At 56.8% G+C, this 115,343-nt stretch carries 101 protein-coding genes (1 of these 101 only partly in view); 53 read left to right on the top strand and 48 right to left on the bottom strand.

Annotation, left to right across the window (positions count from 1 at the left end; translation table 11 throughout):
* From FFI95_RS13425 to lnt, 11 genes are all read left to right on the top strand, one after another.
* Nucleotides 1-220, top strand: partial view of an acetyl-CoA carboxylase biotin carboxylase subunit gene (locus FFI95_RS13425; protein WP_144823700.1) — the 3' portion only. It extends 1,196 nt beyond the left edge of the window; only the last 220 of its 1,416 coding nucleotides appear in the window; its start codon lies beyond the left edge, outside the window; it ends in the stop codon at nucleotides 218-220.
* A gap of 17 nt (nucleotides 221-237) precedes the next feature.
* On the top strand, nucleotides 238-2,061 hold the full coding sequence (gene oadA / locus FFI95_RS13430) for a sodium-extruding oxaloacetate decarboxylase subunit alpha (protein WP_144823357.1): 1,824 nt from the start codon (nucleotides 238-240) through the stop codon (nucleotides 2,059-2,061).
* Nucleotides 2,062-2,066: 5 nt separating this feature from the next.
* Nucleotides 2,067-2,732 (top strand): carbonic anhydrase, encoded by a 666-nt coding sequence (locus tag FFI95_RS13435; RefSeq protein ID WP_144823359.1) that lies wholly within the window; start codon nucleotides 2,067-2,069, stop codon nucleotides 2,730-2,732.
* 186 nt (nucleotides 2,733-2,918) lie between these two features.
* Complete coding sequence (gene cysD, locus FFI95_RS13440) at nucleotides 2,919-3,827, top strand: sulfate adenylyltransferase subunit CysD (RefSeq protein WP_144823361.1); 909 nt, start codon at nucleotides 2,919-2,921, stop codon at nucleotides 3,825-3,827.
* Nucleotide 3,828: 1 nt separating this feature from the next.
* On the top strand, nucleotides 3,829-5,487 hold the full coding sequence (cysN, locus tag FFI95_RS13445; protein WP_144823363.1) for a sulfate adenylyltransferase subunit CysN: 1,659 nt from the start codon (nucleotides 3,829-3,831) through the stop codon (nucleotides 5,485-5,487).
* A gap of 242 nt (nucleotides 5,488-5,729) precedes the next feature.
* A complete protein-coding gene (locus FFI95_RS13450; RefSeq protein ID WP_144823364.1) occupies nucleotides 5,730-6,746 on the top strand; it encodes a nucleoid-associated protein in 1,017 nt (338 codons plus the stop codon).
* Between the two features lie 147 nt (nucleotides 6,747-6,893).
* On the top strand, nucleotides 6,894-8,240 hold the full coding sequence (gene miaB, locus FFI95_RS13455) for a tRNA (N6-isopentenyl adenosine(37)-C2)-methylthiotransferase MiaB (protein ID WP_144823366.1): 1,347 nt from the start codon (nucleotides 6,894-6,896) through the stop codon (nucleotides 8,238-8,240).
* Between the two features lie 460 nt (nucleotides 8,241-8,700).
* Nucleotides 8,701-9,684 carry a PhoH family protein gene (locus tag FFI95_RS13460; RefSeq protein WP_144823368.1) on the top strand — a complete coding sequence of 328 codons (984 nt, stop codon included), beginning with the start codon at nucleotides 8,701-8,703 and terminating at the stop codon, nucleotides 9,682-9,684.
* Nucleotides 9,681-10,154, top strand: a complete 474-nt coding sequence (gene ybeY / locus FFI95_RS13465) for an rRNA maturation RNase YbeY (RefSeq protein ID WP_144823370.1) — start codon at nucleotides 9,681-9,683, stop codon at nucleotides 10,152-10,154. Before FFI95_RS13460 ends, ybeY begins: the two co-directional genes overlap by 4 nt.
* Complete coding sequence (locus FFI95_RS13470; RefSeq protein WP_144823372.1) at nucleotides 10,151-10,999, top strand: CorC family transporter; 849 nt, start codon at nucleotides 10,151-10,153, stop codon at nucleotides 10,997-10,999. The genes ybeY and FFI95_RS13470 overlap by 4 nt, the downstream gene beginning before the upstream one ends.
* Complete coding sequence (gene lnt, locus FFI95_RS13475) at nucleotides 10,989-12,539, top strand: apolipoprotein N-acyltransferase (protein WP_425463065.1); 1,551 nt, start codon at nucleotides 10,989-10,991, stop codon at nucleotides 12,537-12,539. The genes FFI95_RS13470 and lnt overlap by 11 nt, the downstream gene beginning before the upstream one ends.
* 190 nt (nucleotides 12,540-12,729) lie before the next feature.
* Here lnt and FFI95_RS13480 read toward each other — a convergent pair whose 3' ends face one another.
* Nucleotides 12,730-13,278 (bottom strand): zinc ribbon-containing protein, encoded by a 549-nt coding sequence (locus FFI95_RS13480; RefSeq protein WP_144823374.1) that lies wholly within the window; start codon nucleotides 13,276-13,278, stop codon nucleotides 12,730-12,732.
* Nucleotides 13,279-13,570: 292 nt separating this feature from the next.
* Between FFI95_RS13480 and leuS the strand changes: the two genes are divergently transcribed.
* From leuS to holA, 3 genes are read left to right on the top strand one after another with little or no spacing between them, the layout of a single operon-like run.
* Nucleotides 13,571-16,156 (top strand): leucine--tRNA ligase, encoded by a 2,586-nt coding sequence (gene leuS, locus FFI95_RS13485; RefSeq protein ID WP_144823704.1) that lies wholly within the window; start codon nucleotides 13,571-13,573, stop codon nucleotides 16,154-16,156.
* Nucleotides 16,140-16,718, top strand: coding sequence for an LPS-assembly lipoprotein LptE (locus FFI95_RS13490; protein ID WP_246069517.1), 579 nt, complete (start codon nucleotides 16,140-16,142; stop codon nucleotides 16,716-16,718). The genes leuS and FFI95_RS13490 overlap by 17 nt, the downstream gene beginning before the upstream one ends.
* Nucleotides 16,715-17,719 carry a DNA polymerase III subunit delta gene (gene holA / locus FFI95_RS13495; protein ID WP_144823375.1) on the top strand — a complete coding sequence of 335 codons (1,005 nt, stop codon included), beginning with the start codon at nucleotides 16,715-16,717 and terminating at the stop codon, nucleotides 17,717-17,719. Before FFI95_RS13490 ends, holA begins: the two co-directional genes overlap by 4 nt.
* A gap of 81 nt (nucleotides 17,720-17,800) precedes the next feature.
* On the opposite strand, the gene FFI95_RS13500 is transcribed toward holA, so the two are convergent.
* The 6 genes from FFI95_RS13500 to bioB all read right to left on the bottom strand — a co-directional run bounded on the left by FFI95_RS13500 (nucleotide 17,801) and on the right by bioB (nucleotide 25,689).
* Nucleotides 17,801-19,597: an acyl-CoA dehydrogenase C-terminal domain-containing protein gene (locus FFI95_RS13500; RefSeq protein WP_144823377.1), complete on the bottom strand. Its 1,797-nt coding sequence runs from the start codon at nucleotides 19,595-19,597 to the stop codon at nucleotides 17,801-17,803.
* Nucleotides 19,598-19,731: 134 nt separating this feature from the next.
* Entirely contained in the window at nucleotides 19,732-21,531 is a 1,800-nt protein-coding gene (locus FFI95_RS13505) for an acyl-CoA dehydrogenase C-terminal domain-containing protein (protein WP_144823378.1), read from the bottom strand.
* A 611-nt stretch (nucleotides 21,532-22,142) separates the two neighbouring features.
* Nucleotides 22,143-22,388, bottom strand: a complete 246-nt coding sequence (locus FFI95_RS13510; protein ID WP_144823380.1) for a flagellar biosynthesis protein FlgE — start codon at nucleotides 22,386-22,388, stop codon at nucleotides 22,143-22,145.
* 51 nt (nucleotides 22,389-22,439) lie between these two features.
* Nucleotides 22,440-23,132 (bottom strand): dethiobiotin synthase, encoded by a 693-nt coding sequence (gene bioD, locus FFI95_RS13515; protein WP_144823382.1) that lies wholly within the window; start codon nucleotides 23,130-23,132, stop codon nucleotides 22,440-22,442.
* Nucleotides 23,125-24,348 (bottom strand): 8-amino-7-oxononanoate synthase, encoded by a 1,224-nt coding sequence (gene bioF, locus FFI95_RS13520; protein ID WP_144823383.1) that lies wholly within the window; start codon nucleotides 24,346-24,348, stop codon nucleotides 23,125-23,127. Before bioF ends, bioD begins: the two co-directional genes overlap by 8 nt.
* Nucleotides 24,349-24,630: 282 nt before the next feature.
* Nucleotides 24,631-25,689, bottom strand: a complete 1,059-nt coding sequence (gene bioB, locus FFI95_RS13525) for a biotin synthase BioB (RefSeq protein ID WP_144823385.1) — start codon at nucleotides 25,687-25,689, stop codon at nucleotides 24,631-24,633.
* Between the two features lie 50 nt (nucleotides 25,690-25,739).
* Here bioB and FFI95_RS13530 point away from each other — a divergent pair, with 50 nt between their 5' ends.
* Nucleotides 25,740-26,474, top strand: coding sequence for a ComFC family protein (locus FFI95_RS13530; protein WP_144823387.1), 735 nt, complete (start codon nucleotides 25,740-25,742; stop codon nucleotides 26,472-26,474).
* A gap of 13 nt (nucleotides 26,475-26,487) precedes the next feature.
* Here FFI95_RS13530 and FFI95_RS13535 read toward each other — a convergent pair whose 3' ends face one another.
* Complete coding sequence (locus FFI95_RS13535) at nucleotides 26,488-27,597, bottom strand: NAD(P)/FAD-dependent oxidoreductase (RefSeq protein WP_246069518.1); 1,110 nt, start codon at nucleotides 27,595-27,597, stop codon at nucleotides 26,488-26,490.
* A gap of 153 nt (nucleotides 27,598-27,750) precedes the next feature.
* Between FFI95_RS13535 and FFI95_RS13540 the strand changes: the two genes are divergently transcribed.
* Genes FFI95_RS13540 through cmoB form a run of 4 tightly spaced genes read left to right on the top strand, consistent with a single transcriptional unit; the run spans nucleotide 27,751 to nucleotide 30,927 of the window.
* Nucleotides 27,751-28,752, top strand: coding sequence for a serine/threonine protein kinase (locus FFI95_RS13540; protein WP_144823390.1), 1,002 nt, complete (start codon nucleotides 27,751-27,753; stop codon nucleotides 28,750-28,752).
* A gap of 31 nt (nucleotides 28,753-28,783) precedes the next feature.
* Nucleotides 28,784-29,161 carry a PA3694 family proteiin gene (locus FFI95_RS13545; RefSeq protein WP_144823392.1) on the top strand — a complete coding sequence of 126 codons (378 nt, stop codon included), beginning with the start codon at nucleotides 28,784-28,786 and terminating at the stop codon, nucleotides 29,159-29,161.
* Nucleotides 29,154-29,909, top strand: coding sequence for a carboxy-S-adenosyl-L-methionine synthase CmoA (cmoA, locus tag FFI95_RS13550; RefSeq protein WP_144823393.1), 756 nt, complete (start codon nucleotides 29,154-29,156; stop codon nucleotides 29,907-29,909). Before FFI95_RS13545 ends, cmoA begins: the two co-directional genes overlap by 8 nt.
* Nucleotides 29,910-29,934: 25 nt before the next feature.
* Nucleotides 29,935-30,927, top strand: a complete 993-nt coding sequence (gene cmoB / locus FFI95_RS13555; protein WP_144823395.1) for a tRNA 5-methoxyuridine(34)/uridine 5-oxyacetic acid(34) synthase CmoB — start codon at nucleotides 29,935-29,937, stop codon at nucleotides 30,925-30,927.
* A 56-nt stretch (nucleotides 30,928-30,983) separates the two neighbouring features.
* Here the strand turns inward: cmoB and FFI95_RS13560 are convergent, their stop codons facing one another.
* The 11 genes from FFI95_RS13560 to FFI95_RS13610 all read right to left on the bottom strand — a co-directional run bounded on the left by FFI95_RS13560 (nucleotide 30,984) and on the right by FFI95_RS13610 (nucleotide 43,997).
* Nucleotides 30,984-32,279, bottom strand: coding sequence for an adenylosuccinate synthase (locus tag FFI95_RS13560; protein WP_144823397.1), 1,296 nt, complete (start codon nucleotides 32,277-32,279; stop codon nucleotides 30,984-30,986).
* A gap of 86 nt (nucleotides 32,280-32,365) precedes the next feature.
* Nucleotides 32,366-33,547: an ATP phosphoribosyltransferase regulatory subunit gene (locus tag FFI95_RS13565; protein WP_144823398.1), complete on the bottom strand. Its 1,182-nt coding sequence runs from the start codon at nucleotides 33,545-33,547 to the stop codon at nucleotides 32,366-32,368.
* A gap of 144 nt (nucleotides 33,548-33,691) precedes the next feature.
* A complete protein-coding gene (gene hflC, locus FFI95_RS13570) occupies nucleotides 33,692-34,567 on the bottom strand; it encodes a protease modulator HflC (RefSeq protein ID WP_144823400.1) in 876 nt (291 codons plus the stop codon).
* 2 nt (nucleotides 34,568-34,569) lie between these two features.
* On the bottom strand, nucleotides 34,570-35,751 hold the full coding sequence (hflK, locus tag FFI95_RS13575) for an FtsH protease activity modulator HflK (protein WP_144823402.1): 1,182 nt from the start codon (nucleotides 35,749-35,751) through the stop codon (nucleotides 34,570-34,572).
* Between the two features lie 81 nt (nucleotides 35,752-35,832).
* Nucleotides 35,833-37,131, bottom strand: a complete 1,299-nt coding sequence (gene hflX / locus FFI95_RS13580; RefSeq protein ID WP_144823404.1) for a ribosome rescue GTPase HflX — start codon at nucleotides 37,129-37,131, stop codon at nucleotides 35,833-35,835.
* A 121-nt stretch (nucleotides 37,132-37,252) separates the two neighbouring features.
* Nucleotides 37,253-37,504 carry an RNA chaperone Hfq gene (gene hfq / locus FFI95_RS13585; protein ID WP_144823406.1) on the bottom strand — a complete coding sequence of 84 codons (252 nt, stop codon included), beginning with the start codon at nucleotides 37,502-37,504 and terminating at the stop codon, nucleotides 37,253-37,255.
* A 34-nt stretch (nucleotides 37,505-37,538) separates the two neighbouring features.
* On the bottom strand, nucleotides 37,539-38,546 hold the full coding sequence (gene miaA, locus FFI95_RS13590) for a tRNA (adenosine(37)-N6)-dimethylallyltransferase MiaA (RefSeq protein ID WP_144823708.1): 1,008 nt from the start codon (nucleotides 38,544-38,546) through the stop codon (nucleotides 37,539-37,541).
* Between the two features lie 49 nt (nucleotides 38,547-38,595).
* A complete protein-coding gene (gene mutL / locus FFI95_RS13595) occupies nucleotides 38,596-40,527 on the bottom strand; it encodes a DNA mismatch repair endonuclease MutL (protein ID WP_144823407.1) in 1,932 nt (643 codons plus the stop codon).
* A 20-nt stretch (nucleotides 40,528-40,547) separates the two neighbouring features.
* Nucleotides 40,548-41,840: an N-acetylmuramoyl-L-alanine amidase gene (locus FFI95_RS13600; protein ID WP_425463066.1), complete on the bottom strand. Its 1,293-nt coding sequence runs from the start codon at nucleotides 41,838-41,840 to the stop codon at nucleotides 40,548-40,550.
* A 100-nt stretch (nucleotides 41,841-41,940) separates the two neighbouring features.
* Entirely contained in the window at nucleotides 41,941-42,438 is a 498-nt protein-coding gene (gene tsaE / locus FFI95_RS13605; protein ID WP_144823411.1) for a tRNA (adenosine(37)-N6)-threonylcarbamoyltransferase complex ATPase subunit type 1 TsaE, read from the bottom strand.
* Nucleotides 42,435-43,997 carry an NAD(P)H-hydrate dehydratase gene (locus FFI95_RS13610; protein ID WP_144823413.1) on the bottom strand — a complete coding sequence of 521 codons (1,563 nt, stop codon included), beginning with the start codon at nucleotides 43,995-43,997 and terminating at the stop codon, nucleotides 42,435-42,437. Before FFI95_RS13610 ends, tsaE begins: the two co-directional genes overlap by 4 nt.
* 113 nt (nucleotides 43,998-44,110) lie before the next feature.
* On the opposite strand from FFI95_RS13610, the gene queG reads away from it, so the two are divergent.
* Nucleotides 44,111-45,190, top strand: a complete 1,080-nt coding sequence (queG, locus tag FFI95_RS13615; protein ID WP_144823414.1) for a tRNA epoxyqueuosine(34) reductase QueG — start codon at nucleotides 44,111-44,113, stop codon at nucleotides 45,188-45,190.
* Here the strand turns inward: queG and orn are convergent.
* Nucleotides 45,185-45,727, bottom strand: a complete 543-nt coding sequence (gene orn, locus FFI95_RS13620) for an oligoribonuclease (RefSeq protein ID WP_144823416.1) — start codon at nucleotides 45,725-45,727, stop codon at nucleotides 45,185-45,187. The genes queG and orn overlap by 6 nt on opposite strands.
* Nucleotides 45,728-45,982: 255 nt before the next feature.
* Here orn and rsgA point away from each other — a divergent pair, with 255 nt between their 5' ends.
* Nucleotides 45,983-47,038 (top strand): small ribosomal subunit biogenesis GTPase RsgA, encoded by a 1,056-nt coding sequence (rsgA, locus tag FFI95_RS13625; RefSeq protein ID WP_144823418.1) that lies wholly within the window; start codon nucleotides 45,983-45,985, stop codon nucleotides 47,036-47,038.
* Nucleotides 47,039-47,054: 16 nt separating this feature from the next.
* Here the strand turns inward: rsgA and motB are convergent, their stop codons facing one another.
* Together motB and motA are read right to left on the bottom strand one after the other, a co-directional pair.
* Entirely contained in the window at nucleotides 47,055-48,011 is a 957-nt protein-coding gene (gene motB, locus FFI95_RS13630; protein WP_144823419.1) for a flagellar motor protein MotB, read from the bottom strand.
* A 24-nt stretch (nucleotides 48,012-48,035) separates the two neighbouring features.
* Nucleotides 48,036-48,887, bottom strand: a complete 852-nt coding sequence (motA, locus tag FFI95_RS13635) for a flagellar motor stator protein MotA (RefSeq protein WP_144823421.1) — start codon at nucleotides 48,885-48,887, stop codon at nucleotides 48,036-48,038.
* 187 nt (nucleotides 48,888-49,074) lie between these two features.
* Here motA and asd point away from each other — a divergent pair, with 187 nt between their 5' ends.
* Nucleotides 49,075-49,953 (top strand): archaetidylserine decarboxylase, encoded by an 879-nt coding sequence (asd, locus tag FFI95_RS13640; protein ID WP_144823423.1) that lies wholly within the window; start codon nucleotides 49,075-49,077, stop codon nucleotides 49,951-49,953.
* Here the strand turns inward: asd and epmA are convergent.
* A complete protein-coding gene (epmA, locus tag FFI95_RS13645) occupies nucleotides 49,939-50,907 on the bottom strand; it encodes an EF-P lysine aminoacylase EpmA (RefSeq protein WP_144823425.1) in 969 nt (322 codons plus the stop codon). The two genes, asd and epmA, sit on opposite strands and share 15 nt — an antisense overlap.
* Before the next feature lie 7 nt (nucleotides 50,908-50,914).
* Entirely contained in the window at nucleotides 50,915-51,490 is a 576-nt protein-coding gene (gene efp / locus FFI95_RS13650; RefSeq protein WP_144823426.1) for an elongation factor P, read from the bottom strand.
* Nucleotides 51,491-51,535: 45 nt separating this feature from the next.
* On the opposite strand from efp, the gene epmB reads away from it, so the two are divergent.
* The 3 genes from epmB to FFI95_RS13665 all read left to right on the top strand — a co-directional run bounded on the left by epmB (nucleotide 51,536) and on the right by FFI95_RS13665 (nucleotide 56,852).
* A complete protein-coding gene (gene epmB, locus FFI95_RS13655) occupies nucleotides 51,536-52,585 on the top strand; it encodes an EF-P beta-lysylation protein EpmB (protein ID WP_144823428.1) in 1,050 nt (349 codons plus the stop codon).
* 178 nt (nucleotides 52,586-52,763) lie between these two features.
* Nucleotides 52,764-54,575, top strand: coding sequence for a GTPase (locus tag FFI95_RS13660; protein WP_144823430.1), 1,812 nt, complete (start codon nucleotides 52,764-52,766; stop codon nucleotides 54,573-54,575).
* Between the two features lie 192 nt (nucleotides 54,576-54,767).
* Nucleotides 54,768-56,852 (top strand): EAL domain-containing response regulator, encoded by a 2,085-nt coding sequence (locus FFI95_RS13665; protein ID WP_144823432.1) that lies wholly within the window; start codon nucleotides 54,768-54,770, stop codon nucleotides 56,850-56,852.
* Here FFI95_RS13665 and serB read toward each other — a convergent pair.
* Together serB and parC are read right to left on the bottom strand one after the other, a co-directional pair.
* Entirely contained in the window at nucleotides 56,831-58,054 is a 1,224-nt protein-coding gene (gene serB / locus FFI95_RS13670) for a phosphoserine phosphatase SerB (protein WP_144823434.1), read from the bottom strand. The genes FFI95_RS13665 and serB overlap by 22 nt on opposite strands.
* Nucleotides 58,051-60,357: a DNA topoisomerase IV subunit A gene (gene parC / locus FFI95_RS13675; RefSeq protein WP_144823435.1), complete on the bottom strand. Its 2,307-nt coding sequence runs from the start codon at nucleotides 60,355-60,357 to the stop codon at nucleotides 58,051-58,053. Before parC ends, serB begins: the two co-directional genes overlap by 4 nt.
* Before the next feature lie 280 nt (nucleotides 60,358-60,637).
* On the opposite strand from parC, the gene FFI95_RS13680 reads away from it, so the two are divergent.
* Nucleotides 60,638-60,895, top strand: a complete 258-nt coding sequence (locus tag FFI95_RS13680) for a hypothetical protein (RefSeq protein ID WP_144823437.1) — start codon at nucleotides 60,638-60,640, stop codon at nucleotides 60,893-60,895.
* Nucleotides 60,896-60,982: 87 nt separating this feature from the next.
* On the opposite strand, the gene FFI95_RS13685 is transcribed toward FFI95_RS13680, so the two are convergent.
* The 5 genes from FFI95_RS13685 to FFI95_RS13705 form a co-directional block, all read right to left on the bottom strand.
* Entirely contained in the window at nucleotides 60,983-61,564 is a 582-nt protein-coding gene (locus FFI95_RS13685) for a YceI family protein (RefSeq protein WP_144823439.1), read from the bottom strand.
* A 56-nt stretch (nucleotides 61,565-61,620) separates the two neighbouring features.
* Nucleotides 61,621-62,181 carry a cytochrome b gene (locus FFI95_RS13690; RefSeq protein WP_144823441.1) on the bottom strand — a complete coding sequence of 187 codons (561 nt, stop codon included), beginning with the start codon at nucleotides 62,179-62,181 and terminating at the stop codon, nucleotides 61,621-61,623.
* A 119-nt stretch (nucleotides 62,182-62,300) separates the two neighbouring features.
* Nucleotides 62,301-64,196 (bottom strand): DNA topoisomerase IV subunit B, encoded by a 1,896-nt coding sequence (gene parE, locus FFI95_RS13695; RefSeq protein WP_144823442.1) that lies wholly within the window; start codon nucleotides 64,194-64,196, stop codon nucleotides 62,301-62,303.
* Between the two features lie 90 nt (nucleotides 64,197-64,286).
* On the bottom strand, nucleotides 64,287-64,805 hold the full coding sequence (locus tag FFI95_RS13700) for a protease complex subunit PrcB family protein (RefSeq protein WP_186312023.1): 519 nt from the start codon (nucleotides 64,803-64,805) through the stop codon (nucleotides 64,287-64,289).
* Between the two features lie 14 nt (nucleotides 64,806-64,819).
* On the bottom strand, nucleotides 64,820-65,449 hold the full coding sequence (locus FFI95_RS13705; protein WP_144823445.1) for a TetR/AcrR family transcriptional regulator: 630 nt from the start codon (nucleotides 65,447-65,449) through the stop codon (nucleotides 64,820-64,822).
* 132 nt (nucleotides 65,450-65,581) lie between these two features.
* Here FFI95_RS13705 and FFI95_RS13710 point away from each other — a divergent pair, with 132 nt between their 5' ends.
* The 8 genes from FFI95_RS13710 (at nucleotide 65,582) to FFI95_RS13745 (ending at nucleotide 77,639) form a co-directional block, all read left to right on the top strand.
* Nucleotides 65,582-67,378 (top strand): acyclic terpene utilization AtuA family protein, encoded by a 1,797-nt coding sequence (locus FFI95_RS13710; protein ID WP_144823447.1) that lies wholly within the window; start codon nucleotides 65,582-65,584, stop codon nucleotides 67,376-67,378.
* Between the two features lie 150 nt (nucleotides 67,379-67,528).
* The gene (locus FFI95_RS13715; protein ID WP_144823449.1) at nucleotides 67,529-68,395 is read left to right on the top strand and encodes an SDR family oxidoreductase; all 867 of its coding nucleotides are present in this window, start codon (nucleotides 67,529-67,531) and stop codon (nucleotides 68,393-68,395) included.
* 9 nt (nucleotides 68,396-68,404) lie between these two features.
* Nucleotides 68,405-70,021 (top strand): acyl-CoA carboxylase subunit beta, encoded by a 1,617-nt coding sequence (locus tag FFI95_RS13720; protein ID WP_144823450.1) that lies wholly within the window; start codon nucleotides 68,405-68,407, stop codon nucleotides 70,019-70,021.
* 473 nt (nucleotides 70,022-70,494) lie between these two features.
* Nucleotides 70,495-71,655, top strand: coding sequence for an acyl-CoA dehydrogenase family protein (locus FFI95_RS13725; protein WP_144823452.1), 1,161 nt, complete (start codon nucleotides 70,495-70,497; stop codon nucleotides 71,653-71,655).
* A gap of 154 nt (nucleotides 71,656-71,809) precedes the next feature.
* Entirely contained in the window at nucleotides 71,810-72,628 is an 819-nt protein-coding gene (locus FFI95_RS13730) for an enoyl-CoA hydratase/isomerase family protein (RefSeq protein ID WP_144823454.1), read from the top strand.
* 335 nt (nucleotides 72,629-72,963) lie between these two features.
* Nucleotides 72,964-74,934 carry an acetyl/propionyl/methylcrotonyl-CoA carboxylase subunit alpha gene (locus FFI95_RS13735; protein WP_144823456.1) on the top strand — a complete coding sequence of 657 codons (1,971 nt, stop codon included), beginning with the start codon at nucleotides 72,964-72,966 and terminating at the stop codon, nucleotides 74,932-74,934.
* The gene (locus FFI95_RS13740) at nucleotides 74,931-75,758 is read left to right on the top strand and encodes an SDR family oxidoreductase (protein WP_144823458.1); all 828 of its coding nucleotides are present in this window, start codon (nucleotides 74,931-74,933) and stop codon (nucleotides 75,756-75,758) included. The genes FFI95_RS13735 and FFI95_RS13740 overlap by 4 nt, the downstream gene beginning before the upstream one ends.
* Nucleotides 75,759-75,815: 57 nt before the next feature.
* Entirely contained in the window at nucleotides 75,816-77,639 is a 1,824-nt protein-coding gene (locus tag FFI95_RS13745; RefSeq protein ID WP_144823460.1) for a long-chain-acyl-CoA synthetase, read from the top strand.
* Nucleotides 77,640-78,035: 396 nt separating this feature from the next.
* Here FFI95_RS13745 and FFI95_RS13750 read toward each other — a convergent pair whose 3' ends face one another.
* Nucleotides 78,036-79,016 carry an NADPH:quinone oxidoreductase family protein gene (locus FFI95_RS13750; RefSeq protein WP_144823461.1) on the bottom strand — a complete coding sequence of 327 codons (981 nt, stop codon included), beginning with the start codon at nucleotides 79,014-79,016 and terminating at the stop codon, nucleotides 78,036-78,038.
* Between the two features lie 248 nt (nucleotides 79,017-79,264).
* On the opposite strand from FFI95_RS13750, the gene FFI95_RS13755 reads away from it, so the two are divergent.
* From FFI95_RS13755 to FFI95_RS13770, 4 genes are read left to right on the top strand one after another with little or no spacing between them, the layout of a single operon-like run.
* Nucleotides 79,265-80,563, top strand: coding sequence for an NCS2 family permease (locus tag FFI95_RS13755; protein ID WP_144823463.1), 1,299 nt, complete (start codon nucleotides 79,265-79,267; stop codon nucleotides 80,561-80,563).
* 28 nt (nucleotides 80,564-80,591) lie between these two features.
* On the top strand, nucleotides 80,592-81,134 hold the full coding sequence (locus FFI95_RS13760; RefSeq protein WP_144823465.1) for an adenine phosphoribosyltransferase: 543 nt from the start codon (nucleotides 80,592-80,594) through the stop codon (nucleotides 81,132-81,134).
* 14 nt (nucleotides 81,135-81,148) lie between these two features.
* Nucleotides 81,149-81,811, top strand: a complete 663-nt coding sequence (locus FFI95_RS13765) for a fumarylacetoacetate hydrolase family protein (RefSeq protein ID WP_144823466.1) — start codon at nucleotides 81,149-81,151, stop codon at nucleotides 81,809-81,811.
* Nucleotides 81,812-81,869: 58 nt separating this feature from the next.
* Complete coding sequence (locus tag FFI95_RS13770; RefSeq protein ID WP_144823468.1) at nucleotides 81,870-83,192, top strand: ABC1 kinase family protein; 1,323 nt, start codon at nucleotides 81,870-81,872, stop codon at nucleotides 83,190-83,192.
* On the opposite strand, the gene FFI95_RS13775 is transcribed toward FFI95_RS13770, so the two are convergent.
* Both FFI95_RS13775 and FFI95_RS13780 read right to left on the bottom strand, forming a co-directional pair.
* On the bottom strand, nucleotides 83,178-83,864 hold the full coding sequence (locus tag FFI95_RS13775; RefSeq protein WP_144823470.1) for an SIR2 family NAD-dependent protein deacylase: 687 nt from the start codon (nucleotides 83,862-83,864) through the stop codon (nucleotides 83,178-83,180). The genes FFI95_RS13770 and FFI95_RS13775 overlap by 15 nt on opposite strands.
* Nucleotides 83,861-85,267 (bottom strand): FAD-binding oxidoreductase, encoded by a 1,407-nt coding sequence (locus FFI95_RS13780; RefSeq protein WP_144823471.1) that lies wholly within the window; start codon nucleotides 85,265-85,267, stop codon nucleotides 83,861-83,863. Before FFI95_RS13780 ends, FFI95_RS13775 begins: the two co-directional genes overlap by 4 nt.
* Before the next feature lie 190 nt (nucleotides 85,268-85,457).
* On the opposite strand from FFI95_RS13780, the gene serA reads away from it, so the two are divergent.
* Complete coding sequence (gene serA / locus FFI95_RS13785; RefSeq protein WP_144823473.1) at nucleotides 85,458-86,687, top strand: phosphoglycerate dehydrogenase; 1,230 nt, start codon at nucleotides 85,458-85,460, stop codon at nucleotides 86,685-86,687.
* A gap of 89 nt (nucleotides 86,688-86,776) precedes the next feature.
* On the opposite strand, the gene FFI95_RS13790 is transcribed toward serA, so the two are convergent.
* The gene (locus FFI95_RS13790) at nucleotides 86,777-87,433 is read right to left on the bottom strand and encodes a YiaD family glycine zipper/OmpA-like lipoprotein (RefSeq protein ID WP_144823475.1); all 657 of its coding nucleotides are present in this window, start codon (nucleotides 87,431-87,433) and stop codon (nucleotides 86,777-86,779) included.
* Nucleotides 87,430-88,470: an alpha/beta hydrolase gene (locus tag FFI95_RS13795; RefSeq protein WP_144823477.1), complete on the bottom strand. Its 1,041-nt coding sequence runs from the start codon at nucleotides 88,468-88,470 to the stop codon at nucleotides 87,430-87,432. Before FFI95_RS13795 ends, FFI95_RS13790 begins: the two co-directional genes overlap by 4 nt.
* 76 nt (nucleotides 88,471-88,546) lie before the next feature.
* Between FFI95_RS13795 and FFI95_RS13800 the strand changes: the two genes are divergently transcribed.
* The gene (locus FFI95_RS13800; protein ID WP_144823478.1) at nucleotides 88,547-89,440 is read left to right on the top strand and encodes an alpha/beta hydrolase; all 894 of its coding nucleotides are present in this window, start codon (nucleotides 88,547-88,549) and stop codon (nucleotides 89,438-89,440) included.
* On the opposite strand, the gene FFI95_RS13805 is transcribed toward FFI95_RS13800, so the two are convergent.
* Genes FFI95_RS13805 through FFI95_RS13820 form a run of 4 tightly spaced genes read right to left on the bottom strand, consistent with a single transcriptional unit; the run spans nucleotide 89,418 to nucleotide 93,472 of the window.
* Complete coding sequence (locus FFI95_RS13805) at nucleotides 89,418-89,696, bottom strand: GIY-YIG nuclease family protein (RefSeq protein ID WP_144823480.1); 279 nt, start codon at nucleotides 89,694-89,696, stop codon at nucleotides 89,418-89,420. The two genes, FFI95_RS13800 and FFI95_RS13805, sit on opposite strands and share 23 nt — an antisense overlap.
* Nucleotides 89,686-90,594 carry a DMT family transporter gene (locus FFI95_RS13810; protein ID WP_144823482.1) on the bottom strand — a complete coding sequence of 303 codons (909 nt, stop codon included), beginning with the start codon at nucleotides 90,592-90,594 and terminating at the stop codon, nucleotides 89,686-89,688. The genes FFI95_RS13805 and FFI95_RS13810 overlap by 11 nt, the downstream gene beginning before the upstream one ends.
* Nucleotides 90,594-92,003, bottom strand: coding sequence for a sigma-54-dependent transcriptional regulator (locus FFI95_RS13815; protein ID WP_144823483.1), 1,410 nt, complete (start codon nucleotides 92,001-92,003; stop codon nucleotides 90,594-90,596). Before FFI95_RS13815 ends, FFI95_RS13810 begins: the two co-directional genes overlap by 1 nt.
* Nucleotides 92,000-93,472 (bottom strand): ATP-binding protein, encoded by a 1,473-nt coding sequence (locus FFI95_RS13820; protein WP_144823485.1) that lies wholly within the window; start codon nucleotides 93,470-93,472, stop codon nucleotides 92,000-92,002. The genes FFI95_RS13815 and FFI95_RS13820 overlap by 4 nt, the downstream gene beginning before the upstream one ends.
* A gap of 190 nt (nucleotides 93,473-93,662) precedes the next feature.
* Here FFI95_RS13820 and FFI95_RS13825 point away from each other — a divergent pair, with 190 nt between their 5' ends.
* Nucleotides 93,663-94,052, top strand: a complete 390-nt coding sequence (locus FFI95_RS13825; RefSeq protein ID WP_144823487.1) for a DUF4168 domain-containing protein — start codon at nucleotides 93,663-93,665, stop codon at nucleotides 94,050-94,052.
* Nucleotides 94,053-94,132: 80 nt separating this feature from the next.
* Here the strand turns inward: FFI95_RS13825 and FFI95_RS13830 are convergent, their stop codons facing one another.
* Nucleotides 94,133-94,936, bottom strand: a complete 804-nt coding sequence (locus FFI95_RS13830) for a mechanosensitive ion channel family protein (protein WP_246069519.1) — start codon at nucleotides 94,934-94,936, stop codon at nucleotides 94,133-94,135.
* Between the two features lie 9 nt (nucleotides 94,937-94,945).
* Nucleotides 94,946-96,232 carry a hypothetical protein gene (locus FFI95_RS13835; protein WP_246069520.1) on the bottom strand — a complete coding sequence of 429 codons (1,287 nt, stop codon included), beginning with the start codon at nucleotides 96,230-96,232 and terminating at the stop codon, nucleotides 94,946-94,948.
* 184 nt (nucleotides 96,233-96,416) lie between these two features.
* Here FFI95_RS13835 and FFI95_RS13840 point away from each other — a divergent pair, with 184 nt between their 5' ends.
* From FFI95_RS13840 to FFI95_RS13860, 5 genes are all read left to right on the top strand, one after another.
* Nucleotides 96,417-97,715 (top strand): imelysin family protein, encoded by a 1,299-nt coding sequence (locus tag FFI95_RS13840; protein ID WP_144823488.1) that lies wholly within the window; start codon nucleotides 96,417-96,419, stop codon nucleotides 97,713-97,715.
* A gap of 16 nt (nucleotides 97,716-97,731) precedes the next feature.
* Complete coding sequence (locus FFI95_RS13845; RefSeq protein ID WP_186312024.1) at nucleotides 97,732-99,141, top strand: di-heme oxidoreductase family protein; 1,410 nt, start codon at nucleotides 97,732-97,734, stop codon at nucleotides 99,139-99,141.
* 11 nt (nucleotides 99,142-99,152) lie between these two features.
* The gene (locus FFI95_RS13850; protein WP_144823490.1) at nucleotides 99,153-100,205 is read left to right on the top strand and encodes an imelysin family protein; all 1,053 of its coding nucleotides are present in this window, start codon (nucleotides 99,153-99,155) and stop codon (nucleotides 100,203-100,205) included.
* A 4-nt stretch (nucleotides 100,206-100,209) separates the two neighbouring features.
* The gene (locus FFI95_RS13855) at nucleotides 100,210-101,310 is read left to right on the top strand and encodes a DUF1513 domain-containing protein (RefSeq protein ID WP_144823492.1); all 1,101 of its coding nucleotides are present in this window, start codon (nucleotides 100,210-100,212) and stop codon (nucleotides 101,308-101,310) included.
* 156 nt (nucleotides 101,311-101,466) lie between these two features.
* A complete protein-coding gene (locus FFI95_RS13860) occupies nucleotides 101,467-102,768 on the top strand; it encodes an MFS transporter (RefSeq protein ID WP_144823716.1) in 1,302 nt (433 codons plus the stop codon).
* A 23-nt stretch (nucleotides 102,769-102,791) separates the two neighbouring features.
* Here FFI95_RS13860 and FFI95_RS13865 read toward each other — a convergent pair whose 3' ends face one another.
* The 4 genes from FFI95_RS13865 to FFI95_RS13880 all read right to left on the bottom strand — a co-directional run bounded on the left by FFI95_RS13865 (nucleotide 102,792) and on the right by FFI95_RS13880 (nucleotide 106,119).
* Complete coding sequence (locus FFI95_RS13865) at nucleotides 102,792-103,163, bottom strand: DUF4870 family protein (RefSeq protein ID WP_144823493.1); 372 nt, start codon at nucleotides 103,161-103,163, stop codon at nucleotides 102,792-102,794.
* A 47-nt stretch (nucleotides 103,164-103,210) separates the two neighbouring features.
* Complete coding sequence (locus FFI95_RS15500; protein WP_246069521.1) at nucleotides 103,211-103,546, bottom strand: hypothetical protein; 336 nt, start codon at nucleotides 103,544-103,546, stop codon at nucleotides 103,211-103,213.
* Nucleotides 103,547-103,896: 350 nt separating this feature from the next.
* Complete coding sequence (locus FFI95_RS13875; RefSeq protein ID WP_144823495.1) at nucleotides 103,897-104,190, bottom strand: hypothetical protein; 294 nt, start codon at nucleotides 104,188-104,190, stop codon at nucleotides 103,897-103,899.
* A gap of 126 nt (nucleotides 104,191-104,316) precedes the next feature.
* Nucleotides 104,317-106,119: an acyl-CoA dehydrogenase gene (locus FFI95_RS13880; RefSeq protein WP_144823497.1), complete on the bottom strand. Its 1,803-nt coding sequence runs from the start codon at nucleotides 106,117-106,119 to the stop codon at nucleotides 104,317-104,319.
* 581 nt (nucleotides 106,120-106,700) lie between these two features.
* Here FFI95_RS13880 and FFI95_RS13885 point away from each other — a divergent pair.
* The 7 genes from FFI95_RS13885 (at nucleotide 106,701) to FFI95_RS13915 (ending at nucleotide 114,322) form a co-directional block, all read left to right on the top strand.
* Nucleotides 106,701-109,502, top strand: coding sequence for a monovalent cation/H+ antiporter subunit A (locus FFI95_RS13885; RefSeq protein ID WP_144823499.1), 2,802 nt, complete (start codon nucleotides 106,701-106,703; stop codon nucleotides 109,500-109,502).
* Nucleotides 109,502-109,876, top strand: coding sequence for a Na+/H+ antiporter subunit C (locus FFI95_RS13890; protein WP_144823500.1), 375 nt, complete (start codon nucleotides 109,502-109,504; stop codon nucleotides 109,874-109,876). Before FFI95_RS13885 ends, FFI95_RS13890 begins: the two co-directional genes overlap by 1 nt.
* A complete protein-coding gene (locus FFI95_RS13895) occupies nucleotides 109,873-111,411 on the top strand; it encodes a monovalent cation/H+ antiporter subunit D (protein ID WP_144823502.1) in 1,539 nt (512 codons plus the stop codon). Before FFI95_RS13890 ends, FFI95_RS13895 begins: the two co-directional genes overlap by 4 nt.
* Entirely contained in the window at nucleotides 111,411-111,899 is a 489-nt protein-coding gene (locus FFI95_RS13900; protein WP_144823504.1) for a Na+/H+ antiporter subunit E, read from the top strand. Before FFI95_RS13895 ends, FFI95_RS13900 begins: the two co-directional genes overlap by 1 nt.
* Complete coding sequence (locus tag FFI95_RS13905) at nucleotides 111,896-112,165, top strand: K+/H+ antiporter subunit F (protein ID WP_144823506.1); 270 nt, start codon at nucleotides 111,896-111,898, stop codon at nucleotides 112,163-112,165. The genes FFI95_RS13900 and FFI95_RS13905 overlap by 4 nt, the downstream gene beginning before the upstream one ends.
* 54 nt (nucleotides 112,166-112,219) lie before the next feature.
* Entirely contained in the window at nucleotides 112,220-112,552 is a 333-nt protein-coding gene (locus tag FFI95_RS13910; protein WP_144823508.1) for a Na+/H+ antiporter subunit G, read from the top strand.
* 126 nt (nucleotides 112,553-112,678) lie between these two features.
* A complete protein-coding gene (locus FFI95_RS13915; RefSeq protein WP_144823509.1) occupies nucleotides 112,679-114,322 on the top strand; it encodes a fatty acid--CoA ligase in 1,644 nt (547 codons plus the stop codon).
* A 60-nt stretch (nucleotides 114,323-114,382) separates the two neighbouring features.
* Here FFI95_RS13915 and FFI95_RS13920 read toward each other — a convergent pair whose 3' ends face one another.
* Entirely contained in the window at nucleotides 114,383-114,739 is a 357-nt protein-coding gene (locus tag FFI95_RS13920; protein WP_144823511.1) for a translation initiation factor Sui1, read from the bottom strand.
* Nucleotides 114,736-115,272 carry a DUF4136 domain-containing protein gene (locus FFI95_RS13925; RefSeq protein ID WP_144823513.1) on the bottom strand — a complete coding sequence of 179 codons (537 nt, stop codon included), beginning with the start codon at nucleotides 115,270-115,272 and terminating at the stop codon, nucleotides 114,736-114,738. The genes FFI95_RS13920 and FFI95_RS13925 overlap by 4 nt, the downstream gene beginning before the upstream one ends.
* Nucleotides 115,273-115,343: the final 71 nt, after the last annotated feature.

Raw genomic sequence — 115,343 nt, forward strand, 5'->3', positions numbered from 1 at the left:
CCGGGGTAAACGCGCTCTTGATGACATGCGCCTGCATGGTATTACCACCACCGCCAGTTATTACCAACAGATCCTGGAGCATCCGGATTTTCGCGCCGGCCGGTTTAATACCAGCTTTGTTCCTGATCACCCGGAATTACTGAACTACTCCACCAAACGCCACCCCAGTGCCGTTGCACTGGCGATTGCCGCCACGATCGCAGCCCACACTGGCTGGTAATCCAAAGGAGACCGAACATGAGCAATGCAAAAAAGATAGAAATAACCGACGTTATCCTGCGGGACGCCCACCAGTCTCTCATAGCCACGCGGATGCGCACGGAAGACATGCTGCCCATCTGTGACAAGCTGGACCAGGTCGGTTACTGGTCTCTGGAAGTCTGGGGCGGCGCCACCTTTGATGCCTGCGTGCGGTTCCTCAAAGAGGATCCCTGGGAACGCCTGCGCCAGCTGCGTGCAGCCTTACCGAATACCCGCCTGCAAATGCTGCTGCGTGGCCAGAATCTTCTGGGTTACCGGCATTATGCCGACGATGTGGTTGAGGCGTTCGTTCAGCAAGCCGCGGACTCTGGCATTGACGTTTTCCGGATTTTCGATGCTCTGAATGACCTGCGCAATCTTGAAACCGCCATGAAAGCCGTGAAGAAAGCCGGCAAGCATGCTCAGGGAACCATTTGTTATACCACCAGTCCGGTGCATACGCCCGCCCTGTTTGTTGAACAGGCGCAGCAGCTTAAAGCCATGGGCGCGGACTCTATTGCCATTAAAGACATGGCGGGCCTGCTGACGCCCTATGCAACCTTTGAGTTGGTCAAGGCGATTAAGTCCGCCGTGGACTTGCCGCTGGTTATTCACAGCCACGCCACTGCCGGGCTGGCCGGGCTGTGTCAGCTCAAAGCCATCGAGGCCGGTGCGGACCGGATTGATACCGCCATCTCGGCGTTTGCCAATGGCACCAGCCACCCGGCGACGGAATCCCAGGTGGCCGCACTGAGGGACACTGAGTACGACACAGGGCTGGACCTGAAGCTGCTCAGCGAGGTTGCGGATTACTTCCGGGAGGTGCGCAAGAAGTACCACCAGTTTGAAAGCGAGTTCACCCGGGAAGATGTGTCGGTGCAGATCAACCAGGTACCCGGTGGCATGATGTCGAACCTGGCCAACCAGCTCAAAGAGCAGAATGCACTTGAACAGATCAATGAGGTATTTGACGAGATTCCCCGGGTCAGGGCGGACCTGGGCTACCCACCGCTGGTCACACCTACATCGCAGATTGTGGGTACCCAGGCGGTGTACAACGTACTCGCGGGCCAGCGCTATAAAACCATTACCAACGAGGTGAAACGCTACCTTCAGGGCGGCTATGGTCACCCCCCTGCGGAGGTGAATGCCGAGATCCGCAGGCAGGCCATCGGCAATGAAACCGTCAACGACGGCCGCCCGGCCGACCTGCTTGCACCGGAACTGGATCAGTTACGGGAAGACATTGGTCCTCTGGCCACCAGTGAGGAAGATGTGCTCACCTACGCCATGTTCCCGGACCTGGGTCGTGAGTTCCTGCAACAGCGCAAAGACGGCACCCTGGAGCCGGAAGTGCTGCTGCCTCCGGAGCAGGCCAGTCAGAACCAGCCCGGAGCCGGTGTGGCCACCGAGTTTCGTATTGATGTGCATGGCGAAACCTACGAGGTGGCCGTGACCGGTGTTGGCCACCCGGAACCTGGCAAGCACAAGCTGTACCTGTCGCTGGATGGCATGCCGGAAGAAGTAGTATTTGAATCCCTGAACGAGTACGTAGCCGAGGCAGGGGGCAGCGGTCGTAAACGCGCAACCGACCCGGGCCACGTGAGCACGGCGGTTCCCGGCAATGTGGTGGATGTGCTGGTTAAGGAAGGCGACCAGGTGAGCGAAGGCCAGGCGGTTCTTATTACCGAGGCCATGAAAATGGAAACTGAAATCCACTCCAGTGTTGACGGCACAGTGCAGGCGGTTCACGTCACCAAGGGCGACCGGGTGACTCCCGGAGAAGCACTCATAGAGATTAACGGATCAGCAGAAGGATAAACCTCATGGACCACATTGTTCGCGGCGTACTGAACTTTCGCAAAAATGTTTACCCGGAGCACAAAGACCTGTTTGGCGCTCTGGCAGATAAACAGAACCCGGACGTATTGTTCATAACCTGCTCAGACTCGCGCATAGACCCGAATATGGTCACCGGCTCGCACCCGGGCGATCTGTTTATTTGCCGAAACGCAGGAAATGTGATTCCTCCGCACAGCAATGAGACCGGGGGCATGACCGCCTCGACGGAATACGCGGTCGCTGTGCTGGGGGTTCGCCATATTATTGTCTGTGGCCACACAGACTGCGGCGCAATAACCGGGGCGCTGGACACGCCCTCGCTGAAAGGCCTGCCCCACGTGAAGGAGTGGCTCGGGCACTGCCGCTCCGCTATAGAGATTGTGCGGGAACGGCACGGCATTCCCATTGATGAGTGCCTGGATACAAAATATCTGAACGAGGCAATTGAGGAGAATGTGTTGCAGCAGGTGCAGCATTTGCGTACCCACCCGGTGGTGGCTGCAAAACTTGCCACCGGCAAGATTGAGATTCATGGCTGGGTGTACGACATCAAATCCGGAAATATCCGTTGCTGCGGCCGCGATAGCCTGCAATTTAAAGAGTTTGAGCAATATTATGCCGATGAAATTGCCCATCTCGATGAAGCCTGAGCCTATTTAAAAACTCCCGCATCATAAGGCCCCGTAACCCCGGGGCCTTACCTGTCACCTCCCTTGACCGCTATAGACTAATAACACAAAAGTCTAAGCGAGCATCTTCTTATAGCCACAAACTCTCTGATACAGTTGCCTGACTCATTTGCACACCTGCAATGCCTGATATGGCAACGGAAGACCATGACTTCATACAACCTGACACACCTGAAACAGCTGGAAGCGGAAAGTATTCATATTATCCGTGAAGTGGCCGCCGAATTTGATAACCCGGTAATGCTCTACTCTATCGGCAAGGATTCAGCAGTGATGCTGCACCTTGCCCGCAAAGCCTTTTATCCGGGCACCCTTCCCTTTCCCCTGATGCACGTGGACACCACCTGGAAGTTCCGGGAAATGATCGAGTTTCGCGATCGCAAGGTAAAGGAATACGGGCTGGATCTGATTGTGCATACCAATCAGGACGGTGTTGACCAGGGTATCGGCCCCTTCACCCACGGCAGTGCCAAACATACGGACATCATGAAAACCCAGGCGCTCAAGCAGGCGTTGGACAAACACGGATTTGATGCCGCGTTCGGGGGTGCCCGCCGTGACGAGGAAAAGTCCCGGGCGAAGGAGCGGGTGTATTCATTCCGCGATGAATACCACCGCTGGGACCCGAAAAACCAGCGCCCGGAACTGTGGAACACCTACAACGGCAAGGTGAACAAGGGCGAAAGCATTCGCGTATTCCCGCTGTCCAACTGGACCGAGCTGGATATCTGGCAATACATCTACCTGGAAAATATTGAAATTGTCCCCCTGTATTACTCCGCCGTGCGCCCGGTGGTGGAGCGGGATGGCGCTCTGATTATGGTGGACGACGAGCGTATGCCGCTGAAGGAAGGGGAAACCCCTATGCAAAAATCCATCCGCTTCCGCACCCTTGGGTGCTACCCGCTGACCGGCGCTATTGAATCCGAGGCGGATACTCTGCCAGAAATTATTCAGGAAATGCTGCTGGCCACCAGCTCAGAACGCCAGGGCCGCGTGATCGACCACGACTCGGCCGGCTCCATGGAACAGAAAAAGCGCGAAGGGTACTTTTGATATGTCACACCAATCTGATCTCATTGCCGACGACATTCAGGCCTACCTGAAGCAGCACGAGAACAAGGAACTGCTGCGCCTGCTCACCTGCGGCAGTGTCGACGATGGCAAAAGCACCCTCATTGGCCGCCTGCTGCACGACACCAAAATGATTTACGAAGATCACATGGCGAGCCTGAAAACCGACAGTGCCAGAATGGGCACCACCGGCGACCGGCCCGACCTGGCCCTGCTGGTGGATGGCCTGCAGGCGGAGCGTGAGCAGGGCATCACCATTGATGTGGCCTATCGCTACTTCTCCACCGACAAACGCAAATTCATCATTGCCGACACCCCGGGGCACGCCCAGTACACCCGCAATATGGCAACCGGTGCCTCCACCGCCCAGGTGGCCATTCTGATGATTGATGCCCGCCATGGCGTACTGACCCAGACCCGCCGGCACTCCTTTATTGCCTCGTTGCTGGGCATTCGCCACATCGTGGTGGCGGTGAACAAAATGGATCTGGTGGACTACAGCGAAGACCGCTTCAACGAAATCCGCGAAGACTACCTGGCATTCGCCGCCCGCCTGGGCCTGAAAGACATTCACTTTGTGCCCATCTCAGCCCTGGAAGGCGACAACGTTGTGAACCGGAGTAACAATACCCCCTGGTTCAGCGGCCTGGCTTTGATGGACATTCTCGAAACCGTTGAAACCGGTCGCGACAAGAACCTGGAAAACTTTCGCTTCCCGGTGCAGTACGTCACCCGCCCCAACCTGGACTTCCGCGGGTTCTGCGGCACCATTGCCTCCGGTATTATCCGCCCCGGCGATGCGGTAATGGCCCTGCCCTCCCGCTCAGTCAGCACCGTTAAGGACATTGTTACGTTCGATGGCAACCTGGAGGAAGCTTACATTGACCAGGCGGTCACCCTGACCCTGAAAGACGAGATTGATATCAGCCGGGGTGACATGCTGGTAAAACCGGACGACGTGCCCGACGTGGGCAACCGCTTCAAAGCCACCATTGTATGGATGACAGAGGCGCCGATGCACACAGGGCGCCTGTACGATCTCAAACTTGGCCCCACGTCCACCTCCGGCACGGTGCGTAAAATCCATTATCAGACCGACGTGAACACCCTGGAGAAACACCCGGAACCGGACCTGCTGCAGGTAAACGAAATCGGCCTGTGTGACCTGACCCTGAGCCAGCCCATTGCGTTCGACGCCTATCCGCATAACCCTGCCACCGGCAGCTTTATTGTTATTGACCGACTCACTAACGTAACCGTTGGCGCCGGCATGATTGAAGGCCTGGCAGAGACAACCGGCACCCTGGAACCGGTCAGCCCGCAAGAGCGTGAACGCAGACTGGCGCAAAAACCCATCATCATCGGCTGCGCTGGCAACCAGGCATCCGCGCTTGCTCTGGCCGTAGAGCGCGCTCTGTTCGACCAGGGCAAAACCCCGGTGATCCTGAGCGAAGATAACGCCGGCAACGCCAGCGAGCGCCAGCAGACGGCTCAACTACTGACCGCCCACGGGCTGATTGCGATTGTTATAAACCCTGACGCGGGTATGGCCGAGGTAACGATAACCGCCGACAGCACGGAAGAAGTGTCTGGCACTGCGCTATCGTTAGTTCAGGATCTGGTGCGCAATAGAGAGATCTGATTCTTTATAAGACTGAAAGCAAAGAGGAGACCGCGGGGCGGGGTGTCTTTTCTTCTGGAAAAAGCAACTCGCTGCGCTCAGACATCTTTTTCCGGCAGAAAAGACACCCCACCCCACGGTTGCCGGACTGGCAGTCATTCGCTTTTTAGTCGTGAATGTATTATTTGTCCGTGGCAAAATCAGCAGCCCTGAAAATTCTATTCAGGGCTTTTTTGTTTTTATCTATCCGGGGTTTTCTGTTTATGGCTATTAAATATTTGCGCACGGCTTTTTCCAGTCAGTACCAGCCGGGACAGCCTGCCCGCCTTAAGTCCGGCGAGGCACTGCAGGAACCGGGTGGCGATTACGAGGCGCTTCATAAACAGATGAAGCGCCTGTTCAACAGCAAGCCGGGTAAGAAGTATGGCCGCTTTTCCGAGGATATCGGCGAGAGCCCGGTGCAAAGCTGGCTGAAGGATTACCTCGAGGAGAAACAGACCTTTGCCTCATTCACTGATCGCCTGTTTGGCCAGTGGCAGGAGCTGCTGACCGGTTGCCAGGAGGAATTTCAGGGGCAGCTGATGGTGGTTCACGAGGCGCTGGCGGATTCGGATGTGGTGTATGTGCTGGTCATGGAAACCGATGGAGCCCTGCGTTTTGACGGTGATCAGGCTCTGGATACCACGGACGTTCTGAGCACCTCGCGATTGAATCTGGCGATGCGTATCGAGCTGGATGACTGGCTGAGTGATACCCCGGCCGAGAACTACCTGACCCTGGTTCACGCCCGCGGCACCGGCGAGCCCGGCGAGTTGTTTATCCGGCTGTGCGGCTTTACCAACCAGGTGGATGTGGAAAAGGAAACCCTGACGTTTCTCGATGCCGTAGAGGCGTTTGCCAAGTCCTCCGAGCCGGAGAAAGCCGGGGAGGTGCGTACCCGGGCCTATGAATTCTGCAAGGAGCAGCATGCTCTGGGTGAGCCGGTTGCCATTGAAGCTTTGTCTGGTTACCTGGATGAAGATCAGCCGGAACGTTTCAAAGAGTTCGCCAACAAAACCACAGAGATGCCGGAAAGCGGTGTGCTGCACCCGGATCACCGCAAGGTGAAGAAACTGGTACGCATTGCGGGTTCTGGCGGTGGCATGAGTGTGTCGTTTTCTTCAGACCTGGTGAATCAGGCGGTCTACTACGACCGGGATCAGGATGCGCTGACCATTACCCGCTTGCCCAAGGCTTTACGGGAGCAGCTGGAGCGGTATCTGGAGAATCGCGAGGACTGATGTTTAGGCTTGGCCTGGCACTTTTCCAAGACAACACTGGTTGCGGAATGATCACCCCGTTATAATACGCAGTTCTCCTTTTCAGCGCGCCCAATCCGGACAGATCAAAATGCCGGGCGCCAAATACATCCAATTGTGTTGAGACTCATGGCCAAGAAGCTGTACATCAAGACCCATGGTTGCCAGATGAATGAATATGATTCATCACGCATGGCCGATCTGCTTAAAAGCGGCGAAGCGGTTGAAATGACCGACTCCCCGGACGATGCCGATATTCTGTTGCTGAATACCTGCTCGATCCGCGAAAAGGCGCAGGAGAAGGTTTTCCATCAGCTGGGCCGCTGGAAAAAGCTGAAAGCCAAAAACCCCGAGCTGGTGATTGGCGTGGGTGGCTGTGTTGCCAGCCAGGAAGGCCAGGCGATTCTTGACCGGGCGCCTTATGTGGATATGGTTTTCGGCCCCCAGACCCTGCACCGCCTGCCGGATATGATTTCCGAAGTGCGTATGAAGGGCGACGGCGTTGGCGTGGTGGATGTGAGCTTCCCGGAAATTGAGAAGTTCGACAACCTCCCCGATCCGGGTGCGGATGGCCCTTCGGCGTTTGTGTCCATCATGGAAGGCTGCAGCAAGTACTGCACCTTCTGTGTGGTGCCCTATACCCGGGGCGAGGAAGTCAGCCGGCCGGTGGATGATGTAATTGTTGAGGTGGTGCACCTGGCCAGCCAGGGCGTGCGTGAGGTGAACCTTCTGGGGCAGAACGTGAATGCCTATCAGGGTGAGACCCACGACGGCGACACCATGGATCTGGCGGAACTGATTACGGTGATCGCCAGCATCGATGGCATTGACCGTATTCGTTACACCACATCCCACCCGGTGGAATTCACCGATGCCATGATTGACGTTTACGAGCAGGTGCCGGAGCTGGTCAGCCACCTGCACCTGCCGGTTCAGAGCGGTTCAGACCGTGTTCTGGCAGCAATGAAGCGCGGTCATACCGCTCTGGAGTACAAATCCAAGCTGCGCCGTCTGCGCAAGATTCGTCCGGACATCAGCTTTTCTTCGGATTTTATTATTGGCTTCCCCGGTGAAACGGAGAAAGACTTTGAAGACACCATGAAGCTGATCAACGACATCGGCTTCGATATGTCGTTCAGCTTTGTCTACAGCGCCCGCCCGGGAACACCTGCGGCCGATCTGCCGGACGATACGCCCATGGAGGTGAAGAAGCAGCGCCTGAAGATTCTGCAGGACCGGATTAATCAGACGGTGATGGATATCAGCCGTAAAATGGTTGGTTCAACACAGCGGATTCTGGTTACCGGGCTGTCGAAGAAGGACCCGGGGGAGTACTCTGGTCGTACAGAGAACAACCGGATTGTAAATTTCCGGCATGAGAATCCGGAGGTTGTCGGGCACTTTATTGATGTGGAGATTGTTGACGCCTACACGAATTCCTTGCGGGGCGTGCCTGTTGATTCGGCGCTGTATTAAAGCCTGGGCTCGCATGTGTTTCACAGTCTGGAGTGTGAGAGCGGTGGATGTGGCCGCCCAAAAACCGCTGCGAGCACATCCATGTGCGCTTGGCTGCGGCCATCCCTGGCCGCAGACATTTTTGGGCGGCCACATCCACCGCTCTCGGCAAACCTGAGTGCAGCATGCCGACAAGCCGAACCTGCTAACTCTTTTTCATCTCGCTGATACATCAATGCTCCTTTTGCAAACAAACAAAGCCGCACTACTTGTTTTTTGCCTAGCGGCCTGCACATAGTTTAAACAGGGGTGGAGCAGGGTGCGCTTCCCAAAAACGTGGAGCGCCAGGGATGGCGCGACCGAGCCCTACACGGACGTATTCACGGGCGCTTTTTGGGAAGCGCACCCTGCTCCACCCCGCAAACACTGCAGTCAGATCTGCACCCAGCCCAGGCGGGATTCCACCAAAACCGGAGAAAATTTGAACACCAACGATTCCAGACAATTTGATTTGCACCCGGCCGACCAGCGCAGGCTCACGACCCTTTGCGGGCAGTTTGATGAGAACCTCAAGCACATTGAGCAGCGCCTGAACGTTTCTGTGACCCGTCGCGGGCACCACTTTCGGGTCGACGGTGAAACCGACCATGCCGCCGCCGCAGTGGAAGTCATCCGGCATCTGTACCGGGAAACAGCCGCCACTGACGATATTTCACCGGATACCGTGCACCTGTATATCCGGGAAACCGGGCTTGAGCGGTTGCCGGAGGATGTGCCGTTTGATGGGGCTGTCACCACCATCAAAACCCCCAAGCTCAAGGCCAAGCCCCGGGGAGCGAATCAGCAGCGGTATGTGCATAACATCCGCTCCCATGATGTGAACTTTGGCATTGGCCCTGCGGGTACGGGTAAGACCTGGCTGGCTGTGGCCTGTGCCGTAGAGGCGCTGAAAGACGAGCAGGTGAAGCGGATTCTGCTGGTGCGGCCGGCGGTGGAGGCCGGGGAGAAGCTGGGCTTTCTGCCCGGGGACCTGGCCCAGAAGGTGGATCCGTATCTGCGGCCTTTGTATGACGCTCTGTATGAAATGCTTGGCTTTGAACAGGTAACCCGGCTGATTGAGAAAAGCGTGATCGAGATTGCACCTCTGGCGTTTATGCGTGGCCGGACGCTGAATAACTCCTTTATTATTCTGGATGAGAGCCAGAACACCACCCGCGAGCAGATGAAGATGTTTCTGACCCGGATCGGTTTCGGGTCTACGGCGGTGATCACCGGCGATACCACCCAGGTGGATTTGCCGCGGGGGCAGAACTCCGGGCTGATTCACGCCGCGGGCGTGCTCAGTAACGTCACGGGCATTGGTTTTACCCGCTTTGAGGCCAAAGATGTCGTTCGGCACCCTCTTGTTCAGCGAATCGTGGAAGCTTACGATTCGTTTGATGACGGGAGCGGTCAGAAACAGTGAGTGTGCTGACAGTTGATGTGCAGAATGTCTTTGACGGCCCCGGGGTGCCCTCGGACGAGGAGCTTCAGGTATGGGCTCAGGCGGCCTGGCTGGGGCAGGATGCATCCGAAATTACTGTCCGTATTGTCGGTACTGACGAGAGCCAGGCTCTGAACCATCAGTACCGGGGCAGGGATAAGCCTACCAATGTGTTGTCCTTCCCATTTGAGGCCCCGCCGGGTATAACGGTGGCATTAGCCGGAGATCTCGTTATCTGCGCTCCGGTGGTGGAAGACGAAGCCCGCGAGCAGCATAAGCCGCTTTCAAGTCACTGGACACACATGGTGATTCACGGGATGCTGCACCTGCAGGGTTATGATCATATAAACGATAAAGACGCAGAGGCCATGGAGTCCCTGGAAATCCGGTTACTGTCCCGTTTCGGAATCGGTAACCCTTATATACAAGAGGAAACGGTAAAAGACTCATGAGCGACGATCAGTCGAGTCGCAGTCAGGGCTCCAACAAGTCCTGGCTGGAGCGTATTTCAAGTGCTTTCTCCGATGATCCGGAGTCCGTTGACGATGTGCTGGAGGTGCTGCGCAGCGCCGAATCCCAGGGCATAATCGATGCAGACGCCATGAGCATCATTGAAGGTGCCATGCAGGTGGTGGACATGCGGGTGGATGAGATCATGATTCCGCGCTCGCAAATGGTGACGGTTCGCGCTACCCAGGACCCCATCGAGTATCTTGACGAAGTGATCCGCTCGGCCCACAGCCGCTTTCCGGTGATTGGTGACAGCCAGGATGATGTGATCGGTATTCTGCTTGCCAAGGACCTTCTGCCGCTGGCGCTTGATAACGACATGGACTGGTCCCACGTGCGTGAGGTTCTGCGCCCGCCTACGTTTGTTCCCGAGAGCAAGCGCCTGAACCAGTTGCTCAAGCAGTTCAAGGAAAACCGCAACCACATGGCCATTGTGGTGGATGAGTACGGCGGCACTGCCGGCCTGGTGACTATTGAAGATGTGCTGGAGCAGATTGTCGGGGAAATCGAGGATGAGCACGACTTCAGCCAGGAAGCGCACATCAAGGACCGGGGTGACGGTTCTTTTGCCGTGAAGGCAGTCACACCGGTTGATGACTTTAATGAGGTTTTTCACACCGGGTTTGATGAAGATGATTTTGACACCATTGGTGGCGTAGTGCTGAAGGAGTTCGGACACCTGCCCAGGCGCGGCGAGACGGTTGAGTTTGGCGGTTTACGGTTTACCATTGCCAATGCCGACAACCGTGTCATCCGTCTGTTAAAGGTATCCCGTAGTGAGCAGTGACCGTTCCGCCTCTTCTATTGCCCCGGCCCACCCGTTTTTCTCCAACCGCTGGTCATCTGCAGCCACCCTGGTGGTTGCCGGGGCTCTGCAGACACTGACCTTCTCACCCTTCCACTTCTGGTGGCTTGGGCCGGTTTCCATCCTACTTATTCTGCTGGTGTCTCTGCCGCTGCCGGCGAAGAAGCTGTTTACCGCTGGCTGGTTGACGGGCGTGGGGCTGTTTGCCTCGGGCGCCACCTGGGTTTATATCAGCATCAGTGAATTCGGCAATACGCCAGTGGCCGTTTCGGTTCTGCTTACGGTTATTTTTGTAGCCGGTCTGGCGCTTTTCCCGGCGCTTGCGTTCTGGTTCTGGGGCAAGCTGGCCAAAGTCAGTGCCTGGCGCCGGCTGGTACTTTTCCCCGCCATCTGGATTCTCGGGGACTGGCTGCGAGGCTGGCTGCTGACCGGCTTTCCCTGGCTGTATCTGGGAACCGCCCATACAGACGGCCCTCTGGCAGGCCTGGCGCCTGTGGTCGGCGTGCACGGGCTAACCCTCTGGATAGCAGACAGTGGGGCTGCCCTGTTCGCCGCCGGGTGGCTGATCATCCGCCAGCGCCATGCCGGCGCTGCAGTTGTTGCGGTAATAGCCCTGATCCCCTGGCTTGTTGCACCGGCCCTGAACCGTGTGCAGTGGACAGAGATCAGCACCGAGCCCACCTCGGTGGCCGCCATGCAAGGCAACATTCCCCAACAGATCAAATGGGATCCGGACTTTCTCAAAGAACAGATCGTAACCTATCTGGGCATGACCAACCCGTATTGGGATACGGATCTGATTCTGTGGCCGGAAACCGCTATTCCGATCCCTCAGGATGAAGCGGGGAAAATCATTGAGCATATCGAAGAAAATCTCGGGGATGAAAGTACGCTGATCACGGGGATCCCCTGGCATGGATACAGCGAACAGACCGGTGGTTTCACCTGGCATAACAGCATAACAGCCTTCGGTAATGGCGAAGGGATTTACCATAAACAGAAGCTGGTGCCGTTTGGCGAGTATGTTCCCCTTGAGAATGTGCTGCGGGGACTGATCGGCTTTTTCGACCTGCCCATGTCGAGCTTTACGCCTGGCCCGGAAAACCAGGGCTCACTGGAGGTTAACGGTGCCAGTGTGATGCCGTTTATCTGTTATGAAGTAGCCTACCCGGATTTTCTGGCGCGCAATTCTGTCAGTGCAGATCTGTTGCTGACCATCAGTAACGATGGCTGGTTCGGGGATTCTGTGGGGCCGCTGCAGCACTTGCAGATTGCCCGTATGCGGGCACTGGAAACCGGGCGCTATATGATTCGCGGCACCAACAACGGGGTAACGGCGATCATCAACCACAAAGGCCAGATGACGGCGCGCATTCCCCAGTTTGAGCGGGGCGTGCTTACCGGTGAGGTGTTCAGGGCCAGTGGCAGTACGCCTTATATGTCGACCGCTTCCTGGCCGGTTCTGACCCTGGCTCTGATTTTGATTGTTTTTGTGCGCGAGCGGGTTATTCCCAAAAACTGATTCCGTGATAGTTTTGACTGAGGAGTACTCAGCCAAGGCCGGGCAGCTTTTCAAAACACGCCATGAATACATCCATGTAGGCTCGGCTCCGCCATCCCTGGCTCCGCACGGTTTTGAAAAGCTGCCCGGCCTCGGCTGTCCTGAGTCCGGAAAAAACATACAATTTAGGTGTTCTCGTAAGTACTGGTTATCAGTTTTCTTTCTGCGGCCACCGACTGGTTACGCGCTTGTAGTAATGTGAACCGCAGGCATCACATGGTTTCAGGTGGCTGGTGGAGGTGAGGCACAGCATGTGCTCGCAGTTCAGGCACTGGAACATGCCGGCTGTTGCCACCTCTCCGGCGATGTACTGCCCGGCTTCGTGGCTCTCTAGTTTCTGACGCAGAGCCAGTGTATCTACCAGGGTCTGGTCGGCAACGGACAGCAGGCGGTCTGTCAGCCGCTGCTCCAGCAGTGACAGGTCCAGTTGCAGCCACTCACTGAGCCCTTCACCGGTTTCATCCACAAAGTTTATGAGATGCTCCAGGTCTCTCTGCAAGTAGGCACCAAGAAGGCTGGCTTCGTCCCGGGTCATTTCCCGGAGTTCCTGCTCTGTTTCTATGGCGTTATTTATTTCCTCTTCAAGCGTTTCCAGCGTGGTGTCCTGCACTGTGCGCAGGCGGCTCTGGACCTGTTCAAGCATACGGTCATACGCCTCAAGAGCTTTTCCTGAGAGCTGTTTTCTTTCCGGGTCTGTCATTAGGGATGCCTCGTAATTTGCTTCCGTGGCTGTAGCTTTTGCGTCAGCGTCGGCAGCCGGGGGATTCTGTCCGGGACTGTCTGCAGCAGGGATGCTGCAGCCAAGCGTACAGGGACGTATTTACCGCGTGTCTCGGACAGACATCCCCCCGGTTGCCGGCGCTCACCACCATTACCTACATCATGGCACACTACCAGAGTTTTGGCAGACTACCTGTTACGCCCTGTGTGCGTTAGAATGTCCGGCCGCTCCGCTCATCTTTTTATACAGGGTAACTTTGGTAATGGCAGGTATGGACGAACAATATAATCCCCATGATGTAGAACACAAAGCACGCACTTTCTGGGAGGAGAACAAGACCTTCGAAGTCCGGGAAGAGCCGGGTAAGCCTAAATACTACTGCCTTTCCATGTTTCCTTACCCCAGCGGCAAGCTGCATATGGGGCATGTGCGCAACTACACCATTGGCGATGTGATTTCCCGTTACCAGCGTATGCAGGGCAAGAATGTGATGCAGCCCATGGGCTGGGATGCGTTTGGTCTGCCGGCTGAGAACGCCGCTATTGCCAACAAAACCGCCCCTGCCAAGTGGACATACGCCAATATCGACTACATGAAAAACCAGCTCCGGCAGCTGGGTTTCGGCTACGACTGGAGTCGTGAGCTGGCAACCTGTGATCCGGAATATTACCGCTGGGAGCAGTGGTTCTTCGCCCGCCTCTATGAAAAAGGCCTGGTGTACAAAAAGATGTCCACCGTGAACTGGGACCCGGTGGATCAGACTGTACTTGCCAACGAGCAGGTTGTTGAGGGCCGCGGCTGGCGCTCCGGTGCTCTGGTGGAGCAGAAAAAAATCCCGCAGTGGTTCATTCGCATCACCGATTACGCAGAAGAACTGCTGAACGATCTGGATGATCTGGATGGCTGGCCGGAGCAGGTCAAGACCATGCAGCGCAACTGGATCGGCAAGTCTGTCGGTACCGAGCTGACCTTCCCGCTGAAAGACCGGGAAGACGGTCTGACCGTTTATACCACCCGCCCGGACACTCTGATGGGCGTGAGCTATATGGCTGTGGCGGCGGAGCATCCCCTGGCGGTAGCCGCTGCCGAGCGCCATCCCGACGTGGCTGCCTTTGCCGAAGAGGTCCGTAACAGCAAGGTTGCCGAGGCCGACATTGCCACTATGGAGAAGAAAGGGGTGGACACAGGCTTCAAGGCCATTCACCCGCTCACCCAGGAAGAAATTCCGGTATGGGTGGCCAACTTTGTGCTGACGGATTACGGCACGGGCGCGCTGATGGCTGTACCTGCCCACGATGAACGTGACCACGAATTCGCATTGAAGTACCACCTGCCCATCAAGCAGGTGATTTCCGCCACCGACGGTCGTGACATAGACGCGCAGGAAGCCGCCTTTACCGAAAAAGGCACTCTGGTGTCCTCCGGCAAGTACAGCGGCATGACCAGTGACGAAGCGTTTGATGCCATTGCCGATCACCTGGAAGCCAACGGCATTGGCAAGCGCACGGTTAACTACCGTCTGCGCGATTGGGGGGTCTCACGCCAGCGTTACTGGGGGGCTCCGATCCCGATGATGACCATGGAAGACGGCACTCAGCGCCCGGTCCCTGATGATCAGCTGCCGGTGATTTTGCCGGAAGATGTGGAAATGGATGGCGTACACTCGCCACTCAAAGCCAACCCTGAGTGGGCACAGACGTCCTTTGACGGGCAGCCGGCAACCCGGGAAACCGATACCTTTGACACTTTTATGGAGTCGTCCTGGTACCACGCCCGCTTCTGCAGTCCGAATTACGACAAAGGCATGCTGGACCCGGCCGCAGCCAACTACTGGCTGCCGGTGGATCAGTATATTGGCGGCATTGAACATGCCATCCTGCACCTGCTGTACGCGCGTTTTTTCCATAAACTGCTGCGCGATGTCGGCCTGGTTAACAGTTCCGAGCCGTTCAAACAGCTTTTAACCCAGGGCATGGTCCTGGCAGACACTTATTACCGGGAAGATGACAAAGGTGGCAAGGTCTGGATCTCGCCAGCGGATGTAACGGTTGAACGGGACGACAAAGGCCATGTAACCGGTGCTGTGCACAAGGAAGACGGCCAGCCGGTAACGCCCGGCGGTGTCACCAAAATGTCCAAATCGAAGAATAATGGCATTGATCCGCAATCGATCATCGATGCCTATGGCGCTGACACTGTGCGCCTGTTCATGATGTTTGCAGCGCCCCCCGAGCAGTCCCTGGAGTGGTCGGACAGCGCGGTGGAAGGTGCTCATCGCTTCCTCAAGCGCCTGTGGCGCCTGGTGCATGAACACGCGGCCCAGGGCCAGGCCCCGGCTCTGGATGTCAGTGCCCTGGATGACGCCGCCAAAGATCTGCGGCGCAAAACCCATGAAACCATTGCCAAGGTCAGTGATGACATCAGCCGCCGCCTGACATTCAACACAGCCATCGCTGCAGTTATGGAGTTGCTGAACGAGGTCAGCCGTGTGAAGAGTGATGATGCTCAGACCCGGGCTGCGCGTCAGGAGGCTCTGGAAACCGCTGTGGTCATGCTTGCACCCATTGTGCCGCATATCTGTCACCACCTCTGGCAGGATCTGGGCCACACTCAACCGGTCGTGGATGCTCCCTGGCCAGTGGCGGATGAGTCGGCCATGGTTCGCAGCGAAATCCAGGTGGTTCTGCAGGTCAATGGCAAGGTCAGAGCCAAGGCCGATGTTCCGGCCGATAGCAGCAAGGCTGATCTGGAGGCACTGGCGCTGGAAAATGAAAATGTGAAGCGGTTTATTGAAGGCGCAACGGTTCGCAAAGTGATCGTTGTCCCCGGCAAACTGGTGAATGTGGTGGCTAACTGATATGCGACTGTGCGCCCTGCCTGAAGAACGCATTCGGCTAATGACCATCAGTGTGATGGTCACTCTTCTGGCTGCCTGTGGTTTTCAGCTGCGGGGCGCGCCGCCGGTATCTGCTGCACTGGAGCCCCTGCATCTGGACTGCCAGTCGCCTGTTCCCACAGAGCTTTGCCAGTCCGTGCAGGAACAACTGGAACTGGGCGGTGTTGAACTGGCGCCTGCGCCGGAGGCTGCTTACCTGCTCAGGATCCGGGGTTTTGAAAGGGACCGCCGTGCCTCGGCGATCACCAGTCAGGCGGCAGCGGCTGAATATACCCTCAGGCATTCGGTTGGCCTGGAGCTGATCAGCTCTGACGGCATTCCGATTATTGCCACCACCCGTCTGACAACGACTGAAAGCTACAGATACGATGAGACCAACGTGCTGGCTAAACAGCGGGAAGAAGACAGCCTCAGACAACAACTTACGGAAAGGCTGGCACAACAGATTCTCTTCCGTCTGGCGCCGATAACAGAGGAACGGTTGCGGGAAATCCGGAACACCACGCAACCTGATGCACCATGAAGACAAATCCTGGCCAGCTGCCACAACTGCTGCAAAAGGGGCTTGCTCCGGTGTATCTGGTCTCCGGGGATGAACCACTGCTGGTGCAGGAGTGTTGCGACCAGATTCGCAAGGCTGCCCGGGATGCTGGTTTCCACGACCGCCTGACCTTCCATGCCGATCAGCAGCTTGACTGGAATACAGTGGCCGATGAATTCAGTGCCATGTCTCTGTTTTCTGAGCGGCGCCGCATAGAAATCCGGCTGCCTGCCGGCAAGCTGGGGAATGGCCGCCAGGTTATGGAGCGGGTGCTGGCTCAGCCCTCCGATGACATCATTGTGCTCTTGATCAGCGCTCGTCTGGATGCTGCCGAAACCCGGCGTAAATGGTACAAGGAACTGCAGGGCAAAGGGGTTCACATCCCTGTCTGGCCGATAGACGCAGACAAGTTCCCCGGCTGGCTGCAGCAACGGGCCCGCAACCAGGGACTGAGCCTGACCCGCGGTGCTCTGACCATGCTGGCAGAACGGCTTGAGGGGAATCTGCTGGCGGCCAGCCAGGAGCTGGACCGGCTGGCACTGCTGTCCAATGGCAAAACCATTGATGAAGAGGTGATTGAGCAGGCTGTCCAGGACAGCTCTCGCTTCAATGGCTTCGAGCTGGTAACAGAGTTGCTCAGCGGCCGCGCACCCCACGCTGGCAAAATTATCGGCGTGCTTCAGCAGGAAGGTGAAAATCCACTCGGGCTGCTGACCGTATTAAGCCGGGACCTGAACCTGTTGCTCGAACTGAAAACCGGCGCCAGCCGCAATGAGAACCCGGCCGCCTTCCTCAAAAAGCGGGGGGTGTTTCAGCCCCAGCGGGCGCGGGCACTGGAGCAGGCAGCCCGGCGCCTGAACCCAGGACAGCTGCACGAAGCTGTTACACTTTGCAGCCAGGTTGACCGGGCTGCCAAAGGCTTTGATGAGCTCTCGCCCTGGCACTATCTCCGGGATATGTCTGTGCTGCTGGCCGCCCGGTAAATCAGCTCGGATCCTGGAGATCCTGGCCCTGAATCAAAAAAAGCAGACCCGAAGGTCTGCTTTTTTATGCTTCACCGAAGATCAGAACTCGTCGGCGGTCAGTGCCATCATGGACTCACTGCCACTGCGGATACCTTCCGCCAGAGATACTGTTTTGGGCAGCAGGCGGTCGTAGTAGAAGCGTGCGGTTTTCAGCTTGCCGCTGTAGAAGCCAGACGTATCGCCTTCGGCCTTGGGTGCCGCAGCTTTCACCATCCGTGCCCACATATAGCCCAGTGCGGTGAGCCCGAACAGGTCCAGGTAGTCAACCGATGCCGCCCCAACCGCATTGGGGTTATCAGCGGCCTGAGCCAGTACATGCTCGGTCACATCTGACAGGCGCTCAAGAGCTGCCGCCAGGGGCTCAAGATAAGGACGCAGGCTTTCTTCCTCACGATTGTCTTCAATGAACGCAGCCACATCTTCAGCAAACAATTCGTACAGTTTGCCCTTGCTGCCGACAACCTTGCGCCCCATAAGGTCCAGTGCCTGGATGCCGTTGGTGCCTTCATAAATCTGGGTGATACGGCAATCCCGGACCAGCTGCTCCTGCCCCCACTCACGAATAAAGCCGTGACCACCGAAAACCTGCTGCCCGATGATACAGGCATCCAGGCCTCTGTCGGTGAGGAACGCCTTGGCCACCGGAGTCAGCAGAGCCACCATACCTTCGGCGTTTTCACGCCGCGCTTCTTCGGCCGGGTCGGCATACTTGGAAATATCGAGCCACTGGGCGACGTAGGTTGAGAAGGCGCGCCCACCTTCTACATAGCCTTTCATGGTGAGCAGCATACGACGCACATCCGGGTGTACCAGGATGGGGTCAGCGGCTTTTTCCGGCTGTTGTGCGCCCGTTGGTGCACGGCTCTGGATACGCTCCATGGCGTATTCCCGGGCGCTCTGCAGTGACGCTTCGGCAGCGCCCACACCCTGAATGCCCACGCCCAGACGCTCGTAGTTCATCATGGTAAACATGGCGTTCAGGCCTTTGTTTTCCTCGCCTACGAGCCAGCCCCTGGCCCCGTCAAAGTTCATGACGCAGGTAGCTGAGCCTTTGATCCCCATCTTTTTCTCCAGGGAGCCGCAGGCCAGGCTGTTGCGCTCGCCCAGTGAGCCGTCTTCGTTCACCAGAAACTTGGGGACCAGCAACAGGGAAATGCCTTTGGGACCTTTGGGCGCGCCGGGCAGCTTGGCCAGCACCAGGTGGATAATGTTTTCCGCCATGTCGTGCTCGCCCCAGGTAATAAAGATTTTGGTACCTGTTACGTTGAACGAGCCGTCGTCGTTAGGCTCAGCCTTGGTGCGGATGATACCCAGATCTGTCCCCGCATGAGGCTCTGTCAGATCCATGGCGCCGGACCAGACGCCGGAGTACATGTTAGGCAGGTATTTTTCTTTCAGTTCCTGGCTGCCGTGGGCATCCAGTGCCAGGCAGGCGCCGGCTGTAAGCATGGGTGCCAGGCCAAAGGCCATGTTGGCGCCCTGCATCATTTCTTCAAACTGTGCCACCAGAGTTTTGGGCATACCCATTCCGTCAAACTCGGGGTTACCGCCCAGGCCGTTCCAGCCACCTTCAATGATGGTCTGGTAGGCTTCCCTGAAGCCATCCGGTGTAGTGACTTCGCCGTTGTTCCACTGGCAGCCCTGCTCGTCTGCCTCGCGGTTCAGCGGTGCCAGCACACCACTGGTAATTTTTCCGGCTTCTTCCAGAATGGCGTCCGCGGTATCGGGATCAACGTTCTCCGCTACCTTGGGTAATGATGCCCAGAGTGCCGGGGCATCAAATACTTCATTCAGTACAAAACGCATATCACGCAGGGGTGCCTGATAATCAGCCATCTAACTCTCCAGTTTTGTTCACAGTTCTAATTCAATCTATTCTACCGCAAAAACACGATTGACTCATGAAAAAAGCCCGGCTCCTGGGAGCTCGGGCTTTCATGGTTCCGGTCAGACTTCAGCGCTTCCGGTTATCAAAGCGCGAAGTTGTCTTCCGGCATGTCCAGCAGTGTGTCAGCACCTGCCAGCATGGTTGCTGCATGGGTTTTGGTACGCGGCAGCATGCGGGTGAAGTAGAAGCGCGCAGTCTGCAGCTTGGCGCTGTAGAACTGCTCTTCACTGTCACCTTCGGCCAGCTTCTCCTGGGCAATCTTCGCCATGCGGGCCCACAGGTAGGCAAACACGGCATAACCGGAATACATCAGGTAATCCACAGAGGCCGCGCCGACTTCTTCGCGGTTCTTCATGGCGTTCATGCCGATTTTGGTGGTCAGTTCGCCCCACTCTTTATTGATTTCTGCCAGCGGCTCAACGAACTCTTTAAGCTGTTCGTTATCCGCGTTTTCCTTGCAGAACAGGTGTACCTGTTTGGTGAAGCTCTTCAGGGACTCACCCTGGGTCATCAGCACCTTACGACCCAGAAGGTCGAGCGCCTGAATACCGGTGGTGCCCTCGTAGATCATACCGATACGGGCATCCCGTACGTTCTGCTCCATGCCCCACTCGGAGATATAACCATGACCTCCGAATACCTGCAGGCCCAGGTTAGCGGCTTCGTACCCGATTTCGGTCAGGAAGGCCTTGGCGATCGGCGTCAGGAAGCCAAGAAGCTCATCGGCGGCCTTGCGGTCTTCTTCTGCCTTGGCACGCTCAACCAGGTCTGCTTTCTGTGCAGTCAGGTAGATCAGTGCACGGGCGCCTTCTGCAACGGCTTTCTGGGTCAGCAGCATGCGCCGGACGTCCGGATGCACAATGATCGGATCGGCAATGCCGTCCGGATTTTTGGGGCCACTCAGTGAACGCATCGCCAGACGCTCTTTGGCGTAGGCCAGTGAGCCCTGAAAGCCCAGTTCGGCTGCGCCCAGGCCCTGAATGGCCGTACCAATTCGGGCCACGTTCATGAAGGTGAACATGCAGTTCAGGCCGCGGTTTTCAGGTCCGATCAACCAGCCTTTGGCGCCATCGAAGTTGATCACACAGGTGGCGTTGCCGTGAATGCCCATTTTATGTTCAATAGAGCCACAGGATACGGCATTACGGTCACCGGCAGAACCGTCTTCAGCGGGCAGACGCTTGGGTACAATAAACAGCGAGATGCCCTTGGTACCGGAAGGTGCACCCGGCAGGCGGGCCAGCACAATGTGAACAATGTTGTCGGTCATGTCGTGCTCACCGGCGGAGATGAAAATCTTGGTGCCGGTAAGGCTGTACGAGCCGTCGTCGTTGGGCTCGGCCTTGGTGCGCAGAGTGCCCAGGTCGGAACCACAGTGGGCTTCTGTCAGGCACATGGTGCCGGTCCATTCACCACTGATCATCTTGGTGAGGTAGGTCTGCTTCTGCTCTTCTGTGCCATGGGCTTCAATGGTATTAATCGCGCCATGGCTGAGGCCCGGATACATGCCCCAGGCCCAGTTAGCGGTGCCGTTCATTTCACTCATCACGATACCCAGCGAGCTGGGCAGGCCCTGACCACCATAGTTAGGGTCAGCCGCCAGTGACGGCCAGCCACCTTCGACAAACTGGTTATAGGCTTCCTTGAAGCCTGTAGGCGTTGTGACACCGTCTTCACTCCAGGTGCAGCCTTCGTTGTCACCTACCGGATTCAGCGGCGACAACACCTGCTCCGCAAACTTTGCACCTTCCTGGATAATCGCATCCACCATATCCGGCGTTGCGTCTTCGGCATTTTCCAGATTAGCGTAGTGGGTCTCGCTGTCGAGCAGCTCGTTCATTACGAATTTGATGTCACGCAGGGGCGCTTTGTACTCAGGCATGTAAACCACCTCGGTTTTCGGTCGTGGCTGAAAACGGATAACAGCCTGCGGCCTTGGGTTTGCTCAGACACTGCAATAGGGTGCACTGCAGTATGAATTAAACAACTGTTTGAAACATACGTTTAGAGGCACAGAATTGTCAATAGCTGGACAGATAATTTGTGTACCTGTTGATCACTGGCACACGTTTCGAAAAGGTATCAGAAAACCATAACACTGCAGTGGCAAGCAGTGCTCCCAAGACTTTTTACTGCATTCGCTGTCTGGAGGGAATACCGGGATCCGCAGTGATGATTAACAGGTTAACAGCCAGCTCAATCAAACGGATATAGATAGAAACCCATCTGCCTCAAAGGCAGACTCTGGTCCAAAACCTGCAATACCCTGGTACGTATCTCTCGCTTGCTGGCCATTATTGCGTGATTCACTGGTAGTAGGCGTATCAGGCTTGGGCTGAGTACGAGAAGACGGACTGAATGGAGTTTTTTTGGATTCAGAGTTGTTCGATGCAGGGTTATTCTGTGCATGGCCGACGGCTGGGCTGCTTGAGCCGGCACCTGGCGAATAACGAGAGACAGCAGGAAATGAGGAAAGTGAGATCACAGACAGGCTCAGGCCATTATATCCAGAAGCGTACCAAGCGTTTCATCCGCCACTTTCACAACCTGTGAAGACGCCTCTACACTACGCTCATAAAGTTTTAGATCAATGATCGGCTCAGCCAGGCTGTTTCCGGTTGCGGCACTGCCTTGGGGGCCATCAACGCCAGTACGAGCAATTTTACGGGCGGCATTTTCCATGCCGTACATACCGTCCTGAATACCTTGAATGCCTGTTGCGAGCGCATTATTGATCATGACTGCTATTTCCCATAGCCCTTATTTACTCATATTAAGCCACAAAACTGTTCAGTTTTCAAACAACGCATCAACACCGAGATAGTGGCTCACAATTCCTGGCCTGGCGTCCTCCACCCAGGGTATGACCCCCAAACAAGTGGCCGGGATGTGCTCCATAAGATAGCTCAATGTTTCCTGCACACAGCTCATATCTTCAGGCTCTGAGTGGTTAGCGACCCATCCCGCCAGCATCAACCCATCGTTGCGAATTGCCTCAACTGTCAACAGCGCCTGGTTAATGCAACCCAGCCTCAGAGCAACCACAAGAATCACCGGCACGCCGAGCTGTCGGGGTACCGTGGAGTAGGTTTCCCTATCGTTCAGTGGAACTCTCCAGCCTCCGGCACCTTCAATTAATAAAAGATCCGCCGGGCGGATCTGCATACCACGGCAGAATCCCACTAGCCGATCGGCTGAAATAAGGCATCCGGCTTGTTTGGCTGCAACATGGGGCGCAATAGCAGGGGCCAGTGCTACGGGGTTGACAACATCATAAGCAAGGGCTTCAGTGGCCGCCGCCTGAAGAATCAGGGCATCCTCATTGCGCAGCCCCTCCGGTGTGCTTTCACAGCCTGAAGCAATAGGCTTCATGCCGAGTGTCCGCTTACCGGTAACTTTGGCGGCCTCTAAAATTGCCGCAGACACCATGGTTTTACCAACCCCGGTATCAGTACCTGTCACAAAAAACGTTTTTTTAGCCATACAAGCAGGTTTCCACCATTCCTCTGTTCAAGCGTGCTTTATCGTCCGCAACATCCCGGTGACCCAACAAATGGCAGCAATCGGAAAGTCCCTGCAACAGACTATCCAGATCCTGATGGGAGTGGGACGCACTGAACGTAACCCGCAACCGCGCTTCGCCCTCAGGCACAGTCGGCGGGCGGATTGCTGTAACCAGCAACCCCTGAGCCTCGAGAGCCCGGCTCAGTGCCAGCGTTTCCTGGTTATCGCCAACCATAATCGGCTGAATGGGTGTGCCCGAGGGCATTAATGAATACCCGAGAGCGGCAGCCTCCTGCCGGAAACGGTCAGTCAGGCTCTGCAGATGTTTACGACGCTCCCCGCCCTGCCCGATTAAATCAAGATTGTTACACGTTGCCAAAGCAAGGGCGGGAGGCATAGCCGTGGTGTAAATATAAGTGCGGGCCTTCTGCAACAGATAATCCATCAACACTTCCGGACCAGCTACAAATGCACCGCTGGTACCCGCCGCCTTGCCCAGAGTACCTACAAGAACCGGCACCTCTTCTTCTGACAAGCCAAGTTCCGCCACGCTTCCCCGCCCCTGCGGCCCAAGCACCCCGAAACCATGGGCATCATCCACCACCAGCAAGGCGTCGTGTTCACGACACACTTTCGCTAACGCCCGTAACGGGGCAACATCACCATCCATGCTGAACACCCCGTCGGTAACCACCAGCTTATGGCCATCAGTTTCCGCGAGCATGGCCTCGAGTGAGGCTACATCCCCGTGGGGGTACCGGCGAACCGTCGCCCGGCTAAGAATACAACCGTCGATAATAGAGGCATGGTTCAGCTGATCGGAAAAAATTGTATCTCCACGCCCCGCCAGCGCAGAAATCACCCCCAGATTGGCCATATAGCCGGTGGAAAACAACAAGGCCGAACTGCGTCCGGTAAACGCCGCAAGACGCTCCTCCAGTTGCTGGTGGGCCTCATGGTGCCCACAAATCAGATGCGAAGCTGCGCCGCCGAGCCCGGTATCCGACAATGCCACCCGAAGCGCTTCGATACTGGCAGAGTGATTAGCCAGGCCCAAATAATCGTTGCTGCAAAACGACAGCAACTCCTTGCCGTCGGCAGTTAACGCCGGCTGCTGAGGCCCGGAAACCTGCCGCCGGACACGATAAAGCCCGGCCTTTTTTCGTTGTTCCAGCTCTGAAATGAAGTTACGCACACATAAAGTTCCTGGTAAGAGACCAGCATTTGTACGTGCTGGTACTAAAATGGATAGGGAGGTATCTCTAAAGTATCAGCAACGGGGGGAAGTCTGGCTCCGGGATTGTAGAGGGCCATGGATGGCCCGAAACAAGCGCACATGGGTAAGGCAAGCGTTTATGAAGCGAAGCTTCATGCGCAGCCGAACGACAGCAATCTGCGATTGCTGGCCGGACCCCGCAAGGGGTGCTAGTAGCGTATCCCGGAGCCAGACTTCCCCCCGTTGCATATGCCAATATGTCTATGCAGTCTCCCGAGTAGCGTCATAAAACAGATGACGCGTCGCCTCATGCTCCAGAGCCTCGACAATCACTTCCTCATCCTGCGCTTCAGACACACACTGCTCCCGCTGCTCCGGCCGGATCCCCAGACGCCGGAACAGCAGCGTGTCGGCATCAGCTTCCGGATTTGCGGTCGTCAGCAGTTTCTCGCCATAGAAAATCGAGTTCGCCCCGGCCAGAAAGCACAACGCCTGCAACTGTTCATTCATCGTCTCCCGACCCGCAGACAAGCGCACGTGAGAGGCCGGCATCATGATCCGGGCGGCGGCAATCACCCGCACAAACTCAAACGGATCCAGATCTTCTGCATTTTCCAGAGGCGTCCCCTTCACTTTCACCAGCATGTTCACCGGCACACTTTCCGGATGCTGTGGCAGGTTGGCCAGCTGAACCAGCAAACCGGCACGATCGTCTTCATCCTCGCCAAGACCCATGATGCCGCCGCAGCAGACCTTCATGCCGGCGTCACGCACATTCGCGAGGGTGTCCAGGCGATCCTGATAGGTGCGAGTGGTAATAATATGGTTATAGTACTTCTCGGAGGTATCCAGATTGTGGTTATAGTAATCCAGCCCTGCCCCGGCCAGCTCTTCTGCCTGTTCCGGCTGCAGCATCCCCAGCGTCATACAGGTTTCCAGCCCCAGCGATTTTACCTGCCGGATCATGTCCAGCACATACGGCATATCCTTCTCCGCAGGGCTGCGCCAGGCGGCGCCCATACAGAAGCGTGAGGCGCCTTTTTCCCGGGCGGCGCGGGCCTCGGCCACAACTTTTTCAAGCTCCAGCAGCTTCTCTTTTTCCAGCCCGGTGTTGTAATGACCGCTTTGCGGACAGTATTTACAGTCCTCCGGGCAGGCACCGGTTTTTATTGAAAGCAGGGTACTGACCTGCACTTCATTGGGATCAAAATATTGCCGGTGCACCGACTGCGCCTGGAACAGCAAGTCGTTGAATGGCATATCGAGAAGTGACCTGGCCTCCTCAAGAGTCCAGTTGTGACGTAGTGTTGTAGCAGCCATGGGAGGTTCCTGTTAACCTTTTATGGTTTCTTGGTTTACGGATGAATCAGATGATAAAGGGACTGAACCTGCTGTCAACCATTTTTAACAATTCGGTTAACAGCACTAAAACCAAAGGACTCTGTGTCGGATGCCTGAGTTCCTGTGCCAGCAATGGTCTGTGCGACCCCTGCCAGGCAGACCTGCCGGTTAACCATTACCACTGCCGCTGCTGCGCCCTGCCCATGGCTATCCCCGGAGCCGGCTCAGTGTGCGGGGACTGCCTTGCGTCGCCCCCGGCTTTTAACCGCGCGCTTATTCCCTGGCGTTACCAGTACCCTGTCAGCACCATGATTGGCCGCTACAAATACAGCCAGCAACGCAAGTTTGCGCGACCGCTGATTGCAGGCTTTGCGGACTATCTGGCTGGTGTGTATGAAGGCTCGGATAAAGATAAGCCACAGCTACTGATTCCCTCCCCTATGCTTGCGACCCGGCGGCGAAAGCGCGGATTTAATCAGGCCGCGGACATCGCCGAACACCTGGGCAAGGCTCTGGATATTCCTGTGAGTACAGGTGTAGTACGGCGGGTGCGATCGGCTCAGGCACAGCGGGGGCTTAACCGGAAGGCAAGGCTGGCTAACCTGCGCGATGTATTCAAAGTGTGCGGAAACGTGCCCGAACGCGTCGCCATCGTGGACGATGTGGTTACAACCGGGGCCACGGTGCGAATGCTTGCTCAGGCACTACAGAGCGCAGGTGCCCGGGATATTCAGGTCTGGGCTCTGGCGCGTACACCGGGCTGACCGGCCAGGTTTCTCAGGAGAGTTTTTCGTGGACCAGCCCGGCGATGGCCAGACAGGCCGTCAGCCCGGGGGATTCTATGCCGAACAGATTCACCAGCCCCGGCACACCATGGTCTTCCGGCCCATCAATCCGGAAGTCGAAAAAACCGCCTTCTGCATTTTTCAGTTTCGGCCGGATACCGGCATAAGCCGGCTGCAGCCGCAGAGGGTCCAGGTCTGGCCACCACTGACGGACGGCCGCGGCAAATGCCCGCGCGCGCCCGGCATCTATCTGATAATCCTCGCGGCTGATCCATTCAACATCCGGCCCAAAACGCGCCTGCCCGGCCAGATCCAGGGTGAGATGTATCCCCAGCCCTCCGGGCTCGGGGACCGGATAAACCAGGTTGCGAAACGGGTGCCGACCGCTGTAACTGAAGTAAACCCCACGGGCGAACCACTGTGTTGGTTTCTGATCCCGGGGCAACCCTTCCCAGTGCTCTGTCAGCGGGACGGCACCCAGCCCCGCGGCGTTCACCAGGGTCCGTGCTTCAAGGGTACAGGGCGCTGCGCCTGCAACCTGTAACAGGTGCAATTCTCCGCTCGATTGCACCTGCACCACTGGCGACCGCCGCACCAGCACACCACCGGCGTCTTCCAGCTCCCCCAGTAAGGCGAGCATCAGCCCGTGGGTGTCCAGTATGCCTGTGTCCGGGGACCAGAGACCTGCCCGGGCCTGTACACCGGGCAAATGTCGGGCAAGGGTCTTGCTGTCTGCCTGCGTCAGGACGACACCATTGGCGGCTGCACGCCGGTACGTGCTTTCAAGTTTCTCGATTTGTGACTCGTCAGTGGCGACGACCCATTTACCACACCGGCGATGCTCTACTTTGCGGCTGTTGCAGTATTCATACAACTGCCTGCGCCCGGCCACGCACAGGCGCGCTTTCAGAGAGTTTTCCGGATAATATATACCGGCATGGATAACTTCACTGTTACGCGAGGAAATGCCTTCGCCAAAATGCTCCCCGGCCTCCAGCACAATCACGTCGCGGCCGGCCCGGGCAAGGGTCCGTGCCACCGCAAGCCCGATGACGCCGGCTCCGATTACAACGGCATCCACTGTCAGTCGATCATTTGTCACGAATTCAACCTGCTTTCTGTTATCTGCCGGTAAAAACGTACAATACCCCAATCCCGGAGTGGCAAGAAGCCTTAGAAACACCGGCTCCGCATTACGGGAGCCCGGGCAAGCAGGTATACTTGGGCCTGACATTTAACAGCCTGGCTGCGCTTTATGACCAACGTTTCAGCTCACCCTTACGATGCACTGACACCGGATGTGATACTCGATGCCATGGAAGCGGCTGGCTTTGCGGTAAGTGGTCGCCTGTTTGCTCTCAACAGTTATGAAAATCGAGTGTACCAGGTGGGGCTCGACGAAGGCCCCCCGGTGATTACCAAGTTCTATCGCCCGGGGCGCTGGAGTGAGGCACAGGTCCGTGAGGAGCATGAGTTTACCCTGGAGCTGCTGGCGGCAGACATTCCTGTTGTTGCACCTCTGGTTATGCCCTCGGGAGACACCCTCGGCACCCATGGCGGTTTTATGTTTGCCGTTTTCAATCAGCGAGGGGGACAGGCACCGGATACCAGTGTTACCGATACGCTGTACCGGCTGGGCCAGTGGCTGGGACAAATCCATAACCTTGGCGCGCGCAAGCCGTTTCAGCACCGGGTTGCACTGTCGCCTCTGGAAGGCATTGAGGCAAGCAATAACCTGTTGCTGGAAGGCGACTGGATTCCTCAGGATCTGCGACCCGCCTGGGACAGCCTGATTCCGGATCTGATCAGTCATTGCCAGGCGCGCATGGAAGACGCCGGCGAATTTACAACCCTGCGCCTGCACGGTGACTGTCACGCAGGGAATATACTGTGCCGGGAAGAGCAGATGCTGTTTGTGGACCTGGACGACTGTCGTACCGGGCCTGCGATTCAGGATATGTGGCTGCTGCTGAACGGAGATGACCATGAACGGGGTGCCCAGCTGGGTGAGTTGCTGGAAGGCTATGAAATGTTCCGGGACTTCAATCGTCGGGAACGGCACCTGATTGAGCCCCTGCGCTGCTACCGTCAGCTCAGCCACTGTGCCTGGCTGGCCAGGCGCTGGGATGATCCGGCGTTCCCGCGTTTTTTCCCGTGGTTTGCCCAGCCGCGATTCTGGTCAGACCAGATACTATCCCTGAGAGAACAACTGGGCGCCCTGCAGGCCCCTTCGATTACACTGCCCGGTCAGTACTGATTTTTCACTCACGCTCAAAACGAGGTAGGCAATGAGCCAGAACGAGGCCCGCTACACTGTTCGCAGTCTGTTGATCACCGCCCTGGTTGCCATTATCGGCACGGTTGTGGTGCTGGAACTGAATGGCAATATTCGTCACTCAGACAACAAGGATCATGTGCCTGTGGGCGACTTCAAGGCGATTCATGTCACCCCGGGGGAGACCTTCCGGATGTCGCAGAAAGCCTCCGAGCTGCACGCCGCCTGTGAAAACGGTTACCTGGCCATTGCAGCGGATACAGACCCGTCATTCCGTGGCGTTCTGGTGGATTACAAGAACCGGGGCGTGCGTTGCTACCGGCCCTCTCCGACGGCCCCGTCGGCTGTGCCCCAGCCCGAAGCCCCACAACAGGAATCCGGCTATGAGTGAGTCTGATCGTTCCAAAGAACCTGTCACCGACCGGCTGTTCGCCACTGAGCGGCAACCGGAAGACTTTCGCTTTGATGCGGCCGTGGCGCGCGTGTTCCCGGATATGATCCGGCGTTCGGTGCCGGGTTACACCACCATTATTCCGATGATTGAAGTGATCACTGAGCAGTATGCCCAGCCGGGCTCCAACTGCTACGACCTGGGCTGCTCCCTGGGCGCCTCTACTCTCGCGATGCGCCACGGCATTCCCTACGATGACTGTTCTCTGGCCGGCATTGATAACTCGGCGGCCATGATCGAGCGCTGTCAGCACTACATTGCTCTGGACGATCACCCCTTACCCGTCAGCCTGCGCTGTGAAGACATTCAGCAAACCCCGCTCGCAAATGCATCGGTTACCACCCTGAATTTCACACTGCAGTTCGTGCCACCGGAAGCCCGCAGCCACCTGTTAACACGTATCGCCGGGGCCACCCGGCCCGGGGGCGTTCTGATTCTGTCGGAAAAAATCCGTTTTGAGTCGGAGGATGAACAGGCCACCCAGACTCGACTCCACCACGAGTTCAAGCGTGCCAACGGCTACTCTGACCTGGAAATCAGTCAGAAGCGCAGCGCCATCGAACAGGTGCTGATTCCGGAAACACTGGAGGCCCACAAGCAACGCCTGAAAGCGGCCGGCTTTGAGCGCGTACTGGTGTGGTACCAGTGCTTCAATTTCGTATCCATGCTGGCTATCAAGGCCGGGTGAGCAAACCGGGGAGATTACCGTAATAATGGCGTATTTTGACTGGCGAACCTGCTTCGGACGGCTACTCACGGAGCTGGAAGACTCTGGCCAGAGCAGCTGGGCACACACCCTGAGAGCCCAGCTGGCCCACCGTTTTGAGGATAACCCCCACGGCGACCTCAGCCGCTGGCAGGAGGCGCTGAACAGCCTGCCGGACGTGCCCGGAGCCGTGGCGGACCTGAACCGCTCAGCTGTCACTGTTACCTCCCCCAATGACCTGGGCACCCACCAGCTGCAGGCGCTTGAACACGGGCTTCGGGGTCTGATGCCCTGGCGCAAGGGCCCCTTTGATTTTTTCGGTACCCATATTGATACCGAATGGCGTTCTGACTGGAAATGGGACCGGGTTGTGCCCCACCTTGCTGATCTTACCGGCCGGCGCATTCTGGATGTCGGTTGTGGTTCCGGGTATCACTGCTGGCGCATGCTGGGAGCGGGTGCCCGGCGGGTGACAGGCATTGATCCCGGGCTGTTGTTCCTGTTCCAGTTTCTGAGCGTAAAGCGGTATCTGGACGAGGCGCCGATCGACCTTTTGCCCATTCGTGTTGAAGACTTGCCGGACGGACTGGAATGCTTCGACACCACCTTCTCCATGGGTGTTCTGTATCACCGCCGGTCCCCTCTGGACCACTTGCTGGAACTGAAGTCCACACTGCGCCGGGGTGGTGAGCTGGTACTGGAAACCCTGGTGGTTGATGGCCCGGAGGGCTACAGCCTGATGCCGGAAAACCGTTACGGGCAGATGCGTAACGTATGGTTTTTACCCAGCTGCGATACGCTGCTGCGGTGGCTGGACCGCACCGGGTTCCGCAACGCCCGGGTGGTGGATGTGTCCGCCACCACAACAAGCGAGCAGCGCCGGACCGACTGGATGCGGTTCAACTCCCTGGAAGATTTTCTGGACCCGGAAGACCCCTCCCGAACCATTGAAGGCTACCCGGGCCCCGTACGTGCCACACTGATTGCGGAAAAACCCTGAGCACAAAAAAACCGCCGTGCCGATGACGGCAGGGCGGTTTCTGAAACGCTTACCGGTCAGCCACCAAAGGGGTGACGCAGGGTAATGGTTTCAACCCGGTCCGGGCCGGTGGAGATAATGTCGATTGGCGCCTCAATCTGCTCTTCCAGAAACTGGATATAGGCTCTGGCGTTTTCCGGCAGCTGCTCCAGGGTGGTCAGCCCGAAGGTGCTTTCGCTCCAGCCCGGCAGTTCTGCGTAAACCGGCACAATGTCTTTATAGCTTTCACAGCCGATTGGCGGGCGGTTGATTTCACCCTCGGGGGTTTTGTAACCCACACAGACTTTGACGGTTTCCATGCCGTCAAGCACATCCAGCTTTGTCAGGCAGATCCCGGACACACTGTTGATCTGGATGGCATGGCGCAGAGCAACTGCGTCAAACCAGCCACAGCGACGGGAACGGCCGGTGGTGGTACCCACCTCATTGCCTTTTATCGCCAGTCGCTCACCCACTTCGTCGTGAAGTTCTGTAGGGAACGGCCCGGCACCGACGCGGGTGGTATAGGCCTTGGTGATGCCCAGCACATAGTCCAGGTACAGAGGTCCAAAGCCGGAACCTGTGGCGGTACCACCGGCTGTGGTATTGGAGGACGTGACATACGGGTAGGTTCCCAGGTCTATATCCAGCAAAGACCCCTGGGCACCCTCGAACATGATGTCGTCACCACGCTTGCGGAAATCGTGGAGCAGGTCTGTGACATCGGCCGCCATGGGCAGAATTTCCTCGCCCATCTGCTTCAGTTCTTCCAGGGCTGCATCTATATCTTCTGCCTCTTCCCCGAAATACTGGGTCAGCACGAAGTTGTGGTACGTCATGATCTCCCGGAGCTTTTCCTCAAACTCCCGCGGGTTATGCAGATCCCCGAGGCGGATCCCGCGACGCGATACCTTGTCTTCGTACGCCGGACCTATACCCCGCCCGGTGGTGCCAATCTTGTCCAGGCCTCTGGCGTGCTCACGGGCCTGGTCGATGCGCACGTGCGTACGCAGAATGATCGGGCAGGCGAGACTGATGTGCAGCCGGTCACGCACCGCCACCCCGGAGGCCTCCAGGCCACGGACTTCTTTGAGCAGGGCTTCCGGTGACAATACAACGCCGTTGCCGATCAGGCACTGGACGTCCTCACGGAGAATGCCGGACGGTATCAGGTGCAGGGCGGTTGTCTTGCCGTCGATAACCAGGGTATGACCGGCGTTATGCCCTCCCTGAAAACGAACCACTGCAGCGACGTTTTCTGTCAGCAGATCGACGATCTTGCCCTTGCCCTCATCACCCCACTGGGTGCCCAGCACAACAACGTTTTTACCCATGATTCTCTCTCAATGCGCACCACTGAACTGTGCGTCTCGCTAATTTAGCCAATGTACTTTTATGTGCCCGTTGCAGCCTGCCGATATCAGCTCAGCGGCTGAACGACCCAACGATCACCCTGTTTTACCAGCTTACGGTCGCATCCCCGTGCAGACGGGTCTGCGTTACTGTCTTCCGGCAATGCCCGGACAACTGTGTCTGTCTGCCGAAGGCTGGTGATTGCTTCCTCCAGTGCCGGATCCTCGTCTGCCGGTGCCCAGACTGCGCTTGCAGAACCTGCCGGGCGCTCACCCAGCGCTACCAGAGCTCTGATATCCAGGCTGAAGCCAGTGGCGGGACGGGAGCGGCCAAAATCGCTGCCGATGGCATCGTAACGGCCACCCTTGGCAACCGAGTCGCCATGGCCGGGCACATAAGCCGCAAACACCACACCTGTGTGGTAGCTATAGCCACGGAGTTCACAGAAATCGAACCCGTAACTTATGTTCGGGTAGCCCTGCTCAAGCATATCTGCAATCCGGCCCAGCTGATCCAGAGCCGCGCTCAGGTTGTCAGAGCCGCCCTGCAGTATGGTCCGGGCCTCATCCAGTGCCTCCGGACCACCGCTCACCCGGGCAAGTTCACGCAGGCGCGCACCTGCTGAGCCGGCAGCGCAGTGTCCGAGCAGTTTGTCCAGTTCCGGCCCGGACTTGCGTCCCATGGCATCAAAGATAGCGGCGCTGGTATCGCGATCAAACCCGGCTTCATCAATCAGGGTTTCATAGATGGCGACGTGGGCAAGATCCAGATGCACCTCTGGCAGACCGGCTACACGGAGCGTCTCCAGCATCAGGTTGATGATTTCCAGATCAGCCGCTTCCGAAGCGCTGCCGAACAGCTCACACCCTGCCTGCACGGGCGTGCGCCCGGTCAGCATATGTTTTGGGCGGGTGTGCAGGATATGCCCGGCGTAACACAGGCGGGTAACACCCTCCTGGCCCAGTGTGTGGGCGTCAATGCGCGCAGCCTGGGGGGTCATATCCGCCCGGACCCCCATCATGCGCCCGGTCAGCTGGTCGGTCAGCTTGAACGTCTGCAACTGCAGATTGTGGCCGGTGCCGGTAAACAGGGATTCCAGATATTCAATAAGCGGTGGGATTACCAGCTGGTAGCCCCAGCGCTGGCAGGTATCCATTACATCCCGGCGCAGGGACTCTATCTGCCCGGCCAGAGGTGGCAGGGTATCCTCCACTCCGTCCGGCAGTAACCAGCGATCAGATACTGTCATGAGATTCCGTATGCAGTGTTTTTTTGGGTGACGTCCGGGGGGAAGAAAACCCGAACCAAAACCTGTGGGATTTTACACTGTTGGCGCTCACAAAAAAACCGGAATACCTGAGTACTCCGGTTTTTCCGGTACGCCTGGTGCGTTTTAGCTTCCGCCTTTCGGGTCCGTAAGGAATTTCATGAATTCGCTTTCGGAGTCAATCACCATTATGTCGTCTTTGGTTGCGAAGGTATTCCGGTACGCCTGCAGACTGCGGTAGAAGCTGTAAAACTCTGAGTCAGTTCCATAGGCTTCGGCGTAAATCCGCGCCGCTTCACCATCACCCTCACCCCGGGTTGTTTCCGACGCAGCGAAAGCTTCCGCCAGGGTAACCGTTTTCTGACGATCGGCATCAGCACGAATCCCCTCTGCAAGTTCTCGACCGCGGGAGCGGAACTCCTGAGCCAGCTTTTCACGTTCGGTCGCCATCCGGCGATAGACGTTCTCACTGACCTGGCCGGGAAGCTCGATCGCTTTCACCCGGATGTCCAGGACCCGGATGCCGAACTCATCAACCGAGGTTTCGTTAACCCGATCACGCAGGGTGTGCATCAGCTCATCACGCTGGCCGGAAACCACCTCGTGCATGGTGCGGACACCAAATTCGTCACGCAGGCCGTTGTCCACGCGGGACAGCATCAGCGACTGAGCACGGAATTCGTCGCCACCTGTGGCCCGGTAGAACTGGTCCACATCCTGAATCTGCCAGGCAATGTAGGAATCCACATCCAGCGGCTTCTTTTCAACGGTCAGGTACTGCCTCGAAGGCAGGTCCATCGTCAGCACCCGGATATCAAATTCCCGCACCTGGTCGATCACAGGCACCTTGAAATGTATGCCCGCTTCGATGTCGGTCTCAACTAACTCACCAAACCTCAGCATAACGCCACGATGCGTTTCCGGGATAATAAATACACTTGATAACACCAGCAGGACAACGATGAGGGCGCCTGCAAGGCCCACGACACCTTTAGGTCCCATGATTATCTGCTCCTCCGTACATTAATGTCCTGTCTGGTTCGCAGTTCCTGAAGTACCTGGTCGGTCACCGACTGAATGTCCATCTGTCCGCTGCTGCCAGAGGACTGGCTGCCACTGCGGGGCAGTGCATTCTGGGTGAGACGATCCAGTGGCAGATACATCATATTGCCACTGCTTTCGGTATCCACAAGAATCTTGCTGCTGTTGGACAGCACGGTTTCAAGTGTCTGCAGATACATGCGCTCACGCGTAACTCCCGGCGCCTGCTGATACACAGCCAGCAATTCGCGGAACCGGGCCGTTTCACCACGGGCACGTTCAATCACTTCCTGTTTGTAGGCATTGGCTTCTTCGATCATGCGCTGTGCCTGACCGCGAGCCTCGGGAACCACCTTGTTGCGGTAGGTTTCGGCCTCTTCTTTCACACGCTGCTCATCTTCACGGGCGCGCTGAACTTCACGGAATGCATCCTGAACAGCCGGGGGCGGCTGGGTGCTTTCCACGTTCACACGTACAATCTGCAGCCCGGTGCCATATTCCTCGAGGAAACTCTGCAGACGCTGCTCAACACGAACGGCCAGCTCGGCACGACCTTCTGTGAGCACATCGTCCAGCGAAGAGCTACCTACCTCATGGCGCAGTGCACTGTCGGTTGCAAAGGCCAGCGCCTGATTCGAGTCGCGGACGTTCAATACGTATGCCTGCGCATCGCCCACGCGGTACTGCACCTGCAGATCAACGGTCACCAGGTTTTCATCCTGGGTCAGCATCTGCCCACTGGACTTGGCGGTTCGTACGTTGGTTACACCAACCTTGGAGACGTCATCAATCAGAGGCACTTTGAACCTCAGGCCGGGGTTTTCGGTCCTGGAGTATTCGCCAAAGCGCAGAACAACCGCGCGTTGCTGTTCGTCGACTGTGTAGAACGACTGGAAAGCGACATACCCGACAACCAGAATGGCGGCCAGCGCAAGAATGGCACCAAAACCGCCGGCGCTGCCAGAACCACCGCCGCCGCTGCCCGGCTTCTTACCTTTGCCTCCCAGCATCTTGTTCAGTTTTTCGAGGCCTTTTTTCAGTGCCTCATCAAGATCAGGTGGCCCCTGATCATTGCCGCGACGACCACCACCGGTTCCCCAGGGATCGTTATCGTTGCGGTTTCCACCCGGTTCATTCCAGGCCATAGTCCTCTCCGTTCCTAATATATCGAATGGCTGCAAATACTAGGGATTTATCAACGCCCCGGCAATAGCTATAGCCTTTTTTCAGGTTTGTCGTGTGTCCAGTCGCACCGACTCTTCGCTCACACCTGCACGACTCAGAAGCTGCTGCCAGTCCCGCTGCTGCAATCGGGTTTCTATTACCGTTTCCCCGGTATCTCGGTGCTCTTCACTAAGCACTGAGCCTGCCTCATGCAGGAGTGCGCGGAGCTTGCCATCAGCCGGACCGAGCAGAACAAAGTGGTGAACCACATCCTCCGCCAGCCGCTCGACAATGGCGTCGTACAACCCATCCAGCCCCTCTCCGGTCACCGCTGATACCCAGGCACGCACAGGCACCCCGTCTTCATTGCGGTCGACCCTGGGGGCAAAATCATCGAGCAGATCAATTTTATTGAACACCTGCAGCACAGGTATCTCATCGGCGCCAATTTCCGCCAGCACCTCTTCAACCTGTTCAATGTTTTCGTCACGGCGACTGTCTTCACTGTCGACTATGTGCAGCAGCAGGGTTGCATCCGTGGTTTCTTCCAGCGTTGCCCGGAAGGCCTCCACAAGCTTATGGGGGAGATGACGGATAAAGCCCACCGTATCGGCCATTACGACCGGGCCGACGTCCGGAAGTTCCAGACGCCGGATGGTCGGGTCCAGCGTGGCGAACAGTTTGTCTGCGGCGTATACCGAAGAGGTGGTAATACGGTTAAACAGAGTGGATTTGCCGGCGTTGGTGTACCCCACCAGCGATACTGTGGGTATGTCTGCGCGCTTACGGGCACGGCGCCCCTGGCTGCGCTGCCGGCGTACCTTTTCAAGGCGTTTATTGATCGACTTGATCCGGGCACGCAGCAGCCGGCGGTCGGTTTCCAGCTGGGTTTCACCCGGGCCACGCAGCCCTATGCCCCCGGCCTGTCGTTCCAGGTGGGTCCAGCCCCGGACCAGGCGTGTGGCCATATGCTCCAGCTGAGCCAGCTCTACCTGCAGCTTACCTTCATGGGTCCGGGCCCGCTGGGCAAAAATGTCCAGAATAACACCGGTCCGATCCAGCACCCGGCACTTGAGCTCCTGCTCAATGTTGCGCTCCTGGCTGGGGCTGAGAGCGTGATTGAAAAGAACCACGTCAGCCTCATAAAGCGTTATCGCCTCGCGGACCTCTTCAAGCTTGCCTTCCCCCACAAACAATCGCGGGCTGGGTTGCTTGCGGGTTCCGGTTACGCTTCCGACAGCTTCAACTCCGGCAGACGTTACGAGTTCGCGAAACTCACCCGGGTCTTCCGAGCCATCATGAGACGTAAAGTCAATATGGACAAGGATCGCTCGTTCACCAACATCTGGGCGCTCAAACAATGGGTATCAACTCCACAGCAATCTGTTTACTAAAGTCATAAAAACAAACACCCGCGGCCATCAGAACCGTATGGTCCCTCAGGTGCGCGGGTGACAGACACGACCGGGATCCCGGCCGGAATCATTCTTCAGTCTCACCCTCGTCTGCGGGATTCTGCTGTGGAATGCGGACATTTCTGGCCGGCACAACGGTGGAGATTGCGTGCTTGTAAACCATCTGGCTGACCGTATTCTTCAGTAAAATCACAAACTGGTCAAAAGACTCTACCTGTCCTTGCAACTTGATACCATTAACCAGAAAGATAGATACCGGAATGCGCTCTTTGCGCAGGGCGTTAAGGTAAGGGTCTTGTAGTGAATGCCCTTTTGACATGGGTGTTCTCCTGTTTTTTAATAAATGCAGATCGTCAGTATTCAGAGCTAAATGTGGTGTGGTGTCCGGCTTTTTTCAAGGCAGCATCAACGATAAAATCGTCGCTGCTGTCCAGCCAGTGAACATCAGACCACTTCCTGAGCCATGTAAGCTGCCGTTTGGCAAGCTGACGGGTCGCTGCCACTCCCTTACTTACAAATGTGTCATAATCGTCTTTACCGGCCAGATAACTCCAGGCCTGACGGTAACCGACACAGCGCATGGAAGGGAGCCCCGGGTGTAGATCGCCCCGGGCCATCAGTGCCCGGACCTCATCAAGAAACCCCGCCTCCAGCATACTCAGAAAACGCTGATGTATTCTCGAGTGAAGTTCTTTCCGCTCCGGGGGCGCCATAGCTAACTGCGCGACAGTATACGGAAGCGATAAAGTTTCGTCTGCCTGCCACCGGGTAAAATAGGTGTAATCCTCGACACCCTCCACATCTCCACGTGTTCGCGCCTGCTGCATCCTGAGGCTGCCCTCTGCCTCCCAGAAGGCGGATATAGGCCTGCCGGTCAGGCGCAGAACCTCCAGAGCCCGTAACAAACGCTGGTGGTTGTTGGGGTGTATCAGTTTGGCAGCCACAGGGTCAGCCGCCTGGAGCTCGTCATACAGGGCAAGCCACCCATGCTGCTCTGCCTCTGTCTCGAGGGCTCTGCGTACCTGCGGGTCTGCCGAAGGCAGGCCCGACATTCCATGCAACAGAGCTTTGAAGTACATCATGGTTCCGCCCACCAGCAGGGGAATGCGACCGGCGGCCGTAATCTGTGCCATTTCTGTCAGCGCATCCCGGCGGAAATCCGCGGCGGAATACGTTTCAGCCGGGTCGCAGATATCGATCAGCCGGTGAGGCGCCCGGGCCAGCTCCTCTGCAGTTGGCTTGGCGGTGCCTATATCCATGCCCCGGTAAATCATCGCCGAGTCGACGCTGATGATGTCACAGGGCAGGCGTTCACAAAGGGCGATGGCCAGATCGGTTTTGCCGGAGGCTGTGGGCCCCATGAGAAAGATGGCTGGTGGTTTTACCGCCTGACCCGTCTCCGCTGTCACCTCAACGCCCCCGCAGAAACAGCTTGTCCAGCTCTGCCAGGGTAACCAGGGTCCAGGTCGGACGCCCGTGGTTGCACTGGCCGCTGCGCTCGGTGGCTTCCATGTCCCGCAGAAGGGAGTTCATTTCCGGTATGGTGAGCTGGTGGTTGGCACGCACGGAACCGTGGCAGGCCATGGTCCCCAGTAGCTCGTGGGTAACCGCCTCTACCCGGTCACTCTGACCATGCTCTATAAGATCAGAAAGTACATCTCTGACCAGTTGTTCTGTGTCTGCCCCTCGCAGTAACGCGGGCATCTGCCGTACCGCCAGTGTTTCCGGCCCGATGCGCTCCACCTGGAGCCCAAGCTGCTGCAACTCATCACCATGGGTCTCAGCCAGCGCAGCCTCTTTCTGGCTGACCGCCAGTGACACAGGCACCAGCAAGGGCTGGCTTTTCAGATCCTGCTCTGCCAGCGCCAGCTTCATGCGCTCGTAGGTAATGCGTTCATGGGCCGCGTGCATATCCACCACAATCATGCCGGCACTGGTCTGGGCAAGAATATAAATGCCGTGCAGCTGAGCAATTGCGTAGCCCAGAGGCGGCTCCTCACTGCCGCCCGCAACCGGGGCGGGCCCGGGCTGTGCTTCCGGCATGGCTCCCGCTGCCGTGCCAGGAAACGCTGCCGGCTCCTGCTGAGTAGCGACACCCCCGCCTCCCAGGGACTGATAAAAAGCCATCTGATCACTGGCCCGCCACTCCTGTTGCGGTACTGGCTGCCCACTGAAACCATCGGCTGCCCTGTCATCCCCTGATGGCGGCATTGCAGGCTGGCCATTCCAGGGCTGGAGCTGATGCACCGGCTGACCTGTCCCGGCCGCCGGCACCTCGCCGGGCGCAGAAGCTTCCCGGTCAAAGGACTGAGCGACGGCGCCCCGGAAATGGTCATCCGGGCGCACATCGGCAAGGGCTTTATGCAGGGTACGGAAGATAAAATCATGCACCAGCCGGCCATCGCGAAAGCGTACTTCATGCTTGGTCGGATGCACGTTTACATCAACGTTGGCCGGGTCTACTTCAAGATAAAGAACAAATGCCGGGTGCCGGTTGTTATACAGTACATCCCGGTACGCCTGGCGCACCGCATGGGCAACCAGCCGGTCGCGAATGACCCGGCCGTTCACAAAGAAATACTGCAGATCTGCCTGGCTGCGGGAGAAGGTGGGCAGGGCTACCCAGCCCCACAGGCGCAAACCTGTGGCTTCCGCATCAATGACCACCGCATTGTCGATAAACTTCTGCCCGCACAGGGATCCGATGCGACGTTCCTTGTCCAGTGCAGAGGTGGCTGGCCGAAGGTTTTGCACCACTTTCTGGTTGTGGCGCAGAGTAAAACCTGTATCGAAACGGCTGAGGGCCTGTCGCCGTATGTTTTCTTCCAGGTGGTTGAATTCGGTTTTTTCGGTTCGCAGAAACTTGCGCCGTGCCGGCGTATTAAAAAACAGATCCCGCACTTCCACTGTCGTGCCTACAGGGTGCGCCGCAGGCGTGATCCGGGCATCCATATCACGGCCTTCTGCCTCTACCCGGGACGCAGCTTCCTGGTCTTCTGTGCGCGAGGTCAGTGTCAGTCGCGAAACCGAGCTGATACTGGCGAGCGCCTCCCCCCTGAAGCCAAGGGAGGCGACCGCCTCCAGATCATCAAGGCTGGCAATTTTGCTGGTGGCATGACGGCTCAGGGCCAGTGGCAGATCGCCTTCTGCAATGCCACTACCGTCATCACGCACCCGAATCAGCTTTACGCCACCCTGCTCTACTTCCACATCGACACGGCGGGCGCCCGCATCAAGGGCGTTCTCAACCAGTTCTTTCACAATGGATGCAGGGCGCTCAACTACCTCGCCCGCGGCTATCTGGTTTGCCAGCCGCGGCGAGAGCAATCGGATGGTGGGCATGTGTCGGGGTTACCTCTTGGTCAGGATGAGGGGATACGAATCGTCTGCCCTACCATAACACGGTCATCCCTCAGGTCGTTAAACTGCATCAGTTCACTGACGGAGGTCTGATTTTTTCGTGCCACACCTGAAAGCGTATCGCCCCGGCGCACTTTATACTGGCTTATCCGGCTTCCGTCCTGGCGATTGCGTTTCTGCCAGGCCAGCAATGTCCCCGGCGGCGGGGTTTTCCGAAAATATTCATCAATTCCCTGCATGATGGCGCCCGCCAGTTTACGGCGGTACCAGTCGGTCGCCAGGTTTTTCTCTTCCTGGGGGTTGGAAATAAACCCGGCCTCTACGAGGATGGACGGAATATCCGGCGACTTGAGCACCGCAAACGCTGCCTGCTCCACACCGGATTTGTGCAGCCGGGCCACCCCGCCAAGCTCACCCAGCACACTGCTTCCAACACCCAGGCTGGCATTAATACTGGCGGTCATGGACAGATCAAGCAACACGCCTGCCAGCATGTCATCCCGTCCGTCCAGAGACAGTCCGCCGGTGCCGCCGATCAGGTCTGAGCGGTTTTCAGTTTTCGCCAGCCAGCGAGCGGTTTCACTGGTGGCACCACGCTGGGAAAGTGCAAATACCGATGCGCCCTTGGGTTGCGGAGTACGGAAGGCGTCTGCATGCACAGACACAAACAGATCCGCATTGTATTTGCGGGCCAGGATCGTACGGTTTCGCAGGCCGATATAATAATCACCGGTGCGGGTGAGTTTGGCCGTATAGCCCTGCTTTTTGTCGATCATATCCTTAAGAATATGCGCCATTTTCAGGACAACGTCTTTCTCCCGGGTTCCCCTTGGGCCAATTGCCCCCGGGTCCTCACCGCCGTGGCCGGCATCAATCACAACGATAACGTCCCGCTTGCCGTCCGAGTCATGGGTGACTGTCGGCCTGGCTGCCTTGTCCAGGCGACCGCCATCCTCGTCAATCATGTCCACCACCAGGCGATGGCCATACTGCTGATTGGGCTTGAGCTGGAAACTCCGGGGCTTAATGCTGCTGGCAAGATCCAGAACCACCCTCAGGTCAGAACCGTTGCGCGGGGCGCTGCGGATTCGTTGCACCGGGCTGCCGGATAAATCGATTTTGCTGAAATCGGTTTTCAGCCGGGTGTCTTTGAGGTCAATCACCAGACGCGAAGGATTGCTCAGTGCAAACATCTTGTGCTCCACCTCGCCTTCGGTGTCCAGCACCAGACGTGTGTGGTCCGGTGCCGGCCAGATCCGCACGCCCTCTACCTGAGTACCGGCTTGCGCTTGCATGACAGGTGCCAGCAGCCATGCAAGCGCCAGCACTGTTACAGCTTTGAGTGTCAGTTTATGTTTTTTCATACAGCGTGCCTATTCCTGGGATTCCCGACCATCAATGCTCCGGGCTGATCAGTTCCAATTCATTCAAAAACGACGCACCCAGCTCAGAGCCGGCCCGGACTGTCGCCGACCGGCCTTCGTCCTGGTGCTCAAGGCGAATTTCGAGATCCGGCTCGGGCAACAGCCCCTCGCCGCGCTCCGGCCATTCAATCAGGCAGATACTGCTGCCATCGAAATAGTCGCGGATTCCCATATATTCCAGCTCTTCCGGGTCCCCCAGCCTGTACAGGTCAAAATGATACGCGGGCGGGACCAGGTGTTCGTATGGCTCAACCAGTGTGTAGGTCGGGCTCTTTACAGCACCCTCGTGCCCGAGAGCACGTATAAGGCCACGGCTGAGTGTGGTTTTCCCCATCCCCAGGTCGCCTTCAAGAAACACAACCAGCCCCCGGCCTGAGGCTTTTGCCAGGCGAGCCAGCTCACCCCCCAGCTGTTCAGTTTCGGCTTCTCCATCCAGAAACAGTCTGCGCTCGTTCCCGAAAATGCTCATTCCTTCTCCTCTCTGCAGTATCCGGGCGTTTCTGATTCCCGCAGAACCTGTGGCAGCGCTTCAATCACATCGGTGGGTAACAGCCCCATATATCCACGACTGGCTGAGGCCCTGTGTGCCGCTTCAAAATGTACACTGGCAGCGACTGTGGCGACCTGTGCGGGCAACTCGGGCTGCTGGGCGTACAAGGCACCCACAATGCCCGATAACACATCACCCATACCGCCAGTGGCCATACCCGGGTGACAGCCTCCGGCAATACTCACCGGCCCCGTGTCGGAGGCAATCACTGTGCCCGCACCTTTAAGCACAGCCACGCCACCGTATTGCGACTGCAGTTTTCTGGCCGCGGCCACACGGTCTTTTTCCACCGCCGGCACCTGGCAGCTTAAAAGCCGTGCAGCCTCGCCCGGATGCGGCGTCAGTATCTGATTGTCCAGAGGAGCGGCAACCCGGGCTGCAAGCAGGTTAAGCGCATCCGCATCCAGCACCCGGGGGGTGCTGCTCGCCATGACCTGCTGCAGCATTTGCTGACCCCAGGCGCTCTGCCCCAGCCCCGGCCCGCACACCACAACGGTTGCGGCCGCCAACATCTCCGCCAGTTCCGATCCATGATCCAGGCCACGGACCATAACCGACGGACACCGTGCCAGCGCCGCAGAAACATGCGCCGGACGAGTTGCCAGAGACACAAGTCCGGCTCCGGCACGCGCTGCCGCTTCTGCAGCCAACACCCCGGCCCCACCAAAGCCATGGTCTCCGGCAACAATCAAAACGTGACCGAACCGCCCTTTGTGGGCATGGCCCGGGCGGGCAGGCAACCAGCTGCGAACCGAGGGCCAGCGTCGCAATATAGCCGTCGGCTCTTCACCGCTTGCGGCCACGCCAGCCTCTGCATTCAGGGCCTCAAACACCACATCTCCCGAGACCGCGGCGCCCTGCCCGGTGTACAGGCCGGTTTTCTGGCCGATAAACGTTACTGTTGCAGACGCCTGTACCACCTCACCCCGGGCCACACCTGTGGTGGCATCAAGCCCGGATGGCATGTCCACTGCCAGGACAGGAAGCCCGGAGCGATTACAACGCCTGATCAGATCTGCAAATGGCTCCCTGGGCGCACCTGCCACACCGGTTCCCAGCATGGCATCCACAACCAGGCCGGCTCCCGCAAACCACGCCTCCAGGTCTGCCTCACCGGTGCCTGCCAGCTCCTGCACGTCGACACCGTCGGCTACGGCCTTCTGCCAGGCTTTACGGGCATCACCACTGAGCTTTTCAACCGGGGCGACGGCTACGCAGCGCACCGCCAGCCCATGGCGTACAGCACTCGCCGCTACCAGGTAGCCATCACCACCGTTATTGCCGGCCCCGCACAGAACCAGCAAGGGTTCCGTTCCGGGCCAGCGTGCAACCAGCTGGCGAAACGCTGCCCTTGCGGCAGCCTGCATCAGGTCAAAGCCCTCAACACCCTGCTGCCCGATGATGTATTGATCTATACGACGCACAGCATCGGCGCTAAACAGCAAATCTGTTAAACTTTGCTCAGCGTGCTCTGGCATGAGCCTTCGCTCCCGTCACAGAAACCGGTTTAAGAAAATTGGCCAGCTACATGTAAAGCATAGCAAAACCGGGGAAAAGGTCATAACTTAATCAAATTAAATATCTGTTTCCTATGAGCACAACGGCAACTGACACAACCCATTCTCCTGAACTGGCTGATTTGCCTTCACTTATCCGTCAGTGGGCCCGTGAGCTCGGTTTTTCCGATGCGGGCATCACTACGGCGGACACAGGTGAACACGCGCAGCATCTTCAGGACTGGCTGGCTAAAGGCTATCAGGGCGAGATGGAGTATATGGGGCACCATGGCGACAAGCGCTACACTCCCACATCTCTGGTGCCAGGGACCACCCGGGTTATCTCTGTGCGCATGGATTACATGCCTGCCCCGGACAACCCGAAAGAAGCGCTCACCAACCGGGAAAACGCCTATATTACGCGCTATGCGCTGGGCCGTGACTATCACAAGCTGATGCGGAAGCGGCTGGCAACTCTGGCAAAATGGATTGATGACGCGGTCAGTGGCTATGATTACCGGGCGTTTGTCGACAGCGCCCCGGTGCTGGAAAGAGCCCTGGCCCAAAGAGCAGGCCTGGGCTGGATCGGCAAAAACAATATGCTGATTCATCCGAAAGCCGGCTCCTTCTTTTTTCTGGGGGAAATTTTCACCAGCGCCCCGCTGCCCACTGACCCTGCGTTTGAATCCGATCACTGCGGCAGTTGCTCGGCGTGTCTGGAGCTGTGCCCCACGGACGCGTTTGTGGGGCCCCACAAACTGGATGCCCGGCGCTGTATCAGTTATCTCACCATTGAGCTGAAAGGCAGTATTCCGGAGGAGTTGCGCCCGCTGATGGGCAACCGGGTGTTTGGCTGCGATGACTGTCAGCTGGTGTGCCCCTGGCAGAAGTTCCAGAAACCTACTCAGGAAAAGGATTTTCAGCCCCGGCACGGCCTGGACAACAGTTCGCTGGCTGAGCTGTTTTTATGGTCGGAGGAGCAGTTTCTCAAGCGCACGGAGGGCTCTGCCATCCGCCGTACCGGCTATGAGGGCTGGCTGCGCAATCTGGCGGTTGGCCTGGGGAATGCACCTTCGACCATTCCCGTGATTGAAGCTCTGAAACAGCGCGCGGATTACCCTTCGGAGTTGGTCCGCGAGCATGTTCAGTGGGCTTTGGCGCAGCACGGTTTATAGCCGGAAGAAGTGCTCCCGGTAGTGCCGCAGTTCGTTGATTGAGTCGCGAATGTCGTCCAGTGCCAGGTGGCTGCCTTTCTTTTTCACGCCTTCCAGTACATCCGGGCGCCAGCGTCGGGCCAGTTCTTTGACTGTGGATACATCAAGGTTACGGTAATGAAAGAAGTCTTCCAGGGCGGGCATGTATTTCACCAGGAAGCGGCGGTCCTGGCCGATGCTGTTGCCACACAGGGGGGATTTGCCGGGCTCCAGGTGTTCTTTGAGGAAGGCGAGGGTTTGCTGTTCGGCTTCGGCTTCGGTGGTTTTGCTGTCGCGGACACGTTGGGTCAGACCGCTTTCGCCGTGGGTGCGGGTGCACCATTCGTCCATGGCGTCGAGCAGGCTGTCTGGCTGGTGGATGGCGATGACGGGGCCTTCTGCAATCAGGTTGAGTTCGGAGTCGGTGATGATGGTGGCCATTTCGATGATGCGTTCTGTTTCCGGATCCAGGCCGGTCATTTCCAGGTCAATCCAGACCAGGTGGGTGTCTGCTGACATTCTTGTTTCCTCTCAGTTCTTTAATATTGGAGTAGGTGCAGTGACCACTTGCCTACCGGGAACCGCTACGGGCACATCCATGTGCGCTTGTCGGTGGCCATCCGTGGCCACCAGCATTCCCGGTAGGCAAGCGGCCACTGCACCCCATAATTCGCGGAGACCTTTTAAAAAGCATCAGATTAAAGCGGCGTAAAACGTATTGCCGTATGATGTCACAGTGACAATACTACTTACATCCGTGTTAACAGAGACTCTATGGCAAAACGGCGACTGAACAAGCAGCAACAATTCCGGATCAGGAAGGTTCAGGAGGAGCGGGCAGCCCGGGCGGCTCGCAAGGAGAAGAAGGTTCAGGCGCAGGCTGAGGCGGGTGAGCTGGGGCCGGAGCAGGAGGGGCTGGTGATTGCTCATTATGGGCAGCAGCTTGATGTGGAAGCTCTGGAAGGCGAGCACGAGGGTGAGGTGGTGCGCTGTTTTGTCCGGGCGAATATTGACAGTCTGGTTACGGGTGACCGGGTTGTCTGGCGGCCGGGGAAGAGTGAGACCGGGGTGGTTGTGGCCCGCGGTGAGCGGGAGAATGTGTTGAAGCGTCCGGATAATTTTGGGGCGCTGAAACCGGTGGCGGCCAATATTGATCATATTATTCTGGTGATCGCTCCGGAGCCGGAGCCTCATGACAACCTGATTGACCGGTATCTGGTGGCCGCTGAGAACACCGGTATTCCTGTTGTGATTCTGCTGAACAAGTCGGATTTGCTTACGGAGCGTAACCGGGCGTCTGTTGAGGCGTTGCTAGGTCGCTATTCGGCGCTGGGTTATAACGTGGTGCGTACCTCTGCGGTGCAGTTTTCCGGCGCGCCCTCACCGGAGGTTGAGGCCCTGGTGAAGGGCAAGACCAGCGCTTTTGTGGGGCAATCGGGGGTGGGCAAGTCGTCGATTATTCAGACGCTCATGCCGGATGAGGCTATTCGTGTGGGGGCGGTGTCAGAGAGTACCGGTAAGGGTGTTCACACAACGACGACGGCCAGGCTTTTTCATTTACCTATGGGAGGGGATCTGATTGATTCGCCGGGTATACGGGAGTTTGGCCTCTGGCATATGACCCCTCAGGAAATCGAATACGGTTTCCGCGAGATTCGGAAGGTTATTGGCTACTGCAAGTTCCGCAATTGCCGGCATATGGGCGACCCCGGCTGTGCCATTGATGCAGCGGTTGCTGAAGGCAGCCTCAGCCCTGAGCGGCGGCAGAGTTTTCACCGCATTCTTCAGGACATGGCTGAGCAGCAGGCCCGGGGGTTAAAAGGCCAGTGAAGGCGGAGGCCTGCGGCTAGTCGTCTGCTTCTTCGGGGCTGTTGTCTTCTTGCGTTTGCCAGTCGCCGCTTTCCAGGTTTTCCATGGCACTCTTCTGCTCTTCCTCCGTGGGCAGGGTAACGTCAATCAGGGGAACATCCGGGGCGCCGGCAGTGTCGTGGATACCGCCCACTGCTTTTTTATTGAGTACGATAATGGATATGCGGCGATTAACAGGGGCCGTAGGTTCTTCCTTGTTGTACAGGACAGAGTCGCTCAGCCCTACCACCTGCGCCACCTGATCTGCCCGGACTCCGCCGGCCACCAGTGCCCTGCGGGCGGTGTTGGCACGATCCGCTGAAAGTTCCCAGTTCGTGTACCCCGGCTGGCCGCCAAACGGGGTCGCATCTGTGTGGCCGGTGATGCTGATTTTATTCTCGACTGTACCCAGAGTTTTCGCCAGTTCAAACAACACATCCTGGGAGTAGTACTTCAACTCTGCTTTTCCGATATCGAACATGGGCCGGCCGGTGCGGTCGACGATCTGCACTCTCAGCCCTTCGTCGGTTATATCGATCAGCAACTGGTCCTTGAACTCCTGCAGCGTTTCATTTTCTTCAATGCGTTGCTTCAGCTTTTCAAACAAGTCTTCCATGCGCCGCTGTTCAAGTGTGGTGGATAGCGAGTCCACCATACTGTCGGTTATAGCCAGGTCGCTGGACTCTACATCCATGCTGGCCTCATTGATAACGGATGCACTGCCCTCAAGGTCCACGGGGTTGGGCGAACCTCCATCCGTAAAACCAACCGGGTCCCGGAAGTAGCCCTCCACCGCTTTTTTCTGCTCAGGGGTGGCGGTTGCGGTCAGCCAGAGCACCAGAAAAAAGGCCATCATGGCCGTCGCAAAGTCGGCGAATGCCACTTTCCACGAGCCGCCGTGGCTGCTGGCAACCACAACCTTTTTACGCTTTATGATGATCGGCGTTTGTTCCAAAAAGTGCTCCGGGTTCAGTGTCTGTTATTTGGCGCGCACGTGATCATTCAGTTCCTGAAAGCCTGGCCGTTTGTCTGTCGGCAAGGCTTTACGGCCGAACTCAACCGCCATCTGCGGGGCCTGGCCAGAGGCCATGGCGACAACGGCGGAGCGAACGCACTCATACGCTTTGAGCTCATATCGGGCAGCGTGTTCCATCGCAGCAGAAACCGGCCCCACGAACCCATACCCCGACCAGATACCAATAAACGTGCCCACCAGCGCGGCGGCAACACTGAGACCGATACGCTCTGGCCCCTCACTGAGAAAGTTCATGGTGATTACAATACCCAGCACAGCAGCCACGATACCAAGCCCCGGCAAAGCATCGGCTACTTTGTTCACAGCGTGGGCGGGCTCTTCAAGTTCCTGCTGTCGGCTGTCAATTTCGTTTTCCATCATGCCTTCAAGCTCGTGAGTTGCCATATTGCCGGCACTGATAATTCGAAGATAGTCGGTTATAAACGCGAGCAACTCCTGCGATTTCATCACCGCAGGGTAGCGGGTGAAGATTTCACTGGATTCCGGGTTGTCTATATCCTCTTCAATCGCCATCACTCCCTGTTTACGAGACTTATCAAAAATCTCGTACATCAGGCTGAGCAAGTCCATATAATAGGCTTTATTGAAAGGTGACCCGGTTAACAACCGCAGCATGCCAGCGAACACTTCTCTGACGGTATGCCCGGGATTTGCAATAATAAAAGAGCCGATTGCAGCACCAAAGATAATCAGCAGTTCAGTGGGCTGCCACAGCACCATGAGGTTGCCGCCATGGAGGGTGTAACCGCCCAGGACACTGGCAATAACGATGACCGAACCGAGAATTAATAGCATGAAAAAAACAGGGGCCTTTTACAACAGGGTTTAGTGATAGCCTCAACAAAGACAATCTACCGAATGGATGATAACAAGAGAGGAAGGACTGTGCGACGCCAGCGCCGCACGGGGAACTCCCGACATCCACACCCCTGAACAACTATTTGGTAAACTTCGCGCCTTTGAGTGCATAGGATCTCTTTAAATGTTCAATAAGCTGTTCGTCCTGAGCCAGTACCTGACGCCGCAACTTGCGATTTCGCGCCTTGCCGGCCGCCTGGCAGACCATGACCGCGCCCCGGCACTCAGGAACCGGGTTATCCAATGGTTCATCAGGCGCTACGGCGTTGATATGAGCGAAGCTGCGGAGCCGGATCCAACAACTTACACCAGCTTCAATGCGTTTTTTACCCGGGCGCTGAAGCCCGGAGCCCGTCCTGTAGCCCCGGGCGAAAGTACCTTTGTAAGCCCGGCAGACGGCGTGATCAGCCAGCTGGGCGAGGTGGCCGGCAACCGGATCTTTCAGGCCAAGGGCCAGTCGTTCAATCTGGTGGAGCTTCTGGGCGGGGATTCACAGCGAGCCAAGCCGTTTCATGCAGGTAAGTTTTCTACAATCTACCTGTCCCCAAAGGACTACCACCGGGTCCACATGCCCCTGGCCGGCACGCTCCGGGAAATGATCTATGTGCCCGGCAATCTGTTTTCAGTAAACCCTGTCACGGCGGAAAACGTACCTAACCTTTTTGCCCGCAATGAGCGGGTAGTGTGTATCTTTGATACGGCTGCCGGCCCCATGGCGATGGTGCTTGTGGGAGCCATGGTTGTGGGCAGCGTTGAGACCACCTGGGGCGGCGTGGTTGCCCCTGGTGCCGGGGGTGTAGAAACACACACCTACGAGGGCAGGCGTGCTGTCTCATTTGCCAAAGGCGAGGAAATGGGGCGCTTTCGGCTGGGCTCTACGGTGGTGCTGGTCATGCCCGACGGCACTGTCAGCTGGGATGCGGGTCAGGTTGCGGGAAAGCGGGTTCGTATGGGCGAGGCGTTTGGGAAAACAGCCACTGCAGCGCCTTCAGGCCCGCTCTAACGGAAAGGCCAGTACGTCTGCAATATTCCGTGTACCCACTTTCAGCATCAGCAGTCGGTCCAGCCCCAGAGCCACACCAGCGCAATCTGGCAAACCATGCTCTAAAGCCGCCAAAAAAGCCTCATCAACGCCCATCTCAGGCTTTCCGGCGGCTTTTCGCAGGCGGTTGTCCGCTTCAAAGCGGGCCCGTTGTTCGTCTGCACGGGTGAGTTCCCAGTAGCCATTGCAAAGCTCCAGCCCGTCTATGTAAAGCTCGAAGCGGTGCGCTACGTCGAAACCGTCAACGCGGGAAGTTCTGGCCAGAGATGCCTGCGAGGCCGGGTACTGGTTGATGAACTCCGGCACGTCCGTGCCCAGGTTAGGTTCAACGGCAAAGCTCATCAGCAGATCAAGACAGCCGTCGCGGCTGAGATCTTCCAGCTGCCGGGGGTCCAGCCATTGCCGGCAGCGCCGGCGCAGGTCGTGATCGGAAACTGTAAACGGATCTATGTCTGCCCAGTCAATCATGGCCTGGCGGTAACTGGTTACGCCCGGCCGGGCACACTCAAGCCAGCCACACACAAGCTCCCCGACCTCCTCCATAAGAGCCACATCGTCAAAGCCTGTGCGGTACCACTCGAGCATGGAAAACTCGGGGTTGTGCCGACTGCCACGCTCGCCGTTGCGAAAAACCTTGAGGATCTGATAGATGGAACCGGAACCGGCAGCCAGCAGGCGCTTCATGTGGTATTCCGGAGAGGTCTGCAACCAGCCGCCCTCCACACCCTGTGCGCTTATATCTGCAGCAATACCGTCGAGGTTGGGCTCGGTTACACCACAACGCCCCAGTACCGGCGTTTCCACCTCAAGCACGTTGCGCTGTTCAAAAAAGCCGCGCACAAACGCTGATTGCTGTGCGCGGCTTTTCAGCGCGGCCCGGGTAGCGCTGGGCCGCCAGTCAAGCTGTGAGGTCATTTCAGGCTCAGCTGCTTTTTACCCGGCCTACATACTCGCCGGAGCGGGTATCCACCTTGAGTACTTCGCCAACAGTGATAAACAGGGGCACGTTGACAACCGCACCGGTTGAAAGCGTGGCAGGTTTGGAACCACCCTGGGCCGTATCACCCTTCATACCCGGGTCAGTTTCAACCACTTCGAGCTCTACAAAGTTTGGTGGCGTCACTGACAAGGGCGCATCGTTATAAAGTGTTACTGTGTAAACATCCTGCTCTTTCAGCCACTTGAGCGCATCGCCTACGGCCTTCGAGTCCGCGGCATATTGCTCAAAGGATCCGTCGGTCAGCATGAAGTGCCAGAATTCCCCGTCGGTGTAGAGGTACTCCATGTCATGATCCATTACATCCGCTGCTTCGAGACTTTCGCCGGATTTGAAGGTACGCTCCCACACCCGGTTAGTCATCAGGTTGCGCAGCTTGACCCGGTTGAAGGCCTGGCCTTTTCCGGGTTTAACAAGTTCGTTCTCAAGAATGATGCAGGGGTCGTTATCCAGTAATACTTTAAGACCGCCACGAAATTCGTTGGTAGAATATGAAGCCATTAAATGTTCACCTGCCAAAATGCTGTTTAATATTCTGAGGCCGCTATGATACAGCGAACCCCCGTCTCTATAGAAGCCCGGCTTACAGACGCCGGAAACCGCAGCTGGCAAGAGCTGCTTTCCAGCTCTGTCACCTCGCCACGGGAATTGCTGGCGCGCCTGGACCTGCCCGCCGACAAATGGCTGGCCGGTGCCGAAGCCGGACATCGCTTGTTTGAAGTCAGGGTACCCGAGCCCTTTCTGGCCCGGATGGAAAAAGGCAACCCGCATGACCCTCTGCTGCGACAAGTGTTGCCACTGATCCCGGAGACCTTTCAAAGTGAAGGGTTCGTTAAAGACCCCTTACAGGAAGACAGCGCTATTCAGACCACAGGCCTGATCCGGAAATACCACAGCCGGGCTCTGCTGATGGTCACCGGCCAGTGCGCGATCAACTGCCGCTACTGCTTTCGGCGTCACTTTCCCTATGAGGAGCAACGCCTGAGTCCGGCCGACCGACAGCGGGTGCTGGAAACTCTCGAAGCAAGTCCGGAAGTTAACGAAGTGATATTCAGTGGTGGCGACCCTTTGGCGGTTAATGACCGCTTATTGTCACAGTGGGCCTCGGATATCAGCAGCATCCCCCACATTCGTCGCATCCGCCTGCACACGCGCCTGCCTGTGGTTATCCCCCAGCGCATCTGCGACTCTCTGCTTGAGTGGATCAGTTCCACGCCGGTTCAGGTGGTGATGGTACTGCACATCAACCATCCGAGGGAAATTGATGAGACAACCCGCCAGGCTCTGGACGCCTTGCGTGCGGCGGGCGTCACCCTGCTGAACCAGAGTGTTATTTTGCGGGGGGTTAATGATAATGCGGATATACTGGAAGATCTGAGTGAGGCATTGTTTGCGGCAGGCGTCCTGCCCTACTACCTTCACGCGTTTGACCAGGTGGCCGGAGCCCAGCATTTTGACGTGCCCGATAACGAAGCCCGGGTACTGGCCCGCGAGCTACTGTCCCGACTGCCCGGCTTCCTTGTTCCAAGGCTGGTTCGCGAGGTCCCGGGGAAGACCTCAAAAACACCGATAGACTTGTTCACAAACAACCTCTGATAACGAGTAGCGATAAATATGCAACCGACGCAACATGTCAAACATTGTCAAGTTATCTGCCCCTCACTTTCCTGTAGCAATTTGCTCTTTTACACTGCAATGTGACGCAGTTCGTAAAAATTTGTATTTTCAGTATTTTCTCTGACCAGAAAACTTCGTACTGGTATTGGCATACATTATGAGTGGCAAAACCGTAAAGCCTGACCTTCGGGTTCCCGAGCAGAAAATCGCAAGTCTGTCGTTCTGCGATACAGCGCCGAAGGCTTTCCGTGCCTGGGTAAAACAGCTGCCCATGGCCAACACCGGAGAGACCTCTCGCCAGCTTTACCACGCGATCATTGAGCTCAATCAGCTGTTTGTGGCGCCCAAACAACGGCTGCGCTTTCTGGAACTGGTCCGGGAAGAAATTCACTTTGTCTGCCGTGAGCTGTCAAAGCATTATCTGGGGCTTGCCGCCGCCCTGCCCGAGAAACAGCGCAAGATTGCCAACCTGGCCCAGGCACTTCAGCTGCACCTCGCCAATGGGTACAAGCTATGCGTCCTGGACGCCCTGGAACACGGTGGAGCTGACAAAAACCGTAAACTCGTTGCCAAGTCCCTTCACCGGGCAACATCGGAGCTGAGTTCAACCATTCTGCGCTCGTATCAGCTCTATTGTCCGGCGCCGGCAAACAGCTGGCTTGAATGTCATCGCATGTTCCGGTTTGCATGCAACAACAAGCTCTCCGGAGCTGCAATTGCTGACAGCACCAGGGAGCACAATCAGATCAGCACCCTGGCAGATAACTACAAACGTCTTTTGCTCCTCGGCTGCGCCCGCCCCAACCAGCTCCGCCAATCCGAGCTTACGCAGGCATACAGCCTGTTTGCCAGCTGGGCAGAACACACACTCTGTGGCTCTGCTGATGATGAGAACAGTCTGTTTATTATAAACCCTGAACGGGACGGCGCCCCGGTTTACCGAAGCCTCCTAAAGCACCCGGCAGGGATCGACAATCTTGGTTTTGAAACCAGAGAGCTGGCCACCCGGGTTTCTGACAGCCTTGAGGCCAGGCACCGCAGACAATCGGCACCCAACGCCCTGGAAATACCGGCAAGCGTCAGTGACACCCTGCTCGGCCACCTGAGCCAGGCTTTGGGGACAATCGCCGAACGAAACCACAACCGGGTTGCGCGCGAAGGTACGCTGGAAATCTGTGTCGGACTGACGGCAACCCATTATTTTGTTGCGGGTGAAAAATCATTTACCGAGTTTGTGACCGGCCATGAAAGCAACCCGGAGGAGGATGAGAACCTGTTTGTCCGGGCTTCACGCAAGCGGGAAGATGCCTGGGCCGGAGCCCATGACGCAGCCCCCAGTGGCGAGCACCTCTACGCGGCCGATACACCCATCAACTACCACGGCGGCTTCGGAAACACCTCGGCTTCAGCCAATGACAAAAACCGGCCCAGATCACATTCTGCCTCATTGGTGAACACCAGCCCTGGCGGCTATTGCGTCTCCTGGGAGGCCGGGGTTCCACCTGCCATGGAAGCCGGGGAAATACTCGGCGTGCGGGAGAACCCGTCGCTTCCCTGGAGCGTGGCCGTCGTGCGCTGGATTCGCCAGGCCAGAAATCGCGGCACCCGTATTGGTATTGAGTTGCTGGCCCCCAATGTGTCGCCCTGCGGTATCCGCCTTCTTCAGTCATCGGGCAACAACAGTGAGTACCTGCGTGGCCTGCTGCTGCCCGGGAGCGACGCCAGCCACCAGCCTGCCACTGTCATTACCCCCCGGCTACCCTTCCGGCTTGGCAGCCGTGTCTCTGTTCTGTACGACGGTCTGGAAGAGCAGGGCCAACTGACTCATCTTTCACTGTCCACTGGCAGTATCAGCCAGTTTGAACTGAAGCTGCAGACCCCCAAAGCTCCGGCATCTTCAGGCACTCGCAGGTCACCACTGGCAGAAACCAGCGATGAAGACTTTGACTCTCTGTGGCCCTCGCTCTGAAGGCCACAGTTGTGTGAAGCAACCGGACACAGCAAAACTTGTCATTGAGACGCAACCCCTGCATCATCCCTTCTAATTGACAGCCCGGTCTCGCAGTCCCCGTTCACAGTTTCCAGCAAGACACTGCACCAGGACAGAACACTTTTCTGTCGTGGCCGGCTCAGCCAACCCGTATGATGAGACGCCGTAGGAATGCAGAAACAGAACGACACCATACACCTCCTGATTCTCGACCCCTCACAAAATGATGCCCAGTCCCTGATCAGTCTGTTGCGCAACGCAGGCCATGCCACCCGGACCCACCGCATCACCTCGGAAGAAGACCTTGAGGAGGCTCTGAAAACCAGTAACTGGGACCTGCTCCTGGCCCGGGATGTAGAACAGGAATTCACAGCAGACAGTGCGCTGGCCATGCTCAAGCGTATGGACAAGGACATCCCCTGCCTGTTTCTGACGAATGAGGACGACCGGGAGAGGACGGTCACCGTAATGAAAGCTGGTGCTCAGGGTGCGGTGACATTTGGCGACAATGACCTGCTGCTCCTGAAAATCCGGCGTGAGCTTGAGGCACTTGAAGACCGCCGTCGACGCCGGACCCTGGAATCACACCTGCATGAAGCTGAACAGAGATGCCAGCTTCTTCTGGAAAGCTCTAAAGATGCCATAGCCTATATCAATGACGGCATGCATATTTATGCCAACCAGTCGTATATGGAGTTTCTGGGTTACGACGACATTGACGATCTCACCAGCACGCCTGTCCTGGACACGCTGACAGGCAGCAGCCAGGAAGACTATAAGACTTTCATGAAGGCGTTTGCAGACCATGGCAGGGATGGCATGACCCTTAACTGCACAGCCAGACGCAGTGATGACCACGAACTGGCCGTTACCATGTCAGTCTCAGCAGCAACCTATGACGGTGAAGCCTGCACGCAGATCGTACTGCAGCCTGAGCACAGCGACACAGAACTGGAAGCGAAGCTGCGCGAGATTCGCAGTCAGGATCTTCTGACCGGCCTCTACAACCGACAGTACCTGATGCAGGAGCTGGAAAAGGTTATTGCAACAGCAGGCAAACACAGCGAAACCGGGGCCCTGGCCTATATAGCGATCGATAACTTTACGGCCATGAAAGCCAGGGTCGGGATTTCCGGGGCCGACCTGCTGTTAGGCGACCTGGCCAACCTTCTGAAAAACGAAGCCGGTGATGACCTGATGCTGGCCCGCATGAGCGATGATGCCTTCTGCTTTTTGTGCCTCCCCTGCGATGAAAAGTCCCTGGCCAGCCGGTGTGAGCAGATGTGCAAAGCCGTGGAAGAGCATTTGTTCGACATCAACGGCCGGACAGTGCCACTGACAGTCAGTGTTGGTATCGCCTCTATTACCGAAAACTCCCCCAAAGCAGAAGATTTGCTGGCCCGAGCACATATTGCCTCGTCAGAAGTACGCAGCGATGAGGGGAAGGCTCAGGGTAATGGCATCCGCATTTACAACCCGGCAGAGCATGAAGCCATGGATGACAGCAACTCCGCTGAAGTTATCATGAAAGCACTGGAAGATGACCGCTTCCGCCTGCTTTTCCAGCCTGTTATTAACCTGCGTGGGGGTGGTGAAGAGCATTACGAGGTTTATGTGAGGATGCTTGGCGAAAACGGTAAAGAAATATCCCCATACGACATTTTACCGCCAATGGGCCCGAGCGCCACTGCCATCAAGATCGACCGCTGGGTCTTTACACAGGCCATCAGACAGTTGTCGGATCACCGTGGAGGCGATGGCGACACCCGCATTTTCCTCAACGTGACAGCCGAGACCCTGCAGGATGAAACCTTCATGCCCTGGTTAAGCACCACCCTGAAAGCTGCCCGGCTACCCGGCGACGCCCTGGTTTTTCAGATCCGGGAAGGGGATGCAAACATGCACATGAAGCAGGCCAAAGAGTTCTCCAGAGCCCTGCACGAACTTCACTGCAGAGTATCCATCGGACAGTTTGCCAGTACTCTGGACCCCTTCAGTACTCTGAAACACATTGATACAGACTTTGTAAAAATGGACAGTTCCTTTACCGAGGAAATCCAGAAGAGCGATGAAGCCAGGGAGCAGCTCAAAGAAATAATCAAAAGCCTGCAAAATGCCGGCAAACTGACCATCATGCCGAGGGTCGAGAGTGCCAGCGTTCTTGCTACCCTCTGGCAGGCAGGGGTGAACTACATTCAGGGGTACTATCTGCAGGCGCCGGCCCCGGAGATGGGTTACGACTTTGGCGACAGCTGAGTTTCGCTGTCCCGGAAACCGATCAGATAGAGGATTGCATCCAGGCCAAGCGTGGAGATCGAATGGCGGGCGGATTCCTTGACCAGAGGCTTGGCCCGGAACGCAACCCCCAGGCCGGCCTGGCTCAGCATGGGCAGGTCGTTGGCGCCATCACCGACGGCAATCACCTGCTCCCGGGCAATGTGTTCCTTGCCGGCAATCTCCACCAACAGTTCTGCCTTGCGCTTGCCATCAACAATCTGCCCGGCCACTTCGCCCGTCACCTTGCCATCATGAATTTCCAGCTCGTTCGCATACACGTAATCAATACCCAGCCGGCTCTGTAAATGCCGGGCAAAATAGGTGAAGCCGCCGGAAAGAATGGCTGTGCGATACCCCAGGGTTTTAAGACTCCGGATCAGGTGTTCCGCCCCCTCCGTCAACTTCAGGCGCTCGGCAATACGTTCCAGCACCGACTCATCCAGACCTTTCAGCAGCGCCAGGCGCTCGGCAAAACTCTCACTAAAGTCCAGCTCACCCTGCATCGCCCGCTCAGTGATCTCCGCCACCTGAGCACCAACCCCCGCCTCATGGGCAAGTTCGTCAATGACTTCGGCTTCTATCAGGGTAGAGTCCATATCAAACACCACCAGCCGGCGATTGCGGCGGAAGATCGAGTCTTCCTGGAAGGCTATGTCCACATTCATTTCGCCGGCAATGTGGAGAAAGTCAGCCCGCAGTTGCTCAGGGTCCAGGGGCCGCCCCCGTACTGAAAACTCAACACAGGCGATCCCGTTATCCCCTTCATTGAGCGAAGGCCGGGCAGAAAGTCTGGAGATATTATCGATATTCAGCCCATGACGGGCGGTGATCGCAGACACCCGCGCAATCTGTTCTGCCTTGATGTCTCTGGACAGCAACGTGACGATGTAACGGGCCCGGTTGCGGCCTTCGGCCCAGGACTGATATTCCTCAATTGTGATAGGCGCAAACCGCACCTGAAGGTCCAGGGCATGCAGACGAAACAGCAGGTCCCGGATAACCGGCGAGGACTTTGACGCATCCGGAATCTCGATCAGAATCCCCCAGGTCAGATGGTCGTGGATCACGGCCTGACCTATGTCCAGAATCCGAACGTCGTACTGCCCCATAATGCCGGTAATTTCCGATGTCAGTCCGGGCTTGTCGCGCCCGGACACATTTACCATAACCAGTTCACTCACGGTCGGACATCTCCATTTTCGGATCTTTCCTCTTCTTCTGCCCGGGCAGCAGAAGGGATCACCTCAATTGAATCAACACGCTGTAACCCACGGGGCAGTTTATGCCCACGCCGGCCGCGCTCTCCAAGATAATGTTCCAGATCAGCAAACTGCAGCCCCATCTTGCGCTTACCGGCATGGACCTCCAGCTGATCGTCCTCAGCGAACACCGCCGCTGCTACCACATACTCTTCACGGCTCTGTACCCGTGCCGCGGGTATACTGATAATTTTATTTCCCTTGCCCCTGGCCAGTTCCGGCAGTTCACTGAGCGGGAATACAAGCATTCTGCCCTCGTTGGAGACAGCGCTCAGATACAGTTTTTTCCCGGTAACAGGAATGACGATCGGGGGCATGATTTTCGCGCCTTTGGGCACAGTGACCACCGCTTTGCCGTTCCGGTTCTTACTGATCATATCGCTCAGCGATGTTACAAACCCATAACCGCCATCGGTCACCAGCAACACCTTCCGGGCCGGATCCCCCATCAGAAGACCCGAGAAGCTGGCCCCCGACGGCGGGTTTATACGGCCCGTCAGGGGTTCGCCCTGCCCCCGCGCCGAGGGCAGGCTGTGAGCCATTAACGCATAGGCACGGCCGGTTGAATCCAGGAAAACCGCCTGTTGATTGTTGCGGCCCCGCGCCGCCAGGGAAAACCTGTCACCGGCTTTGTAGCTCAACCCTGCCGGGTCTATATCATGACCTTTCGCCGAACGCACCCAGCCTTTATCCGACAAAACAACCGTAACCGGCTCATTGGACACCAGATCATTCTCACTGAATGCCCGGGCCTCCTCACGCTCAACAATCGGAGAGCAGCGATCGTCTCCGTATTCTTCTGCATCCGCCAGCAGCTCGCTTTTTATCAGTTCACGCAGGCGCTCTTCAGAGCCCAGGATCGCCTGGAGTTCGTCCCTTTCCGCACCCAGTTCATCCTGCTCGCCCCGGATTTTCATTTCTTCGAGTCTGGCCAGGTGCCGCAGTTTCAACTCGAGAATGGATTCCGCCTGATCCGGCGACAGGCCAAACTTTTCCATCAGGACCGGCTTGGGCTTGTCTTCGGTACGAATGATATGAATAACGTCATCAATGTTCAGGTAGGCAATCAACAGGCCTTCCAAAATATGGAGCCTTGCCAGCACCTTATCAAGACGGGTCTGCAGTCGGCGGGTCACCGTGGTGCGCCGGAACGCAAGCCACTCAGTCAGTATCTGATGCAGCCCTTTCACCCCCGGGCGGCCATCGTTGCCAATCATGTTGATATTCACCCGATAGGTTTTCTCAAGGTCTGTACTGGCAAACAGGTGCGCCATGAGACCATCAAGGTCGACACGATTAGAGCGGGGTACGATCACCAGCCGGGTGGGGTTCTCATGGTCCGACTCATCACGCAGGTCGGCGACCATCGGCAGTTTCCGGGTTTGCATCTGTTGGGCAATCTGCTCGAGAACCCGGTTGCCGGACACCTGGTGAGGGAGGTCTGTTACCACAATTTCACCGCTTTCCCGCTCCCAGCGGGCACGCATACGCAGCGAACCCCGCCCGGTCTTATACATCTGGCGCAGATCCTTGCGAGGTGTGATGATCTCGGCATGGGTCGGAAAGTCCGGGCCTTTAACATCTTCACACAGCTGGTCCACCGTGGCTTCAGGGTTATCAAGCAACCTTACGCATGCAGCTGTGACCTCGCGCGCATTGTGGGGCGGAATATCCGTCGCCATGCCTACAGCAATACCGGTGGTGCCGTTAAGCAGCACATGGGGCAGCCTTGCCGGCAGGACCGCGGGCTCTTCCATCGTGCCGTCAAAGTTGGGAACCCAGTCTACTGTGCCCTGACCAAGCTCTGTCAGCAGTACTTCGGAGAACCGGGCCAGCCGGGACTCGGTATAGCGCATGGCGGCAAAGGATTTGGGGTCATCCGGCGCACCCCAGTTTCCCTGCCCGTCCACAAGCGGGTAGCGATAAGAAAACGGCTGAGCCATAAGCACCATGGCCTCGTAACACGCACTGTCGCCGTGAGGGTGAAATTTACCGAGGACATCCCCCACGGTCCGGGCCGACTTCTTGTATTTGGACGTGGACTTGAGGCCCAGTTCCGACATGGCGTAAATGATGCGCCGCTGAACCGGCTTCAGCCCGTCCCCGACATTGGGAAGTGCGCGATCAAGGATGACGTACATGGAGTAGTCAAGATAGGCTTTTTCCGTGTAGTCCTTGAGTGATACGCGCTCAAAGCCTTCATCCGTTGTCTGAAACTCTGGCATGGATGCCTCTTTTTACCTGTATAAACTTATTTGGGAGAAGCCCGTGATGCTACCTTCTGCATCCTGAATAATCACGGGAAACCGATGCAGCAGGACATTATATGAAGCACTGGGACGATACACCAACAAGCTACAGATTTATCAGATAAAACAGCATTTGCCCGGCGGAAAGAGCCAATTCCAATAGCGGAATTCCCGCATGGAGAGATGGTAAGGTGCGCCGTATGCTCAATTCAGTCATGAAAAGAAGACTGTCTTCCCCTCAATCAAGCGGAACACTATGAAACCCAACCTTAAAGCCTGCGGGCAAGCCATGGTTACGGCTATGGTGAATGCGGCTCTGGCCGTCGCGCTGATGCTTTTAGTGGAGTTTGCAATCAGTGGTAGCTTTCAGATACCTGCGCCCTACCTGTGGGCGGGTCTTTTGATAGGACTGGTTATTTTTGCCGCCCAGTTCTGGCGCCGACTCCGGCTTTGTCGCTGCACTGAGCGGCAGGAAGCGACACGCTCACAGCATAAGCTGCATACCGACGCGTAGTTTTCAATTACCTTTCTTTTATCGCTGACTTTCCTGAATCAGCTTCCGGGGGCGCCCCGGAAGCTGTGGCGGTAGTGCCAGACAGACTTACTGGCGAATACCCTCTACAGAAATGATGATTTCAACGGTTTCCATGTTCTCATCGATGATTGTCGGAAACCCGAAGTCTTCCAGGTGCAGCTCTGTTTCAGCTTCAAAGCCCATCCGGTAGCCGCCCCAGGGGTCCTGGCCGTGGCCCAGCATTTCCACATCCAGAGTGACCTCACGGGTAACACCGCGCAGGGTGAAATCGCCTACAATGTCGGCTTCGCCTTCCTCATCAACTTCCACCCGCTTGCTCTGGAATGTTGCTTCCGGAAACTCGCTGACATGGAGAAAGTCCTTGCTGCGAAGGTGCTTGTCACGCTCACCATGGTTAGAGTCGAGGCTGGCGGTATCAATCGTTACGTTTACCGAACTGTTTTCCGGATTTTCCGCATCGTAGACAAACTCACCGTCGAAATCGTTAAAGCGCCCATAGAGCCAGCTATACCCCAGGTGTGAGACCTTGAAGGTGATGAACTGGTGCGCATCCGTTACATCAAATGCGTAGGTGCCACTGTGTTCATTCGCCTGAACACCGCCCGTAAGGGCCAGGGAAACAGCAGATGCAAGCAGTAGTTTTTTCATAACATTCTCCGAATCATTAAATTGAAACGCTCTGAAGCAGAGCCTTTGTCTCTTACTCACTTGTCCTTACGTGCCGGGGACAACATCCGGCGTAATGTCTCGTCACGATCAACAAAATGGTGTTTCAAAGCACCGGCTGCGTGCACAGCCACCAGCCCCATAAGCGCCCAGGTGCTCCAGTAATGCACCAGACCGGCTGTGTCTTCCAGTCCCTGGACCCGACCGGTCAGGGACGGCACTTCAAACCAGCCAAACACGCTCACTGAGGAACCATCTGCGGTCGAAATCAGATAGCCGCTTACCAGTGCCACAAACACCAGAATGTAAAGCAGGCCGTGGGCGGCATGGGCGCTCAGGGTTTCCCAGCGTTTGTGAGTGGCAACCGGATCTGGCGTCCTGGTCAGAAAACGCCAGAGCAGGCGCAACAGCATCAATGCAAATAACAACACGCCTATACTGCGGTGAATGTCGGGCGCACGCCGGTACCAGTCATCGTAGTAGGTCAGGTCGACCATCCAGAACCCCAGGGCAAACAGCCCCAGAACCGCGACTGCGACAACCCAGTGAACCACAATAGCCAGCCACCCGTAGCGGGCAGGCGAATTCCTTATTTGCATTGCAGGCAAGGCCCCTTATCCCTGTGAATTTGAAAACACAGTATAGTAAGCGGCTTTTTGGATAGAAACCGGAATGTTTTGGGGCCCATCATCAAAAAAACTGATGAAGCAATCCGCTATTAAACGGTCACATCAGCCAGGTTGCCATACGCTTCCAGCCAGGACCTCCGGTCCGATGCCCGCTTCTTGCCCAGAAGCATGTCCATAGAGCTGTCTGTGTCGTCCTCTGCCTCTATGGTGAGCATCACCAGTCGGCGGGTATCCGGAGCCATGGTGGTTTCACGAAGCTGAAGCGGATTCATTTCCCCCAGGCCTTTGAAACGGGTGACGGACACCTTGCCCCGGCGCTTCTCTGCTTCCAGACGATCCAGTATGCCCTGCTTTTCCTGCTCATCCAGTGCATAGAAGGTTTCCTTACCCAGGTCCACACGGTAGAGCGGCGGCATGGCAACAAACACGTGGCCTGCGGCGACCAGTGGTCGGAAGTGTTTTAAAAACAGAGCGCATAGCAGGGTCGCAATGTGCAGTCCGTCGGAGTCTGCATCCGCGAGAATACAGATCTTGTTATACCGCAGGCCCTCGAGCTTGTCTGATCCCGGATCCACGCCTATAGCGACGGCAATGTCGTGAATTTCCTGGGAGCTGAGAACCTCCCCCGGATCCACTTCCCATGTGTTGAGAATTTTCCCCCGCAAGGGCATGACAGCCTGGAACTCACGGTCACGGGCCTGTTTGGCAGACCCCCCGGCGGAGTCACCCTCCACCAGAAACAGTTCTGAGCGGGCGGCATCCGCCCCCGAGCAGTCAGCCAGCTTGCCCGGTAAGGCCGGGCCGGAGGTGACCCGCTTACGGGCAACTTTGCGGCTGGCTTTCAGCCGGCGCTGGGCATTGCTGATGAACAGCTCCGCCAGAGCCTCGGCCACGTCTGTATGCTGGTTCAGCCATAGACTGAAAGCATCCTTGACCACTCCGGAAATAAAGCCGGCGGCCTCCCGTGACGACAGGCGCTCTTTGGTTTGCCCGGAGAACTGCGGCTCCTGCATTTTGAATGACAGCACGTACGCGGCCCTTTCCCAGATATCGTCCGGAGACAGCTTGACCCCTCGCGGCAGCAGATTACGGTATTCGCAAAACTCGCGCATGGCTTCCAGCAGCCCGGTCCGCAGCCCGTTGACATGGGTACCTCCCTGGATGGTGGGAATCAGGTTCACATAGCTTTCCATCACCCCTTCGCCACCTTCGGGGAGCCACTGGATAGCCCAGTCAACCGCCTCCTGATTACCGGAAAAGCTGCCGGTAAAAGGTTCCCGGGGAAGCACTTCAAGATCAGCGAGGGCGTTACGCAGATAATCTTCCAGACCATCCTGGTAAAACCATTCGTCTTTCTCGCGGTTTTTTTCCTGCAGAAAGGTGACCGTAAGCCCGGGACAGAGCACGGCCTTGGCACGCAGGTTGTGTCGCAGACGGCTGACAGAAAACCCCGGGCTGTCGAAATACCGGGTGTCCGGCGTAAACTTGATATGGGTTCCGGTATTGCGCTTACCCACCGTATCAACCACGCTCAGGTCCGTGACCTTGTCGCCATTGGCAAACGTCATCCGGTGAAGCTGGCCATCGCGCTTTATGTTGACTTCAAGGTGTGTGGACAACGCGTTGACCACAGACACACCCACACCGTGCAACCCGCCCGAGAAGCTGTAACTCCCCTGGGAGAATTTGCCCCCGGCATGCAACCGGGTAAAGATCAGCTCGACGCCCGGCAACCCTTCTTCTTTATGCACGTCTACCGGCATTCCCCGGCCATCGTCTTCCACGCTCAGGGATCCGTCTGTATGCAACACTACATCAATGCGGCGGGCATGGCCTGCAATGGCCTCATCAACACTGTTGTCTATTACTTCCTGAGCCAGGTGATTCGGGCGGCTGGTGTCTGTGTACATCCCCGGGCGCTTGCGCACCGGGTCCAGGCCGCTCAGAACTTCAATAGCATCGGCATTGTATTGTTGCTGGCTCATAGGTTGGGCAGGACTCCGAAGAAAGAAAAAATTGCGTTCCCATAGCTTAGGGATTCAGCCTCAAAGATCAACGCTTACGAAAGATATTGCTCAGGGCTCCAGAATCAGGTCCCTGTCCCGGATACCCGAGACAAGGATTTGCGACCAGTCGCTGGCCGGAACGGCCACCACCACACAAGGTGACGTAAGCGCCTGGGTAACCATGGCGCCGGGTGCCGGTGAGCGCATGTCCATCGTCAGCTGAAGATTACCTGTGTCGGCATCAGCTGAAGCTGAAACCAGGCTGGCACTGTACCCTCCGGTAGGCTTCTCTCCCAGAGTGACAAAGACAAGGTATTCCTGATCAAGATTTACCTGTCGGAGTTGCTGAACGGCCATATTCTGCGCCGGAAGCCCCAGTAATTGCTGCAGTTCTTCGGCGCTGCGCACGTAAGCCAGCCCGGGGCCGGTCAAACCACAATGGGCAGACTGGGTAATCTGGCGCACCTGAGACGCTTGCGGTTTCTGCCCGACATCGCCCGATGTCGCACAGCCGGCAAGCACCATACTCCCCGCCACCCAGACCGCTGTGAACACGCCCGCCAGCAACTTTCTGAACTCTGTAACCATCACTCTGCTCCGGCTCATCTGGAATCGGCCTTACTCAGGCCCAACATGGCCATCACCTGGTCCGTCAGCCCTTCCTGGCTGAGGCCGCCACGCTCGGGCCGATACCAGGTGACCGTCCAGCTCAGGGCACCGGTAAGCATACGCCGCACCACGAACGGATCGGCGACCAGTGCACCTTCCTCTTTCAGCGCAGTCAGCACCTCCAGCCACAGGGACTCATAAATATCCCTGAGTTTCAGAACTTCTGCTTGCGACGGCTCGGAAAGACTGCGCCACTCAAACACCAGCACCGCCATAGCCTCTCCGGTCTGGCCATTAATCGACTCCAGTTCGGCGCTGATCAGGGCTCGCAGTTTCTCCCGGTTTGTGTCTGCCGCGTCCATTGCAGCCTGCATAACCGCGGTATTCAGCCGGATGGTCTCTACCATAACCGCCTTGAGTATTTCTTCCTTGGTGCGGAAATGATGAAAAAGACTGCCAGATTGAATTCCAACAGCTGCCGCCAGATCTCTCACTGTGGTCCGTTCATAACCCTTGTCCCGGAACAGTCGGGCGGCTTCCCGAAGCAGGCGCCCACGAGCGCTTTCAGGGTCAGAAACCAGGTTATCAGCAATCAGTGAGTGAAGAATTGTGTCGTGGTTCACGGTGGGTGCATCCAGCTACATTTAAGGGTTTTCTATTCTACCTGACACTCTCCTGTTTACAAACCAAGCGCTTGCTTGGTATGGTCGGTTTTATGAATGAATGACTGGCCCACTGATACAGGATGCAAAGACATGGCTGACTCCTCCAACACGGTCCGCATCGGCTGTTCCTCCGCTTTCTGGGGTGACACGGAAACTGCGGCCGCACAGCTGGTTCACAAGGGCAACATTGGCTACCTGGTGGCCGACTACCTGGCAGAAATCACCATGTCGATCATGGCCGGCCAGAAGATGAAAGACCCGGGCCAGGGCTATGCCCGGGATTTTGTCGAAACGGTTATGGGCCCGCTGCTTGCTGATATCAAAGCCAAAGGCATCCGCGTACTGACCAATGCCGGCGGCGTAAACCCGGTTGCCTGTCGTGACGCTCTGCAGGCGCTGTGCGAAAAGGCCGGCGTGGACCTGAAGATCGCCCTGGTGCTCGGAGACGACCTGTTGCCGGAAAAGCAGGCACTGAGTAAAGCTGGCGTTACCGAAATGAGCACAGGCGACTCCATGCCGGCCATGATGGTGAGCCTGAACGCCTATCTTGGCGCACCCGGTATGGTGGCTGCGCTGGAACAGGGTGCTGATATCGTTCTCACCGGCCGGGTCGTCGACAGTGCTCTGATCCTCGCTCCTCTGGTTCACGAGTTTGGCTGGAGCTGGGAAGATTACGACAAGCTGGCCCAGGGCAGCCTTGCAGGCCACTTGCTGGAGTGTGGTGCACAAGCAACCGGCGGTAATTTTACCGACTGGGAGGACGTTGCTGACGGCTTTGCCAATATGGGCTTCCCGATTGCCGAAGTGCAGGCAAACGGCGAGTTTGTTATCACCAAACCCGAAGACACGGGCGGTCTGGTCAGTCGCGGAACGGTGGCGGAACAGCTGGTTTATGAAATCGGTGACCCCCGCGCCTATGTATTGCCGGATGTGGTTTGTGATTTCACCCATGTTGAGCTGGAAGAAAGCGGGCCGGACCGGGTTACGGTGCGCGGCGCCCGCGGGCTGCCCCCTACTGATAGCTACAAGGCGTCCGGCACCTGGCCGGATGGCTTCAAGTGCACGGCGACCTTCCTGCTTGCCGGCATGCAGGCACCGGCCAAAGCCCAGGCGGTTGCGGAGGCCATTCTCAGCAAAACCTCGCGGTTGTTTCAGGAGCGGGGTCTGTCTGACTACAGTGAAACCAGCATTGAGCTTCTGGGTACTGAAACCACCTATGGCAGGCACGGTCGCGGCCAGGACAGCCGGGAGGTTGTAGTCAAGATCAGCACGGCCCATGAAAAGAAAGCGGCGCTGGTGCTGTTCTCCCGGGAGATTGCACAGGCAGCCACAGGTATGGCTCCGGGGATTACCGGCATTGTCGGCGGCCGGCCTAATGTCATGCCCAAGATTCGTCTGTATTCATGCCTGGTTCCCAAGGCCCGGGTTGAGGTAACAACGGACTTTGAGGGGCAGTCGTCAGTGGTGGATGTGGCTTCCTCCGGTGGCTTTCAGCCGGGTCAGATCAAAGATCAGCTTCCCGGTAAACCGGCCTCTGCGACGGATACAACCGTGCCTCTGATTGATCTGGCCTGGGCCAGAAGCGGTGACAAGGGTGACCACACGAATATTGGTGTGATTGCCCGCAAACCGGAGTTTGTTCCGTTTATCGAGGCGGCTCTGACCCGTGAGGCGGTTGCAGACTGGATGAGCCATACGCTTAACCCGGATAACGGCAGGGTGTCACGCTGGTCTATGCCGGGGCTCCCTGGGTTTAATTTTCTTCTTGAGCACAGCCTGGGCGGTGGCGGTATTGCCAGTCTGCGCATTGATCCGCAAGGCAAGGCGTTTGCTCAGCAGTTACTGGAGTTTCCGGTGCCGGTGCCTTCAGGGCTGGCTGGTTCTTAAATTTCGGGTGAATGCACTCCGGGCGGCACTCCCTCCCGGGACACGCCGTGAATACGTCCGTGTAGGCTTGAGCGCAGCATCCCTGCTGCTCACAGTCCCGGGAGGGAGTGCCGCCCGTAGCGCTCAGACTTTAACAAAGGCTTTCAAGTTATGAGTTATCAATCGGTTTTTCACCCTGATTTATTCAAGGGTCAGACATTTATCGTTACCGGGGGCGGCTCTGGTATTGGCCGCTGTACCGCGCACGAGCTCGCAGCCCTGGGTGCGCGAGTGGCGCTGGTGGGCCGTAAAGCCGAGAAGGTGGAAGCGGTCAAGGCGGAAATTCTTGAATACGGTGGCATGGCTTCGGCACATGTGTGTGATATCCGTGAAGAAGAGTCGGTAAAAGCCACGGTGAAGGCCATTATTGCGGAGCACAAGGGACTGAATGGCGTGGTGAACAACGCCGGCGGTCAGTTCCCCTCCCCTTTGGCCGGCATTAACCAGAAAGGCTGGGAAACGGTGGTGCGCACCAATCTCACCGGCGGTTTTCTGATGGCCAGGGAGGCGTATACCCAGGCTCTGGCGAAAACCGGCGGGGCCATTGTGAACATTGTCGCGGATATGTGGGGCGGTATGCCAGGTATGGGGCACTCCGGCGCAGCCCGGGCCGGTATGGTGAATTTTACTCAGACAGCCGCGGTGGAATGGGGTGCGTCCGGCGTTCGTGTAAACGCGGTTGCCCCTGGCTGGATTGCGTCCAGCGGTATGGACAGCTACCCCGAGCATATGAAGCAGTGGATTCGTAGCCTTGGCGACAGTGTCCCGCTCAAGCGTATAGGGACAGAATCAGAGGTAAGCGCCGCCATCTGTTTTCTGCTGAGTCCGGCAGCTTCTTTTATCAGTGGTGACTGCCTTCGCATTGATGGTGCAGCTTCTCAGGGCGGGCGTGTGTGGCCGCTGCCCAAAGCCAGAAACAACGAACCCTTTAACGGTTTCCACCGGGCCGTTACACCGAAAGTGTTCAGCGAGGATTGAGGTCGCTTTATGCAAACACTGGAAAGCAGTATTAACCCCCAATCCGATGAGTTCCGCGGCAACGCAGAGGCCATGATGGAACACATCAAGACCTTTCGGGAGGCAGAGCAGAAGGTTCTCGACCTGGCCGAAGCAGCGCGGGAAAAGTTTACCAAGCGCGGGAAGCTCCTGCCCCGGGACCGTATTAACCGCTTGCTGGATCGTGGTACGCCCTTTCTGGAGCTATGTTCCATGGCAGGCTACAAGATGCACGATGATAAGGACGGCAGTATGGCCGGGGGCAATATCATCGCTGGCATAGGCACAGTCAGTGGTATTCGCTGCCTCGTTGTCGCCAGTAACAGCGCGATCAAGGGCGGCACCATTACCCCCGCGGGCCTGGATAAAACCCTGCGACTGCAGCAGATTGCCAAAGAGAACAAGCTGCCGGTCATCTCTCTTTCGGAAAGCGGCGGCGCCAACCTGAACTACGCCACGGACATTTTTGTTCAGGGCGCCCGCGGTTTTGCTAACCAGGCCCGGATGTCTGCAGCCGGGCTGCCTCAGATTACGGTCGTCCACGGCAACGCAACCGCCGGTGGCGCCTATCAGCCCGGTTTATCGGATTATGTGATCACGGTTCGTGGCAAAGCCAAAATGTTTCTGGCAGGCCCGCCGCTACTGAAAGCCGCCACCGGCGAGATTGCTGATGACGAAGAGCTGGGTGGTGCTGAAATGCACGCTCAGGTTGCAGGTACCGCAGAATACCTGGCTGAAGACGACGCCGACGGTATCCGCCAGGCCAGAAACATCCTGGAAGCCTTACCCTGGAACGAGCAACTGCCGCCGCAGCGCGAGATGAAGTGGGAAGCGCCTGTGTATCCAGCGGAAGAGCTTTTGGGCGTCATTCCCTCGGACTCCAAGAAGCCTTATGACGTGCGTGAAATCCTTGCCCGTATTGCCGATGGCTCCAGGTTCCTGGACTTCAAAAACGAGTTCGACGACCAGACCGTCTGCGGCACCATCCGCATTGAGGGTTACTCTGTAGGCGTCATTGGCAACAATGGCCCGATCACCCCGGCTGGTAGCGCCAAGGCCGCCCAGTTCATCCAGCTCTGCGACCAGGCGGGTACGCCACTGCTGTTCCTGCACAACACCACCGGTTTTATGGTGGGTACGCATTCCGAGCAGAACGGCATTATCAAACACGGTTCAAAAATGATTCAGGCCGTTGCCAACTGCCGGGTACCCAAAATCGCTGTCGTAATCGGCGGTTCCTACGGCGCCGGCAACTACGCCATGTGCGGCCGCGGCCTGGACCCGAGGTTTATCTTCGCCTGGCCTAACAGCCGTACCGCGGTTATGGGCCCTGCTCAGGCCGGCAAGGTGATGCGCATAGTAGCCGAGGACAAGCAGCGCCGCAGCGGCATAGACCCGGACCCGAAAACTCTGGAGTTTCTGGAGCAGGCGACTGCCAAGAAGCTGGAAGACGGCTCCACTGCCCTGTTCGGCACCGCCCGGTTATGGGATGACGGTCTGATTGACCCTCGGGACACCCGGCGCGTTGTTGCACTGGTACTCGATGTGTGCCGCGAGGCCGGGATTCGTGAATTACGGCCTAATACATTTGGTGTGGCCCGCCTTTGATCGGGTTTTGGCTTTGGTGGAGCCCGCCTCGTGGATTGCTTGCTTGGGTGGGGGCACCGTCTGGGAGGGCGTGTCCAAAAACCGCTACGAGCACATCCATGTGCGCTTGGCTGCGGCCATCCTTGGCCGCAGACATTTTTGGACACGCCCTCCCAGACGGTTCAGCAAAGCCACCAGTTAGCGCCATTACAGATCAGGATTTTCGACGACAAACGTTAAAGATAAATATGCAGTGTGCGACCTGAAATACTCGAGACTCAAGAACTGTTATCAGGTAGCGAAAAGTTCCGGATATAAGCGAGTGTGGGGCTGGGCGTTCAGAAAATGTAGAGGGCCAAGGATGGCCCGAAACAAGCGCACATGGATGTGCTCGTAGCGGTTTTCTGAACGCCCAGCCCCACACTCGCGACCCCAAGCTAACGAACGTGCACAAAATCAAAGAAAGCACGAACCAGATGCCAGGAGAACAAAACGTGAAATTCACAGCCGAACACGAAGCCCTGAGAAAAACCGTCCGCGATTTCGTGCAGAAGGAGATTAACCCCCACTGCGACGAGTGGGAAGAAGCCGGGCAGTTTCCCATTCATGAACTGTTCAAGAAAATGGGCAACCTTGGTCTGCTTGGTATACAAAAACCCGAAGAGTACGGCGGCATGGGGCTGGATTACAGTTACAACCTGGTCGCGGCTGAGGAGCTGGGCATGGCTCACTGTGGTGGCGTGCCTCTGGCCATTGGCGTGCAGACCGACATGTGCACACCGGCCATCTCCCGCTTTGGCTCTGACGAGCTGAAACGCACCTTCCTGACACCAGCCATTGCCGGCGACATGGTGGGCTGCATTGGTGTGAGTGAAGTGGGTGCCGGCTCGGACGTGGCCGGGCTGAAAACCAGTGCCAAAAAAGACGGCGATGACTACATCATTAATGGCTCCAAGATGTGGATCACCAACAGCCCGAGTGCCGATTTCATCTGCCTGCTGGCCAACACCAGCGACGACAAGCCCCACAAGAACAAATCACTGATTGTTGTTCCCATGGATTCCCCGGGGATCACTTTCAGCCCGCACCTGAACAAACTGGGTATGCGCTCGTCGGAAACCGCTGAGATTTATTTCGATGATGTGCGTGTTCCCCAGCGTTACCGCATCGGTGCCGAAGGGACGGGGTTCATGATGCAGATGTTGCAGTTCCAGGAGGAACGCATGTGGGGTGCGGCCAATGTGATCAAGGCATTGGAAAACTGTATTGACCAGACCATCGAGTACTGCAGCGAGCGCAAAACATTTGGTATCCCCCTCATCGACAATCAGGTAATTCACTTCCGGCTGGCGGAATTACAAACCGAGGTAGAAGCCCTCCGTGCCCTCACCTATCAGGCGTGTGAACTGCATATTGAAGGCAAGGAGGTCACCAAGCTTGCCTCTATGGCCAAGCTGAAGGCCGGTCGTCTGGGCCGTGAGGTGACCGACAGTTGCCTGCAGTACTGGGGTGGTAACGGCTTTATGTGGGACAACCCGGCCTCCCGGGCGTACCGGGATGTGCGGTTGGTGTCTATTGGCGGCGGTGCCGATGAAATCATGCTGGGTATTATCTGCAAGATGATGGGCACTCTTCCTGGCAAACCCAGGAGCTGAAGTACGGTGCAAAGCTGGCACCCCGGCATGATTGTTCAGGACACGCCCACGAGTACATCCCTGTAGGGCTTGAATCGGGCCATCCATGGCCCTCAACAGTCCTGAACAATCATGCCGGGCCACCAGCTCCAGACATTTTTCTTGGAGTCACTTTATGGAAACATTACCTCATTGCGAAACACTGCTTCTGGTGAAACAGGGGCCTGCGCTGCACATTACCATCAACCGACCGGACTCACGGAACGCCATGAGCCTGCAGATGGTGGCGGAACTGGCCACTGTATTTGCCGAGGTGGAGTCTGATACCAGCATCCGCGCTGTGGTCATCCGTGGTTCCGGCGGACACTTTTGTGCCGGTGGTGATATCAAGGATATGGCCGGCGCCCGGAACCAGAAGACCGGCGAGGGTGAGGCCGATCCTTTATACCGCCTGAACCGCGCATTCGGACAGATGATTCAGCAGGTAAACGAATCCTCCAAAATTGTCATCGCCATCACCGAAGGGGCCGTCATGGGGGGTGGTTTTGGCCTGGCCTGCGTCTCCGATGTTGCCATTGCCGGTCCGACAGCCAGGTTCGGCATGCCGGAAACCTCCCTCGGCATCATCCCGGCCCAGATCGCACCGTTTGTCGTCGAACGCATCGGCCTGACCCAGGCCCGCAGACTTGCGCTGCTCGGTTTGAGAATCGGCGCAGAAGAAGCCTGCGCACTGGGCATTGTTCACCAGGCGGCAACATCGGATGAAGAACTTAACGACATGCTGACCCAGACACTGGAACGCGTCCGCCAATGCGCACCTAACGCCACGGCAGAAACCAAAGCCCTGTTGCACCGCGTTGGGCACGAATCCATGAACGGCTTACTCGACAGCGCCGCCGAAAAATTCGCCGAAGCCGTCCAGGGCAACGAAGGTAATGAAGGAACTATGGCGTTCATGCAAAAACGCACACCAGCCTGGGCAGACACGGAATAAACTGGTGGAAGTGAGGGGGCACTCATTTTCCATTGATAGAGGAGCGCTTGGGTGCAGGGGGGTTGTCAGAAAATGTCGGCGGCCATGGATGGCCGACGCCAAGCGCACATGGGTAAGGCAAGCGTTTATGAAGCAAAGCTTCATGCGCAGCCGAACGACAGCAATCTGCGATTGCTGGCCGGACCCCGCAAGGGGTGCTCGTAGCGGTTTCCTGCCGCCTCCGCAACCCCTCACGGCAGGCATACATTTTCTGACAACCCCCCTGCACCCAAGCGCGGACTTGCACAACCCAAACCCGCCCCTCACGGCAGGCACGATTTTACGAGACCAGCACAATGCTAAAAAAACTACTAATAGCAAACCGGGGCGAAATCGCCGTTCGCATTATTCGCACCGCCAAAGCCCTCGGATACCGCACCGTGGCCGTTTACTCCGAGGCCGATGCCCAAGCCATGCACACAGAACTGGCTGATGAAGCCGTGTGCATAGGCCCGGCACAAGTCGCCGCGTCTTACCTAAACGCAGACTCCATACTCGATGCCGCCCGCAAAACCGGCGCCGACTGCATCCACCCGGGTTACGGTTTTCTCTCCGAGAACGCCGACTTCTCCAACGCCTGCAAAGACGCCGGTATTGTTTTCGTAGGTCCGCCGGCGAACGCCATCGAACTCATGGGCAGCAAACGGCGCTCCAAAATCGCCATGCAAGAGGCCGGCGTCCCCGTCGTTCCGGGTTTTGAAGGCGATAACGCCAGTGACGACGAACTCATCGCCGCGGCCGCCGACATAGGCTACCCGCTGATGATCAAAGCCTCCGCTGGTGGCGGTGGCCGGGGCATGCGCCTGGTGAGCGATCCATCCGAGCTGGCCGACAATATCAAGCGCGCCCGCTCCGAATCCAGTCAAGCCTTTGGTGACGACGAGCTGATCCTTGAAAAAGCCGTTATCGAACCCCGCCACGTGGAAATTCAGGTCTTCGCTGACCAGCATGGCAACGCCGTCTACCTTGGAGAACGGGACTGCTCCGTACAGCGTCGGCATCAGAAAGTTGTTGAAGAGGCCCCGTCTCCCTTTGTCACTCCCGACCTCCGCGCCGCCATGGGCAAAGCTGCGGTAAAAGCCGCCCTCGCCTGCAACTACGAAGGCGCCGGCACCGTCGAATTCCTCGTCGACAAAGACCGTAACTTCTACTTCCTGGAAATGAACACCCGCCTGCAGGTAGAGCACCCGGTTACCGAACTGGTCACCGGGCAGGACCTGGTGGCCTGGCAGCTGAGAGTGGCTGAAGGACTGGCGCTGCCGCTGGCACAGGAAGATATTCAGCTTAATGGCCACGCCATTGAGGTCCGCCTGTACGCAGAAGATCCGGCTCACGACTTTACCCCGCAAACCGGGCCCCTGCATGTATTCCAGCCAGCGGAGGGAGAAGGCCTGCGCTTTGATACAGGCGTGCGCTCCGGCGACGACGTTACCCCGCATTACGATCCCATGCTCGCGAAAGTCATCGCCTGGGGTAACAACCGTGATGAAGCCCGCCGGCGACTGATCCGCGCGCTGGAAGACACCCGGGTGTTCGGTGTTACCACCAACCGGTACTTCCTCAGCCGCATTATTGCCGACAACACCTTTGGTGCCGGGCAAGCCACAACGGCGTTTCTGCAACAAGCTTTCAGTGACGATCCTTCACTGCAACCCGCCAGACTGAATATCCGCAAGCTTGCCCTTGCCGCCTGTGTGCTGGCCCATGGTGCAACCGGAGCCCAGACCTGGAGTAATGCCCCGGCCACCAACACCCCGATAAAACTGGACACCGGCAATGAAACCGTCGACCTGCTGGTGCAAAGCCAGGGCGATAGCCTCTCCTGCCGCTTCGAAGATGAGGTCCATGAGCTGAAAGAAATCAGCATACACCACGATGTGCTGTGCTTTACCGACAATGGCGTCCGTCAACGTTGCCATTATCACCGCCACGGGGATTCTCTATATTTACAGGCGTTCGGAGAGTCGTGGTCAGTTACAGACCTTACTCACCAGCCAGCGGCAAGCGCCAATGGCACCGGGAGTGGTCGCATTCAGGCATCTATGGACGGTGCCATTATCGACGTTGTGGCCGAACCGGGGCAGACAGTCTTACAAGGGGAAACCCTGGTTATACTGGAAGCCATGAAAATGGAACACCCGGTGAAAGCCGATTGTGATGGTGTGATTCACCAGATTCTGACCAATAAAGGCGATCAGGTGAAGCGTAATCAATTGCTGGTAGAAATCACTACTGGCGAATTATCCGAACAGGAGAACAAAAAATGAGCACACTGAATAACAAAACTGTTTTTATCACTGGTGCCAGCCGCGGTATTGGCCGTGCTATTGCCCTTGCCTGTGCCCGCCAGGGAGCCAACGTGGTTATTGCAGCCAAGTCAGATACACCACACCCGAAGTTACCCGGCACGATACACACGGTAGCCGACGAGGTGCGCGCCGCCGGAGGCCAGGCGCTGCCTCTGGTTCTCGATGTGAGAGATGAAGACCAGATTAAACAGCGCATTGACGAGGCTGCTGAGCACTTCGGAGGCCTTGATGCTCTGGTCAACAACGCCGGCGCGATCCGCCTGACCGGCGTTGAACAACTGAAAGTCAGTCGCTTCGACTTGCTGCACCAGGTGAATGCCCGGGCTGTGCTTGCCTGTAGCCAGGCCGCTTTGCCCTGGCTCAAAAAATCCGGACACGGCCACATTCTGAGCATGTCACCGCCGGTGAACATGGACCCTAAATGGTTCGCCCACTTTGGTCCTTACACCTCAACAAAATACGCCATGACCATGATCAGTATCGGCATGGCACAGGAGTTCAGACGATACGGCATAGCAGTAAACACGCTCTGGCCAAAAACCGTGATTTCCACCGCTGCCATTCAGCATGAAGCCGGTGGCGAACAGCTGATGGCCAAAGGCCGCACGCCCGATATCATGGCCGACGCCGCTGTCAGCATTCTGAGCCGCCCGGCCGAAGAAATGACCGGACAGAACCTGATTGATGAAGACGTGCTCCGCGAGGACGGTGTCACCGACTTTGATGTTTACCGTTACGTGCCCGGTGACGCTGACCTGATGCCAGACCTTTACCTGGACTGAACCTGAAGGCGGCTCTGGTGATCTTGATGAACGACAACAACAACTTACGGGAAAACCATGAACCAAGATAATGTTACTGCAATGGACATCGCGCGCAGTCTGCCGGGAATGCTGAGACGCTTCCCGGCCATTGCAAAAGGCTATTATTACTACTCAGTCAAAGATAAGCAGAAAGCACTGACCCTCGGCACCCTGGTTGAAAACAACGCCGAAAAATACCGTGACAGGCCGGCCATCCTTTTTGAGGATCGCCGCATCACCTGGGGAGAGTTCAACGCCTGGTCCAACCGGATCGCTGCCTTCTTCCTGGCCCGGGGACTGAAAAAAGGCGATTCAATTGCTGTGCTCCTGGAAAACCGCCCGGAACTACTCGCAGTAGTGACAGGAGCAGCCAAGATCGGTGTGGCCTGCGCCATGATGAACACGTCTCAGAAAGGCCGGGTGCTGGAACACAGCGCCGGCCTGGTCAGCCCGAAAATGGTTGTGGTGGGCGAGGAACTGGTCGCCACCTTCGATGCGGTAAAAGCAAACCTTGAATTTGATCACCCCTCGCCCTTTCTGTTCGTGGCAGACAGCAACACCCTTGAGACCTTCGGTAATGCCCCCTCCGATTACATCAACATGGCACAGGAGGTCAGCACCTGCAGCAGCGACAACCCGGTTCTGACGGACCCGCCCCGAATGGGGGATACCGCCATTTTCCTGTACACCTCCGGAACCACCGGCCTGCCCAAGGCGGCTCCTGGTTCACACAACAAGTTCCTGAAGGCATACGGGGGCTTTGGCCTGATGTCCCTGTCTCTGACTCCCGAAGACGTCTTCTACTGCACCCTGCCGCTGTATCACGGTACCGGGCTTGTGGTGTGCTGGGGGGCAACGCTGGCGGGAGGCCCGGCCTTTGCCCTGCGCCGGAAATTCTCTGCCAGCGCTTTCTGGGACGATGTAAGATATTACAACGCAACCACCTTTGGCTACATCGGTGAGTTGTGTCGCTACCTGCTTAACCAGCCACCCAGTGAGCAGGACCGCAACCACCGCCTTACGAAAATGCTCGGCAACGGATTGCGCCCATCTATCTGGAAAGAATTCAAGGACCGCTTTGGCATTGAGACCATTTCAGAGCTCTATGCCTCCAGCGAAGGCAATATTGGTTTCAGCAACTTCTTCAACATGGACAACACGGTCGGCCTGTCCACAGCGCCGTACAAACTGGTGAAATTCCACGATGGCACCCGCGACCCGATCCGTGACGACAACGGCCGGATGCAGGAGGTTGTCAAAGGGGAGCCGGGTCTTCTGATTGGCGAAATCACCAAAAAATGGTTTTTTGAAGGCTACACGCAAAAAGAAGCGACGGAAAAATCTATACTCCGGGATGCCTTCAAAGACGGCGATGCCTGGTTCAACACTGGTGATGTGCTTAAGGATATAGGCTGCCGCCATCTGCAGTTTGTGGACCGTATGGGGGATACGTTCCGCTGGAAAGGCGAGAACGTGTCAACCAATGAGGTAGAAAACATTATTGACGGCTCGGGGATGGTAAAAGAAGCCATTGTTTATGGCGTCGAGATTCCAAACACCAACGGCAAGGCCGGTATGGTGACCCTGGTGCCAAGCGGTAATAACTTCGACCCGGACAAGCTGCTGAGCTATCTGCAAGACAACTTACCGGCCTATGCGGTTCCGGTGTTTATGCGCGTTACCGACGCCATCGACACAACCGGTACCTTCAAGTATCGCAAGGTGGATATCCAGAATGCCGGTTACTCACTCGACCGGCCCCATGAGGAGGTTTTTGCCTGGCTTCCGAAAACCGAGGGCTACACCTTACTGACTCCGGAGCTGGTATCGGATATTAATTCCGGGCAATTTAAGTTCTGATTTGGTGCCAGGGTCTTGCTGTGGCCCTGGCCTCCCCTGGCCTTTAAGATCGGTGTTAGCCATTCAGGGCAGGTCGTCCCAAAAACCGCTACGAGCACATCCATGTGCGCTTGTTTCGGGCCATCCCTGGCCCTCTACATTTTTGGGACGACCTGCCCTGAATGGCTTTCAATATCCGGCGAGGGAGCTCTGGCTAAAAAAGCCCATCTTCAAAACTATCTTGTTGCAGACGATAACGGAAAACCTTGATAGTGAGAGCGAGCGGCCCCTCCCAAAAATGTCTGCGGCCAAGGACGGCCGCAGCCAAGCGCACATGGATGTGCTCGTAGCGGTTTTTGGGAGGGGCCGCTCGCTCTCACTTACACCTTCATTATCAGGCTACTATGAGAAGGCAGCTCAAGAGCCAACTTTCAAAACCACCTTCCCGGTAGCACGCCGCTCAGTCAGAGCTCCGAGTGCCTTGGCGTAATCCTCAAACTCGAATACTTCGCTGATTTTGGGATCAATTTTGCCCGCGGCGAAGAGCTCCATCAGCTCCATCATGTTCTGAGCACTTACGTCTGGTTCCCGTTGCGTGAAGCTGCCCCAGAATACGCCCACCACGGAACAACCCTTCAGCAGCGCGAGGTTTGCCGGGATTTTCGGGATTTCGCCGGCGGCGAAGCCGATAATCAGATGACGGCCGTTCCAGGCCATGCCCCGCAGAGCCTGCTCGGTGAAGTCACCACCCACAGGATCGTAGACTACATCAACACCCTTGCTGTTGGTGAGGCGCTTCACCGCATCTTTCAGGGGCTCTTCGGTGTAGTTGATCAGCTCGTCTGCACCGGCTGCTCTGGCAACGTCCAGTTTTTCCGCAGTGCTGGCGGCCGCGATCACATGGGCGCCCATGGCTTTGCCCAGCTCTACCGTTGCAAGCCCGACACCGCCACTGGCGCCAAGCACCAGCAGACTCTCACCCGGCTGGATGTTAGCCCGCTGCTTCAGGGCGTGATACGAGGTGCCATATACCATGGAAAAGGCAGCGGCTTTTTCGTCGCTCATGCTGTCCGGTACCGGCAACAGGTTTTGCTCAGGTACAACCACCTCTTCGGCAAAGGCGCCATAGCCTGTCAGGCCCGCTACCCGGTCGCCGGGTTTGAAGCGGGTCACTTTCTCCCCCACTGCAATCACTTCGCCGGACATTTCTCCGCCCGGGGAAAACGGCATGGTGGGCTTGATCTGATACTTACCCTGAATAATCAAGGTGTCGGGGAAGTTAAGTCCGGCGGCTTTAACGCGGACTTTTACACCGTGCCCTTTGGCTTCGGGGCTGGGCACGTCTTCGATAACCAGGCTCTCAGCCGGGCCATATTCCTTACAGAGGACCGCTTTCATGGGCATTACCTTTTGATTATTACACTATTGTTGTTGAGGCTTACAAAGCTAACCACTACAGCGCCATGAAGCAAATAAAGAACCTTTATCCTGACCTATAACTCTTGCTTATAGCTCTTGGCCTGCGTATCGGCAACCGGTAAGATTACCGTTTTTTTAGCACAGCTCTATTACGACTTTCAGCTGATACCCGATCCTGATCCATTCAAAACCTCACATTCTCGCACCCTGAAAGGCAGACACCCGTCATGCTCGAACGACTGTTTCAACTCCAGGCCCATGGCACCACGGTTCGCAAAGAACTGGTCGCGGGCATTACCACTTTCCTGACCATGGCCTACGTGATTGTGGTCAACCCCAGCATTCTGTCTTCTACAGGCATGGATTTCGGGGCGGTTTTTGTGGCCACGTGTCTGGCTGCAACCATCGGCACATTGATCATGGGGCTGTGGGCCAACTACCCGATTGCCCTGGCGCCGGGTATGGGGCTGAATGCGTTTTTCTCTTTCACCGTTGTCGGCAGTCTGGGATACAGCTGGGAAGTGGCGCTGGGCGCCGTGTTCCTGTCAGGTGTCACCTTTTTTCTGCTGAGCATCTTCAAAATCCGTGAATGGATTATCAACAGCATTCCGTTGTCCCTGCGTTTTGGCATTTCCGCAGGCATCGGGTTTTTCCTGGCACTCATCGCTTTCAAGAATGCGGGCGTAGTCGTGGACAACCCGGCCACCCTGGTGGGCCTGGGGGATTTGAGTTCCGCCGAAAACCTGCTGTTTTTCGGCGGTTTTGTTTTGATTTGCGCATTGTCATACCGGCGCATAACAGGCGCGGTCATGATTGGCATTATTGCTGTAACCGTAGCTGCCATGATGCTGGGCCTGGTTGAGTACGACGGCTTCTTTTCTGCACCGCCAAGCCTGGCTCCCACTTTCATGAAGCTGGACATTGCCGGCGCCCTGAATGTCGGTATGATCAGTATTGTGTTCGCGTTCCTGTTTGTGGATCTTTTCGACACTTCCGGTACGTTGATCGGGGCAGCCCAGCGTGGTGGCCTTCTTGACAAGGATGGCAAACTTCCGCGACTGGGGCGGGCACTGATGTCAGACTCAGTTGCCACCATGTCCGGGGCGGCTCTGGGCACGTCAACCACAACCAGTTACATTGAGTCCACAGCCGGTATTTCTGCCGGTGGGCGCACCGGGCTGACTGCCGTCGTTGTTGCCCTGTTGTTTCTCGCCTGTCTTCTGCTTTCTCCTATTGCCAGCATCATTCCGCCTTATGCTACTGCCCCGGCGCTTCTGTACGTAGCGGTGCTGATGACCAGCGGCCTTAAACTGATAGACTGGGAAGACATTACCGACGCGGCCCCGGCTGTTGTTACCGCGCTGGTGATGCCGCTGACGTTCTCCATTGCCAACGGGATTGCTCTGGGCTTTATCAGCTACGCCGTTATCAAGGCTCTGAGCGGTCGCTGGTCTGATCTGAACGCAAGCGTTGTCGTGATCTCTGTTGTCTTTATACTCAAATTCATCTTTCTGGACGCTGCCTGAGCAGCGCCCGGACTGAGAGCCAGATTCTATGGATTACTTTTCTCAAAGCATCAAACAAGCCATCCGCACCGTGCCCGACTGGCCGACGCCGGGCGTCTCTTTTCGTGATATCACCACGGTTCTGCAGGACAAAACCGCCTTCAGAAAGCTCATCGATGCGTTTGTGCACCGCTACCACGGCCACAAAATTGATGCGGTCGCAGCGGTCGACGCCCGGGGTTTCGTGATTGGTTCTGCGCTGGCCTACGAGCTCAACGCCTCTCTGGTGCTGGTACGCAAAAAAGGCAAGCTGCCGTTCGATACGCTGGTAGAAGACTATGAACTTGAATATGGCACTGCCTCTGTGGAGCTGCATCAGGACGCATTCAAACCCGGCGACCAGGTGGTACTGGTGGACGATCTGATTGCGACCGGCGGCACCATGCTGGCAGCCGCCCGGCTGATTCGCCGTATCGGTGCCGAGATCGTGGAGGTTGCCGCCATGATTGACCTGCCTGACCTTGGCGGCTCCAGCAAACTGCAAAAAGAGCAGTTGAAGGTCTATACTGTCTGTTCATTTGATGGAGAGTAATAGGGGGAGGCTCCATGGATCAGTATCAGCACCACTGGAAAGATGGCACCCCGGTGCACCTGCCCTTGGGGAAAATCGTGTGTGTGGGCCGGAATTACGCAGAGCACGCCAAAGAGCTTGATAACCCGGTGCCTTCCCAGCCTTTGTTGTTCATCAAACCCGCCTCCTCGGCTGTGCACGTTACACGCCCCCTAGAGCTTCCAGATAACGCCGGCCAGGTGCACTTTGAAAGTGAACTGGCCGTGCTGATCGGCAAGCCTCTGACGCGCGCTTCAGCCAGTGATGCCCAGACAGCCATTCTCGGCTATGGTCTGGCCCTTGATCTGACCCTTCGGGACCTGCAAAGCCAGCTTAAAGACAAAGGGCACCCCTGGGAGCGGGCCAAGGCCTTTGATGGCGCCTGCCCCCTGTCGCCGTTTGTGGCGGCTGAGCATTTCAGCCATGATCACATTGTTTTCAGCCTGGATATCAACGAAGAGCGCCAGCAAAGCGGTGACACGCGGGATATGCTGTTCCCGATTGTTCCGTTACTAGCTCATATCAGTAACCATTTCACCCTGATGCCCGGCGATGTGGTGCTTACCGGTACCCCGAAAGGCGTCGGCCCCCTGTTTTCCGGACAAACCCTGACCCTGGAACTGGAAGATCAGTTGTCTGTATCTACCAAAGTGGTTTAACTTGGGCAGAGTTTAACCCGACAGACACAATTTTCCGGAAGAGTGCGTATACTCAGGCATGGCAAAAAAACCGGTTACCTCACGCAGTGGTCGATTCTTCAAGCTTGCAGGCATGACTGCCTCGGTGGCAGGGCAGTATGCGGGCCAGAAAGCCCGCCGGCTGGTGAGTGGCGAAAACGATGACGGCGCCCGCAGTGAAAGCTACAGCCGCATGGCCAACCGTATAACCAGCACTCTGGGTGAAATGAAAGGCGCCGCCATGAAGGTGGGTCAGATTGCCTCACAAACCCAGGACTTCCTGCCCCGGGAGTTCTCTGAAGCGCTTCAGACCCTGCAGAAAGAAGCGCCCCCCATGCCTTTCGACATTATTCTGGAGCAGATAGAAACCGAACTGGGGAAGCCGGTAGGTGAGCTGTTTGAGTACCTCCAGGAACCCCCCTACGCCGCTGCCTCAATCGGCCAGGTCCATCGGGCCCGCATGCACGACGGCACGGATGTGATCGTAAAGGTACAGTATCCGGGTGTGGATGAGTCCTGCGACTCCGACCTGAAGCAACTGCGCCTGGCCCTGAGGCTTGGCGGGCTGCTAAAAATGCCCAAGGAGTCCGTTGACAGGTTATTCAACGAGATCGGGGAGCGCTTGCGGGAGGAGCTGGACTACGAAAACGAAGCCCGTAACATCGAGCTGTTCCGTGAGTTCCACAAGAACGACCCCTGGGTGATTATTCCTGCCGTTATCCACAGCCACTCTACGCGCCACATACTGACCCTCGAACTGGTAGAAGGCGATCATGTCAGTGAGGTTACCCCTGAGCGTTACGATCAGGCGACCATCAACCTCATCGGGCACCGGATGTTCACCACCATGGCAGATCAGCTGTTCAGGTTCCGGTGTATTCATGGCGACCCCCATGCGGGCAACTTTGCCTACCGGCCCGATGGCAGCATCATTATGTACGATTTTGGCTGCGTCAAGAAGCTGAAGCCGGAGATTGTTGAGGCTTACCGCAATGCAGTTACAGCGGCGCTGGCTGAGGATTATAAAGCCCTGGATGCGTACCTGATTGCCCTGGGCGCCCGGGTCGAGAGTCAGCCGGCGGTTGATGAGGCCTACTACGCCATGTGGCGGGATATTCTGGTTGTTCCGTTTGACTCAGAGCAGCCTTATGATTTTGGTGACTCCATCCTGCACAAGCAGGTGGCAGCGAAAACAACCACCGTGTTCCAGTATCTGGATTCGTTCAGACCGCCGGTTGAAAGCATTTTTATTGACCGGATGATTGCCGGGCACTACTGGATGCTGAAGCGGCTGGGGGTTCAGGCAGCGTTTGGAGAGGAGCTGCGCAAATACCTTTCCGAACCGCCCCTAGCGTCTGGCTAAAAAGCTCGCTGCCCACTCTGCAACGCCCTCTCCTGCGCCTTTGCGGATTACTCTTGCCCGGGACACACCGGCCGTTTCGCCCGGATCCACCACGGTAATCGGTACGTCCATATCCACCTCATGGACCAGCCCGGCCGCCGGGTATACCTGCAGCGAGGTACCGACAATAAGCAGGTCGTCTGCCGTACGTACTATGTCGGCAGCGGCCTCAAGCATGGGAACCTCTTCACCGAACCAGACAATGTGGGGGCGCAGCTGCTGGCCCAGTTCGCAAAAATCTCCTGGCTCTATGTCGCGATAACCTATGTCATAAACCAGCTCGGGATTCACTGAGCTTCTGGCTTTGGTGAGCTCGCCGTGAAGGTGTATGACATGGCTGGAGCCGCCACGCTCGTGCAAGTCATCTACGTTCTGCGTAACGATGGTTACACGGTGATGCTGTTCCAGCTCTCCCAGTAACTGGTGAGCACGGTTAGGCTGAGCCGTCGCCAGCTGCCGCCGGCGCTCATTGTAAAAGCGCAGCACCAACTCCTGGTTGCGCACAAACGCTTCCGGAGTGGCTACGTCGTATACACTGTGCTTCTCCCAGAGGCCGCCGTTATCCCGAAATGTAGACAGCCCGCTTTCAGCGCTGATACCGGCGCCGGAGAGTACTACAATGTGTCGCTTCATGAATCGAAAATCTTGCCTGGGTTGATGATGCCGTTGGGGTCGAATACCTGCTTGATACCTTTGAGGTACGCAATTTCCGCGTCACTCCGGGTGTATTGCAGGTACGGCTTTTTGGTCATGCCGACGCCGTGTTCGGCGGACACGCTGCCCTGGTACTTTTCAACAATTTCAAACACCCACTTATTCACCTGCTGGCACTTTTCAAAAAAGTCTGCTTTTGCCATGTCTTCCGGCTTGAGGATGTTGAGGTGCAGGTTGCCATCGCCGATATGGCCGAACCAGATGATTTCGAAATCCGGATAATGCCTGGTGACCACCGCATCAATTTCCTGGAGAAATTCAGGGACGCGGGATACGACAACGGAAATGTCATTCTTGTAGGGCGTACGCGGAGCAATGGACTCCGAGATGCCTTCACGCAACTGCCAGAGGTTCCGGGCCTGGGTTTCACTCTGGCTGATCACTCCATCCAGCACCCAGCCATTTTCCATGCATTCCCCGAACAGGCCCATGGCGTTATCCAGTACCTGGTCTGACGTCGCCTCAAATTCCAGCAGCGCATAGTAAGGCGCTTCCGTTGCAAACGGCGCTGACACCTGGCCGTGGGCCAGCACATATTCCATGGCCTGGTGCGAGAAAAACTCATAAGCCGTGAGGTCAAGACCACTCTGAAATGTTTTCAGCACGTCCATGGTATTGCCCAGATCATTGAGCCCGAGCACCAACACAGTGAGATTGTCCGGCTGACGTGTGAGTTTCATGGTAACTTCGGTGATAAAACCCAGTGTACCCTCAGCGCCGATAAACAGATGGCGCAGGTCGTAGCCTGTATTGTTCTTCTCCAGATCCTTGTTCAGCTCCAGAATATCGCCCTTGCCGGTGACAACCTTAAGGCCGGCCACCCAGTCACGGCTCATGCCGTAGCGAATCACCTTGATGCCGCCGGCGTTCGTGGACAGGTTGCCGCCCAGCTGGCTGGAGCCGGCAGAGGCGAAATCTACCGGGTAGTAAAGATGGTTTTCGCCTGCAAAGCTCTGCAACTGTTCAGTAACAACCCCCGCCTGACAGTGAACCAGCCGGTCACTGGCACTGAAATCCAGAATGCGGTTCATGTTGTCGAAGGCCACAACCACTTCCCCGTTGGCAGCAACTGCGCCTGCGCTCAGCCCGGTACGGCCACCGGAAGGAACCAGAGCAATACGGTGCTCATTGGCGAACCTCACCAGCGCCTGCACTTGTTCAGTGGTTTTCGGAAGCACAACGGCAAGGGGACTGGGTTCGTAGATGCGTGTCCAGTCCACGCCATAGCGTTCAAGATCAGCAGGGTCCGTCAGTACCTTTCCCGCCGCCTCGTCAGTGGCAACCCGCTCTTTTAGCGAAGCAATGATCTGTTCAGAGTTCATGAATGCATCAGTCTCGTCAGGATTAGGCCAGCAACTCTGGATAAAATTCGCAATTCAGTTGATCCAGGCGAACCGGCGCACTGTGATAAGTTGCTTTTATGGTATCATACCGCTCCTGTTCTGTGAGCCAGCCCCGACGATCACTGGCTACAGTTGATTTCATGCCACGAAAGGTTCGGAAGCAAAGCCCATGTCAACGACGTCTCTCGAAAAGAGCAAAATCCGCATTCTGCTGCTGGAAGGCGTGCACCAATCCGCCCTGGATACCCTGAATGCCGCAGGCTACACCAACATAGAGTACCTCAGTCACTCGCTGGCCGAGGAAGACCTGATGGAGAAGATTGCCGATGCGCACTTTGTCGGTCTTCGGTCCCGTACTCAGTTAACCGAGAAAGTATTCGAAGCTGCCAAAAAGCTGGTTGCGGTGGGTTGCTTCTGTATCGGTACGAACCAGGTGGATCTGCAGGCCGCTACCCGCCGCGGTATCGCCGTATTCAACGCACCTTTCTCCAATACCCGCAGTGTTGCCGAGCTGGTTCTGGCACAGGCCATCCTGCTGCTGCGTGGCGTCCCGGAGAAGAGCGCCAAAGCACACCGGGGTGACTGGCAGAAATCGGCGAAAAACAGCTATGAGATTCGCGGCAAAAAGCTGGGCATTATCGGTTACGGCAATATTGGTACCCAGTTCAGCGTCCTGGCAGAAAGTCTGGGCATGGATGTGTATTTCTATGATGTGGTTTCCAAACTGCCCATCGGCAATGCCACTCAGGTAGGCAGCATGCAGGAACTGCTTAACCTGGCAGACGTTGTGAGCCTGCATGTGCCGGAAACACCGGCGACCAAGTACATGTTCAAGGCCGAGCAACTGGCTCAGATGAAGCCAGGCGCTATCCTGATGAACGCCTCCAGAGGCACTGTTGTAGATATTGAAGCCCTGGCTGACTCCCTGCGTAGCGGTAAGCTTCTGGGTGCCGCCATTGACGTCTTCCCGGTAGAGCCCAAGTCGAACAAGGAAGAGTTCGTCTCGCCACTGCGTGAGTTCGACAATGTGATCCTGACGCCTCATGTGGGCGGCTCCACCATTGAAGCCCAGGAAAACATCGGGCGCGAAGTAGCCGAAAAACTGACAATGTACAGCGACAACGGTACCTCCGTATCGTCTGTCAACTTTCCGGAAGTTGCACTGCCATCGCATCCGAATCAACACCGGCTGTTGCATATTCACGAGAACGTTCCCGGGGTTATGTCGGAGATCAACCACGTGTTCTCGGACAATGGCATTAACATCTGTGGCCAGTATCTGCAGACCAAAGAAGACATTGGTTATGTCGTTATTGATGTCGATAAAGCCTACAGCGAACTGGCGCTTGAAAAGCTGCGTCAGGTAAACGGAACCATCCGTTGCCGGGTGCTTTTCTAAGTCGCATTTGCCACAAAAAAACCGGAGCAGCTTTTTAACTGCTCCGGTTTTTTTGTGGCCGGTCACTTCACAGCCCGGCCATGGCGCGGTTACTGATTTGGAACCAGCGTCAGTTCAACACGGCGGTTCTGTTCGCGTCCTGATGAGGTATCGTTAGAGGCAATCGGATAACGCTCACCATACCCCACAGCCCGGGTACGCTTGGGTTCAATGCCCTGATTAAGCAGGAAATCCCGCACAGTGCCGGCACGCCGCTCACTGAGCAACTGGTTGTAGCTCTCGGCACCGGAACTGTCGGTATGCCCCTCAATCTGAATCGTTGTTTTCTTGAACTCCTTCAGTACCAGCGCTACCGATTCAAGCGTACTGGTAAAGCCCGGGCGAATCGAGGTCTGGTTAAGCTCAAAGGTTATATTTCCCGGCATGACCAGCTCAATTTCGTCACCGTTACGGACCACGCGAACGCCACTGCCTTCCAGTTTCTGGCGTAACTGAGCTTCCTGACGGTCCATGTAATACCCGATACCGCCGCCCACAGCTGCACCGCCTGCGGCGCCAATCAGTGCGCCTTTGCCGCGATCACTTTTACTCGAGGTTGCTGCACCTACCGCTGCTCCACCCAGCGCGCCTATAATGCTGCCTTTTGTGGCATCCGAAGTTTTCTCCTCACCTGTATAGGGGTCATAGGTCATACAACCGGCAAGGCCCATCGTCGTCACTGCTAGTGCAAGCATTGTTTTTTTCACAGTTCTCTCCTGTGGCTGGTTCTGGTTTCAGCAGGTTCGCCTGCTGGTGGATGTGTAAACGTGTCTATGATTGTATTAAATACGGTTGCCTGCAAATTCCGGGCTTCGTTCACCAGATGATGCCGGCCGTCGGCAATTCTTACCTCATCTACCGCCGCAAATTTGTTACGAATAATTCTCAGGTTATGCTGCCAGTCTACGGTCTGATCCTTTTCGCCCTGAACTACAGTCACCGGAAAGTTGACCGGCCGCGCGGACTCGATGTGGGGCACCCATACCCTTAACGCACTCACCCAGTCGGTATGCACGGCCCTTGCCTGTAACGGATCGTTCTCTCGCAGAAACCGCAAAAACCGGGTATTACCACTGTTCTCTGCAAACGCCCGCTGCCACCGGGTCATAAAGGGTCTTACCAGCGTGTGCAGCATTCTGGCCCGCTGCCACCCCATTGGTCGCACCAGCGGCGCCAGCAAGACGACTTTGCGAAAATCCGAGGTTTCCACTGAATGTTGGTTTGATAACAGATAGTCAATCAGTATCCCGCCACCGGTACTCTGTCCAACAGCAAACCAGGGCCCGCGGATTTTATCGCGCACGTGAGCCATAACCTCAGACAGTACGGCCTGATATTCCAGGAAGCTGCCAATGGCCGCCGGCGTGCCACTGGACAAGCCGTGACCCGGCTGGTCGTAGGTCAACACATCAAAGCCGGCACCAAGACAACGTTCAATAAGCTGGGTGTACAAGCCCACGTGATCAAAATAGCCATGCAGAATAAAAACCGTGCCCCGTTTGCCATGAGATTCCGGCAGCCGGAAATAATGAACCACTACCTTGTGTTCGTCTGCGTTTACATAGCCCTGATGGTACGCAACGTCCGGGTATTCAACCCAGAGATCAAGCCCGTAAAAACGGCAGTAAGCGGTCATTTCATTGCTGAGCGTCTGCCTTCCGTCCGGGTCGAATGGCACCAGCTGCTCCAGCAGAGACTCACGCTCCCACTGAGGTATTTCGATGGTATCTGTTTTCCAGTACACGTAGAGTTAAACGCCTGTCATGGATCAATGAAAATAACGATGCACAATCCTAACCCATCGCGGGGGTATAACACAGATGTTGCAACATGTTCTTGAGGCCGGACTACGCCAGACCATGAGCCGCCTGATCCGGCCTGCCCTGCATCCGGCTGTACCGGTATCCGTCCAGCGCCTGCTCATCAGGCAGGCCTATCGCAGTTCGATTCCACCCAGGGGCTGCGACTTCCGGAAAGACACACTGGCAGATGTTCCCGTTATCAGAAGCTCATTCGGAGCGGTAAACCAGGGCACTGTATTGTACCTGCATGGCGGTGGCTACATCATCGGCTCGGCAGCCACCCATAAAGGCCTGACCGGACACCTGGCAAAAGCCAGCGGCTGCACCGTTGTAACACCTGACTACCGCCTTGCTCCGGAGCATCCGTTCCCGGCGGCTCTGGACGATGCAGAAGCAGTCTGGCACCAGCTGATCAGCGACGGGCACTCTCCCGCTGAAACCGCGATTGCCGGCGATTCTGCCGGCGGTGGGCTTGCCATCGCCCTGGCTATGCGACTGCGAGACAAACAACAGCCCTTGCCCGCGTCCCTTACGGTTTTTTCACCCTGGGCAGACCTCACCCAACAAGCCTTGTATTCGCCTGAACACGAACCTGTGTTGCAGTCACGCTGGACCGCCAAAGCTGCAAAGCTCTATGCCGGCCCGGAGTCCCTGAGCAACCCTTTGATCTCTCCCGTATACGGAAACCTCACGGGGCTGCCACCGTTGCTGATTCAGGTGGGAAGCCAGGAAATTCTGCTTAACGATTCGGAGCGGCTTGCAAGCGCAGCGCAAAAGGCCGGAGTCGACACCCGGCTTGAGGTGTTCAACAGCCTCTGGCATGTGTTTCAGGTACACAGCGGCCAGCTGGACCGGGCTACTGCCGCTGTAAACGCTGCAGGCGAGCATATCAGGGAACATCTGGCAGGCTGAGATTGCCCGACACAAGTGCCTCTTTGCGCTCACGGGGCCACTGCTTGATACGCCATTCCAGCCTTAACGCCTGGCTGCGACTGCCGGCCGGGGAGCTGAACGCCAACACCAGCGGCCCTTTTCCCCTCAGGCTACGCGCCCCTTTGGGCGCGCCGGCCTGATGCTCTTTAAACCGGCGGGAGACATCGGTTGTCACCCCGGTATAAAGAGCCCCCCGGGCTGTCCGCACTATATACACGTACCACTCAGTGGCCACTGGCCAGCTCCTGCTCCCGTGCCTTAACTTTTCTTTGTTGCAGCCAGAGACCGCCCATGATCAGTACAAGCCCGATATAGGTGGAGGGCAGAATATGCTCTCCGAGAATAAAATAGATAAATACCAGCGACAGGAATGGTGAGATAAATATCAGGTTACTCACCCTGGACGTATTCTCTGCTTTTTTCATGGCGTAAGACCAGAGCACAAACGCGATCCCCATTTCGAATACGCCGACATACAACGCTGCCAGCAGTGAACCCGTCAGCGGCAGCGCCAGCCCTTGCGTCCACCAGCAAATCAGCGCGATGACCGGCAGGCCGGAGAGAAAATTGAGAAACAGGCCCACGACCGGGTCGCGGGTATCGCGGGTCGCAATAATCCAGTAGGACGCCCAGATAAGCGTACTGCCGATTGCCAGAGAAACCCCCAGAGGGTCTGAAAAACTTAAGGAGGTAACCGCCCCCCGGGTTGCGATCACCACCACCCCCGCGTAACACACCAGCCCGGCGAAAATATCCAGCTTGCGCAACCTGTGCCCGAGAAACGGCACCGACAGATACGCCAGGACCAGCGCCCAGGTATAATTCAATGGCTGCGCTTCCTGGGCAGGCAGTCGGTCAAAGGCACCGAACAAAAAGAAGTAATACAGGCAGGGGTTGATCAGTCCCATACCAAACGACTGAACGTATTGTTTTTTACTCAGCGCAAACACCAGGTGCCAGCGTTTCTGAGCCATCAGAATGCCGGCCATCACCAGCACGGATGCCGTACAGGCAATCAGCAACATCTGTACCGGGGCCAGGTCTGCCAGCGCCAGTTTGAAAGCCGTCGCTACTGTGGACCAGAGCAGCACCGTCCCCAGGCCGTACAGCATGGCTGTTTTCTGATCTTTCATCAGGGTTCTCCCAAGGGCTCGCTGTGGTCTTCACCGGTCAGCTCACCCGCAGCCAGCCACCGGTAAAGGGTGCGACGGTTGATACCAAGGATCTGCGCAGCCCGGCGCTTGTTACCACCCACGGCCTGCATCACATCGCGTACATAGTTCTGTTGCAGCTTATCCAGTGTCGGCCATTCGGACATACTGCCACCGAGGCGCGCACTTTTGGGCGCGGCAGGTTCACTCTGGCGTTTACGGATTCGCTCGGGCAGGTGTTCGGGCTGTATGGTATCACCCTCACAGAAAGTAACCGCCCGCTCAATGGCGCTGGCCAGCTCCCGGACATTCCCCGGAAACGGATAATCCATCAATGTGCGTGAGCTGACATCACTGAGCTTCAGAAAACCACGCTGGTGCCGTCCTGCTGCTTCTCTGAGAAAGTGCATGGCCAGCAGGTCCACATCATCGCCCCGTTCCCGCAACGCAGGCACACGCAAGCTGAGGGTTTCCAGCCGATAGTAGAGGTCTTCGCGAAAACTGCCCTCACGCACTGCCTTCAGCAAGTCCACGTGGGTTGCGGCCAGGATACGGACATCTACCGGTTCCTCTTGGTCGGAACCAACGGGCTTGACCATGCCTTCCTGTAATACCCGAAGCAGCTTGGCCTGCAGGCCCAGAGGCATTTCACCAATCTCATCCAGTAATAAAGTGCCGCCATGTGCTTCAGCGAACAGCCCTTTGCGTGCTTGCCGGGCCCCGGTAAACGCCCCGGCCTCATGGCCAAAAAACTCACTTTCCATGAGCTCGCCGGGGATGCCAGCACAGTTAACAGCCACAAACGGACCCGAGCTGCGCTCGCTGGCCTGGTGAATGGCTCTGGCTACCAGCTCTTTGCCGGTTCCGCTTTCACCGCAGATGAGAACGGCAGCGCTGCTGCGGGCAATCTGCCGGATCTCGGATCTGAGCCGGACCATGCTTTCATGATTGCCAATCAGCCCAAGGGACTCATCAGCACCAGTGTCGGCCAGAAACTGCTGTAACTGCCGGGACAGATCCGCCTGGGTCAGTAACCTGTGTATTTTCAGGCGCAGATGATCTGTAGACAGGGGCTTGGTAAGAAAGTCATCGGCTCCGGCCTTAAGGGCATCCACTGCCTGATCTACGGTTCCGAATGCGGTAATGATAATAAAAGGCAGGCTGTGGCCATCAGCCTGTGTTTTCTTGAGCAGGTCCAGCCCGTCACCATCGGGCAGCCGGAGATCGGATACAACCAGATCCGGCGTTTCTTCCGTAAGCTGCTGACGAGCCTCACTTACTGTTCCTGCGCGGGTTACCCGATAACCATCCAGCTCAAGCTCTTCGGTTAACAATAACCCCAGGCTGGCATCATCCTCCAGCAGCATAATCGTCGCTTTATGTTGGCTCATGTCGCTGCCTCCACTGGCCAGAACAGGCTTACCCTGCACCCTTGTGATTCACTCTGGCCAATACTGATCCGTCCACCGTGTTCTTTCAGAACGCTACTGACAACCGCCAGACCAAGCCCTGTGCCCTCTCCGGCGGCACGGGTACTGTAAAATGGCTCGAACACAGCCTCCCGCTTTTCCGCCGCTATCCCCGGACCATCATCATCTATGCGCACTTCCCATTCATCCCCGTGCGGATGCAGGGATACAATGACCTCCGAACGCGCGGCCTGGCAGGCGTTGCGTACAACATTCAGGCACGCCAGCTCCAGCCTTACCGGCTCTGCATTCACCCGGGCCCCGGCCTCAAGATCGACACCGGTAATCGCTTTACCGTGGCACTTTTCATCCTCACCGGCACGGTCCAGAACATTCTTGAGCACTGCATCAAGGCTGACCGGCCTTCGGGAATCGGGTACATGACGGAAACAATCCAGAAGCTGCTGAATGATGGTTGTCATACGCCCCACCTGGTAGCTGATATCGTCAAGCTGGCGCTTCTGCTCTGCCGTCAGATCGTGGCGTGCAAGAATACCGGCGCGTCCCTGAATAACGTTCAGGGGCGCACCCAGTTCATGGGCCACGCCGCCGGCGACACGGCCGATCATGGCAATTTTTTCCTGGTACTCCAGGCGCTCAGCCAGTTGGCGCTCTTTGATAACTCGCTGCTGTATTTCTTCTTCCGCCCGGGCCATGCGCCCGCTCATATCCCGTACACCTCCGTATATCTGCCGCAATTCACGGGGGCCGGACGGCTTCGCATCCAGCCGCCAGCGCCCGGGGGCCAGACCATCCATGGTAGCCAGCAGCCGGCTGACATGGCGCCCAACTGCACCATAATGCCCCAGTACAACCACCAGGATGATCGTGATAGCGAGGGCAGACCAGATAGAAACAGCCCACAGGCGGATGGACGCCAGTAACTCATGGAAGTCGCTGCGCCGGCGGGTAATCTGCAGCAATCCCTGCATCCGGCCGTCGTCAGCTACCAAAGGGGTAAAGTGCGAGAAAACGGATTGCCCGTCGACTTTACGAAAAGCGCCCCCAAGCTCACCACTGTTTATCACCTGCTCGGCACTGGCACTGTTGCCCACATCTGTATCAGCCACCCCCAGACTGGCGATTCGTGCACCATCCTTATCAAATACCGAAGCGCCGGAGATGCGCCCTATACGAAAAATGGATTTGAGGGAGTCCCCCATCACCAGTTCGTCTTTTTCTTTCATTGCCCTGGAAAGAGGGCCGCTGGTGGCCCGGGCAACCAGTTCAAGATCTTCCTGAAGGCGGTCGTTAAGCGCCTTTTCTACCGCCCCGACCCCCAGATAAATCGCAAACCCACTGATCACCAGCAAAGGGACAACAATGCTCAATACAAGGGTCAGCTGTATTGTGCCGATTACCCGGCCGGCGCGTCTGAGCGAAGGTTTCATTCTGTCTCCCGTGACACTGTTGCCACACATTTCTGCCACATGTGACATTTCGCCACAACCTTCATTAAGCAACATTAACCAATAGAATTACCTAACCCGCTGTTTTAAAAGAACAAATATAAATAAACAAAAGTGGCACGGCGATTGAATAGTCCCTGACGACTGCAAATGAAAACAGGAGAAGTTGATTATGAATAAGCTACTCGTATCCATTACCACTTCCATCGCGCTGCTTGCCGCTGCACCTGTCATGGCACAGCAAACGCCGACAACCGCCGGAAACACAGGTGGTGTCCTGACGTTGGCGCAGGCAGAAACCCAGAAAACCAACTACACAGACGCTGAACTGAAAAAGTTCATCTCAGCCCAGGAAGGCATCACCGAAGTTCGCGAAGAGTACATCGAGAAAATTGAAGCGGCCGATTCTCAGGAAAAGGCTCAGGAACTGCAGATGCAGGCGAACGATGAAATGGTGTCGGTGATTGAAGACGCAAACATGGACATCCCGACGTACAATGCTATTGCCACGGCCTACAGCAGCGAGCCGAAGGTACGCAACCGCATTGAAGCTCTGATGTAAGCCCCCAGGACCGGGCAACCTGCCCGTCCACTCAGCCCCGCTTTGCGGGGCTTTTTCCCTTCCTGCCCGATAACCCGGGCTTAGCCTGCTGTCACCGGCACAGATACAAACCTTACGCCCTGACGCGCCAGTTCTTCTGCCCCCCGCGCAGTCAGCTCGGAAATAAACTGGAATTGCTCTTTCGGGTCATACGGATAAGCCTTGAGCCGGTAATGCATTCCCCAGGGTTTGTTAAACACGATCACGCGCACAGGCTGCCAGGTTTTGGTCCGGGGGCTGGTAAACGCCACTTCCCGGAGCAACTCCCGTACCTGACTGATATCGTGGTTGGCTTCCAGATAAAAGTCGGTGACGCACATCAGGTTGTCGGTACCATCGTTGTCATTGGCAATCAACGAATTCCACAGTTTGTTGTGGGGGATGATCACCACTGTGTCATCCGGAGTGACAATCTCGGCCGCACGCGTGTTGATTGCGCGCACCTCACCATACTGCCCTTCCACCTCAATCCAGTCGCCCGGGCGGTACGGCATTTCGTACAGGGTGACAATCCCTGCAATCAGGCTGTTGGCGTAATCCTTGAACGCAAACCCCAGCGCCAGAGCCAGGGCACCGAAAATGGCTACCATATTTTCAAACGATGGCTTCACCAGTATCGGCACCACGACCACGATGGTGGCAAGAATGATCACTAGCCGAAGCAGCGGCACAGACGCCAGCAAATAGAGGCGTGGTTTGCCTCCCAGCTTTTCTGCAACCCGGGGAAAGAGTTTCTGAATAACCAGCATTACCAGTGAGGCTACAATAATCACGCCCAGCGCATGCAACAGTGCCTGTCCGGTAATTGTGGCCATCGCCTCCCTGATGCCAAGATCTTCCATCATAATAAACTCCTAGAACGGATCCACCGGAAAGCCCCAGCTCTGCAGGTGACGCCTGACCGTAGGGTATCCGATAGGGGTTAAATGCCAGCGTTCATCAACCTGGTCGCAGCGCACGATCTCTGCGCGCTCCAGTCTGGACAACACCAGGCTCAGTTTGTAGGCAGGCACGCCTGTGACAACCTCCAGTGATGCCACGTCAAGTCCGTTATGCAACAGCAGACCGTGAAGCACAAACCCCATCACACTCGTCTTGCTCTGAGGGATGGTCGGCAAACTGAGCCGTTTCAATGGCACCACCCAGCAATCCACCGATCGGCCCTGCCTGCCCGCTTTCTCGTCATCTTCATCGGGACTGGCGTCCTCCTCGGGACGGGCCCGCAGAGATCTCTGCCAGATGGCCAGGGCGACGCCGGGATTTCCGCGGGATTCGCCGGCCAGATCACGCAGGAACGAACTGCGTTTACGCTTTTTCTGGCGCTTGTTCTTCCCGGTGCTGTCTGCCTCGGCTACAGGCAATACATAGAGACCGTCGTCGGCCATTCTTGCGATTACCGGGGCCCGGTCATGACCTGATGCAAGGTAAGTAAGCCACTGCCCAAGCCGCTCGCTGTCCAGAGGCGCCGGCGTCCAGGGCGACATATGGGTACCCTCAAGATAATGCTCCCAATAGCGCCAACACCAGCTTGAACACCCCACAATACCCGGCCCCACAGCATCACTGGCGATCCGGCGGAACAACTCCCGGACCAGAGCCAGCCCGGACAGGCAACGAAGCCAGAAGTCGGCCAGCTCGGGAATAACCCACGGGCGCGAGACATCCTGCTTGTCCCACCAGGCTTTGGCTTCCTGCTCACTGAAAAGTAAGGTTTCCGGTGGTGTAATAACAGTCCATACAGCACCGTCGTCATTCAGGACTGACTGCCCGGGTTGTGAAAGCCAGCCAAGCGCCTGTTGCAAGCCGGAAAAAGGAGGTGCCACAAGGCAGGTCACCTTACGGCTGAGCGCTCCCTCAGAGCGTGCATGCTGCAAGTTACACGCTATAGCTTCAGCCTGACGCGCATAGTCCGGCTCCGGGGCCAGCCGCCTCTGCTGACCGGCAGACAACTCCGGAAGTTCGTCCATGCTTTCAAACGGCTCTTCTGCCCGGGAGACGGCCTTCAGCTGTGTAAGCGCATGACGGACGGCATCTTTAAGTGACCGACGTACAGAGGCCTCCGGCAGTGTCCATTGCTCAGCGGGAATCAACCCTCCGGGAAGGCATGGGTCCCCCTGGTTTCCCCTGGTTTTATCCTTCAAACAACCGCTCCTGTTCATTCCGGTATCTGCAACTCCATTAAGCCCGAGCCCCCCTTTCAGTGCAAGAAACTCCAGCCACCACGCAAAAATCAATGCAAAAAATTCTTGCACTGAGTTTTTTCAGCCAACATAATCGCAAACGATAATGACTATGATTCCCATGCCAACCAATCCGGAGCTTTTAATGAAAGCCAATGTTCAACCGGCCCCTCTTGTCCTCGCTATAGCAACCCTGGTCAGCACGGGCTGCGCCAACACCTCCCTCTCGGATTCCGAGGCCTCTGAGCCGGCCACGAAAGCGTCAGTTGTCGAGCATTACGCCGACCTGGCTCACGCCGGGTATGAAGATGCCCTGATTACCGCAAAGGCGCTGGATAAGGCTACTGATCGCATGCTGGCCAACCCGACCGAGGCCAACCTGCAGGCTGCCCGGGAAGCCTGGCTTGCGGCGCGCGTGCCCTATCAGCAAACGGAGGTATTCCGGTTCGGCAACGCCATTGTGGACGACTGGGAAGGTCAGCTGAACGCCTGGCCTCTGGATGAGGGTCTGATCGACTATGTGCAGACAGATGGTTATCAGTATGAGTTGGGTAATGCAGGTGCCACCGCCAACATCATTGCCAGCGAGCGCGTCAATATTGGCGGCGAAACCATTGATGTCAGCCGCCTGACTCCTGAATTACTGGCGGGGCTGAATGAGGCCGGCGGCTCGGAAGCTAACGTGGCTACCGGCTACCACGCCATCGAATTTCTGCTCTGGGGGCAGGATCTGCACGGCTTTGAACAGGGCAGTGGTGAGCGTCCCGTAACCGACTACGCTAAAGGTGCTGACTGCACCAACGGCAACTGCGAGCGCCGGGGGCAGTACCTTGATGCCGTCACTGATCTGCTGATCACGGACCTTGAGTGGATGGTTGCCCAATGGGCGCCTGAAGACTCAGACAACTACCGCAGCCAGCTGATGAATGCCGACGCCGATGAAGGTGTGCAGAAAATGCTGTTCGGCATGGGCTCCCTGTCTCTTGGCGAGCTCGCCGGGGAGCGCATGAAGGTCGCTCTGGAAGCCAACTCTTATGAAGACGAGCACGACTGCTTCAGTGATAACACCCATAACTCGCACTATTACAACGGGCAAGGCATTCAAAACGTGTACACCGGTCTCTACCGTCGCGTCGATGGCACCCTGGTATCCGGCCCGTCCCTGTCTGATCTTGTGTCGCAGAACGCCCCGGAACTCGATAGCCGCCTGAAGGTTCAGCTGGAGACGACCATGGCCGCACTGAGCGACCTGAAGTCGCACGCAGAGGCCGAGGAGAACCCCATGCCTTTTGACGTAATGATTGCTCCGGGCAATGCAAAAGGAGCAGACATTGTAAACGGCGCAATTATGGCTCTGGTTGAGCAAACCGCCTCCATTGAGCAGGCCGCGCGCCAACTGGGCCTTGAGACCCTGTCACCGGACGATGCCGGACACTCTTTCTGATCAACACCGGGGAATAATGAATCGTAAACAACGTCTGGCCACGCTGCTAATGCTCAGCGTTGGCCTGCCGGCTCTGGCCGGCACGCACGCAGGCTTCCCATTGCAGGAGACACCTGACACAGGTGGGAAAGGTACGGTTGAGCAGTCTGACACCAACGCCTATTCCCTGCCCCAAAACAACCTTTCGATGACACGGCGACTGGACTTCAGTGTTGGCAACAGCTTTTTCCGCAACCCCTGGGTTGAAGCGCCCGCCAGCACCACCGCAAGGGATGGTCTGGGCCCGCTTTTTAACACCAACTCCTGTCAGGGCTGCCACATCAAGGATGGCCGTGGTCACCCGCCGGCGGTTGATGAGCCACCGGTGTCCCTGTTCCTGCGCCTGGCGGTTCCCGCGGACCCGGATAAAGATACAGATACCCTGCTCACTCACGGGTTCAAACCTGCCCCGGTGTATGGCAGCCAGCTGCAAACCGCCGCCCTGCCCGGCGGCAAGCCGGAAGCGGATATGAAGCTGTCATGGAAAACGGTCACCAAAACCCTGGCCGACGGCACCCGCGTAAAGCTGCGTGAGCCCATCTATAAGATTGAAAGCCCGAACTACGGCCCCTTGCCTGAAAACCTTCTGATCTCCCCCCGGGTTGCCCCACCCATGATAGGCATGGGCTTACTGGAAGCGATTCCGGTTGCAGACCTGAAAGATCTGGCAGACCCGCACGATGAGGACGGCGATGGTATTTCCGGCAGACTCAACCAGGTCTGGGACCTTGAAGCCGAAAAAACCGTACCCGGACGCTTTGGCTGGAAAGCCGCAGAACCCAGTGTGCACCAGCAAAGCATGGGCGCATTTGCCGGTGATATGGGGCTGACCTCCAGCCTGAAGCCGACAACCGACTGCACTCCCGAACAGAATTGTGATCAGTTCCCGGAAGGCGGCCAGCCGGAAGTCAGCGACAAGATCGCCAACTTCGTTACCTTCTACGCCAAGAGCCTGGCTGTGCCTGCACGCCGTGATATGGACGATGCCTCGGTAAAGAAAGGGGCACGATTGTTCAATGAAACCGGATGTGCTGCCTGCCACACACCCCGGCATACCACAGGAACAGACCCGGATCGCCCGGACCTGAGCAACCAGAGCATCTGGCCCTACACCGACATGCTCCTGCATGACATGGGGCCGGCTCTGGCGGATGGTCGCGATGAGTTTCTTGCTAGCGGCAATGAATGGCGAACGCCTCCACTCTGGGGCATTGGTCTGGCACAGACCGTGAACCCACAAGCCGGCTTTCTGCACGATGGCCGTGCCCGCACTCTGGAAGAAGCCATTCTCTGGCACGGTGGTGAGGCCGCCCCGTCTGTGGCCCGCTTCCGCAAGTCCGGCGCTGAGAACCGCGAGGCTCTGCTCGATTTCCTGAACTCGCTTTAACGGAGCTTATTATGAAACGACGGATACTTGCATTGGGGCTGATCTCGGCACTGGCCGCAGCGCCACTGGCTACCGCAGCCGCCAGCAGCGAGGCTGCTGTTTCGAATACCGAGTACCGAAAGCAGTGGCACAGCGACATCCACTCGGGTTACCAGGCTCTGGCCACACAAAGCCAGGCGCTTGCAGACCAGGCAAAGACCTATTGCCAGAGTCCCTCCCCGGAAGCACGTGAGCAAACCAGACAGGCCTGGCTGGATGCATTTCTCGCCTGGCAGCAGGTCCGCTTTGTGGACTTTGGTCCTGTGGAGAAAGGCAACCGCGCCTGGCAATTCCAGTTCTGGCCGGACCCGAAAAACCTGGTCGCACGCAAAGCCTCTTACCTGCTGAGGAATGATGAGCCTGTTACAGCCGCCGGAATCAGCGAGTCAGGTGTGGCTGTACAAGGCTTTCCGATGGTTGAATACCTGCTGTACGACCAGCCCTTCAGCAACAGCGAGCGCGCTCTGCCAGCGGATCATACCTGTCAGCTGCTTACAGCTGTCAGTCGCCACATTGCTGACAACGGCGCCACCCTGGCTCAAGACTGGAAGGATTTCCAAAGCGACTACGTTGAGCATGCCCCATACACAGATTCGACCATCCGGGCAGCCATGGCCGGGCTGGAAATTCTTGAAGAACGCCGGCTGGCCACGCCCATGGGATTGCGCGGCAACGGCAAGCGCTCGGTATACAGCGCCGATGCCTGGCGAAGCGAAACCAGCCTGGCTGCAGTGAATGCCAGTGTCCGGGGTCTTCGGCAATACTTTATGCCCGCTTTTTCTACACTGCTGGAAAACCAGAACAAGGCCGACCTGGCCGGACGCATCGAACAGCAGTTTGATGAGGTACAGGCCAACTTCCCCGGGCTTGAGCGCCCAATGGCGCAACTTCTGGCTGACGATACCGCCTTCAGGTCACTGCAAAGCCTGTACATCGATGTGACCCAGCTGACGGCACTGGTGAATGACCGGGCGGCTGTTGAACTTGGGGTTGTGCGTGGCTTTAACTCCAGCGACGGAGACTGAGCCTATGCCTGGACTGACTCGCAGACACCTCATAAAAACGGCCCTCGCCGGAAGCACCGCCCTCACGCTCACGGGTTGCAGCCTTTTGCCCGGCAAAGCCGGCGCTGATGGCCCTCAGCAATACACAGGCGCCATCGGTCTGCCGGGTAACCGTTTTGCGGTGGGGGCGATAGCGCCCGACGGAACAATGCTGTGGCAGTCACAGGTGCAGACCCGCTGCCACAGCGGGTGTAACCGCCCGGGCAACGCAGAGGTGCTGTTTTTCGAGCGCCGCCCCGGCTGGGCGTTTTACGTGTTTAACCGCAAGACCGGCGAGCAGACACACCGCATTGAAGCCGCCTCTGGCGAACACTTTGTCGGCCACGGGGTGTTCTCGCCAGACGGTCGCTTCCTGTATGCGCCCGCCAACCGCTACGAGCCCGGAGAAGGGATCGTGGCGGTGTATGACAGTCACCAGCACTATCAGCGGGTGAATACCTTTGAGCTGAACGGGGCCGGTCCGCACCAGATCACATTACACCCGGACGGCCGGACATTGATTGTTGGGCTCGGAGGCATTCTCACCCACCCCGACTATGACCGCATCAAGCTTAATCTGGGTACCATGAAGCCTGCACTGATTCTTCTGGACCGGCACACGGGAGACACCCTGGGTCGGTTCCGGCCTTCCCACCACCAGCTCAGCACCCGGCATGTAGATGTCTCGCCTGATGGCACCGTCTATGCTGCCTATCAATACCAGGGCCCGGCCCACCACCTGCCGCCATTGGTCACACGCTACCGTAAAGGTACCTATGAGGAGATCGACCTGGGTGAGTCGGTGCATCGTAAATTAGGCAACTATATTGCCAGCATCGTTGCCCATCCCGAGAATGATCTGGTTGCCATTGCATCCCCGATTGGCGGTACCGCACTGATCTTTGACAGCCGCTCAGACGAGGTTGTTGCACAGGCCGGCATTGCCGACTGTGCCGGCGTGGAGGCCCTGGCGGGTGGAGATTTTCTGGTTTCTTCAGGCCGCGGCAAACTGGTTCGTATGGGCAGGCATCAGCCAGCGTCAGAGATTGCCCGTATGGCGGTGCAATGGGACCATCACCTGGTGTAAACCTCACCGCTTCCGAAACACCGGGGTTCAGAGGCGGAAGTCCCGGTGGTATCCTTGGCTGTCCATGTACCGGAGGGCAGCACCTTGTCACAGCAGCATACACCTACAGAAAAAGCATCCCTTGCACAGGAACGAGCCCAGGCGACATCCGGCACGCTGGAGCGTTCCGTTGACCGGCTATACAGCCTGATCGCCAATGAAGAAGACGCCCGGGTGTGCAAGGACATTCCACCTGAAGCCTGCCAGGTTGTACCTCGCAACTTTTTCCTGATTCTGGCAGCCAACGTGCTGACTAAACTGGGGGACCTTTTAATCAGCCCGAAAACCGTGCTGGCGTGGCTGATGAGTGCGGTCGGCGCACCTGCCCTGGTTGCCTGGCTCGTTCCCATCCGGGAGTCCGGCTCCATGGTGCCACAAATGATGATCGCCGCCTGGGTCCGGCGCAAGCCTGTACGTAAATGGTTCTGGACGCTGGGCAGTTTTGGTCAGGCAGTCAGTGTTGCCGCCATGGCGGCAAGTGTCTGGATTTTCGAAGGGTATACGGCCGGTGGCGGCATCATCGGCGCTTTGATTCTGTTCTCCCTGTCACGGGGGTTCTGCTCAGTGGCTATGAAAGACGTACAGGGGAAGTGTGTTCCAAGAACCCGCAGGGGCAGGCTTTCGGGGCTGGCCACCACCATTGGCGGCACGACCACCGTCATCCTGACGTTACTGTTGTTCTGGAACCGCGACGATCCGACGCTGGCCTTTTACAGTCTGCTGCTCCTGTTGGCTGCTGCCCTCTGGGTTGTCGCCGGTTTTCTGTTTGCCGGCGTGGAGGAGCATGAAGGCGAAACCGGAGGCGGTGGTAACGCCCTGACAGAAGCCTTTCAGAGCCTGTCTTTACTAAGGGATGACGCCCCCTTCCGTAACTTTGTTATTACACGTGCCCTGCTTTTGTGCTCGGCTCTGGCAGCACCGTATTTTGTGGTGCTGGCGCAAAAAGAGGCCGACACAGGCATGATGCTGGGGGTGTTCCTTCTGGCCAGCAGTCTTGCCAGCTCTGTATCCGCCAGCTTCTGGGGCTGGATGGCCGATGTTTCCAGTCGCCGCGTGATGATTCGCGGGGCGGCCATTGCCAGCGCAGTTTGTCTGGCCGTTAGTCTTACAGCCATGTTTGTCGGTACCGGGGTAGGCAACGGCTGGTTCTATCCGCTCGCCTTCTTTGTCCTGAGCATTGCCCATGCGGGTGTGCGCCTGGGCCGAAAAACCTACCTGGTGGATATGGCAGGAGGAAACAAGCGTACGGACTATACGGCGGTGAGCAATACCGTGATCGGCTTTCTACTGCTTGCCACCGGTGGGCTAACGGCGCTGCTGTCACTGATATCAACCGCAGCGGTTATTCTGGTTCTCGGGTTGATGGGCCTGGCAGGCACGATCAGTGCTCTGCGACTGAAAGAAGTGACCGAAAACTGAACCCCGATTGCCCGGGCGAAACCTCAGGCAGGTGCCTTGCCATCATTCAGCGCCAGGGCACCTTTGACAATACGGTAAATCAGCCAGATAGATATACCCAGAAGAATGAACCAACCGATAATTATAAAGGTGGTCACAATACCGATAACCGTCCACAGCAGCCCTATCCAGAACGTGCGGATCTGCCAGCGGAAGTGTGACTCCACCCAGGTACCACGCACGTCATCCAGCTTGACGTAATTGACAATGACACCCGCCAGCCCGGTGATACCTCCCAGAAAAAATGACAGCCCCTGAAGGATATAGACTACAACCGCGAGGTTACGTGCGGGGTCGGAGCGACGCGCTAACTCATTGGATTCTGCATCCGCAGGAATGTACTCCGGATCGGCCACGGCTTACCTCCTTTACCTGTGTAAGCACATAGCTTAACACACGGCACTCAGGCAGACTGATCGGTATTCTCTGTAACAAACTGACCCGTGTGCCGGGGGTTCAGCTCCCTCTCTATCCAACGACTGACCTCGCGCTTGCTACGGCGCTTTGTCAGTTGCTCAGTATAGATGTACTCGGGAAACACACAGCTCTTGCCGTTATGCTCCAGGTAAAACCTCCGGCGGGCGCCTACCGGATAAGAGCTGGGCCCGTGCATGACAGCCGCCCGGATAGTAAAAGCTCGGATATGGTCAATCTCCTGACCCGGCTCACTGTCATCACCGCACGCTCCCGTCAGTATGTCACGAAAGCTGCCCAGCACCAGAAAATCCCCCGACTCCAAAGGCCCCTACCGCAGGCTTTGCCGCAGATTATTATCGTCAGAACTGACGCGTTCATAGCGGGTCACAGTCAACAGACTCTCGGTATCATCCCGGGTCTGGACCACGACCTGTACACATTGCACGTGTACTGCTTCCTTACCCATATTAACGAGCAGGCACATGGAGTCGACACTCTCGTTCTAGCCATGGTGGATGACCAGATAGGGCCTGCTGCCACGGCGGTACTGAATTAAAAAGAGCTGAAGGTAGATTACCCATATGATAACCATGGCCAGATTGCTGATCGGGTTTAAATAATCCATCTTGCCACCCTCAACTCTTCAATGCCGGCACCAAACCGAAGCGCCTGTCAGTTGGTCATTTCGTTATACCCTTCCTCAACCGAGTCGCCCGCTTCATCGGCCGCTTCGCCAAGTTCCTCGCCGGCGTTCTCAACACCTTCTTTCATTTCACCCACTGCGCCTTCATCCTGGCCCGTGGCTTCTTCATAGGTTTCCTCTACAGAGTCACCTGCATCGTCTGCTATTTCTGCTGCGTTATCTGCTGCCTGATCAAAATCAGCTCCCTCGTTATCTTCCGAGCTGCAGGCCGCCAGGCCCAGAGTCAGAAACATAACAAGAGCGCCCAGGGTCAACTTGTTCATAACCTATCCCTCTGTTGGTAAGCATTTGTAACCGTTTACAGAGTACGGCCATGCCCGGCGCCACACAATTACTTCCCGATTACGTTTTCTTTAGCCAGAGGCGCCGCAACACAGGGCAGAGCAAGTTCAGAACCACTCAGTTTTCATGTTCAGACACGTGTCATCCATGTTCCGCAACAACACCAGATCCTGAGCAACCGTCGGCAGCTCCCAGTGGAAGAAATACTGGGCAGCCTGCAGCTTGCCCTGATAGAAGTTGCGCTCCTCTTCGGAGTCGGTGGACGCGAGTGCCTCCGCCGCGGCATTGGCCTGTCGCAACCACATCCAGGCAACAGTAATGTGGCCGAACAGATGCAGGTAGCACGAAGCATTTGCCAGGGTTTTATCCACTTCACCGCTCATCATGGATTTACCCAGACTCTGGGTAACCTGAACAGCCTGTTGCAACGTTTCGCTCAGAGATAGCGCCCACGGCTGACAGCGATCTGTGGTTGCGGCCTCCAGATCCACCTGCATTTCCTGCATAAGTAATTGTAGCCCTTGGCTTTGATCCTGCCAGACCTTACGCCCTAACAGGTCCAGACCCTGAATACCCGTGGTGCCTTCATGGATAGGGTTCAGTCTGTTATCCCGCCAGCACTGCTCCACCGGATACTCCCGGGTATAGCCGGCGCCGCCATACACCTGAATCGCCAGGTCATTGGCCTTCGGGCCATGCTCTGAGGGCCAGGTCTTGATAACCGGTGTCAGCAGGTCCAGCAACTTGCCGGCTTCCGTGCGCTTCTGTTCATCCGGGTGTGTGTGCTGATCATCAACCAGGCGCGCACCGTACAGACAAAGAGCCAGCGCCCCCTCAGTATAGGCTTTCTGGGCCAGCAGCATCCGGCGCACATCCGCATGGTCGATAATGGGCACCTGAGGACTGTCCGGATTTTTTTCAGTGGCTTTACGACCCTGCAGGCGGTCTTTTGCATACTCCAGACTGTGCATGTAACCACGATAACCGATTACGGCGGCACCAAAGCCAACACCTACCCGGGCTTCGTTCATCATCTGGAACATATATTTCAGTCCCTGGTGCGGCTCACCCACCAGATAGCCATGGCAAGGCGCATCATCACCAAAACTGAGTGCTGTGGAGGTGGTGCCACGGTAGCCAAGCTTGTGGATCAGTCCGGCCAGGCTTACCCCGTTTCGAACCGCCGGATTGTCCTCTTCATCTACCCGGAATTTCGGCACGATAAACAACGAGATGCCTTTTACACCCGCTGGCGCACCCTTGATTTTAGCCAGCACCATGTGAACGATATTTTCGGTAAGATTCTGCTCGCCACCGGAAATATAAATTTTTGCACCTTTGATCAGGTAGTGGCCAGCGTCCGTTGGCGTTGCGGAGGTGCGAATGTCCGCCAGAGAGGAACCGGCATGGGGCTCGGTGAGCGCCATGGTTCCACTGTAACGGCCACTGAGCATATTGGGCAGAAAGCTGGCTTTCTGGGAATCACTACCAAATACCCGAATGAGGTTAGCCGCTGCCGTGGTCAGAAACGGGTAACCGGCAGTGCCCGGGTTGGCGGCAGTAAAGAAGCTGTTGCACGCGGCCATCACTGACTCAGGAAGCTGCATTCCTCCTAATTCGTAATCGTAGCGCCCGGCAATAAAGCCAGCTTCAGCATAGGCATCAAAAGCTTCTTTAACTTCAGGCAGCATTTCTACCTGACCATCCACAAACCTGGGTTCATCTTTATCCGCGGCGCTGTTGTGATTGGCAAACTTCTCCCGGGCCATTTTGTCAGCGGTTTCAATCACCGCCTCGAACGTGTCGCGGTTGTGCTCGTTAAACCGGTCGCGGCTGAGCAGACTCTCAGTATCGAGAACTTCATAGAGCTGGAAAGCCAGATCGCGGCGGTCAATCAGAGTATCAGTCATTTGTGCAGTGTCCTTCATCGTTTTCGGGAGCATCTATCTATTGTCTACAGACTCTCACAAGCCATCTTCTCTGGAAACCGGCGTTTATGACATAATCATGGTTATATTCGCCACTCATTGCCTGAACTGGCGCCTGAATGATGCAGGTACTGCCGCCCAGGACTGTCGGCAGCAAGGATGCTGCCGTCAAGCGTAAAGGGATGTATTTACAGCGTGTCCTGGGCGGCAGTACCTGCATCATCCTGCTCCGGAGTTACAGTCTGGCGAGACCGGGGCGTACACCTGACTTGACCTGCGGGCCCCGGCACGTATCATCGGTTTCCAGATTTTAATTACGGAGCAAGCATGACCGCCAGGTCCGTCGGCTGCATAAAGATTAACTGTTTCCCTCTGACGGCCGATATCGCCCGTCATCGCGGACGCTTACCCTATTTCCCGGATCCACCGGCTCTGCGCTGAGCCAGCACCCGCAGCCTACAGGTTCATGTTGCTACGATTCTGACAGGGCGTGCAACGGAAGCTAGACTCAGGCTGGTACGTTACCCCCATTCATCAGAAAAGAAATCGCTTGCGAGGTCGCGATGTCGCTACCGCTGGTTGTACTACTGCCGTTTCTGGGCGCCATAGTCGTTCCCTTTTTTGCCCAGGGCGGGCGGACGGCTATTGCTATAGCCTCCTCGGTGCCTGCACTGATTGCTCTGGCGGCACTGTTCCCTCACTGGCCTGCACTGTCATCTGGCGGCGTGGTACTGCACAGCTATGAATGGCTGCCAACACTCGGTTTGTCCTTCAGCTTCCGGCTTGATGGTCTGGCACTGCTGTTTGCTCTGCTGATACTGATAATTGGTGTGCTGATTATTCTGTATGCACACTACTACCTTAAAGCCCATGAAAACGTCGCCAAGTTCTACTCGCTTCTGCTGTGCTTCAAGGGCTCAATGCTGGGTATCGTGTTGTCCGGAAACCTGCTGCTCATGCTTATTTTCTGGGAACTTACCAGCTTAACATCGTTCCTGCTGATCAGTTTCTGGACCCACAAACAGAATGCAAGGCGCGGTGCCCGCATGGCGCTTGCCATTACCGGCGGGGGCGGACTGGCACTGATGGCAGGCATTCTGCTCATCGGTAACATTGCAGGCAGCTTTGAACTGGATGCTGTATTGGCTGCCGGGGACCAGATTAAGGCCCACGCCCTGTATCCGGTGGCACTGACGCTGGTTTTACTGGGTGCGTTTACCAAATCTGCCCAGTTTCCGTTTCACTTCTGGCTTCCTCATGCCATGGAAGCACCCACCCCGGTATCGGCTTATCTGCATTCGGCCACCATGGTAAAAGCCGGTATCTTTCTGATGGCCCGCCTGTACCCGGCACTGGCGGGAACGGAACAGTGGTTCTACATGGTCAGCTTTACCGGCCTGGCCACCCTGCTTCTGGGCGCCTGGGTGGCCATGTTCAAGCATGACCTCAAAGGTTTGCTTGCCCACTCTACAGTCAGTCACCTGGGGCTGATCACCCTGCTGTTTGGTATGGGCACAAAAATGGCTGCCGTTGCCGCTCTGTTTCATGTGATTAACCATGCCACATTCAAGGCCTCACTGTTTATGGCCGCCGGCATCATTGACCACGAAACCGGTACGCGCGATATGCGCCGGATCAATGGGCTCTGGCGTTACATGCCGCATACGGCCACTCTTGCCATGGTAGCGGCATCTTCCATGGCAGGTGTCCCGCTTCTGAACGGCTTCCTGAGCAAGGAAATGTTCTTTGCCGAATCCCTGGAGCTCAATCTCCCGGGGCTCTGGGCCTGGGTACCACCAATTGCCGCCACCCTGGCGGGCATATTTGCTGTTGCTTATTCAGCACGCTTTGTTCACGACGTTTTCTTCAATGGTAAACCCGTGGACCTGCCGCACTTTCCGCCCCATGAGCCACCCCGCTACATGAAGATCCCGGTGGAAATTCTTGTATTTGCCTGTGTGATGGTGGGGGTTTTTCCTGCGATATCCGTTGGTCCACTGTTGTTTGCAGCGGCGTCAGCCACACTGGGCAGTAGCACCCCGGACTACCAGCTGGCTGTTATGCATGGCCTGAACCTGCCACTTCTGATGAGCTTCACAGCGTTTCTGGGCGGCTTGTTCATGTACAGTCAGCGCAAACGTCTTTTTGCTTTCCACGACCGCTTCCGGGAAATTGATGAAAAGGCAATTTTTGAAGCCGTGGTTTCATGGTTCGTTAACCTGGCCGGACGTTTTACCCGGCGGATAGAAAACGGATCTTTACAGCGCTACGCCATGCTGCTGATGGTCAGCGTGATTGCGGTCGCGGCGCTGCCCCTGGCTGAAGCGGGTTTTTATGTCGGTGAAAACGGGTTGAGTGCCTTTGACTGGCCTACAGCAACAGCAGCCGGGGTTTTGATTATAAGCGCACTTGCCACGGCCTTCTGGCACCGTGAGCGATTTTATGCTCTGGTGCTTCTCAGTGTCGTGGGGCTGATCGTCGCACTCGGATTCGCCCGTTTCTCCGCACCGGATCTGGCGATGACGCAGCTTTCAGTGGAAGTTGTCACCATTGTTCTACTGATGCTTGCACTCTACTACATGCCTTCCTGGACCCCGATGGAGAGCACCCGGGCACAGCGCATCCGGGACGTCGTGATTGCACTGACTGCAGGCACAGGCATGACCCTGGTCACTCTGGCCATGCTGACCCAGTCTTTCAGTTCGATTTCTGACTTTTTCCTGCAAAACAGCAAGCCGGGAGGCGGTGGAACCAACGTTGTTAACGTCATTCTCGTGGACTTCCGTGGCTTTGATACCCTGGGTGAGATAACCGTATTAGCCATAGCTGCGCTGGGTATCTACGCCATGCTCAAAAACACGGATCTGCCGGCGCCCCCCGGGGACGGGCTTGGCCGTGTCTGGGCCAGGGACCAGTACCCGCTGATGCTCACCCAGATTGCCCGGCCCATGCTGCCTCTGGCTCTGATGGTGTCTGCCTATATCTTCCTGCGCGGGCATAACGTACCGGGTGGCGGTTTTATTGCCGGCCTGATTACATCCGTCGCGCTGATCCTGCAGTACATTGCCAGTGGCATGATCTGGACCGAGGACCGGATTCCAATCCGATACCACAATGTGATCGGCCTCGGGCTGTTGTTTGCAGTGATAGCCGGGGCCGGGAGCCTTGCTTTCGGCTATCCGTTCCTCACGTCTGCATTCGGCTACATTAACTGGCCGGTGGTGGGCAAGTTTGAAGTTGCCTCGGCACTGATATTCGATCTGGGTGTTTACCTCGCTGTCGTAGGCGCTACCTTGCTGGCGCTGGTCAGTATTGGCCGTCTGTCACCCTATTCGTTCGCAAAGAGTAAAAAGGAGGGCGCGTAATGGAACTGTTGTTTGCACTGGTTATCGGTGCTTTAACCACATCCGGCGTTTACCTGTTGCTACGTGCCCGCACCTTCCCGGTGATCATGGGGCTGACCATGCTTTCTTATGGCGTGAACCTGTTCCTGTTTTCCACCGGGCGTCTGGCAACTGGCCAGCAACCGGTTATCGGAACCGCATCCAGCTATACAGACCCATTGCCACAGGCTCTGGTGCTTACCGCCATCGTCATCGGCTTTGCCATGACCGCGTTTCTGGTGGTTCTGGCCCTGAGAAACCTCTCTGACAATGGCGGCGATCACGTAGACGAACGCCCCGATACAGTCTCGCCGCCCTCAAAGCAGCAGCGGGAGCAGGAGGCCACCCGTAAATGACCCACTGGCTTATCGCACCGATTCTGATCCCTCTTCTGGGGGGCATTCTGCAGGTATTCATGGGCTATGCGCCGATCAGCCTGCGCCGGACACTGGCCATTACCTGTACGGTACTGATGCTGGCCGCCACAATTGTGCTGCTCATACTTGCCAGTGATGGCAGCTATCGTGTTTATGCATTCGGCAACTGGCAGCCACCCTTTGGCATTGTGCTGGTTCTGGATCGCCTGGCCGCCCTGATGCTCGTGCTCACCTCTGCACTCGGACTGTTCTGCCATATTTATGCCAGCGGTGGTGCGGATGAAGGCAACCGCCAGTTTCACGCGCTGTTCATGTTCCAGTTAATGGGCCTGAACATGGCATTCATGACCGGCGACCTGTTTAACCTGTTCGTCGCTTTTGAAGTCCTGCTTATCGCCTCTTACGGATTGCTCATGCATGGCGGCGGCACCGCCCGGACCGTTCCCGGCCTTCACTATGTGACCCTGAACCTGGTGGGCTCGTCCCTGTTCCTGATCGCTGTGGGGATGATTTACAGTGTGACCGGAACCCTGAACATGGCCGATCTGGCGGTAAAAATACCGCAGATCTCCGGCAAAAACCTGAATCTGGTGAAAGCCGGCGGCATGATGCTGCTGGTGGTCTTCAGCCTGAAAGCTGCAGTTCTGCCTTTGTGCTTCTGGCTGCCCAAAGCCTACGCCAGAGCAACAGCTCCGGTTGCAGCCCTCTTTGCGGTGATGACCAAGGTGGGGATATACGCCATTATAAGAATATACCCTCTGATCTTCGGAGAAGGCGCAGGCGAACTGGCTAATCTGGGCATGGACTGGCTGTTCCCCCTCGCACTGATTACTCTGAGCATGGGAGTTATTGGTGCGCTGGGCGCAGAAAACCTGAAAACCCTGGTGGCCTGGCAGGTGATCATCTCCGTTGGTACTTTGCTGGCTCCTGTTGCACTCGGTTCGGTGGCCGGGCTGTCAGCCGCACTTTTCTACCTGGTCAGCACAACCTGGACCGTTGCCGCCCTGTTTCTGGTTTCAGAACTGGTGGCAAGCCAGAGAGGCGCCGCTGCAGATACGATTGTTATCGCTCCACGAATGCATCATCGGACATTCCTGAGTGTGTTGTTTTTTATCGGCGCTGTATCCGCCGCCGGTCTGCCCCCACTGAGTGGCTTTTTCGGCAAGCTGCTGATTCTCCAGTCGGTTGCGCCGGGTGCTGAAATGGCCTGGCTATGGGGTGTGGTACTGGTTGGCGGCTTTCTCACACTGATCGCCTACAGCCGCGCTGGCAGCATGGTATTCTGGTGGAACGTGGACGGTCACCTGGAAACACCCGAGCCGATGAATAACCGGGTTGCAGTGTCTACAGGCATGCTGACTTGCCTGACCATACTGATCGTTTTCCTGGCAGGCCCGCTCAGTGATTTCACCCGTGCCACCGCGGAACAGGTGTACGATAATCAGGGTTATATCCATATCCTGGAAACCCCCATGCATACTCCGGAAAACGCGTCGCCCGGGGAGGTAAACTGATGTTTGATCGTTTGAGTTTCCCTCAGCCCTGGCTGAGCCTCACTCTGTTTATTACATGGCAGATTCTCAGCGACGGGGTCTCCGGTGCCAGTGTTGTTCTTGGTCTGATCCTCGCCTGGCTGATCCCGCAACTGACCCGGAATTTCTGGCCCGAGCGACCCACGTTCAAAAAGATATGGATCATGCCCGGTTATGTACTACGGGTACTCAAAGATATCGTGGTGGCCAGCTTTTCAGTGGCCTGGCTCATACTCAGCCCGCGCACGCCACGCCCGGCTTTTATCAGCTACCCGCTGCATCTGGAAAACCCGATGGCCATATCTGTTCTGGCCAGTACTATCTCACTCACGCCCGGAACCGTCAGTGCGGATATCAGTAATGACCGGAAAATTCTGTTGATCCATGCCCTGGATGCACCCAGTAACCAGGAAGTCATTAACGACATTTACAACCGTTACGAGAAACCGCTGTTGGAGATGTTCCAATGATCACCACTGCCCTGTACCTGACCATTGCCATGGTTGTTCTGGCTGCTGTTCTCAACCTTTACCGCCTGATCAAAGGACCGGATGAGCCGGACCGGGTCCTGGCCATCGACACGCTCTACATCAATGCCATTGCACTGATTATTCTGCTGGGCATTACTCTGGGCACCCGGATGTACCTGGAAGCAGCCCTGCTGATTGCAGTGATGGGTTTTGTAAGCACGGTTGCCATGGCCAAGTACCTGAAACAGGGCAGTGTCATTGAATAATCACGATCTTCAGCCAACTCGCCTGTTCCCGCTCACTTGCACAGGAGACACGCCATGAGCCTGTTTGCAGAATATGCCATATCGGCCCTGCTTCTCTTTGGAGGTGCTTTTACTCTTATTGGCGCCATTGGTCTGGCCAGGTTACCGGATTTTTACACCCGGCTGCACGGCCCCACTAAAGCCACCACCGTTGGTGTGGGCACCATCATGCTCAGCTCTGTTATCTATTTCAGCGCCCTGGGCGAAGGGATCGATTTTTCAGAAGTTCTGATCACCGTATTTTTGCTGATGACGGCACCCGTGAGTGCTAATTTGCTGGCTAAAGCAGCTATGCACGTCAGTGTAAAAACCATGAAGGGCACGGAAGGCCAGCCCTGGGAACAGTAACCCCGGGCTGTTTGCCTGACGCTCCGCACTCCGGAATCTATTGACAATCCCCTACGTTACGGGTTTTATGTAGGATTGAGTCAACTTCCCATACAACGCTAATAAACCGATAAGGGGACGTCAGTCATGTCACAGACAAAAATCTTGCCCGCAGCTAAAAATGCGCACCAGTATCCACTGCTTATCAAGCAACTGCTGCTTTCAGGGCCGAGGTTTTCTCCAGACCAGGAAATTGTGTACGCCAATCGCAGCAAGTACACCTATAAGGATCTGGTTGAACGCATAAACCGGCTTGCAAATGCTCTCACTGAAGCCGGGGTCAAGCCTGGCGATACCGTGGCCGTCATGGACTGGGATACACCCCGCTACCTGGAATGCTTCTTTGCCATTCCCATGATGGGCGCTGTGTTGCATACCATCAACGTACGCCTGTCACCGGAACAGATTGTTTACACCATGAACCACGCAGAAGATGACGTGGTGCTGGTACACGATGACTTCCTGCCAATTCTGGAAGGCGTACGCGACGATATTAAAACGGTTAAAACTTATATCCAGCTCAGCGACGAAGACACAGCACAAGAAACCGAGCTGGAAACAGTCGGGGAGTACGAAGCGCTTCTGGCCAACGCAGCATCAGAGTTTGATTTCCCGGACTTTGATGAAAACAGCGTCGCAACCACATTCTACACCACAGGTACGACAGGCAACCCCAAAGGGGTGTTCTTCAGTCATCGCCAGCTGGTTTTACATACACTGACCATGACCGGCTCCCTGGCTGCCAGTGATGAAATGCCGCTGTTGCGGTCTTCATCGGTTTACATGCCGATTACCCCGATGTTCCACGTGCATGCCTGGGGTGTGCCCTATGCAGCGACCCTGATGGGCATCAAGCAGGTTTATCCGGGGCGCTATGAGCCCGAACTGCTGGTAGACCTGCTCAAAGAACACGACGTTACCTTCTCACACTGCGTGCCAACCATTATGCAAATGATGATGGCCACCGACTCCATCAAAACTGCAGACCTGAGCAACTGGCACGTGCTGATCGGCGGCAGCGCCCTGCCTAAAGGCCTGTGCGATGCGGGTGCGCAACTGGGGATTCGCATGTACACCGGTTACGGCATGTCGGAAACCTGTCCGCTGCTCAGCGCAACTCACCTCACGCCGGAAGATCTTGAGCTGCCCCTGGAGCAGCAGACCGCCAAACGTGTCAAAACCGGCATTGCAATGCCCATGGTGGAGCTGGAGATTGTTGACCCTTCAGGCAACCCTGTTCCTCACGATGGCGAGGCTAAAGGGGAAATTGTGGCCCGGGCCCCGTGGCTTACCCAGAACTATATAAAGGAACCGGCCAAAGGCGAGGAACTCTGGGAAGGCGGCTGGCTGCATACGGGGGATGTCGCCTCTATGGAGCCGGATAACACAATTACCATCAAGGATCGCATCAAGGACGTGATCAAAACCGGTGGCGAGTGGTTGTCCTCTCTGGACCTGGAAAGTCTCATCAGCCAGCATCCGGCCGTGGCAAGTGCTGCTGTTGTCGGTGTTCCGGATGAGAAATGGGGTGAAAGGCCTTATGCACTGGTCACCCTGAACGCCGGCGAGCAGGCAACGGCTGAGGATATACAGCAACACCTGATGCAGTATGTTGAGAAAGGTGAAATCAACAAGTGGGCCATCCCCTCACAGATTGATTTTGCCGAAGATATCCCGAAAACAAGTGTTGGCAAGATCAACAAGAAGCTGATTCGCGATCAGCTTACCTAAAAAGACCCGACACAAAAATAGCCCGCAGGAACACCCTGCGGGCTATTTTTTATTTGCCTTTCAGCCCCCGGAGCGTTTCACAACCCACCCTTTCTGCTCAAGAAGCGGAACCAGCACATCCCGCTGATCTCCCTGTATTTCAACCACACCGTCTTTGACTGTGCCCCCGGTGCCGCATTTGGCCTTGAGTACTTTGGCGTAGGCTTTCAGTTCTTTATCGTTCAGCGGAATACCGGTAATCAGCGTGACGCCCTTGCCTTTCCGCCCTTTGGTTTCACGGCTTACCCGCACCACTCCATCACCAGCCGGCCGCTGTGTCTGGTGACAGGTACAGTCATCAACCGGGTTGCGACATTCAGGGCACATACGCCCCTGCTCCGTTGAAAATACCAGACCACCTGACGATTTCCTGCTCATTTGTCCTCCAGCCCGGGTGGGTACTTTTTAAACATTTCCGCGACCACCTCGTCGATCAGTTTACGGCGGGTTTCCGGAGACTGGTTTTCGTTAAGGTATCGGCGGCTGGCTGCACGCCATACAACCTCTTCCGAGCTTTGGTCTGCCAGCTCTACCACCAGCTTACCCTCGGTTACCTCCCGCACAGGTGGCGGTGTTGAAAGCCCCCACCCAAAATTGCCGGTTCCGAAACCAAAACCAAGACCCAGCCCGGACTGCTCCAGGCGTTCCTGCTCTACAATCCGCCAGTTCACCAACAGGTCAGCTTCCGGCACATCCACCTTGCGCATTGCCTTGCGGGTGAATTCCCGCTCAACGGCCTTCCGGACCCGGTTTCCATCCAGGGATATAAATGATGCGCTGCCAGCATCAGGGGCAAACGCCCAGGATGAGTAATTGCCAAAAACCACGGATGAGTTGTAATCAGTGACGACCTTACTGGCGCACCCGGTCATGGCCAGGGTGATCAGCACTACCATCAGTACACGTGCCATTGCCTGCTCCTTAATTTCTGCGAGTCCTGACATCAGTATACGCACAAGACACGGATGCGCCGGTTTCTGCC

Source organism: Marinobacter piscis (assembly GCF_007671655.1).
Classification (GTDB): Bacteria; Pseudomonadota; Gammaproteobacteria; order Pseudomonadales; family Oleiphilaceae; genus Marinobacter; species Marinobacter piscensis.

Excerpts from the sequence above, each read along its gene's own strand:
- oadA (WP_144823357.1), top strand. The coding sequence starts at position 238 with ATGAGCAATGCAAAAAAGATAGAAATAACCGACGTTATCCTGCGGGAC.
- FFI95_RS13435 (WP_144823359.1), top strand. The coding sequence starts at position 2,067 with ATGGACCACATTGTTCGCGGCGTACTGAACTTTCGCAAAAATGTTTAC.
- cysD (WP_144823361.1), top strand. The coding sequence starts at position 2,919 with ATGACTTCATACAACCTGACACACCTGAAACAGCTGGAAGCGGAAAGT.
- cysN (WP_144823363.1), top strand. The coding sequence starts at position 3,829 with ATGTCACACCAATCTGATCTCATTGCCGACGACATTCAGGCCTACCTG.
- FFI95_RS13450 (WP_144823364.1), top strand. The coding sequence starts at position 5,730 with ATGGCTATTAAATATTTGCGCACGGCTTTTTCCAGTCAGTACCAGCCG.
- miaB (WP_144823366.1), top strand. The coding sequence starts at position 6,894 with ATGGCCAAGAAGCTGTACATCAAGACCCATGGTTGCCAGATGAATGAA.
- FFI95_RS13470 (WP_144823372.1), top strand. The coding sequence starts at position 10,151 with ATGAGCGACGATCAGTCGAGTCGCAGTCAGGGCTCCAACAAGTCCTGG.
- FFI95_RS13480 (WP_144823374.1), bottom strand. The coding sequence starts at position 13,278 with ATGACAGACCCGGAAAGAAAACAGCTCTCAGGAAAAGCTCTTGAGGCG.
- leuS (WP_144823704.1), top strand. The coding sequence starts at position 13,571 with ATGGACGAACAATATAATCCCCATGATGTAGAACACAAAGCACGCACT.
- FFI95_RS13490 (WP_246069517.1), top strand. The coding sequence starts at position 16,140 with ATGTGGTGGCTAACTGATATGCGACTGTGCGCCCTGCCTGAAGAACGC.
- holA (WP_144823375.1), top strand. The coding sequence starts at position 16,715 with ATGAAGACAAATCCTGGCCAGCTGCCACAACTGCTGCAAAAGGGGCTT.
- FFI95_RS13500 (WP_144823377.1), bottom strand. The coding sequence starts at position 19,597 with ATGGCTGATTATCAGGCACCCCTGCGTGATATGCGTTTTGTACTGAAT.
- FFI95_RS13505 (WP_144823378.1), bottom strand. The coding sequence starts at position 21,531 with ATGCCTGAGTACAAAGCGCCCCTGCGTGACATCAAATTCGTAATGAAC.
- FFI95_RS13510 (WP_144823380.1), bottom strand. The coding sequence starts at position 22,388 with ATGATCAATAATGCGCTCGCAACAGGCATTCAAGGTATTCAGGACGGT.
- bioD (WP_144823382.1), bottom strand. The coding sequence starts at position 23,132 with ATGGCTAAAAAAACGTTTTTTGTGACAGGTACTGATACCGGGGTTGGT.
- bioB (WP_144823385.1), bottom strand. The coding sequence starts at position 25,689 with ATGGCTGCTACAACACTACGTCACAACTGGACTCTTGAGGAGGCCAGG.
- FFI95_RS13530 (WP_144823387.1), top strand. The coding sequence starts at position 25,740 with ATGATAAAGGGACTGAACCTGCTGTCAACCATTTTTAACAATTCGGTT.
- FFI95_RS13540 (WP_144823390.1), top strand. The coding sequence starts at position 27,751 with ATGACCAACGTTTCAGCTCACCCTTACGATGCACTGACACCGGATGTG.
- FFI95_RS13545 (WP_144823392.1), top strand. The coding sequence starts at position 28,784 with ATGAGCCAGAACGAGGCCCGCTACACTGTTCGCAGTCTGTTGATCACC.
- cmoA (WP_144823393.1), top strand. The coding sequence starts at position 29,154 with ATGAGTGAGTCTGATCGTTCCAAAGAACCTGTCACCGACCGGCTGTTC.
- cmoB (WP_144823395.1), top strand. The coding sequence starts at position 29,935 with ATGGCGTATTTTGACTGGCGAACCTGCTTCGGACGGCTACTCACGGAG.
- FFI95_RS13560 (WP_144823397.1), bottom strand. The coding sequence starts at position 32,279 with ATGGGTAAAAACGTTGTTGTGCTGGGCACCCAGTGGGGTGATGAGGGC.
- FFI95_RS13565 (WP_144823398.1), bottom strand. The coding sequence starts at position 33,547 with ATGACAGTATCTGATCGCTGGTTACTGCCGGACGGAGTGGAGGATACC.
- hflC (WP_144823400.1), bottom strand. The coding sequence starts at position 34,567 with ATGGGACCTAAAGGTGTCGTGGGCCTTGCAGGCGCCCTCATCGTTGTC.
- hflK (WP_144823402.1), bottom strand. The coding sequence starts at position 35,751 with ATGGCCTGGAATGAACCGGGTGGAAACCGCAACGATAACGATCCCTGG.
- hfq (WP_144823406.1), bottom strand. The coding sequence starts at position 37,504 with ATGTCAAAAGGGCATTCACTACAAGACCCTTACCTTAACGCCCTGCGC.
- miaA (WP_144823708.1), bottom strand. The coding sequence starts at position 38,546 with ATGGGGCCCACAGCCTCCGGCAAAACCGATCTGGCCATCGCCCTTTGT.
- mutL (WP_144823407.1), bottom strand. The coding sequence starts at position 40,527 with ATGCCCACCATCCGATTGCTCTCGCCGCGGCTGGCAAACCAGATAGCC.
- FFI95_RS13600 (WP_425463066.1), bottom strand. The coding sequence starts at position 41,840 with ATGCAAGCGCAAGCCGGTACTCAGGTAGAGGGCGTGCGGATCTGGCCG.
- tsaE (WP_144823411.1), bottom strand. The coding sequence starts at position 42,438 with ATGAGCATTTTCGGGAACGAGCGCAGACTGTTTCTGGATGGAGAAGCC.
- FFI95_RS13610 (WP_144823413.1), bottom strand. The coding sequence starts at position 43,997 with ATGCCAGAGCACGCTGAGCAAAGTTTAACAGATTTGCTGTTTAGCGCC.
- queG (WP_144823414.1), top strand. The coding sequence starts at position 44,111 with ATGAGCACAACGGCAACTGACACAACCCATTCTCCTGAACTGGCTGAT.
- orn (WP_144823416.1), bottom strand. The coding sequence starts at position 45,727 with ATGTCAGCAGACACCCACCTGGTCTGGATTGACCTGGAAATGACCGGC.
- rsgA (WP_144823418.1), top strand. The coding sequence starts at position 45,983 with ATGGCAAAACGGCGACTGAACAAGCAGCAACAATTCCGGATCAGGAAG.
- motA (WP_144823421.1), bottom strand. The coding sequence starts at position 48,887 with ATGCTATTAATTCTCGGTTCGGTCATCGTTATTGCCAGTGTCCTGGGC.
- asd (WP_144823423.1), top strand. The coding sequence starts at position 49,075 with ATGTTCAATAAGCTGTTCGTCCTGAGCCAGTACCTGACGCCGCAACTT.
- epmA (WP_144823425.1), bottom strand. The coding sequence starts at position 50,907 with ATGACCTCACAGCTTGACTGGCGGCCCAGCGCTACCCGGGCCGCGCTG.
- efp (WP_144823426.1), bottom strand. The coding sequence starts at position 51,490 with ATGGCTTCATATTCTACCAACGAATTTCGTGGCGGTCTTAAAGTATTA.
- epmB (WP_144823428.1), top strand. The coding sequence starts at position 51,536 with ATGATACAGCGAACCCCCGTCTCTATAGAAGCCCGGCTTACAGACGCC.
- FFI95_RS13660 (WP_144823430.1), top strand. The coding sequence starts at position 52,764 with ATGAGTGGCAAAACCGTAAAGCCTGACCTTCGGGTTCCCGAGCAGAAA.
- FFI95_RS13665 (WP_144823432.1), top strand. The coding sequence starts at position 54,768 with ATGCAGAAACAGAACGACACCATACACCTCCTGATTCTCGACCCCTCA.
- parC (WP_144823435.1), bottom strand. The coding sequence starts at position 60,357 with ATGCCAGAGTTTCAGACAACGGATGAAGGCTTTGAGCGCGTATCACTC.
- FFI95_RS13680 (WP_144823437.1), top strand. The coding sequence starts at position 60,638 with ATGAAACCCAACCTTAAAGCCTGCGGGCAAGCCATGGTTACGGCTATG.
- FFI95_RS13685 (WP_144823439.1), bottom strand. The coding sequence starts at position 61,564 with ATGAAAAAACTACTGCTTGCATCTGCTGTTTCCCTGGCCCTTACGGGC.
- FFI95_RS13690 (WP_144823441.1), bottom strand. The coding sequence starts at position 62,181 with ATGCAAATAAGGAATTCGCCTGCCCGCTACGGGTGGCTGGCTATTGTG.
- parE (WP_144823442.1), bottom strand. The coding sequence starts at position 64,196 with ATGAGCCAGCAACAATACAATGCCGATGCTATTGAAGTTCTGAGCGGC.
- FFI95_RS13700 (WP_186312023.1), bottom strand. The coding sequence starts at position 64,805 with ATGGTTACAGAGTTCAGAAAGTTGCTGGCGGGCGTGTTCACAGCGGTC.
- FFI95_RS13710 (WP_144823447.1), top strand. The coding sequence starts at position 65,582 with ATGGCTGACTCCTCCAACACGGTCCGCATCGGCTGTTCCTCCGCTTTC.
- FFI95_RS13715 (WP_144823449.1), top strand. The coding sequence starts at position 67,529 with ATGAGTTATCAATCGGTTTTTCACCCTGATTTATTCAAGGGTCAGACA.
- FFI95_RS13720 (WP_144823450.1), top strand. The coding sequence starts at position 68,405 with ATGCAAACACTGGAAAGCAGTATTAACCCCCAATCCGATGAGTTCCGC.
- FFI95_RS13730 (WP_144823454.1), top strand. The coding sequence starts at position 71,810 with ATGGAAACATTACCTCATTGCGAAACACTGCTTCTGGTGAAACAGGGG.
- FFI95_RS13735 (WP_144823456.1), top strand. The coding sequence starts at position 72,964 with ATGCTAAAAAAACTACTAATAGCAAACCGGGGCGAAATCGCCGTTCGC.
- FFI95_RS13740 (WP_144823458.1), top strand. The coding sequence starts at position 74,931 with ATGAGCACACTGAATAACAAAACTGTTTTTATCACTGGTGCCAGCCGC.
- FFI95_RS13745 (WP_144823460.1), top strand. The coding sequence starts at position 75,816 with ATGAACCAAGATAATGTTACTGCAATGGACATCGCGCGCAGTCTGCCG.
- FFI95_RS13750 (WP_144823461.1), bottom strand. The coding sequence starts at position 79,016 with ATGAAAGCGGTCCTCTGTAAGGAATATGGCCCGGCTGAGAGCCTGGTT.
- FFI95_RS13755 (WP_144823463.1), top strand. The coding sequence starts at position 79,265 with ATGCTCGAACGACTGTTTCAACTCCAGGCCCATGGCACCACGGTTCGC.
- FFI95_RS13760 (WP_144823465.1), top strand. The coding sequence starts at position 80,592 with ATGGATTACTTTTCTCAAAGCATCAAACAAGCCATCCGCACCGTGCCC.
- FFI95_RS13765 (WP_144823466.1), top strand. The coding sequence starts at position 81,149 with ATGGATCAGTATCAGCACCACTGGAAAGATGGCACCCCGGTGCACCTG.
- FFI95_RS13770 (WP_144823468.1), top strand. The coding sequence starts at position 81,870 with ATGGCAAAAAAACCGGTTACCTCACGCAGTGGTCGATTCTTCAAGCTT.
- FFI95_RS13775 (WP_144823470.1), bottom strand. The coding sequence starts at position 83,864 with ATGAAGCGACACATTGTAGTACTCTCCGGCGCCGGTATCAGCGCTGAA.
- FFI95_RS13780 (WP_144823471.1), bottom strand. The coding sequence starts at position 85,267 with ATGAACTCTGAACAGATCATTGCTTCGCTAAAAGAGCGGGTTGCCACT.
- serA (WP_144823473.1), top strand. The coding sequence starts at position 85,458 with ATGTCAACGACGTCTCTCGAAAAGAGCAAAATCCGCATTCTGCTGCTG.
- FFI95_RS13800 (WP_144823478.1), top strand. The coding sequence starts at position 88,547 with ATGTTGCAACATGTTCTTGAGGCCGGACTACGCCAGACCATGAGCCGC.
- FFI95_RS13810 (WP_144823482.1), bottom strand. The coding sequence starts at position 90,594 with ATGAAAGATCAGAAAACAGCCATGCTGTACGGCCTGGGGACGGTGCTG.
- FFI95_RS13815 (WP_144823483.1), bottom strand. The coding sequence starts at position 92,003 with ATGAGCCAACATAAAGCGACGATTATGCTGCTGGAGGATGATGCCAGC.
- FFI95_RS13820 (WP_144823485.1), bottom strand. The coding sequence starts at position 93,472 with ATGAAACCTTCGCTCAGACGCGCCGGCCGGGTAATCGGCACAATACAG.
- FFI95_RS13825 (WP_144823487.1), top strand. The coding sequence starts at position 93,663 with ATGAATAAGCTACTCGTATCCATTACCACTTCCATCGCGCTGCTTGCC.
- FFI95_RS13830 (WP_246069519.1), bottom strand. The coding sequence starts at position 94,936 with ATGATGGAAGATCTTGGCATCAGGGAGGCGATGGCCACAATTACCGGA.
- FFI95_RS13840 (WP_144823488.1), top strand. The coding sequence starts at position 96,417 with ATGAAAGCCAATGTTCAACCGGCCCCTCTTGTCCTCGCTATAGCAACC.
- FFI95_RS13845 (WP_186312024.1), top strand. The coding sequence starts at position 97,732 with ATGAATCGTAAACAACGTCTGGCCACGCTGCTAATGCTCAGCGTTGGC.
- FFI95_RS13850 (WP_144823490.1), top strand. The coding sequence starts at position 99,153 with ATGAAACGACGGATACTTGCATTGGGGCTGATCTCGGCACTGGCCGCA.
- FFI95_RS13855 (WP_144823492.1), top strand. The coding sequence starts at position 100,210 with ATGCCTGGACTGACTCGCAGACACCTCATAAAAACGGCCCTCGCCGGA.
- FFI95_RS13875 (WP_144823495.1), bottom strand. The coding sequence starts at position 104,190 with ATGAACAAGTTGACCCTGGGCGCTCTTGTTATGTTTCTGACTCTGGGC.
- FFI95_RS13880 (WP_144823497.1), bottom strand. The coding sequence starts at position 106,119 with ATGACTGATACTCTGATTGACCGCCGCGATCTGGCTTTCCAGCTCTAT.
- FFI95_RS13885 (WP_144823499.1), top strand. The coding sequence starts at position 106,701 with ATGTCGCTACCGCTGGTTGTACTACTGCCGTTTCTGGGCGCCATAGTC.
- FFI95_RS13890 (WP_144823500.1), top strand. The coding sequence starts at position 109,502 with ATGGAACTGTTGTTTGCACTGGTTATCGGTGCTTTAACCACATCCGGC.
- FFI95_RS13895 (WP_144823502.1), top strand. The coding sequence starts at position 109,873 with ATGACCCACTGGCTTATCGCACCGATTCTGATCCCTCTTCTGGGGGGC.
- FFI95_RS13900 (WP_144823504.1), top strand. The coding sequence starts at position 111,411 with ATGTTTGATCGTTTGAGTTTCCCTCAGCCCTGGCTGAGCCTCACTCTG.
- FFI95_RS13905 (WP_144823506.1), top strand. The coding sequence starts at position 111,896 with ATGATCACCACTGCCCTGTACCTGACCATTGCCATGGTTGTTCTGGCT.
- FFI95_RS13910 (WP_144823508.1), top strand. The coding sequence starts at position 112,220 with ATGAGCCTGTTTGCAGAATATGCCATATCGGCCCTGCTTCTCTTTGGA.
- FFI95_RS13915 (WP_144823509.1), top strand. The coding sequence starts at position 112,679 with ATGTCACAGACAAAAATCTTGCCCGCAGCTAAAAATGCGCACCAGTAT.
- FFI95_RS13920 (WP_144823511.1), bottom strand. The coding sequence starts at position 114,739 with ATGAGCAGGAAATCGTCAGGTGGTCTGGTATTTTCAACGGAGCAGGGG.
- FFI95_RS13925 (WP_144823513.1), bottom strand. The coding sequence starts at position 115,272 with ATGGCACGTGTACTGATGGTAGTGCTGATCACCCTGGCCATGACCGGG.